Annotated in this window: 80 protein-coding genes, 2 tRNA genes and 2 pseudogenes (2 of these 84 cut by a window edge); 44 read left to right on the top strand and 40 right to left on the bottom strand. The window is 32.0% G+C overall.

Annotation, left to right across the window (positions count from 1 at the left end):
* The 3 genes from gldM to Q0662_RS04440 all read left to right on the top strand — a co-directional run.
* A protein-coding gene (gene gldM / locus Q0662_RS04430; RefSeq protein WP_298947549.1) for a gliding motility protein GldM crosses the window boundary here: on the top strand, window positions 1-400 show its end. 1,142 nt of this gene lie to the left of the window's left edge; the window shows 400 of its 1,542 coding nt (coding positions 1,143-1,542); its start codon lies off the left edge, out of view; it ends in the stop codon at window positions 398-400.
* An 18-nt stretch (window positions 401-418) separates the two neighbouring features.
* Window positions 419-1,273, top strand: a complete 855-nt coding sequence (gene gldN / locus Q0662_RS04435) for a gliding motility protein GldN (protein WP_298947551.1) — start codon at window positions 419-421, stop codon at window positions 1,271-1,273.
* 114 nt (window positions 1,274-1,387) lie between these two features.
* On the top strand, window positions 1,388-2,431 hold the full coding sequence (locus Q0662_RS04440; protein WP_298947553.1) for an FAD-binding oxidoreductase: 1,044 nt from the start codon (window positions 1,388-1,390) through the stop codon (window positions 2,429-2,431).
* On the opposite strand, the gene Q0662_RS04445 is transcribed toward Q0662_RS04440, so the two are convergent.
* Window positions 2,421-2,789, bottom strand: a complete 369-nt coding sequence (locus Q0662_RS04445; protein ID WP_298947555.1) for a DUF983 domain-containing protein — start codon at window positions 2,787-2,789, stop codon at window positions 2,421-2,423. The two genes, Q0662_RS04440 and Q0662_RS04445, sit on opposite strands and share 11 nt — an antisense overlap.
* 76 nt (window positions 2,790-2,865) lie before the next feature.
* Here Q0662_RS04445 and Q0662_RS04450 point away from each other — a divergent pair, with 76 nt between their 5' ends.
* The gene (locus Q0662_RS04450) at window positions 2,866-4,785 is read left to right on the top strand and encodes an ABC-F family ATP-binding cassette domain-containing protein (protein ID WP_298947557.1); all 1,920 of its coding nucleotides are present in this window, start codon (window positions 2,866-2,868) and stop codon (window positions 4,783-4,785) included.
* Between the two features lie 108 nt (window positions 4,786-4,893).
* Here the strand turns inward: Q0662_RS04450 and Q0662_RS04455 are convergent, their stop codons facing one another.
* Window positions 4,894-7,119, bottom strand: coding sequence for a polyribonucleotide nucleotidyltransferase (locus Q0662_RS04455; RefSeq protein WP_298947560.1), 2,226 nt, complete (start codon window positions 7,117-7,119; stop codon window positions 4,894-4,896).
* A 218-nt stretch (window positions 7,120-7,337) separates the two neighbouring features.
* Window positions 7,338-7,607 carry a 30S ribosomal protein S15 gene (gene rpsO, locus Q0662_RS04460; protein WP_298947562.1) on the bottom strand — a complete coding sequence of 90 codons (270 nt, stop codon included), beginning with the start codon at window positions 7,605-7,607 and terminating at the stop codon, window positions 7,338-7,340.
* Between the two features lie 496 nt (window positions 7,608-8,103).
* On the opposite strand from rpsO, the gene Q0662_RS04465 reads away from it, so the two are divergent.
* The 7 genes from Q0662_RS04465 (at window position 8,104) to Q0662_RS04495 (ending at window position 14,580) form a co-directional block, all read left to right on the top strand.
* On the top strand, window positions 8,104-8,931 hold the full coding sequence (locus Q0662_RS04465; protein WP_298947564.1) for a prephenate dehydratase: 828 nt from the start codon (window positions 8,104-8,106) through the stop codon (window positions 8,929-8,931).
* Complete coding sequence (locus Q0662_RS04470; protein ID WP_298947566.1) at window positions 8,928-10,070, top strand: aminotransferase class I/II-fold pyridoxal phosphate-dependent enzyme; 1,143 nt, start codon at window positions 8,928-8,930, stop codon at window positions 10,068-10,070. Before Q0662_RS04465 ends, Q0662_RS04470 begins: the two co-directional genes overlap by 4 nt.
* Before the next feature lie 32 nt (window positions 10,071-10,102).
* The gene (locus tag Q0662_RS04475) at window positions 10,103-10,954 is read left to right on the top strand and encodes a prephenate dehydrogenase (protein ID WP_298947569.1); all 852 of its coding nucleotides are present in this window, start codon (window positions 10,103-10,105) and stop codon (window positions 10,952-10,954) included.
* Window positions 10,955-10,974: 20 nt separating this feature from the next.
* Window positions 10,975-12,057, top strand: a complete 1,083-nt coding sequence (locus tag Q0662_RS04480) for a bifunctional 3-deoxy-7-phosphoheptulonate synthase/chorismate mutase type II (RefSeq protein WP_298947572.1) — start codon at window positions 10,975-10,977, stop codon at window positions 12,055-12,057.
* A 447-nt stretch (window positions 12,058-12,504) separates the two neighbouring features.
* Entirely contained in the window at window positions 12,505-13,470 is a 966-nt protein-coding gene (rsgA, locus tag Q0662_RS04485) for a ribosome small subunit-dependent GTPase A (protein ID WP_298947574.1), read from the top strand.
* 2 nt (window positions 13,471-13,472) lie between these two features.
* Complete coding sequence (dtd, locus tag Q0662_RS04490; RefSeq protein WP_298947576.1) at window positions 13,473-13,925, top strand: D-aminoacyl-tRNA deacylase; 453 nt, start codon at window positions 13,473-13,475, stop codon at window positions 13,923-13,925.
* A gap of 4 nt (window positions 13,926-13,929) precedes the next feature.
* Window positions 13,930-14,580 (top strand): TatD family hydrolase, encoded by a 651-nt coding sequence (locus Q0662_RS04495; RefSeq protein WP_298947578.1) that lies wholly within the window; start codon window positions 13,930-13,932, stop codon window positions 14,578-14,580.
* Here the strand turns inward: Q0662_RS04495 and Q0662_RS04500 are convergent.
* Window positions 14,577-15,203 (bottom strand): 4'-phosphopantetheinyl transferase superfamily protein, encoded by a 627-nt coding sequence (locus tag Q0662_RS04500; RefSeq protein ID WP_298947580.1) that lies wholly within the window; start codon window positions 15,201-15,203, stop codon window positions 14,577-14,579. The two genes, Q0662_RS04495 and Q0662_RS04500, sit on opposite strands and share 4 nt — an antisense overlap.
* A gap of 62 nt (window positions 15,204-15,265) precedes the next feature.
* Here Q0662_RS04500 and ahcY point away from each other — a divergent pair, with 62 nt between their 5' ends.
* From ahcY to Q0662_RS04515, 3 genes are all read left to right on the top strand, one after another.
* On the top strand, window positions 15,266-16,579 hold the full coding sequence (gene ahcY, locus Q0662_RS04505; protein WP_298947582.1) for an adenosylhomocysteinase: 1,314 nt from the start codon (window positions 15,266-15,268) through the stop codon (window positions 16,577-16,579).
* A 305-nt stretch (window positions 16,580-16,884) separates the two neighbouring features.
* On the top strand, window positions 16,885-17,250 hold the full coding sequence (locus Q0662_RS04510; protein ID WP_298947584.1) for a S24 family peptidase: 366 nt from the start codon (window positions 16,885-16,887) through the stop codon (window positions 17,248-17,250).
* Entirely contained in the window at window positions 17,247-18,527 is a 1,281-nt protein-coding gene (locus Q0662_RS04515; protein WP_298947586.1) for a Y-family DNA polymerase, read from the top strand. The genes Q0662_RS04510 and Q0662_RS04515 overlap by 4 nt, the downstream gene beginning before the upstream one ends.
* Window positions 18,528-18,756: 229 nt before the next feature.
* On the opposite strand, the gene Q0662_RS04520 is transcribed toward Q0662_RS04515, so the two are convergent.
* The 3 genes from Q0662_RS04520 to Q0662_RS04530 form a co-directional block, all read right to left on the bottom strand.
* Window positions 18,757-19,167: a heavy-metal-associated domain-containing protein gene (locus Q0662_RS04520; protein ID WP_298947587.1), complete on the bottom strand. Its 411-nt coding sequence runs from the start codon at window positions 19,165-19,167 to the stop codon at window positions 18,757-18,759.
* Window positions 19,168-19,178: 11 nt separating this feature from the next.
* Window positions 19,179-21,434 (bottom strand): carboxypeptidase-like regulatory domain-containing protein, encoded by a 2,256-nt coding sequence (locus tag Q0662_RS04525; protein WP_298947589.1) that lies wholly within the window; start codon window positions 21,432-21,434, stop codon window positions 19,179-19,181.
* A gap of 77 nt (window positions 21,435-21,511) precedes the next feature.
* On the bottom strand, window positions 21,512-21,916 hold the full coding sequence (locus tag Q0662_RS04530; protein ID WP_298947591.1) for a hypothetical protein: 405 nt from the start codon (window positions 21,914-21,916) through the stop codon (window positions 21,512-21,514).
* Window positions 21,917-22,056: 140 nt separating this feature from the next.
* On the opposite strand from Q0662_RS04530, the gene Q0662_RS04535 reads away from it, so the two are divergent.
* The 7 genes from Q0662_RS04535 to rodA all read left to right on the top strand — a co-directional run bounded on the left by Q0662_RS04535 (window position 22,057) and on the right by rodA (window position 29,832).
* Window positions 22,057-22,509: a GAF domain-containing protein gene (locus Q0662_RS04535; RefSeq protein WP_298947806.1), complete on the top strand. Its 453-nt coding sequence runs from the start codon at window positions 22,057-22,059 to the stop codon at window positions 22,507-22,509.
* Between the two features lie 196 nt (window positions 22,510-22,705).
* Window positions 22,706-24,235, top strand: a complete 1,530-nt coding sequence (gene purH, locus Q0662_RS04540; RefSeq protein ID WP_298947593.1) for a bifunctional phosphoribosylaminoimidazolecarboxamide formyltransferase/IMP cyclohydrolase — start codon at window positions 22,706-22,708, stop codon at window positions 24,233-24,235.
* Between the two features lie 78 nt (window positions 24,236-24,313).
* Window positions 24,314-25,342: a rod shape-determining protein gene (locus Q0662_RS04545; protein ID WP_298947595.1), complete on the top strand. Its 1,029-nt coding sequence runs from the start codon at window positions 24,314-24,316 to the stop codon at window positions 25,340-25,342.
* Between the two features lie 19 nt (window positions 25,343-25,361).
* Window positions 25,362-26,189, top strand: coding sequence for a rod shape-determining protein MreC (gene mreC / locus Q0662_RS04550; protein ID WP_298947597.1), 828 nt, complete (start codon window positions 25,362-25,364; stop codon window positions 26,187-26,189).
* Window positions 26,182-26,685 (top strand): hypothetical protein, encoded by a 504-nt coding sequence (locus tag Q0662_RS04555; RefSeq protein ID WP_298947600.1) that lies wholly within the window; start codon window positions 26,182-26,184, stop codon window positions 26,683-26,685. The genes mreC and Q0662_RS04555 overlap by 8 nt, the downstream gene beginning before the upstream one ends.
* Complete coding sequence (gene mrdA, locus Q0662_RS04560; protein ID WP_298947602.1) at window positions 26,685-28,571, top strand: penicillin-binding protein 2; 1,887 nt, start codon at window positions 26,685-26,687, stop codon at window positions 28,569-28,571. Before Q0662_RS04555 ends, mrdA begins: the two co-directional genes overlap by 1 nt.
* Window positions 28,552-29,832, top strand: a complete 1,281-nt coding sequence (gene rodA / locus Q0662_RS04565; RefSeq protein WP_298947604.1) for a rod shape-determining protein RodA — start codon at window positions 28,552-28,554, stop codon at window positions 29,830-29,832. The genes mrdA and rodA overlap by 20 nt, the downstream gene beginning before the upstream one ends.
* Before the next feature lie 85 nt (window positions 29,833-29,917).
* On the opposite strand, the gene rpsT is transcribed toward rodA, so the two are convergent.
* The 3 genes from rpsT to proS form a co-directional block, all read right to left on the bottom strand.
* Complete coding sequence (gene rpsT, locus Q0662_RS04570; RefSeq protein ID WP_298947606.1) at window positions 29,918-30,169, bottom strand: 30S ribosomal protein S20; 252 nt, start codon at window positions 30,167-30,169, stop codon at window positions 29,918-29,920.
* Window positions 30,170-30,203: 34 nt separating this feature from the next.
* Window positions 30,204-30,275, bottom strand: a tRNA-Glu gene (locus Q0662_RS04575).
* A gap of 86 nt (window positions 30,276-30,361) precedes the next feature.
* Window positions 30,362-31,840: a proline--tRNA ligase gene (proS, locus tag Q0662_RS04580; protein ID WP_298947609.1), complete on the bottom strand. Its 1,479-nt coding sequence runs from the start codon at window positions 31,838-31,840 to the stop codon at window positions 30,362-30,364.
* A 171-nt stretch (window positions 31,841-32,011) separates the two neighbouring features.
* Between proS and Q0662_RS04585 the strand changes: the two genes are divergently transcribed.
* The 5 genes from Q0662_RS04585 (at window position 32,012) to Q0662_RS04605 (ending at window position 37,046) form a co-directional block, all read left to right on the top strand.
* Window positions 32,012-33,109 (top strand): hypothetical protein, encoded by a 1,098-nt coding sequence (locus Q0662_RS04585; protein ID WP_298947610.1) that lies wholly within the window; start codon window positions 32,012-32,014, stop codon window positions 33,107-33,109.
* Window positions 33,110-33,140: 31 nt separating this feature from the next.
* Window positions 33,141-34,526, top strand: a complete 1,386-nt coding sequence (locus Q0662_RS04590; protein ID WP_298947612.1) for a hemin receptor — start codon at window positions 33,141-33,143, stop codon at window positions 34,524-34,526.
* Window positions 34,527-34,666: 140 nt separating this feature from the next.
* Window positions 34,667-35,575: a NifU family protein gene (locus Q0662_RS04595; protein ID WP_298947614.1), complete on the top strand. Its 909-nt coding sequence runs from the start codon at window positions 34,667-34,669 to the stop codon at window positions 35,573-35,575.
* A 29-nt stretch (window positions 35,576-35,604) separates the two neighbouring features.
* Window positions 35,605-36,336: a bifunctional demethylmenaquinone methyltransferase/2-methoxy-6-polyprenyl-1,4-benzoquinol methylase UbiE gene (gene ubiE / locus Q0662_RS04600; RefSeq protein ID WP_298947616.1), complete on the top strand. Its 732-nt coding sequence runs from the start codon at window positions 35,605-35,607 to the stop codon at window positions 36,334-36,336.
* A gap of 2 nt (window positions 36,337-36,338) precedes the next feature.
* Complete coding sequence (locus tag Q0662_RS04605; protein ID WP_298947618.1) at window positions 36,339-37,046, top strand: porin family protein; 708 nt, start codon at window positions 36,339-36,341, stop codon at window positions 37,044-37,046.
* A gap of 18 nt (window positions 37,047-37,064) precedes the next feature.
* Here the strand turns inward: Q0662_RS04605 and Q0662_RS04610 are convergent, their stop codons facing one another.
* Window positions 37,065-37,799: an RNA methyltransferase gene (locus tag Q0662_RS04610; RefSeq protein WP_298947620.1), complete on the bottom strand. Its 735-nt coding sequence runs from the start codon at window positions 37,797-37,799 to the stop codon at window positions 37,065-37,067.
* Between the two features lie 69 nt (window positions 37,800-37,868).
* Between Q0662_RS04610 and Q0662_RS04615 the strand changes: the two genes are divergently transcribed.
* The 3 genes from Q0662_RS04615 to accD all read left to right on the top strand — a co-directional run bounded on the left by Q0662_RS04615 (window position 37,869) and on the right by accD (window position 42,627).
* On the top strand, window positions 37,869-40,373 hold the full coding sequence (locus Q0662_RS04615; protein WP_298947623.1) for a BamA/TamA family outer membrane protein: 2,505 nt from the start codon (window positions 37,869-37,871) through the stop codon (window positions 40,371-40,373).
* A gap of 117 nt (window positions 40,374-40,490) precedes the next feature.
* Entirely contained in the window at window positions 40,491-41,558 is a 1,068-nt protein-coding gene (fbaA, locus tag Q0662_RS04620) for a class II fructose-bisphosphate aldolase (protein WP_298947625.1), read from the top strand.
* A 196-nt stretch (window positions 41,559-41,754) separates the two neighbouring features.
* A complete protein-coding gene (accD, locus tag Q0662_RS04625; protein ID WP_298947627.1) occupies window positions 41,755-42,627 on the top strand; it encodes an acetyl-CoA carboxylase, carboxyltransferase subunit beta in 873 nt (290 codons plus the stop codon).
* A 38-nt stretch (window positions 42,628-42,665) separates the two neighbouring features.
* On the opposite strand, the gene Q0662_RS04630 is transcribed toward accD, so the two are convergent.
* From Q0662_RS04630 to Q0662_RS04665, 8 genes and pseudogenes are all read right to left on the bottom strand, one after another.
* Window positions 42,666-43,163 carry a DUF3575 domain-containing protein gene (locus Q0662_RS04630; RefSeq protein WP_298947628.1) on the bottom strand — a complete coding sequence of 166 codons (498 nt, stop codon included), beginning with the start codon at window positions 43,161-43,163 and terminating at the stop codon, window positions 42,666-42,668.
* 36 nt (window positions 43,164-43,199) lie between these two features.
* On the bottom strand, window positions 43,200-43,766 hold the full coding sequence (locus tag Q0662_RS04635) for a DUF3575 domain-containing protein (RefSeq protein WP_298947630.1): 567 nt from the start codon (window positions 43,764-43,766) through the stop codon (window positions 43,200-43,202).
* Between the two features lie 58 nt (window positions 43,767-43,824).
* Window positions 43,825-44,946, bottom strand: a complete 1,122-nt coding sequence (locus tag Q0662_RS04640; RefSeq protein WP_298947632.1) for an efflux RND transporter periplasmic adaptor subunit — start codon at window positions 44,944-44,946, stop codon at window positions 43,825-43,827.
* Between the two features lie 2 nt (window positions 44,947-44,948).
* A pseudogene (locus Q0662_RS04645) lies at window positions 44,949-49,267 on the bottom strand (CusA/CzcA family heavy metal efflux RND transporter).
* Between the two features lie 67 nt (window positions 49,268-49,334).
* Window positions 49,335-49,658: a hypothetical protein gene (locus tag Q0662_RS04650; RefSeq protein WP_298947634.1), complete on the bottom strand. Its 324-nt coding sequence runs from the start codon at window positions 49,656-49,658 to the stop codon at window positions 49,335-49,337.
* Between the two features lie 135 nt (window positions 49,659-49,793).
* Window positions 49,794-53,171, bottom strand: coding sequence for a hypothetical protein (locus tag Q0662_RS04655; protein ID WP_298947636.1), 3,378 nt, complete (start codon window positions 53,169-53,171; stop codon window positions 49,794-49,796).
* A 54-nt stretch (window positions 53,172-53,225) separates the two neighbouring features.
* Entirely contained in the window at window positions 53,226-53,717 is a 492-nt protein-coding gene (locus Q0662_RS04660; protein WP_298947638.1) for a methylated-DNA--[protein]-cysteine S-methyltransferase, read from the bottom strand.
* A gap of 7 nt (window positions 53,718-53,724) precedes the next feature.
* Window positions 53,725-54,489, bottom strand: a complete 765-nt coding sequence (locus tag Q0662_RS04665; protein WP_298947640.1) for a TatD family hydrolase — start codon at window positions 54,487-54,489, stop codon at window positions 53,725-53,727.
* Between the two features lie 102 nt (window positions 54,490-54,591).
* Between Q0662_RS04665 and Q0662_RS04670 the strand changes: the two genes are divergently transcribed.
* Both Q0662_RS04670 and Q0662_RS04675 read left to right on the top strand, forming a co-directional pair.
* Window positions 54,592-55,947, top strand: a complete 1,356-nt coding sequence (locus Q0662_RS04670) for a DEAD/DEAH box helicase (protein WP_298947642.1) — start codon at window positions 54,592-54,594, stop codon at window positions 55,945-55,947.
* Between the two features lie 98 nt (window positions 55,948-56,045).
* Window positions 56,046-56,411, top strand: a complete 366-nt coding sequence (locus tag Q0662_RS04675) for a Na(+)-translocating NADH-quinone reductase subunit F (RefSeq protein ID WP_298947644.1) — start codon at window positions 56,046-56,048, stop codon at window positions 56,409-56,411.
* Window positions 56,412-56,517: 106 nt separating this feature from the next.
* Here Q0662_RS04675 and Q0662_RS04680 read toward each other — a convergent pair whose 3' ends face one another.
* From Q0662_RS04680 to Q0662_RS04690, 3 genes are all read right to left on the bottom strand, one after another.
* Window positions 56,518-57,324, bottom strand: coding sequence for a hypothetical protein (locus tag Q0662_RS04680; RefSeq protein WP_298947646.1), 807 nt, complete (start codon window positions 57,322-57,324; stop codon window positions 56,518-56,520).
* Between the two features lie 199 nt (window positions 57,325-57,523).
* On the bottom strand, window positions 57,524-58,285 hold the full coding sequence (locus Q0662_RS04685) for a hypothetical protein (RefSeq protein ID WP_298947647.1): 762 nt from the start codon (window positions 58,283-58,285) through the stop codon (window positions 57,524-57,526).
* A gap of 173 nt (window positions 58,286-58,458) precedes the next feature.
* Window positions 58,459-59,304 (bottom strand): OmpA family protein, encoded by an 846-nt coding sequence (locus tag Q0662_RS04690; RefSeq protein WP_298947649.1) that lies wholly within the window; start codon window positions 59,302-59,304, stop codon window positions 58,459-58,461.
* Between the two features lie 120 nt (window positions 59,305-59,424).
* Between Q0662_RS04690 and Q0662_RS04695 the strand changes: the two genes are divergently transcribed.
* Window positions 59,425-60,411, top strand: a complete 987-nt coding sequence (locus Q0662_RS04695; RefSeq protein ID WP_298947651.1) for an FAD:protein FMN transferase — start codon at window positions 59,425-59,427, stop codon at window positions 60,409-60,411.
* Between the two features lie 17 nt (window positions 60,412-60,428).
* Here the strand turns inward: Q0662_RS04695 and Q0662_RS04700 are convergent, their stop codons facing one another.
* The 5 genes from Q0662_RS04700 to gpmI form a co-directional block, all read right to left on the bottom strand.
* Window positions 60,429-61,199 carry a class I SAM-dependent methyltransferase gene (locus Q0662_RS04700; protein ID WP_298947653.1) on the bottom strand — a complete coding sequence of 257 codons (771 nt, stop codon included), beginning with the start codon at window positions 61,197-61,199 and terminating at the stop codon, window positions 60,429-60,431.
* Between the two features lie 8 nt (window positions 61,200-61,207).
* Window positions 61,208-61,519, bottom strand: a complete 312-nt coding sequence (locus Q0662_RS04705; protein ID WP_298947655.1) for a cupin domain-containing protein — start codon at window positions 61,517-61,519, stop codon at window positions 61,208-61,210.
* Window positions 61,520-62,329, bottom strand: coding sequence for a type I methionyl aminopeptidase (gene map, locus Q0662_RS04710; protein ID WP_298947657.1), 810 nt, complete (start codon window positions 62,327-62,329; stop codon window positions 61,520-61,522).
* A gap of 371 nt (window positions 62,330-62,700) precedes the next feature.
* On the bottom strand, window positions 62,701-63,234 hold the full coding sequence (locus Q0662_RS04720; protein WP_298947659.1) for a thioredoxin family protein: 534 nt from the start codon (window positions 63,232-63,234) through the stop codon (window positions 62,701-62,703).
* A gap of 10 nt (window positions 63,235-63,244) precedes the next feature.
* Window positions 63,245-64,762 carry a 2,3-bisphosphoglycerate-independent phosphoglycerate mutase gene (gene gpmI / locus Q0662_RS04725; protein ID WP_298947661.1) on the bottom strand — a complete coding sequence of 506 codons (1,518 nt, stop codon included), beginning with the start codon at window positions 64,760-64,762 and terminating at the stop codon, window positions 63,245-63,247.
* Between the two features lie 436 nt (window positions 64,763-65,198).
* Between gpmI and Q0662_RS04730 the strand changes: the two genes are divergently transcribed.
* Both Q0662_RS04730 and Q0662_RS04735 read left to right on the top strand, forming a co-directional pair.
* Window positions 65,199-66,941: an aromatic amino acid hydroxylase gene (locus Q0662_RS04730; protein ID WP_298947663.1), complete on the top strand. Its 1,743-nt coding sequence runs from the start codon at window positions 65,199-65,201 to the stop codon at window positions 66,939-66,941.
* Between the two features lie 18 nt (window positions 66,942-66,959).
* Window positions 66,960-67,271: a rhodanese-like domain-containing protein gene (locus Q0662_RS04735; protein WP_298947665.1), complete on the top strand. Its 312-nt coding sequence runs from the start codon at window positions 66,960-66,962 to the stop codon at window positions 67,269-67,271.
* 197 nt (window positions 67,272-67,468) lie between these two features.
* On the opposite strand, the gene Q0662_RS04740 is transcribed toward Q0662_RS04735, so the two are convergent.
* The 4 genes from Q0662_RS04740 to alaS form a co-directional block, all read right to left on the bottom strand.
* The gene (locus Q0662_RS04740; protein ID WP_298947667.1) at window positions 67,469-68,419 is read right to left on the bottom strand and encodes a GSCFA domain-containing protein; all 951 of its coding nucleotides are present in this window, start codon (window positions 68,417-68,419) and stop codon (window positions 67,469-67,471) included.
* A gap of 91 nt (window positions 68,420-68,510) precedes the next feature.
* Window positions 68,511-70,097, bottom strand: coding sequence for a DUF1501 domain-containing protein (locus tag Q0662_RS04745; protein WP_298947669.1), 1,587 nt, complete (start codon window positions 70,095-70,097; stop codon window positions 68,511-68,513).
* A gap of 2 nt (window positions 70,098-70,099) precedes the next feature.
* Window positions 70,100-71,722 carry a DUF1800 family protein gene (locus tag Q0662_RS04750; RefSeq protein WP_298947671.1) on the bottom strand — a complete coding sequence of 541 codons (1,623 nt, stop codon included), beginning with the start codon at window positions 71,720-71,722 and terminating at the stop codon, window positions 70,100-70,102.
* Between the two features lie 118 nt (window positions 71,723-71,840).
* Window positions 71,841-74,459 carry an alanine--tRNA ligase gene (gene alaS / locus Q0662_RS04755; RefSeq protein ID WP_298947673.1) on the bottom strand — a complete coding sequence of 873 codons (2,619 nt, stop codon included), beginning with the start codon at window positions 74,457-74,459 and terminating at the stop codon, window positions 71,841-71,843.
* A 172-nt stretch (window positions 74,460-74,631) separates the two neighbouring features.
* Between alaS and Q0662_RS04760 the strand changes: the two genes are divergently transcribed.
* From Q0662_RS04760 to Q0662_RS04780, 5 genes are all read left to right on the top strand, one after another.
* Complete coding sequence (locus Q0662_RS04760) at window positions 74,632-75,600, top strand: M23 family metallopeptidase (protein ID WP_298947676.1); 969 nt, start codon at window positions 74,632-74,634, stop codon at window positions 75,598-75,600.
* Between the two features lie 58 nt (window positions 75,601-75,658).
* Window positions 75,659-75,988, top strand: coding sequence for a MerR family transcriptional regulator (locus Q0662_RS04765; RefSeq protein WP_298947678.1), 330 nt, complete (start codon window positions 75,659-75,661; stop codon window positions 75,986-75,988).
* Between the two features lie 124 nt (window positions 75,989-76,112).
* Window positions 76,113-76,715: a LemA family protein gene (locus Q0662_RS04770; RefSeq protein ID WP_298947679.1), complete on the top strand. Its 603-nt coding sequence runs from the start codon at window positions 76,113-76,115 to the stop codon at window positions 76,713-76,715.
* Window positions 76,716-77,153 carry a TPM domain-containing protein gene (locus Q0662_RS04775; protein ID WP_298947681.1) on the top strand — a complete coding sequence of 146 codons (438 nt, stop codon included), beginning with the start codon at window positions 76,716-76,718 and terminating at the stop codon, window positions 77,151-77,153.
* Window positions 77,150-77,992, top strand: a complete 843-nt coding sequence (locus tag Q0662_RS04780; RefSeq protein WP_298947683.1) for a YgcG family protein — start codon at window positions 77,150-77,152, stop codon at window positions 77,990-77,992. The genes Q0662_RS04775 and Q0662_RS04780 overlap by 4 nt, the downstream gene beginning before the upstream one ends.
* Before the next feature lie 167 nt (window positions 77,993-78,159).
* Here Q0662_RS04780 and Q0662_RS04785 read toward each other — a convergent pair whose 3' ends face one another.
* The 8 genes and pseudogenes from Q0662_RS04785 to der all read right to left on the bottom strand — a co-directional run bounded on the left by Q0662_RS04785 (window position 78,160) and on the right by der (window position 85,437).
* A complete protein-coding gene (locus tag Q0662_RS04785) occupies window positions 78,160-78,756 on the bottom strand; it encodes a nucleotidyltransferase family protein (protein WP_298947685.1) in 597 nt (198 codons plus the stop codon).
* Between the two features lie 3 nt (window positions 78,757-78,759).
* A complete protein-coding gene (locus Q0662_RS04790) occupies window positions 78,760-79,776 on the bottom strand; it encodes an XdhC family protein (protein ID WP_298947687.1) in 1,017 nt (338 codons plus the stop codon).
* Window positions 79,777-80,046: 270 nt separating this feature from the next.
* Window positions 80,047-80,259: pseudogene (locus Q0662_RS12015) on the bottom strand (peptide methionine sulfoxide reductase); the annotation flags it as partial.
* 43 nt (window positions 80,260-80,302) lie between these two features.
* Complete coding sequence (locus tag Q0662_RS04800; RefSeq protein WP_298947688.1) at window positions 80,303-81,247, bottom strand: aldo/keto reductase; 945 nt, start codon at window positions 81,245-81,247, stop codon at window positions 80,303-80,305.
* Between the two features lie 66 nt (window positions 81,248-81,313).
* Complete coding sequence (locus Q0662_RS04805) at window positions 81,314-82,867, bottom strand: YdiU family protein (protein WP_298947690.1); 1,554 nt, start codon at window positions 82,865-82,867, stop codon at window positions 81,314-81,316.
* Window positions 82,868-82,914: 47 nt separating this feature from the next.
* Window positions 82,915-83,451: a peptide-methionine (S)-S-oxide reductase MsrA gene (gene msrA / locus Q0662_RS04810; protein ID WP_298947692.1), complete on the bottom strand. Its 537-nt coding sequence runs from the start codon at window positions 83,449-83,451 to the stop codon at window positions 82,915-82,917.
* Window positions 83,452-83,484: 33 nt separating this feature from the next.
* Window positions 83,485-83,934: a peptide-methionine (R)-S-oxide reductase MsrB gene (msrB, locus tag Q0662_RS04815; protein WP_298947694.1), complete on the bottom strand. Its 450-nt coding sequence runs from the start codon at window positions 83,932-83,934 to the stop codon at window positions 83,485-83,487.
* A gap of 192 nt (window positions 83,935-84,126) precedes the next feature.
* A complete protein-coding gene (gene der, locus Q0662_RS04820; protein ID WP_298947808.1) occupies window positions 84,127-85,437 on the bottom strand; it encodes a ribosome biogenesis GTPase Der in 1,311 nt (436 codons plus the stop codon).
* A gap of 78 nt (window positions 85,438-85,515) precedes the next feature.
* Here der and Q0662_RS04825 point away from each other — a divergent pair, with 78 nt between their 5' ends.
* A complete protein-coding gene (locus Q0662_RS04825) occupies window positions 85,516-86,034 on the top strand; it encodes a GTP-binding protein (protein ID WP_298947695.1) in 519 nt (172 codons plus the stop codon).
* 25 nt (window positions 86,035-86,059) lie between these two features.
* On the opposite strand, the gene era is transcribed toward Q0662_RS04825, so the two are convergent.
* On the bottom strand, window positions 86,060-86,944 hold the full coding sequence (gene era / locus Q0662_RS04830) for a GTPase Era (protein ID WP_298947696.1): 885 nt from the start codon (window positions 86,942-86,944) through the stop codon (window positions 86,060-86,062).
* 530 nt (window positions 86,945-87,474) lie between these two features.
* Between era and Q0662_RS04835 the strand changes: the two genes are divergently transcribed.
* From Q0662_RS04835 to Q0662_RS04850, 4 genes are all read left to right on the top strand, one after another.
* Window positions 87,475-107,292: an MBG domain-containing protein gene (locus tag Q0662_RS04835; RefSeq protein WP_298947697.1), complete on the top strand. Its 19,818-nt coding sequence runs from the start codon at window positions 87,475-87,477 to the stop codon at window positions 107,290-107,292.
* 64 nt (window positions 107,293-107,356) lie between these two features.
* Window positions 107,357-107,429: transfer RNA gene (locus tag Q0662_RS04840), tRNA-Met, on the top strand.
* A 538-nt stretch (window positions 107,430-107,967) separates the two neighbouring features.
* The gene (locus Q0662_RS04845) at window positions 107,968-108,867 is read left to right on the top strand and encodes a helix-turn-helix domain-containing protein (protein ID WP_298947698.1); all 900 of its coding nucleotides are present in this window, start codon (window positions 107,968-107,970) and stop codon (window positions 108,865-108,867) included.
* Window positions 108,868-109,117: 250 nt separating this feature from the next.
* A protein-coding gene (locus Q0662_RS04850) for an MBG domain-containing protein (protein WP_298947700.1) crosses the window boundary here: on the top strand, window positions 109,118-115,343 show its 5' portion. Its footprint extends 3,914 nt past the window's final position; only the first 6,226 of its 10,140 coding nucleotides appear in the window; it begins with the start codon at window positions 109,118-109,120; its stop codon lies beyond the right edge, outside the window.

Consider the following 115,343-nt stretch of genomic DNA (forward strand, 5'->3'; position numbering starts at 1 on the left):
TGTAATAAATGTAAGTGCTAAACTTACTAGTGGTAAAACTGTAAATTCTAAAGCAACCTTTAGAATTAAAGATATACCTGCTGCAATGGGTAGTGCAAGAGGGCAGTTTGGTGTTGTAAGAATGCCAAAAAGTAGTTTAGCAAACACACCAATTGGTGCAGGATTGCCAGATTTTGTTTTCGATTTAAAATTACAAGTTAAAAGCTTTAAGGTTAAAGTTCCTGGTCAAGTAACTGTACTAGTAAATGGTACAAAGTTTAATGCACAAGCAAAAAAAGTATTAGCTAAGGCAAGAAGAGGAGATGTTGTAACCATTTTTGATATACAAGCATCAATCATTGGAAACTCTACATATCAACTTAAAAAAGTTATACCTGTAAGTATAGAGATTACAAACTAGAAAAACAAAAACATAATTATGATAAAAAATTGTGCATATATATGTATTGCTCTTTTTACTGCAGGATTGGTAAATGCGCAAACAAACTTATTAAATGCAAAATCTGTAGATCAAATTGGTGTTAAAAGCAAGCAACAATTAGCAGCTGATAACGATGGTCCAATACCTTATGGTTATGTACATGATAGAGATGTATTATGGTCTAAAGTAGTTTGGGAATTTATCGATTTGAATCAAAAAATTAATTTACCTTACTATTTTCCTATAGATACTACAAATATATCTTCAGATAGAAGGTCTTTGTTTGATACCTTAATTAAAGGAATCAAACAAGGTAAAATTAAAGAAGCGTATACAGATTCTTATTTTACCTCTAAAATTACACAAAGCGAAATAGACCAACGTTTGGTAAATATTAGAGAAGAAAATAGATATACAGATACTTTTAAAATTCAAACGCAAGACGTTGCTGGTTATATGATAAAAGGAATGTGGTATTTTGATAAGCGTCTAGGAGAATTAAAATACAGACTGCTAGCAATAGCCCCAATGAGTAAAGATGTACAAACTTTAGGAGTTCAAGAAATTGAAGACGAAGAGTTGTATGAATTATTTTGGATATTTTTTCCAGATGCAAGAGAAGTTTTGCATGATGCAAAAGTATTCAACCCCAAAAATACTTCGTATCCAATATCATTTGATCATATGTTAAATGCAAGAAGATTTAACTCAGTCATTGTTAGAGAAGAAAACATCTACGGCAACAGAGCTATAGAAGACTATGTTAGAGGGAATTCTTTATTCCAGTTGCTAGAAGCAAACAAAATAAAAGAAGATATTAGAAATAGAGAAATGGACATGTGGAATTATTAAAATCTCACCTATATTTTATAAAAAAACGTTTGCGAAAGCAAACGTTTTTTTATGGGTATCTATTTTTATAAACACGTTGAAAAAATCAAATAAAAAACTTCCTATTTTTGTAGCATGAAAGTAGATTATATAATTGTAGGTTTAGGCTTGGCAGGTTTAGCTTTTGTAGAAGAATTGATCAACGCTCAAAAAACTTTTATGGTTTTCGAGGACAACTCTCAAACCTCTTCTTTAGTGGCTGGAGGGGTTTATAATCCTGTAATTTTAAAAAGATTTACGCCAGTTTGGAACGCTACAGAACAATTAGCAGTAGCACTTCCATTTTATGATGCATTAGAAAAAAAATTTAACAAAAAATTTGATCAAAAATTTATTACAAAAAAAGTATTTAAATCTATAGAAGACCAAAATAATTGGTTTACAGCCTTAGATAAACCCAAATTAACTAGATATTTAGATAAAAAATTAGATAAAAATAATTATGATGGTGTAATAGCCCATTACAATTTTGGCAATGTCACAGAAACAGGAAGAATAGATACTTTAAAGTTAGTAGAAATTTATAGAAACTACCTGTTAGAAAACAAATGTCTGATAAACGAGCATTTTAAATATGATCAATTAGATATTTTAGAAGAAACACTAAACTACAAAGATATAAGTGCAACTAAAATTGTTTTTGCAGAAGGTTTTGGTGTTAAAAAAAATCCTTTTTTTAATTACTTACCACTAAAAGAAGCCAAAGGAGAATTGTTAACCATACAAGCACCAGCATTAAATATTGATTTTTTATTAAAATCTACACTGTTTGTGCTTCCTTTAGGAAATCATTATTACAAAGTAGGAGCAACTTTTAATTGGAAAGATAAAACCTCTAAACCCTCTGAAGAAGGTAAACAAGAATTGGTAGAAAAACTAGAAAAAGTTATAAGTGTACCTTATAAGATCGTAAACCAAACAGCAGGTATAAGACCCAGTGTAAAGGATAGAAGACCTATGGTTGGTGTGCATCCAAAACATAAGCAATTGTGCGTTTTAAATGGTTTGGGTACTCGTGGTGTAATGATTGCACCCACAGTTGCAAAGAGTTTATTTTTACACTTAGAACAAGGTAAAGAATTAGATAAAGAAATAGATATTAAACGATTTATTTTTTAAAACTAACAAACATATTTATCCAAAGAATTCTAGACAAACGCAAATTTACAGGCGCTAAAACAATAAGTGTAATAATAATTGCTGCAAAAGATTGTAATAAAGAGAAACCAAAAAATAAAGAAGAAATTATAAAAGTAGCTACAGAAAGTGCTACTGTAATTCCGTAATTTACATACATAGCTCCATAAAAAAATGAAGGTTCCATCATGTATTTTAAATTACACTTTGGGCAATGTGTATGCAATTGTGTAATTTTTGTTGGATGAAATGTGAATTTATATTTAAAAAATTCACCCTCATGACATTTCGGGCATTTGCCATTTACTATGCTATATATTTTTGTTCCTTTTTTAAACATCTGTACCTTAAAAATTATCTACTTTTGCAAAGGTAAATTTTTTACACCTTTAATTAAGTAACAATCATTACATTTCATGTTAAACGTACATAATTTAACAGTTTCATTTATGGGAACTGATTTATTTTCAGGAATAACCTTTAAACTAAATAAAGGAGATAGAATTGGTTTGATTGGTAAAAACGGCGCCGGAAAATCTACATTGCTTAAAGTATTATCTCAAGATATAGAAAGTAGTGGTGGTACCATGGCTTTTGATAAAGATGTGCAAATTGGGTTTTTAAGACAAGATATAGATTTTGTAGAAGGCAGAACTATTTTAGAGGAAGCCTATCAAGCTTTTGAAGAGATTAAACAAATCGAACTGCAATTAGACGAAATTAACAAGCAATTGGCAGAAAGAACCGATTACGAAAGTGAAGGTTACACCCAGTTAATACACGATTTAACAGAAAAAACAGAACGTTACGAACTTTTAGGAGGATACAATTATCAAGGAGATACAGAAAAAATATTACAAGGTTTAGGTTTTCAAAGAGAAGATTTTGACAAACTAACAGATACTTTTTCTGGTGGATGGAGAATGCGAATCGAATTGGCAAAATTATTATTGCAAAATAATGATGTTTTACTGTTAGATGAACCCACAAACCACTTAGATATCGAATCTATAATTTGGTTAGAAAACTTTTTAAAGTCTTATGCAGGTGCAATTGTATTAGTCTCGCATGATAAAATGTTTTTAAATAATGTAACCAACAGAACTATAGAAATCTCTTTAGGACAAATTTACGATTATAAAAAACCTTACTCAGAGTTTTTATTATTAAGAGGAGAAATTAAAGAAAAACAATTACAGGCACAGAAAAATCAAGAAAAAGAAATAAAACAAAAACAACAATTAATAGATAAATTTAAAGCAAAAGCAAGTAAAGCATCTATGGCACAATCTTTAATGAAACAACTAGATAAGGTTGAGTTGATTGAGGTAGACCAAGATGATAATCAAGCGATGAATGTACGTTTTGCAGTTTCTAAAGAACCTGGTAAAATTATTGTAGAGGCAGGAAATTTATCAAAAAGTTATGGTGATAAACACGTTTTAGAAGGTGTAGATTTATTGATAGAACGAAATAGCAAAATTGCTTTTGTTGGGCAAAATGGTCAAGGAAAATCTACCTTAGCAAAAATGATGGTAGGTGAAATTCCTTTTGAAGGCCATTTAAAATTAGGCCATAATGTACAAATAGGGTATTTTGCTCAAAATCAGTCAGAACATCTACCACCAGAAAAAACGGTTTTAGAAATCATGGAAGATGCTGCTACAGATAGTAACAGAATGCGTGTTAGAGACATGTTAGGTTCGTTTTTATTTGGTGGAGATGCAGTAGATAAAAAAGCAAAAGTACTTTCTGGAGGAGAAAGAAATCGTTTGGCATTGTGTAAATTATTATTACAACCTTTTAATGTTTTAATAATGGATGAGCCTACAAACCACCTAGACATAGCCTCTAAAACTGTTTTAAAAGAAGCTTTAAATAATTTTGATGGTACTTTAATTGTGGTTTCTCACGATAGAGAGTTTTTACAAGGATTAACTACTACAGTCTACGGTTTTAAAGACAAAGAAATTAAAGAATATTTAGGTGATATCGATTATTTCCTAGAACAACATAAGATGGAAAGTTTACGAGATGCAGAAAAGAAAACCGTTGTAAAAGTTGCCAAAGATACTTCTAAAAAAGAAGCACATAAATTATCCAGAGAACAAGAAAAAGCCTTAAAAAAACTAAACAACAAACTTTCTAATATAGAAACAGAAATAGCCGATTTAGAAACCGAAATTGAAAAGATTGATTTAGAATTGGCAAAAAACTATGATGAAGTTTCTTCGAGTCCTAATTTCTTTGAAAAATACAAAGCTAAAAAAGCAAAAGTAGAGATTTTAATGGAGCAATGGGAGCAACTAGAAGAACAGATTTCTAATTTCTCCTAACTTTTTTGTGTGAATTAGCAATTTTATTTTAAGCAAATAATCTAGTAAATAAAAACCTGTTAAGTTTTAAAACTTAACAGGTTTGTTTTTTATTTAAAAATTAAAAGATTAATTTTCTTTTCTAGGTTCTCTTGGTTTTCTGTCATCACGTCTGTTGTCTCTTCCGCGATTATCTCTACCTCTGTTGTTATCTCTTGGGGGTCTAGCAACATAACCTTCGGGTTTTGGTAAAAGTGCTTTTCTAGAAACTTTTTCTTTACGTGTTCTAGGGTCTATACCAAAGTATTTTACATCTAAAACGTCGCCCATTTTAACAACGTCAGAAACATTGTCTGTTCGTTCCCAAGCTAATTCAGAAACATGTAATAAAACTTCGTTTCCTGGAGCCTCTACATATTCTACAACAGCACCAAAATCTAGCATTTTAATTACTTTTACTTCGTAAACGCTACCCACTTCTGGTTTAAATAACATTGATTCAATTCTAGCAATTACCTGCTCAATTCCTTCTGGTTTTGTACCTAAAATTTCTATAATACCTTCTTCAGTTACAGCGTCTTCAGTAATTACGATAGTAGTTCCTGTTTCTTTCTGTAATTCTTGTATGTGTTTTCCACCTGGACCAATAAATGCACCAATCATATCATTAGGAATACGTCTGGTAATCATTTTTGGAGCATGTGCTTTAACATCTGTATTTGGTGCAGCAATAGTGTCTGTTAACTTCTCTAAAATATGTAAACGACCATCTCTTGCTTGTTTTAGTGCATTTACTAAAATTTCGTAAGAAAGACCTTTTACTTTAATATCCATTTGACAAGCAGTAATACCATCTTCAGTTCCTGTTACTTTAAAGTCCATATCTCCTAAATGATCCTCATCACCTAAAATATCAGATAAAACTGCATAACGATCACCATCAGAAATTAATCCCATAGCAATACCCGATACAGGTTTTTTTAATTGAACACCAGCATCCATTAATGCCATTGTACCAGAACAAACTGTTGCCATAGAAGATGAACCATTAGATTCTAAAACTTCACTTACAACTCTAACTGTGTAAGGGCAATCAGCAGGAATCATTCCTTTTAAGGCTCTTTGTGCTAAATTACCATGACCTACTTCTCTACGAGATGTTCCTCTTAAGGGACGTGCTTCACCTGTACAAAAAGGAGGGAAGTTATAGTGTAAATAGAAAGTTTCTTCGCCTTCGTAAGAAGCCATATCTATTTGGTTTGCTTCTCTAGATGTACCTAAAGTTACAGTTGCTAATGCTTGTGTTTCTCCTCTTGTAAAAATAGAGGAACCATGTGTAGATGGTAAATAATCTACCTCACACCAGATAGGTCTAATATCTGTAGTTTTACGTCCGTCTAAACGTAAACCTTCTGCTAAAGTTAATTCTCTAACAGCATTTTTTTGTGCTTTGTTAAAATATTTTCCAATTAAACCACCAAAATCTGCCAATTCTTCTTCAGAAAAAGTAGCTGTAATTTCTTCTTTTACAGCAGCAAAAGCTTCAGAACGTTCTGCTTTAGAAGTCCCTTTTTTAGCAATTGCATAACATTTATCGTACGCTAAATCATTTATTTTTTTAGCTAAATCTTCATCTTCTCTTTCTGGTTCGTACTCACGAGTTTCTTTTTTACCAAAAGCTTCTGCTAAACGAACTTGTGCAGCACATTGTACTTTAATAGCTTCGTGTGCAAATTTAATAGCGTCTGCCATTTCTTCTTCAGAAATCTCATCCATTTCACCTTCTACCATCATCACAGAATCTGCAGAAGCACCAATCATCATATCAATGTCAGATTCTTCTAACTGTGCTCTGTTTGGGTTGATAACGAAATCGCCATTTACTCTTGCAACACGTGCTTCAGAAATTGGAGTTTCGAAAGGAATGTCTGATAATTGAATAACTGCAGATGCAGCTAAACCTGCTAATGCATCTGGCATTACATCTTCGTCATGAGACATTAATTGTATCATCACTTGTGTTTCTGCATGGTAATCTTTTGGAAATAATGGACGTAAAACACGATCTACTAAACGCATTGTTAATACTTCGCCATCACTTGGTCTTGCTTCTCTTTTAAAGAATCCTCCAGGATAACGTCCTGCAGCAGCAAATTTTTCTCTATAATCTACTGTAAGTGGTAAAAAATCAACATCACTTTGTTTGTAGTTAGATACTACAGTACATAATAACATTGCTTTACCCATTTGAACAACAACAGAACCGTGCGCTTGTTTCGCTAATTTACCGGTTTCTAATGAGATGGTTCTTCCATCTCCAAGGTCTATAACCTCTCTAAATACTTTTGGAATCATAAAATTTTAATTCTAAATTTTTAATTTGTTTGTTGTTGCGTTGTTGTTTTGTTGTGTGTTTTCCAATGGAAATTCAAAAATGCTGTTACTATTTTTGATTTTTTATATATAGTCTGTTTGTTAAGTAGAATATATTTTTGTTTGTTTTTGGGATAACCCAAAAGAATTTTAAACAAAAAAAGAGGCGCGTTTATAGCTCCTCTTTTTTAGTGTAAGAATTATTTTCTAATTCCTAATTCTTTAATAATTGCACGATATCTTGCAATATCTTTTTTCTTTAGATAGTCTAACAAACTTCTACGTTTACCTACCATCATTACTAATGAACGTTCTGTATTATAATCTTTACGATTGTTTTTTAAATGCTCAGTTAAGTGATTAATTCTGTGCGTAAATAACGCAATTTGCCCTTCTGAAGAACCCGTATCGTTTTTTCCTTTACCGTGTTTTTCGAAGATGCTTTCTTTTACTTTTTTAGTTAAGTACATGCCAATATTATTTAAATGATTTTTATGTATTTCAATAGATTTTCTATTGAAGGTGCAAATATAGGATTATTTTTTTATTAAAAAACTTTAATAGCTTACTATTTTATAGTCTAAATTGCTGTTTTTAAGTAAACTTAGATACCAAATTAAAAAAGTTTATGGTAAGTATATAGGCTTGTATTTTTCGACATACATACCAAGTGTTTGTTTTTTTATAAAAATTCATAAATAAATAGCTCTTTATTGCTTTATTTTTAACAAATTGTAAATTTTTATATATTATTATAAATTAAATTTGTATATCTAAATTTAATATCTAGATTTGTAGCTCAAAATAAAGAGCATAAAATGTCAAATAACAATTTTACTCGTTTCTATTTTTACTTTTACTTTTTTAGTAAGAGGAGAGACTTTGTATCATGTTGTTAAAAACATTTCTAAAATATAAAGTCTCGAATTTATTTCGAGGCTTTTTTTTTGATATAATTTAAAAAGTTTGAAAAAAATTATTGCCATACAAGGAGCTCAAGGCTCAAACCACCATAAAGTTGCAAAAGACTTTTATGGAGACAACATTCAATTAATAGAATGTATGTCTTTTGATGCTTTGGTAGATAGCTTGTTAAAAGGAGAGGCAAGTCTTGGGGTAATGGCTTTAGAAAATACCATTGCAGGTTCAATTATACCTAATTATGCTTTAATTGATAGTAATAACTTACATATTATAGATGAAGAGTATTTAAATATTCACCATCATTTAATGGCGTTAAAAGGTCAAGATATTTCAGATATTAAAGAAGTTTGGTCGCATCCAATGGCATTGTTACAATGTAAAGAATTTTTTAAAAACCACCCACAAATTAAATTGGTAGAAGATGTAGATACTGCTGAGGTTGCTAAAAGAATTGCCAAAGAAAATTTAAAAGGCATTGCTGCAATTGCACCAAAAATTGCTGCAGATATTTTTGGTTTGCAAGTTTTAGAAGATGAAATTCAGACGATTAAACAAAATTCGACAAGATTTGTAATTGTACAAACTACGGAACCCAATCATAGAGTAAATCAAATAAATAAAGCGTCTTTAAAATTTCAATTAGACCATAAAAGAGGAAGTTTAGCAACTATTTTAAATGTACTAAGCGATTGTAAAATGAATTTAACCAAAATTCAATCATTGCCCGTAATAAAAACTCCTTGGAAATATTCGTTTTTTGTAGATATTACTTTTGATGATTACAAAGATTATCAAAAAGCAGAGTCAATTATAGAAATAATGGCAGAAGAATTTAAGATTTTAGGAACTTATAAAAGTGGTAGAAAATGATAGCATCAGCAAAAAGATTAAATACCGTTAAAGAATACTACTTTTCAAAAAAATTAAGAGAAGTTAGGGGTTTAATGGCTGCAGGAAAACCTATTATCAATATGGGAATTGGTTCACCAGATTTACAACCGCCAACAAAAGTTTTAGAAGCTATTCAAGGGAGTTTAAATGATGTTTCGGCACACAAATATCAATCTTATCAAGGATTACCTGAGTTAAGAAATGCCATCACTAATTTTTATAAAAATAAATTTTCTGTGCTTACAAATCCAGAGAATGAAGTTTTACCATTAATGGGAAGTAAAGAAGGTATTATGCATATTTCTATGGCTTTTTTAAACGAAGGCGATAAAGCATTAATACCAAACCCAGGTTACCCAACCTATACATCTGTAACCAAATTAGTAGGTGCAGAACCCTTGTTTTATAATTTAAGCGATGCTACAAATTGGCAACCTAATTTTACAAAATTAGAGCAACAAGATTTAAGTGATGTAAAAATAATGTGGGTAAACTATCCACATATGCCAACAGGTGCCAATGCAACTTTAGAAACTTTTGAAAAGTTGGTAGCTTTTGGTAAAAAGCATCAAATTTTAATTATTAATGACAATCCATACAGTTTTATTTTAAACGATAACCCAACAAGTATTTTACAAGTAGCAGGGGCAAAAGATATTGCTTTAGAGTTAAATTCTTTAAGTAAAACCTTTAATATGGCTGGTTGGCGAGTTGGGATGGTTTTAGGAAATGCCAATTTTATCAACGAGATTTTAAAAGTAAAATCAAATATGGATTCTGGGATGTTTTACGGTATTCAAAAAGGAGCTGTAGAGGCTTTGCAATTGTCTGATAATTGGTTTGTAGCACAAAATAAAGTGTACCAAGAACGCAGAAAACTCATTTGGCAATTGGCAGATAAGTTAGATGCAAAATACAGTAAAAATGCAACAGGTTTATTTGTTTGGGCAAAAATTCCTGAAGGAAAAAAATCTGAAGAAGTTACAGATGCAGTTTTATACGATAAAGATATTTTTATAACACCAGGAACTATTTTTGGTTCTCAAGGCGAGGGTTATATCCGTTTTTCGTTATGTGTAACAAAAGAAATAATTAAAGAAGCAATAAATAGGCTATAAGTTATAAGCTTTTAGCTTAAAGTATTATCAATATGAAAAATATATTTTGCATCGGCATTGGTTTAATTGGAGGTAGTTTTGCAATCGATATTAAAAACTACAACCCAGAAGTTATAATTCATGGTATTAGTAGAAAAGCCGAAACCTTAAATAAGGCATTAGATTTAAATCTAATTGATAAAAAAGCAACTTTAGACGATCTTGAAAATGCAGATTTGGTAATTGTGTCAATTCCTGTAGATGCCACTGTAAAATTACTACCAACTATTTTAGACAAAATATCAGATAACACTTTAGTGGTAGATGCAGGTTCTACAAAAGAAGCTATTTGTAAAGAGGTTGAACATCATAAAAGAAGAAGAAACTTTTTAGCATGTCACCCAATTGCAGGAACAGAAAAATCTGGACCCACAGCAGCAATTTCTGGCTTATATAAAGGGAAAACCAATATTATTTGCGAAGTAGAAAAAACAACTTTTAAATTACAAGAAAAAGCTTTAGAGCTTTTTAGAGCTATTGGAATGCGTATTCGTTATATGGACCCAGTTTCTCATGATAAACATATTGCGTATGTTTCGCACCTATCTCACATAAGCGCATTTATGTTAGGTAAAACAGTAATTAATAAAGAAAAAAACGAGCGCGATATTTTTGATATGGCAGGTTCTGGTTTCGAATCTACAGTTCGTTTAGCAAAAAGTAGTCCAGCAATGTGGACCCCAATTTTTAAGCAGAATAAAGAAAACGTAATAGAAACTTTAGAAGAATACATTAGCAATTTGCAACATTTTAAAGAATTGATGCAACAAGATAATTTCTCCGAAATTTTTAACCAAATGGAGAACACAAATTATATAAAACAAATTTTAAACGGCATAAAATAATAGCCAAAATAAGTAGAAAAATGAAGAATACAGCAGCATTAAGAACATGGTTGGATGATATGAAACTTGAACATCCACTAGTAATAGCAGGGCCTTGTAGTGCAGAAACCGAAGAACAGGTTTTAAAAATTGCGCACGAATTAAAAGATTCTGATGTAAACTATTATAGAGCAGGAATTTGGAAACCAAGAACAAGACCAGGAAACTTTGAGGGCGTTGGTGCCTTAGGTTTAGGTTGGTTAAAAAAGGTTAAAGAAGAAACAGGTATGAAGACCTGTACTGAAGTTGCCAATGCTGCGCACTGTAAATTAGCATTAGAACATGATGTAGATTTATTATGGATTGGTGCAAGAACTGCAGTTTCTCCTTTTATAATGCAAGAAATAGCAGATGCCTTACAAGGGACTGATAAAATTGTATTGGTAAAAAACCCTATAAACCCAGATTTATCATTATGGTTGGGTGGTATTGAAAGATTATATACCGCAGGAATTAAAAATTTAGGAGCAATCCACAGAGGCTTTTCTACCTATGAAAAAACCAAATATAGAAATGTTCCAGAATGGCAAATAGCTATTGAATTTCAAAATCGTTTTCCAGACTTACCTCTAATTTGTGATCCATCGCATATTACAGGAAATAGAGAAATGATTTTTGATGTTTCGCAAGCCGCTTTAGATTTAAACTTTGATGGTTTAATGATAGAAACCCATTGGGATCCAGATAATGCATGGTCAGATGCTGCACAACAGGTTACACCTACAAAGTTAAAGCAGATTATGGAAGATTTAAAAATCAAGAAAACCACAGAAACTGCCCCAGAATACAGAGAGTCTTTAGAGAATTTAAGAGCTCAAATTAATGTGGTAGATGAGCAATTAATTCAATTGCTAGCAAAACGCATGCAAGTTGCTGACAAAATAGGCGAATTAAAAAAAGAAAAAAATGTAGCTGTTTTACAATCTAGACGTTGGAATGAGATTTTAGGAAACATGGTTTTAGAAGGGAGTAGCAAAGGTTTAAGCGAAGAATTTGTTTTAAAAATGTTTAAAGCAATTCACCAAGAATCTATCAATCATCAAGAAAAAATTATTAACGGGTAATTTATGCTGAACTCGATTTAGTATTTTTTTTATCAAAACTATTAGCCACAAATTCGTAAATAATTATCGAATTTGTGGCTTTTTTTGTGCGTTACCACAAGGGTCAGGCTTTCGTTACTCGCTTTTTTTGTCAACAACAAAAAAGAGCTCAAACAGGTCACTCAATCCTTAACGCGTATGGCAAACTAAAAAAAGGAAGTTTGTAAAACGAACTTTTATCATATTTTCTGCCCCCTTCAGGTTTTAAAAACCTAAAGAGTCTTCTTTGTTAGTTTAATAAAGTAAACTTTTAACACACTATTACTTCGAATCAAATTTTTTTCAGAAATTTTGTATCCAGAAGTTTTCTCAATTTTAACAAGTTCTCGATACAATTTTCTCAAAAAAATCGAAAATCACTCGAACTGACATCCAAATAATTACTTAAAATTCTGCATCTTTGTAATAATGACAGGAACAGTATACAAATCTACAGGAAGTTGGTATTTTGTAAAAGATACTTTAGGAAACTTTCATAAATGTAGAATTAAAGGCAAATTCAGAATCAAAGGCATTAAAAGTACCAACCCAATTGCGGTTGGCGATCAAGTGCAATTTGATATCGAAAAAAAAGGAGATGAAGAAACAGGAGTCATAAAAAAAATATTAGATAGAGAAAATTTTATTGTTCGTAAATCTGTAAACCTGTCTAAGCAAACACATATTATTGCTGCCAATATAGATCAAGTTTTTTTATTAATCACCATAAATAATCCACCTACATTTACCACATTTATAGACCGTTTTTTAGTTTCTGCAAGAGCCTACAGAATAGACGTAATTTTAGTATTTAATAAAATAGACGCCTACGAAATTGAAGAACGAGCAGAAATTTTATACCTCAAAGATATTTACGAAGCTATTGGTTATAAGTGTGTAGAAGTATCTGCAACCGAAAAGAAAAACGTAACTACTGTAAAAGAAATGATGCAAGGTAAAACTTCTATGTTTGTAGGACATTCTGGAGTTGGTAAAACCACATTGGTAAACGCAATAGAGCCCAGTTTAGATTTAAAAACTAAAGAAATTTCAGACCAACACAAACAAGGGCAACACACAACAACCTTTGCAGAAATGTTCGATTTAAGTTTTGACGCCAGAATTATAGATACACCAGGTATCAAAGGTTTTGGAGTGGTAGATATGGATAAATACGAATTGGGCGATTATTTTCCGGAGTTTTTTGCCCTAAAGCAAGACTGTAAGTTTAACAATTGCATCCATTTAAAAGAGCCACACTGTGCTGTAAAAGAAGCGTTAGAAAATGAAGAAGTTTCTTGGTCTCGTTACAAAAGTTACCTGCAAATTATAGAAGGAGAAGAAGAAACAGAACACTTTAGAACCGATATTTGGAACGAAGAAGATAATGACTGATTATGAAAATAGTAATTCAAAGAGTATCAAAAGCAAGCGTTACTATTAATGATGAAAAAGTTGCCAATATAAAAACAGGTTTATTGGTTCTATTAGGTATTGTTACAGATGATAGTCAAAAAGATGTTGATTTTTTGGTTAGAAAAACTGCAAATCTGCGCATTTTTAATGATGAAAATGGCGTAATGAACAACTCTCTAAAAGACTGCGATGGAGAAGTAATAGTAGTAAGTCAGTTTACGTTACATGCAGCAACCAAAAAAGGAAACAGACCTAGTTATATAAAAGCTGCAAAACCAGAAATTGCTATTCCTTTGTATGAGAAATTCGTGTCAACTTTAGAAATAGAACTCGATAAAAAAGTACAAACTGGCGAGTTTGGTGCAGATATGAAAGTAGAATTGTTAAACGATGGCCCAGTAACCATCATTATAGATTCTAAAAACAAAGAATAAAGATTTGGATTTTATAGACATCCATACACATAAAAAACAATTTTTCGAAAACGTATTTTCCGTAGCAAATAAATATCCAGTTTCATTAGATTTTACTTCCCCTTTTTCTATAGGTATTCATCCTTGGTTTATCAATAAAAATAAAATTGAAGCAGAACTTTTAATACTAGCCAAAAAACTACAACATAAAAATTGTGTGGCTTTGGGTGAGTGTGGTTTAGATAAAGTTATAAAAACCGATTTTGAGCTGCAAAAAACCGTGTTTAAAAAGCAAATTCAGCTTTCAGAAAAATACCAAAAACCTTTAATAATTCATTGTGTAAAAGCGTATCAAGACATTGTAGAGTTAAAAAAAGAGCTAAAACCAAGACAAGTTTGGCTTGTTCATGGTTTCAATAAAAATTGGCAAGTTGCCCAAAGTTTATTAAAAAACGGAATTTTACTATCTTTTGGGACAGCCATTATCAACCATAAAAAATTACAAGAAGTGGTTGCAAAAGTGTCTTTAGAAAAACTTTTTTTAGAAACCGATGATAAAGACGATGCCATTGTAGAGGTTTACGTAAAACTAGCAAAACTAAAAGGTGTGCCTTTGGAAATTTTACAGCAAAAAATCCAAGAAAATTTTAAACAATTATTTTTAAAAACAACTTAATGGGCATACACACAAGTAAAGCCTTCAAACTCTAAAAAGGCTATTTCGTAAGTCATTTTCTCACCATTATATCTAATTTCTCCACTTGTTTTTTCATCAGCAAACTTAAAATCCTCAATATAAATGTGATGCAAGAATCGTAGTTTTTTCTTTCCGTAAATTTTATATAAACTCTCTTTAGCTCCCCAAACAATGGTTAATTTACTAATTAAAGCATCATGGTTTGCAATGGTTTTATATTCTTCTATTGGCGTAAATTTATGCGCTATTTTTAAAATTTTATCTCGCTGTTTTTCAATGTCTATACCCACATGCAAATCATCAGAAGTAATAATGGCAGTAAAAGTAAAAGAGTGCGTAATAGAAATGTATTTACCATCTTTTAAATGTGGTTTTCCAAACGCATCATAAACTAAATCAAAATCTGTATAACCTACTTTTTTTAGCAAATGTCTAATACTCAAAAAACCTTTTTGGTGCAACTCAGACCTCATAGAATTTAAGCGAGTTTCACTTTTTTTAGAAAGTTGGGTGTTTTCTTTTAATTCAGCAATAGATTCTTCAATCTTCCAAATCAGTACTTTAGTAGTTTTGTTAACCGTTAATGTTTTGTAAAGAGCCATATATTTTAAAATCTAAGTCGTATCTTTGCACCTCTAAAAAATAGAATATAAAGATACAAAATATGAGCACAAATACAGCTTACGTACCATTTAAAGTAAAAGATATTTCTCTAGCAGATTGGGGAAGAAAAGAAATTGAGTTAGCAGAAGCTGAAATGCCAGGTTTAATGGCGTTGAGAGAAGAATATGGAGATGCACAACCTTTAAAAGGTGCAAGAATTGCAGGTTGTTTACACATGACCATTCAGACTGCAGTTTTAATTGAAACCTTACAAGCTTTAGGTGCAGAGGTTACTTGGAGCTCTTGTAATATTTTTTCTACCCAAGACCAAGCAGCTGCTGCAATTGCTGCAACAGGTACACCTGTGTATGCGTGGAAAGGAATGAACGAAGAAGAATTTGACTGGTGTATAGAGCAAACCTTATTTTTTGGCGAAGACAAAAAGCCATTAAATATGATTTTAGATGATGGTGGAGATTTAACCAATATGGTTTTAGATAAATATCCAGAATTGGCTGCAGGCATTAACGGATTATCAGAAGAAACTACAACAGGAGTTCATAGATTATACGAAAGAGTAAAAAATGGCACACTACCAATGCCGGCAATTAATATTAATGATTCTGTAACCAAATCAAAATTTGATAACAAATATGGTTGTAAAGAATCTGCTGTTGATGCAATTAGAAGAGCAACAGATATAATGTTAGCTGGTAAAAGAGTAGTAGTTTGTGGTTATGGAGATGTTGGTAAAGGTACAGCAGCTTCTTTTAAAGGTGCAGGTTCTATTGTTACAGTTACAGAAATAGACCCAATTTGTGCGTTACAAGCAGCTATGGATGGTTTTGAAGTTAAGAAGCTAGAAACAGTTATGGGGAATGCAGATATCATTATTACTACAACAGGGAATAAAGATATTGTAAAAGAAGAACATTTTAAAGGTGTAAAAGACAAAACAATTATCTGTAACATAGGGCATTTTGATAACGAATTAGATATTGCTTGGTTAAACAATAATTATGGCGATACTAAAGTAGAAATCAAACCTCAGGTAGATAAATATACCATAGATGGTAAAGATCTTATTATTTTAGCAGAAGGGCGTTTGGTAAACTTAGGTTGCGCAACTGGGCACCCAAGTTTTGTAATGTCTAACTCATTTACCAACCAAACGTTGGCACAAATGGAGCTTTGGAACAATGCAGACGCTTATCAAAATAAAGTATACATGTTACCAAAACATTTAGATGAAAAAGTAGCAAAATTACACTTAGAAAAAATTGGTGTAGAGCTAACAGAATTACGTAACGACCAAGCAGAATATATTGGAGTTACTGTAGAAGGCCCATATAAGCCAGAACATTACAGATACTAGACTTTAGTTTTTAGATACTAATTCTAATAGATGTTATTATTCTTGCGCAGGCAAGAATCTAACTATAAAACTTAAAAACTCTTTCATTTGAACTGAATTTATTTCAGTTTCTTTGAAAGAGTTTTTTATTTGAGCGTTTTAATAGGCCGTAATTTATCTTGAGAAAAGACGAAATACGTACTCTTTTTATCTTTTTTCTGATTTTATTTCAGCATCTTCTATTGAGAGTTTCCTAAAATTAAAATTTGTTAATTACTTCTTTAAAATTAACATTTATCAATTCCTTTTTCTTGTAATTTTAAAGTGTGAAATCAGGAGAGACAAAATTGGTGCAAAAAACCAAAAAAAGTTACAGAGTTGCGCGTCCAAAACAGACGGGTTTTTCTAGTCCTGCCACACATTACACAGAACCCAGAATAGATTTAAACGACGTTTTAATAAACAATCCTTCCGCCACTTTTTACGTACGTGTTATCGATAATAGTTTTGCCGAATTTGATATTTTAGAGAAAGATGTTTTGATAATCGATAAATCTCTATCGCCTAAAAATAATCAGTTGGCTGTAATTGCAAAAGAAGGTGCTTTTCAAATTACAAGAATAGATACCAACTCTAAAGAAGAAATTCAACTTTGGGGTGTAATTACCTATATTATAAAATCTACTTTATGATAGCTTTAGTAGATTGTAATAGCTTCTATGCGTCTTGCGAACAAGTTTTTAGACCCGATTTACAAGGCAAGCCAGTAGTAGTTTTAAGCAATAACGATGGTTGTATTATTGCAGCCAATAAAGAAGCAAAAGCATTGGCACATATACCAATGTTTCAACCAGTTTTTAAAATTAAAGACATTTTAAAAGCGAATAATGTTACCTGTTTTTCTTCTAATTATACATTGTATGCAGATATGTCTCAAAGAGTAATGGATACGTTACGAGAATTTTCACCAATGGTAGAAGAATATAGTATAGATGAAAGCTTTGTAGATTTATCACACTACCCAGCAGATAAAATTGAAGAAATTGCCCATAAAATAAAAAATAGTGTACATAAAAACACGGGAATTCCTGTTGGAGTAGGAGTAGCAAAAACAAAATCGCTCTCTAAAATTGCAAATAAATTTGCAAAGAAAATTCCAGAAAACAAAGGAGTTTTAGTAATAGACACCGAAGAAAAAAGAACCAAATTATTACAAGTAGCAAAAGTAAAAGATATTTGGGGTATTGGCCGCAAACACACCATTCGTGTAGAAAATACAGGAGCAAAAACAGCTTTAGATTTTGCAAATATGCCTTTGGCTTGGGTGCGTAAAGAAATGACAGTTGTGGGAGAGCGCTTATGGAGAGAGCTCAATAATTTTCCTTGCCATAATTTGGTAGACATTGTAAAACCCAAAAAAGGCATTGGTACAGCAAAATCTTTCGGAAAAAAGTTAACAGACTATAGTATCATTTCAGAAGCTACTAGTTTTTACGTTGCAGAAGTGGCAGATTTGTTGCGTCAACAAGGTTCTGCAGCAGGTTGTATCGAAGTTTTTTTACACACCAATTCTTTTAGCAATCTAGATAATCAGTATCGCAATAAAATAATTATCACTTTAGATACGCCTACAAACAATACTATAAAATTAACCAAAGAAGCTTTAAAAGGATTAAAAAAAATATACAAACCTGGGTACCGTTACAAAAAAGTAGGTGTTCATTTATTTCATTTAATTCCAGAAAACCAAGTGCAAATAAGTCTTTTTCATCAAGAGCACAAAGCAGAAAGTAAAAAACTATCTGATGTTATAGACCAGCTTAATAGCAAGTTTGGTAAAAACAAGGTAAAATTAGCAACCGTGGGTAACAGAGAAAAAGAATGGGGATTAATTAAAAAGCATAGAAGCCCAAGATTTACTACACAATGGAATGAGCTTTTAACAATTGGAGAGAAAGTATCGAAGTAATTTTATTTTTTGGGCGTTTTAACGGGCTTTCCATTATATCTTTTTTTTTATGCTTAAGTGGTTTTAGTAGCTTTTAATGCAACAAGGTTTCTTCTATAAAACTACATTGCTTAATTTTATAAAAAAAAAAAAGGATGCCATTTCAATCCCTAACGCAGCCTATTAATTTAGTGCATAGCATAAAATTAAAAAGCCTTACATATTTATATTGGTAAGGCTTTTTAGACAGTTAATTCTTTACCTTTTTTACATCACCTTCATGATCTAAAACAATTTTTTCATCCCTATATTTACAACAAGGATGCACAGAATTATAAGCTTCTTCTGATGCTACTAATTTTTTATCTTTGTCTAATAAAACATCATGCCCAACTGCTGTAATGTTTTTTTGCACTGTGGCTACATCTGTTTTACGCTCGTCCATAATTAGATTTAATTGGTGCGATTTTACATCCCAAATAGCAAATTTTACACCTCTTGTTTTTAATGCAGCAGTTTCTATACGTTTTTTACACATACCACAAATACCATCTACTTTAAAAGTAACTTTAGCATTTTTGTTTTTCTTTTGAATTGCTTCTTGTGCTTGTATAGAAAAGCCAAGTAAGAATAGACTAAGTATAAATATTATTTTTTTCATTTTTATGCTATTTAATTAATTTTGAATCGTAAACCTGCATAAATGGCGCGACCAAAAATTGGTTGATACACAATGGTAGTATCAAAATAGGGGCCAAAAGGATTATCACTTGCTAAAATAGGGTTTTTTTGTTGAATATTGGTTAAATTTTCTGCACCTACATACACTTCAAATTGATTAGAAAACACTTTAGTTACTTGACTATTTAACAATTGAAAAGGATCTGAAAATTCCACTATTTGATATTGGCTTGGGTTGCTACTTGTATTTGGTAAACGCTGTTTTCCAATATTATTAAAAGTAGTATCAAATTTCCATTGTGCACCATTTTCTTGTAAACTAGTTTCGTAAGATAGATTTGCAAAAAATCTATTTTTAGGCTGAACAGGTTTTTGCAAATTACCGCTTTTATAATCGGTAGCTACATTAAAATATTTGTAGGCGGTTCTTAAATTAAACCCTTTGCTTAATTGATAATACAATTCAACCTGAAAACTATTGGCAATACTTTTACCATCTAAATCGTAAAAAGAAATTTCTTGTGGGTTTTCCCAATCTACAACAACTTGGTTGCTAAAATTGGTTCTGTAAAAATCGAAGGTTAAATCTCCTTTTTGCTCAATAAGCTTGAATTTTTGCATATAAGAAACACCGTAATTCCATGCTATTTCAGGATTTAAACCATAAATGTTTCCACCTACATTGTCAATATTAATTTGTCTAGAACTTGCAAATAATTGCTGGTTTTCTGCAAAAATATTAGCACTTCTTTTTCCTCTTCCTACAGAAGCTCTAAAAACCCCATTTTTCCAAGGTACATATCTTAAATGTAATCTTGGTGTTATAAAGTTACCTAACAAATTATGTGTGTCTACTCTTAAACCAGCAGTAAAACTAAAATTATTTAAATTATCGAAAGCATATTCGAAAAAAACACCCAAAGATTGTTCTTTTCTTTTCAAATTCATATCAAAAACACCTACTTCAACAAGTTCCTCATAATTATCAGATGTAAAACTAATTCCTGTTTTAAACTTGTTTCTAGTATCACCAATTATCGAATTAAATAATAGGTTAGCATATAAGCTTTCGTGCTTTATATCGTAAACATTCAACCCAAAATAAGAATCTTGTTGATGGTTGCTATAAGCAAATTGAAGGCCAAAACTTTGAAACGGAAGCTCAGGAAAAACATAGCCTAATTTTGCAGAGGTTTCAAAACGTTTGGTATCTATTTCACTTCCCCAAGCATTGGTGGTTCCTTTATCTGTTTCAGGATTATAGTTTAATTCGCCCGTTTGTTTTTCATCATTTAAAAATCTAAAATTTATAAAACTAACCCAGCCATTTTGTGCATCTGTATATTGCCAACGATTCATTACATTTATTTGATTTGCCAATGGTGTGTCTAAAAAATTATCGTGGTTTCTATCAAATTTTTGCCCTCTATAATTTCCATGAACATACAAACCAGCTTGCCATTTATCAGAAATTTTTTCATTAAAATGGGTGTTAAGTTCTAAGCGTCCATTTAAAGAACTGTAAGCGTTTATAAATAATTTGTTGTCAGAAAAAGGTTTTACCAATTCAGCATTAATTTGTCCAGAAATACTTTCGAAACCATTGGCTACAGAACCTGCACCTTTGGTAATTTGAATGCTTTCTACCCAGGTTCCTGGAGTAAAAGTTAATCCAAAAGCTTGTGCAGCTCCTCTTACAGAAGGCACATTTTCTTGAGTTATTAATAAATATGGGCTTTTTAATCCCAACATTTGTATTTGTCTTGTGCCTGTTAAAGCATCAGAAAAACTAACATCTATAGATGGATTTGTTTCAAAACTTTCTGCCAAATTACAGCAAGCAGCTTTTAACAACTCATCATTATTTACTGTAAATATATTTGTGGTAGCAAATAAAGATTTTTGTACAGCATCTCGTTTGCTTTTTATGGTAATTTCTTCTAAATTATTTTCAGGAGTAATAAAATGATGAATAGGCTCTAAACTAGTAATGGTTATGGTATCTGTTTTGAAGCCAATGTAGCTTATAACTAGTTTTTTATATTCAGGTTTGTAGGGTATTGTAAACCAACCTTTTTCATTGGTAACTACACCAATACTAGTGTTTAGCCAATTTACTGTGGCGCCAGGAACACCTAATTGATTTTTAGGGTTTTGTTTGTCCATAATCATTCCTTTTAAGTTGGTTTGTGCAAGAATAATTATTGGGAATAGTAGTAAAAAACTACTAGATATAATTTTTTTCATTGATATTGATTTTTAATAATAAATAACCATTACTTCTAGTTTAAGAAGTGATTTTGATAGTTGATAATATTAAAAAATCAAATTAAAAAAGATTGATGTAAAATTTGATAATCTCTTGGGATATCAGGTGGAGAAAAGTCTTTGTAAAAAATGTTTTTCGATGCCTTTTCTACAAATAAATCTTGGTAAGAAATTAAAAAAGCAGTTACAAACTGTTGTTTATCAAAATCTAATTTTAACTCATTAAATTGTTGTAACTCATCTTGCCCTTTTGTAGTTATTACCTCGTCTTTACAGCAGTTTTTCTTTTTGTAAAATGATTTTTTTTCCATTTCCATACCACAATCATCAGCATGACCAATAAAAGAAATATCCATTAAAAAATCGCCACAATAATGGGTTTCTACCGTAAAAGAAAAGGTAGAAAGTAGTACTAAAAGGGCTAGTAATAAAGATGTTATTTTAGTAAACGCTTTTTTCATTAATGATACAAATTTACAAATTTCGAATTACAATATATATATTTATAGTAAATTTATTACAAAATGAGGGTGTTTTCATGTCTTTTTACAATAGAAAATCATTTAAATTTGCAACTTATTTATTAAATGAAGATACAAAAATGGAAATTGATATTTTAAAAAATAAAGTAGCAACAATTATTACAGAAAAAACAAACGTAAGTAATAAGTTACAGGCAATCTGCGACTTATTGGAAAATCAAATTTCTTATTATGATTGGGTAGGTTTTTATTTTAAAAATGATGATAAAGAAGAGCTGAAATTAGCACAATATACAGGCGAAGAAACAGCGCATACTATTATTCCTTTTGGAAAAGGTATTTGTGGGCAAGTAGCAGTTTCTAATACGAACTTTGTGGTACAAGATGTTTCAGAGCAAGACAACTACATTTCTTGTGGTTGGAAGGTAAAATCAGAAATTGTAATTCCTATTTTTGTAAACGGAGAAAATATTGGACAAATAGATATAGATTCACATACAGCAAACACTTTTACAACAAAGGACGAAGAACTTTTAGAATACGTTTGTAAAAAAGTGTCAACAATTTTATAATAAAGTTATAGATTTATAATATTTACCATAGGCAAAAAAGAAAAAATAAGTGAGAAACTATTCACCTTTGGTAGAAAACTTTAAAACAAAAGTATAAGTGCAATAGATGTTAATTACTTTTGATTTTTGTTACTATCTTTTATTGTCTTAGTAGGTTCAATTTACTAAATTTGTGTGCTTAACAACACAACACTAAATGAGCACTTCAAAAACAATTAAATCTGCATTAATTTCAGTATTTCACAAAGATGGTTTAGAGCCAATTGTGAGAAAGTTAAACGAATTAAACGTAACAATTTATTCTACAGGAGGTACAGAGAAATTTATCAAAGATCTTGGTATTTCTGTTGTTCCAGTAGAAGATGTTACTTCTTATCCTTCTATTTTAGGAGGTAGAGTAAAAACATTACATCCAAAAGTTTTTGGTGGTATTTTAAACAGACAAGATCACGCAGGTGATGTTGCTGAGTTAAAAGAATATGATATTCCGCAAATAGATCTGGTAATTGTAGATTTATATCCGTTTGAAAAAACAGTAGCTTCTGGCGCTTCTGAGCAAGATATTGTAGAAAAAATAGATATTGGCGGTATTTCTTTAATTAGAGCCGCAGCTAAAAACTTTAAAGATACGTTTACTGTTTCTTCTATGGATCAATATGATGATTTTCTAACAATCTTATCAGAAAGTAAAGGAAAAACTACTATTGCTCAAAGAAAGAAATTTGCTGCAAAATCTTTCAATATTTCTTCTCATTACGATACTGCAATTTTTAATTATTTTAATGCAGAAGAAGAACCAGCGTTAAAAGTTAGCGAAACAAAAGCACAAGTTTTACGTTATGGTGAAAACCCTCATCAAAAAGGATATTTCTTTGGCGATCTAGAAGATATGTTTGATAAGTTGCATGGTAAAGAATTAAGTTATAACAACTTACTAGATGTAGATGCTGCTGTAAATTTAATTGAGGAATTTAAAGGAGAAGCACCAACTTTTGCCATTTTAAAACACAATAATGCTTGTGGTTTTGCTCAAAGAGATACTATAAAACAAGCCTATGTAGATGCTTTAGCTGGAGATCCAGTTTCTGCTTTTGGTGGTATTTTAATTGCAAACACACAAATTGATGCTGCAACTGCAGAAGAAATTCATACCTTATTTTGTGAGGTAGTTATTGCGCCAAGTTATTCAGATGAAGCTTTATCAATTTTAAAGGGAAAAAAGAATAGAATTATATTAATTCAGAAAGATGTTGCCTTACCAAAAACAACAATAAGAACTTGTTTAAATGGTAATTTAGTACAAGATAAAGACAACGTAACAGATCAATTAGAAGATTTAAAATACGTAACCAACCATAAACCAACAGATAGCCAGTTAGAAGATTTGTTGTTTGCATCTAAACTCTGTAAAAACACAAAATCAAATACCATTATTTTAGTAAAAAACAAACAGTTATTAGCAGGTGGTACAGGACAAACAAGTAGAGTAGACGCTTTAAACCAAGCCATAGAAAAAGCAACTAGTTTTAAATTTGATTTAAATGGTGCAGTAATGGCAAGTGATGCATTTTTTCCATTTCCAGACTGTGTAGAAATTGCTGGCAAGGCTGGTGTAAAAAGTGTGATACAACCTGGTGGATCTATAAAAGATCAATTAAGTGTAGATTATTGTAATGAGAATAATTTGTCTATGGTAATGACAGGTACAAGACATTTTAAACATTAATAATTTATAGTGTATTTACAATCAGAAATTTAGTAAGTTTGTAATACAGTAGTTAAAATAATACAACAAAGATATTTTATGGGTTTTTTTGATTTCATGACGGAAGATATTGCGATTGATTTAGGGACCGCAAACACGTTGATAATTCACAATGGAAAAGTGGTTATAGACAGTCCTTCAATTGTTGCAAGAAATAGAATTAGCGGAAAAATCATTGCAATTGGTAGAGAAGCCAATTTAATGCAAGGAAAAACCCATGAAAACATCAAAACAATTCGTCCGTTAAAAGACGGTGTAATTGCAGATTTTCAGGCCTCTGAAGAGATGATTAAAGAGTTTGTAAAGCAAATTCCATCAATTAAAAAGAAGTTGTTTCCTCCAGCTTTGCGTATGGTAATTTGTATTCCTTCTGGAATTACAGAAGTGGAAAAACGAGCCGTTCGTGATTCTGCAAAACACATGAATGCCAAAGAAATTTATCTAATTTACGAACCGATGGCAGCTGCAATTGGTGTTGGGGTAGATATAATGGAGCCAAAAGGAAATATGATTATAGATATTGGTGGAGGTACAACAGAAATTGCTGTAATTGCTCTAGCAGGTATTGTTTGTGATCAGTCTGTAAAAGTGGCGGGAGATTTATTTACCAACGACATTATGTATTATATGCGTACGCAACATAACTTATATGTTGGGGAAACTACCGCAGAAAAAATAAAAATAAGTATCGGTGCAGCTACAGAAGATTTAGAAAATCCACCAGAAGACATGTTAGTTCAAGGTAGAGATTTACTAAGTGGTAAACCAAAACAAGTACAAGTTTCTTATAGAGAAATTGCAAAAGCTCTAGACAAATCTATTCTTAGAATAGAAGACGCTGTCATGGAAACTTTGTCTAAAACACCACCAGAACTAGCTGCTGATATTTACAATACAGGTATTTATTTAGCAGGAGGTGGCTCTATGTTAAGGGGGTTAGATAAAAGGTTATCTCGTAAAACAGATTTACCAGTTTATGTAGCAGAAGACCCTTTACGAGCTGTGGTTCGTGGTACAGGTATTGCTTTAAAAGAGTTAGATAAATACAAAAATGTATTAATGAAATAAAAACCTACTCGTTTAAAAAATGCAACAACTTATTTACTTTTTTCAAAAGTTTAAATATTTTTTATTCTTTTTGTTGTTGCAATTCATTGCTTTAGCAATTACGTTTAATAATCTTAGTTTTCAAAAAAGTAAATTTGTAAATTCTGCCAATGCCATTTCTGGTGGATTATATTCTCAAGTTGCCAACATTTCTGATTACTTTAGTTTAAAGTCAGAAAATAAAATTCTTCTAGAGGAAAATACGCACTTACGAAATCTGTTAGAGCTTAAAAATATTGTAAGCTTAAATAAAGACTCCGCTATAGTAGACGCTACTTTGTATTTTCAAAAATATACCTTTTTAAATGCAGATATTATAAAAAATAGTTATGCAAATGCTTTTAACTTTTTAACTATAAATAAGGGTAAAAAGCAAGGTTTACAAAGAGAAATGGCGGTTATAAATAGTAAAGGAATTATTGGAATTACAGATAATTCTACTAGTAATTATACACGGGTGCAATCAATTTTAAATAAAAATAGTAGTATAAACGCGCGTTTAAAAAACAACCGCTACTTTGGGTCGTTAAAATGGAATGGAGAAAACTACAATGTTGTTCAGCTTATAGATATACCAAGACAAGCGCCTATAAAAGTGGGCGATACCATAGAAACAGGAGGTAGGTCTGCTATTTTTCCAGAGGGAATTTTAATTGGGTCTGTCATCAAAGTAAATAATACAAGTACCGTAAATAATAGTATAGATGTTAAGTTGTTTAATGATATGAGTAATTTGGGGCCAGTTTATGTAATTAAAAACTTACATAAATTAGAGTTAGAAACTTTAGAAAATACAAACAATGAATAAAATAGTCTATTTTACACTATTGTTTTTGATTCTATTATTTTTACAAGTATTTGTATTAAATAATATTTTGTTTTTAGGTTACGTAAATCCTTATTTATATATTGCTTTTGTGTTTTTATTCCCTTTAAATAAAAACAGATTCTTATTTTTATTGTTAGCTTTTTTACTAGGTTTAGGTTTAGATATATTTTCAGATTCTGGAGGTATACATGCATTTGCAATCTTATTTATTGCTTATGTTAGATTGTTTTTTATAAAGTTATATTTTAGAAAATACGAGGCAGATTATCCATTTTTCGATATTCATACAGAGTCTTTTGGTAAAGTTTTTAACTATGTGGTAACTTTAACAATAATTCATCATTTTATCTTATTTACTTTTGCTAACTTTAGTTTTCAAAATATTACTAACGTAGTATTAAATACACTTTTTTCAAGTGTTTTTACGTTAGTATTATATTTCATAGCAACGTTTATTTTTACTAAAAAACAATAATGAAAAAAGGTTTTTTACTTTATTTTCTAATCACAGTTGTGTGTTTGGTTTTTATAGGACGTTTATTTCAACTTCAAATTTTAAGTAGAGATAATTATGATCCCATACAGAGTGCTGCAGTAAAAATCGAGTACGATTATCCAGAACGTGGATATATTTACGATAGAAACGGAAAGTTATTGGTAGCAAATCAACTTTCTTATGATGTTATGGTGCAACCCAATCAAGTACAACCATTAGATACCCTAGAGTTTTGTAATCTTTTAAGAATTTCTAAAGAAGATTTTTTACATAGATTTGAAAAAGCGAACAATTATGCACCTTATTTACCTTCTGTTTTTTTAAAGCAACTAGCAAAAGAAGATTTTGCCTTTCTACAAGAAAAGTTACATAATTTTCAAGGTTTTTACATTCAAAAAAGAATTATAAGAGACTACCCCATAAATGCTGCGGCTAATGTTTTAGGGTATATTGGCGAAGTAAATGAAGCTTTGGCAAAAAAAAGTGATTACTACCAAGCAGGTGAATTAATAGGTAAAGACGGCATAGAAAAACAATACGAACAGTATTTAAGAGGTAGAAAAGGTAAAAAATATTTTAAAAGAAATAATTTAAATAAAGTTACAGGTTCTTATAAAAATGGAGAGCAAGACACTTTAGCAGAAAATGGAAAGGACCTAACTTTAACTTTAGATATAGAATTACAGCAGTATGCACAAAAATTAATGAAAGGTAAAAGAGGTGGTATTGTAGCAATAGAACCTTCTTCTGGAGAAATTTTAGCTTTGGTAACAGCCCCTACCTACAATCCAAACATGTTAGTAGGTAGAAAACGATCAAAAAATTCGGTACTTTTATTTAATGACACTATTAGTAGACCTGCATATGATAGAGGCTTATTAGCAGTGTATCCTCCTGGTTCTCCATTTAAAATGATGAATGCCTTAATTGGCTTACAAGAAGGTGTTATTAATAAGAATACTGGAGTTTACTGTAATGGTGGCTATAGATACGGAGGTAGAAAAAATGAATACATGAAGTGTCATTGTGAGATTTATGGAAGAAAAATTTTTCTAACTACTGCCATAGCAAAATCCTGTAATAGTTATTTTTCTAATACTTATAAAAGAATTGTAGAAAAAAATAATCAACCAACCAAAGGTTTAAATAATTGGAGTAAACATGTAAAAAGTTTTGGTTTGGGCAATTATTTAGGATATGATTTACCCGCTGGAAGTCCAGGGCTAATACCTAGCGGAGATTATTACGATGCAAGATTAAATTATAGGTGGAATGGTTCTTCAACAATATCGAATGCAATTGGGCAAGGAGAAGTTTTAACAACCCCCATACAATTGGCAAACTTTACAGCTGCAATTGCTAATAGAGGTTATTTTTACACACCTCATATTTTAAAAAAAGTTAATAATTCTCCTATTACACAAGCTGATTATACTGTAAAAAAACAAACCACCATAGCTAAAGAGCATTTTAAGCCTGTAGTTGAAGCAATGCACGAGGTATTTAAAACAGGAACAGGTAAATGGAGTCAAGTAAAAGGAATTGAAATTTGCGGAAAAACAGGGACCTCAGAAAATTTTGCTATTATAAATGGTGTAAAAGAACAATTAGCAGATCATTCTATTTTAGTAGCTTTTGCTCCTAAGAAAAACCCAAAAATTGCCCTTGCTATCTTTGTAGAAAATGGTGGTTATGGCTCTACAATTGCTGCACCAATTACAAGTTTATTGATAGAAAAGTATTTAAATGGAGAGGTTTCCGAAAAAACAAAATATAGAGAGCAAAATATGTTCGCAATGAGCTTACAATCAGAATACGATAAATTAATACCAAAAACTAAAGAAATTGCGTCAGGAACGAAATAATATTTTTGCGGGTATAGATTGGTTTTTAGTACTTATCTTTGCTGTATTAGTTGGTTTTGGTTGGCTAAATATTTATTCGGCTTCTAAAACAGAAGATATTGAACCTTTGTTAAGTTTTTCTACAAAATATGGGAAACAACTTATTTTTATCTGTTTAGCAATTCCTTTAATTATTATAATTCTTTTTTTTAACGCTAAATTTTACGAAAAATTTGCAAGTGTTCTCTATGTTGTTTCATTGATTTCTCTTGTTGGATTGTTTCTTTTCGGAAAAAAAATAAATGGCGCAACTTCTTGGTATAATTTCGGTGTAATTGGTTTGCAGCCTTCAGAATTTGTAAAAGCTTTTACAGCTCTAGCTGTGGCAAAATTATTAAGTGATAGACAATATAATTTTAAGTTGATTAAAAATCAAATAAAGGCTTTTGTCATTATATTTATTCCAGCTTTTTTAATCATGTTACAGCCAGATGCAGGTTCTGCCATAATTTATTTCGCCTTCTTTTTTGTTTTAAATAGAGAAGGTTTAACCTTAAATTACATTTTACTAGGTGTTACTATAATTGTCTTGTTTCTCTTAACAATTCTATTGGGTGTCAAATGGGTTTTAGTTTCGTTATTTTCTATCATTACTCTATTTTCAGGGTATGCGTTATATAGAGGGGGAAAGCGATTTTTTCGTTTTAATTGGTATAAAATATTAGGAATATATTTAATAATAGGTATTTTTATTTTAGGTACAGGTTTCACTTATAACAATCTATTTAAACAGCATCATAGAGATCGTTTCGAGATACTTTTAGGTCTTAAAAAAGACAATCAAGGTATTGGGTACAATTCGTATCAATCAGAATTAACAATTAGTTCTGGTGGTTTTACAGGTAAAGGCTTTTTAAAAGGAGATTTAACTCAGGGAGATTTTGTACCAGAACAACATACAGATTACATATTTAGTGTTATAGGAGAAGAGTGGGGGTTTCTTGGCACAACCTCTGTAATTTTATTATTTATGCTAATGCTTTATCGAATTATTTATTTAGCAGATACACACACCAATAAGTTTGGTAGAATTTATGGCTATGGTCTAGCTTCAATTCTCTTTTTTCATGTGATTGTTAATATTGGTATGGTGATAGGTTTGTTGCCAACTGTAGGAATCCCTTTACCGTTTTTTAGCTATGGTGGTTCATCGCTTTGGGGTTTTACTATCTTACTGTTTATATTTATTAGATTAGATGCACATAAAAATTACGATTGGTAATTTGTGGTTTTTTAAAAATACTACTACAAAAAAAAAGCTCTGAATTAAATTCAGAGCTTTTAAATTATAATAATTTTATTTGTTACTACAATGCAGCAACATGTTTTGTTAATTTAGACTTTAAATTAGCAGCTTTATTCTTATGAATAATGTTGTTTTTTGCTAATTTATCTAACATAGAAATAACAGTGTTTAATTTTCCTGCTGCATCTTTCTTATCTTCAATAGAACGTAAGTCTCTTATAGCATTTCTTGTAGTTTTATGCTGATATTTATTACGTAACCTTTTAGCTTCGTTACTTCTAATTCTTTTTAATGCTGACTTATGATTTGCCATAATTTCTTTTATTCGTTTTTTTATTAAAACTTTGTAGTCCGTACGGGAATCGAACCCGTGTTACCAGGATGAAAACCTGGCGTCCTAACCCCTAGACGAACGGACCATAACAATTAAATATCTCTCAATTGCGGATGCAAATATACAACGTTTTTTAAATTCTGCAATTATTTTTTAATTTTTTTTAAAAAATTAATATGCCTTTGCAAAAAGAACTCTTTTTGTTGATGGTTTTCCTGTTAAAACACAGGTTCCGTTTTCTTCTTTAGTGTCATTTGGTATGCATCTAATGGTTGCTTTTGTATATTCTTTTATTCGATTTTCTGTCTCCTCAGTACCGTCCCAATGAGCAGATACAAAACCACCTTTCTTTTTTATCGCTTTTTCAAATTCTTTAAAATTATCTACAACAGTAGTATGTTTTTTTCTAAAGTCTATTGCTTTTTGAAATAAGTTTTCCTGAATTTCTTCTAATAAAGAACTCACAACATTTACTAAATTGTCTTGCAATACTGTTTGTTTTTCAAAAGTATCTCGTCTAGCAATTTCTACAGTGTTATTTTCTAAATCTCTTTTTCCAATAGCAATTCTAACAGGCACTCCTTTTAACTCATATTCAGCAAATTTTGCACCAGGTCTAAAAGTATCTCTGTTGTCAAACTTTACAGAAATGCCTTTTTTGCGTAATTCTTTTGTAAAAACATGTACTTTTTCAGAAATTTCTTCTAACTGGTCTTCACCTTTATAAATTGGCACAATTACAACTTGTATTGGTGCTAATTTTGGAGGTAAAACCAAACCTGCATCATCAGAATGCGTCATAATTAAACCACCAATTAAACGTGTGGATACACCCCAAGAAGTAGCCCAAACATGTTCTTGTTTTCCTTCTTTAGAAGTAAATTTTACATCGAAAGCTTTGGCAAAATTTTGACCTAAAAAGTGACTTGTTCCTGCTTGTAATGCTTTACCATCTTGCATCAACGCTTCTATTGTATAGGTGTCTTCTGCTCCAGCAAAACGTTCACTATCAGATTTAATACCTTTAATTACAGGCATTGCCATAAAGTTTTCTGCAAACGTTGCATAAACTTCCTGCATTTGTTTAGCTTCTGTAACAGCTTCTGCTTTGGTTGCGTGTGCTGTGTGACCTTCTTGCCATAAAAATTCTGCAGTTCTTAAAAATAAACGTGTTCTCATTTCCCAACGTACAACATTTGCCCATTGGTTTATTAACAGAGGTAAGTCTCTATAAGATTGTATCCATCCTTTATATGTATTCCAAATAATAGCTTCTGATGTTGGTCTAACTACTAATTCTTCTTCCAATTTTGCTTCTGGATCTACTCTTAATTTCCCTTCATTATCAGGATCATTTTGTAGTCTATAATGTGTAACAACAGCACATTCTTTTGCAAAACCTTCTGCATTTTTTTCTTCAGCTTCAAACAAACTTTTGGGTACAAAAAGCGGAAAATAAGCATTTTCATGACCTGTTTCTTTAAACATTTTATCTAGTTCAGCTTGCATTTTTTCCCAAATAGCAAAACCATAGGGTTTTATTACCATACAGCCTCTTACAGCCGAGTTTTCTGCTAAATCTGCTTTTACAACTAGCTCATTATACCACTTAGAATAGTCTTCTGTTCTTTTTGTTAAATGTTTACCCATAATTAAAAGTTTGGCACAAATGTTGTTATATTTATACTGAAATTAATGTTATATAGTTTTTGTGTCCCGCAAAATCAATGCAAAACTACTACAAAAAGGTTATAGACCAAGTAAAGTTTTAATTTTTTGATAACATTTATTTCGTTACTGTTTCTCTTAAAACAAAAAAATATGAAATTATCACATAAAAATAACAGATTTAATTCAGTAGCATTATTTATAATAGCAAATTTGTTGCTTGTTTCTTGTGGTACTTATCAAAGTGTATATAATGATGATGGTATTTATGGAGATGACCGACCCACAAAAAAAGTTATTGTTGTAAATGAAAGAGAATATGAAGACTACAACACTAATTATTTTACACAAGAACTTGAGCGTTTAGAGAATGTAAATAATAATGATATTTTTACAGACGTAGATACATATCATACTGCAGATACTCTATATGTAGAAGATGGTTTAAATTATAATACAAACCCATCTTGGGGAAATAACTCTAATGACGTTATTGTAAATGTAAATGTCGTAGATCCATACTGGAATAATTTTTACAATCCAGCTTTTGGAATGTGGGGCTATAATAACTTCGGATGGAATCATTGGGGTTGGAATGATTGGAGATTTAGAAATAGATGGGGCTGGAATCCTTATTGGTACCCATACCATAACAACTTTGCTTTAGGCTGGGGCTGGGACAATTGGGGTTGGAACAGAGGTTATAACAACTGGGGTAGAAATAATAGATTTAATGATAGATATATTAGAAATACAACTTTTGGAAGAAGAGTTGCCTATAATAATAGTACAAGAAGAAATGGAGTTACTACTAGAAGATCTCCTATAAGTTCAAGAAGAAGTACAAGTACTTCTAGGTATAATTCATCTACCGTAAGGAGGAACTCTAGAACTGTTAATCCAACTAGGAGAAGTTCTACTACAACAAGAAGAAGTTCGTCAACCACTGGAGGAAGCTCTGGTAATACAACTAGAAGATCATCTTCTAGCACACGAAGAAGTTCATCTTCTACAAGAAGAAGTTCGGGCAGTTCTAGGGGTTCGTCATCTAGTTCTAGAAGAAGGAATAATATAAGTAGTGTTAATAGAAATGCTACTAATAGTAGAAGTACTTACAAGCCTTCTACATCTAGTTCTACAAGAAGCACTAGTTCATACAGGCCTTCAACTTCTAGTAGCTCTTCTTCAAGAGCAACAAGTAGTAGAAGTTCTTCTACAAGAAGTTCATCTTCATCTAGAAGAAGAAATTAAACATTTAATTATAATCTAATAAAGCATAAAAATGAAAAAATTAATAACGTTTTTGATTTTGTTCGCAGTAACTCTTACATCTTTTTCGCAATCATTAGGATATCAAGATTTGGCATTATTGTTCTCTGAAAATGATGCAAATGGTACAGCACGTTTTACGTCTATGAGTGGTGCTTTTGGAGCATTAGGTGGAGATATTTCTTCAATAAATATAAACCCAGCAGGTATAGCTGTTTTTAATAATAGTGCTTTTTCTGGTAGTTTTAATTCTAGAAATACAGATATTACTAGTAATTATTATGGTACTTCTAGAAATAACCAAAACCAATTTTTTAATTTAACGCAAGCGGGTGCAGTATTAGTTTTTAGAAGTGCTTATAATTCTGAATGGGAAAAATTTGCCATAGGTTTTAATTATAGAATGAAAAAAGATTATAACAACGGGTTTAGTGCTGTTGGTAATAGTGGTATTGCAACTTTTAGAGATTTTCCTTTAGATAATAATACACCAACGATAGATTATAATGTAGCAGAAGAACAACGTTTTCGGAATAATTACACAGGCGAATTAAATGAAGTAAGTGTAGCTTTTTCTGCGGTTCATCAAAATAAATTATATGTAGGTGGTGGTTTAAATTTTTACGATTTAAATTTTAGACAACGTGCTACTTTAACAGAATTTAATAATGATGGAAATGGTAATACATTAGAGGCTAATTTTTACCAAGAAAATTTTGTAACAGGTGCAGGAGTTTCTTTAAATGCTGGTTTTATTTACAAAGCAAGTAAAAACTTTAGATTTGGTTTGTCTTACCAAACACCCACATGGTTTACAGAAGTTTTAGAAGAATCTAACATTGTAAATAATGATGGTTATATGGGCGATACAGAAATTGTTGTAAGTAATGACAATGTTATATACGATAATACTGCTGGAGGAAATTTTCCGTCTCAAAATTTTATTTATAGGCTAAAAACACCAAGTAAATTAACAGCAAGTGCTGCCTTGATTTTTGGTAAAAGTGGTTTGTTAAGTGTAGATTATTCAAACAAAAATTTTACAAATATGAATTTATCTGATGCAGATTTTTATGGAGAAAATCAGTTTTTTCAAAATGAGTTAAGAAATGTCTATGCATTAAATATTGGTACAGAATGGCGTTTTGATAGATTTAGCGTTAGAGGAGGTTATAAATTTGAACAAGATCCATTAAAAACAGCTTTAGATTCAGATAATTTACAGGGATATTCTTTTGGTGGAGGTTACAACTTTGGTAACTTTAAAATAGATTTTTCTTACAGCGATAATAACAGAACCGCTTTCTATAATTCGTACCCACAGTTTCCCTCTGTAAATTCTACAGAGTTGGCAATTAGTAATAAAGTTTTTACAGGTACTGTAACCATCAATCTATAAAAAAAAATAAACAAAATTTATGATTAAGACGTTACTTAAATGGTTGTAAAAAATCATTAAAGTAACGTCTTAAAGTTTATCTCAATTATACAATAGTATTTATCTTTTTTGCCTTAATTTTGCAATTCAATTTTTAGCAGATGTCAGAAACTAAAATAACAATACAAGAAACAACCAATAATACTATTATTAAATACAACAGTACTAGTGTTTTAATTAATGGAGGTAGTTACGAATTTAATAATATAGATGAAGCTAAAAACTCTCCTTTAGCACAACAATTGTTTTATTTACCATTTGTAAAAAAGGTATTTGTAACCGCCAATTTTATTGCCATACAACGCTTTGATATCGTGGAGTGGGAAGAGGTTCAAGAAGAAGTAAGAGAACAAATAGCAGCTTATATAAATAATGGTAACGCAGTTGTAAACGAGCAAACAACCTCTAAAAAAGAAGCTATAGAAGTATATGCAGAAGTTACGCCAAACCCAGCAGTAATGAAGTTTGGTACCAATAAAGCATTAACACAAACAGATGTAGAATTTAAAAATATAGATGAAGCAAGTGCGTCATCGCCTATAGCGCAAGCTATTTTTAATTTTCCGTTTGTAAAACAAGTTTTTATCTCAGACAATTACATATCTATTACAAAATACGATATGGTAGAATGGGATGAGGTTTACGGAGAAGTAAGAACTTTTATAAGAGAATATTTAGCAGCAGGTAAAATTATCATTAAAGAATTACCAAAAGAAGAAGCTATAACTTCAGCAGAAAATAAGGCTGTAAAACCAACCATAGCTTTAGAAGGTACTGCAGCACAAATTGTAGATATTTTAGACGAATATATAAAACCAGCAGTAGCCGGTGATGGAGGTAATATTGCCTTTAGATCTTATGATGAACAAAACAAAGTAGTAAGCGTAATTTTACAAGGTGCTTGCAGTGGTTGCCCATCATCTACAGCAACTTTAAAAAACGGAATAGAAAATTTGTTAAAAGAAATGTTGCCCAATCAAATTAATGAAGTTGTGGCAATAAATGGTTAAAAACAAGTTTAAGCCGAAACCAAAACAATATGTCAGCAGAAAAAATAAACCCATACAAAGATTCAGTATTAGGTAAAAAAGAACAGGTAGCACAAATGTTTGATACTATTTCTGGTAATTACGATGGTTTAAATAGAGTAATTTCGTTAGGGATTGATGTAAAATGGCGTAAAAAAGTTGTTGAAATTGTTACCAAAAACAATCCAAAACAAATTTTAGACATTGCAACTGGTACTGGAGATTTAGCATTAATGATGTCTAATTTAAACCCAGATAGAATTGTTGGTTTAGATATATCTGAAGGTATGTTAGAAGTTGGAAAGCAAAAAATAGCTAGAGCAAAGCTATCAGATAAAATAGAAATGGTAGTTGGAGATTCTGAAGAAATGCCATTTGAAGACAATACTTTTGATGCCATTACAGTTTCTTTTGGCGTTAGGAATTTTGCTAACTTAGATAAAGGTTTAAAAGAAATTGCTAGAGTTTTAAAACCTACTGGTGTTTTGGTAATTTTAGAAACTTCAAACCCAACAAAATTTCCATTCAAACAAGGTTATAAATTATATACAAGTGTATTTTTGCCAATAGTTGGTAAATTATTCTCTAAAGATAAAGCAGCTTATTCTTATTTGTCTGAAACTGCAAATTCTTTTCCTTTTGGAGAGTCCTTTAACAATATTTTGAGAAAAAATGGGTTTACACATGCAGAAGATAATCCTGTAACTTTTGGTGTTGCTACAATTTACACAGCACGTAAGTAATTATGAGTAAAAGAAGTCTGTTTTTTTCTTTTTTTTTTATAACAAGCATTTCATTTTATGCGCAAAGTGAACGTGTAGAATATTTACCTACTTTTGATAGAAAACCTTTGCATTATGGTTTTTATTTTGGGATAAATCAAAACGATTTTAAACTAAACCTAAGAGAAAGTAATGTTACAGATGCCAACATAACAGTAGAACCAACAGCAGGTTTTAATGTGGGTTTAATAGCAGATTTCAAATTACATAAAAACTTAAATTTACGTCTAGAACCAGGTTTGGTAAGTAATTCTAAAAGAATACTGTTCAATCATCTAAACACATCATCTAACCCACAAGATAGTATTAGAGAAATTGGATCTACTTATTTACACATACCGTTGGTTTTTAAATTTAGTACAGATAGGTATAAAAATATACGTCCTTATTTATTAACGGGTGTTTCTTACAACTACAACTTTTCTAGTAACGAGGCAAATCAAGATGATAACTCTGCAGGACAATTTAGAATGACAACCCACAACTTTATGTACGAAGTTGGTATAGGTCTAGATTTCTACTTGTATTACTTTAAATTTTCTCCTTCCATTCGTGGTTTTTTTGCATTTAACAACGAAATTAAATACGATGATGATCCAAACAGTCAATGGACATCACCTATTAATTTTATGGGAACTAGAGGTATATTTTTAAACTTTGCTTTCGAGTAAATTTAAAGTTTAAGATTTTTAAATTTTATTTCTAGAAAACTCACTCAATAAAATTGCAGTAGCAGTCGCTACATTTAAACTTTCGGTTTCTTGTGTTTCTCCAAATCTTGGGATAGAAATTGTATGAGAAATTAATTTTTTAATTGTTTCAGAAACCCCATTAGCTTCATTTCCCATTATTAAAACACCTTCTTTAGGTAAGTCGCTTTTGTAAACATTTTCTCCATTCATATCTGCAATAAAAGTAGGTAATTTTGTATCCTTTAAATAATCATATAAGTCTACATAATTGATGGTAACTCTAGTTAAAGAGCCCATACTTGCTTGTACAACTTTGTTATTATAGCAATCTACAGTATCTTTAGAGCAAATTAATTGTTGCACACCAAACCAATCGCATAAACGAATAATGGTACCCAGGTTTCCCGGATCGTTTATAACATCTAAAGCAACAATTAAACCTGAACTTTTAGGTGATTTTTTTTCGGGTATTTTAAATAAAGCCAAAACTTTATTTGGTGTTTTTAAAGAGCTAATTTTTTTTAACTCATTTTCGGAAACAATTGTAACTTTATCTACAGCTGTCATTGTTTCAAAATCTTCGGTACAAAATAGGCTATATACTGTAAAGTTAGAATTTAGCAATTCGTTTACCACTTTTATACCTTCAGCAATAAATAATTGATGCTTTTCTCTATACTTTTTTTGCGATAAACTTGTTATTAATTTCAGTTGATTTTTAGAAATACTCATTAAATGTATCTATTTATAAATAAACGCTTGAAAAATGTTATTTTTGAGGTTGAATGTATTGCTAAAGTAATGAAAAAACTTTCTTTTTACTTTTTATTCTTTTTGTTTTTAAGCGCGTGTAACTCTACAAAACATGTTGCAGAAGATAAACACATGCTTACACAAAATTATATTTATGTGGACAGTGTTAGAAATAAAAGCTCAGAGCTTCAGAAGTATATTCTTCAAAAACCCAATTCCAGGTTTTTAAATTTACCTTTTGGCTTGTATTTTCATAATTTAGGCAATCATGATAAGCCAAAAACCCCATCAGAGTGGGGAAAGGAAAATCCTAATAAATATAAATTTATAAAAAATATTTTTTCAGAAAAACAAAGCATTGCCTACGCAAACACATTTATAAACTTAAATAATTGGTTTTTAAGTTATGATAGCCCAGTTATAGTTAACGAAAATAAAGTAAAAAGAACCGCAGATAATTTATGGGCTTATTATAAAAATAAAGGATATTTCGATTCTAAAGTAAAGGAAACCATTAATAGGGATGGTAATAAAAAAGCCACTGTAGACTATCATGTAACTTTAGGAAAACCTACTTTATTAGATACGATAAAAGTACATATAGAATCGCCTGTTTTAGATTCTATCTATAAAGCTTCTAAAACAACAAGTTTATTAAAAAAAGGAGCTCAATACAATGATAAAGTTTTTAGAAACGAAGCCAAAAACGTAGTTAAACTCTTTAAAAACAATGGTGTTTATTATTTTTCTGAAGCTGCATTAGGCTTTTATGTAGATTCTACTAGAACAGACCATAAAATAAATGTAGCGTTTTTAATAGCGAAAGATCGTTTTAAAGAAGTAAACAATAAATACGTTAAAAGAGATTATAAAGTACATACAATAAAAGAAATCAATGTTGTAACAGACTACTCTTACACGCAAAAAGGCAAAGTATATCAAGATACCCTACAATACAAAGGAATCAATTTTTTAGCGCATCAAAAATTAAAATACAACCCTAAGTATTTAGCACAGTCTATTTTTTTTAAACCAGGTGATATTTATAAAGACACTTTAAGTAATTTAACTAGAAATCACCTAAAGTCACTTAAAAATTTTAAGTCAACTAATATAAATTTTAGCCCAATATTAGATACAGAGGATGCTTTAAGCATGAATATATTTTTATCTCCAAGAGATAAATACACCTTAGGTTTCGAAACAGAATTGACACACTCTAATATTAGAGAAATTGGTACCTCAGCAAAGTTTTCATTAACCAACAGAAATGCATTTAAAGGCGCAGAAATATTAAAATTTTCTTTTTTAGGTTCTTATTTTAATGCTAAAAATGGTCCTGGTTGGGAGGTTGGTGCTGACGCATCTTTAGAAATACCAAGATTTTTAGCCCCTTTTGGATTAAACAAATTAGTGCCAAAGAGAATGAATCCAAGAACTTTATTTTCTTTAGGTTCTAGTTTTCAAAAAAATATTGGTTTAGATAGGCAAACTTTTACCTTTTTATCTGATTATAGGTGGCAGTATAATCGTAAAAAAACCATGCAGTTAGAGATTTTTAACACACAGTATATTCAAAATTTAAACGTAAATCGTTTTTTCGATATTTATAGTTCAGAATTTAGAAATCTAAATACTGTTGCCCAAAATTACGATGCAATCAATGGCACTAATTTTTCTCCTTTATCTTCAGATTTAAATGTGCAATCAACAGAGGCGTTAAACTTTATTAGAGAAGTTGAGGGTAACAATACAGGTTTTCAAACTTCCAATCCTGATGATTATGATACTGTATTAAATATTCAAAACAGGTATAATATAGTTACATCAGATTTTTTAATACCCATCATTGCTTATTCCTATACATTTAACAATCAAATAGATTTTAAAGACAATAATTTCACCTTTTTTAAAGCAAGAGTCGCAAACTCTGGAAATTTATTGGGTTTATTTTCAGGTAGTTATAATGATAATGGTAAAAAAACCTTGTTTAAAATTCCTTTAGCGCAATATTTTAAAACAGATATAGAATACAAACGTTTTTGGGACGTTGGATTAAACGCTGTTTTTGGGATTCGATCTTTTTTAGGCGCAATTATTACTTATGATAATTCAGATATACCATTTACAAGAAGTTATTTTGCAGGTGGTTCGAATGATATTAGAGCGTGGCAAACTTATGAGTTAGGACCTGGTAGTAGAAACACTGGATTAGAATTTAACGTAGGAAGTTTTAAATTTTTAACTAGTGCAGAATATCGTTTCAATCTTTTTGGAAGCTTAAAAGGAGCCCTATTTCTAGATGCTGGAAATATTTGGGATATTTCTAGATCTAAATTTATAGACGATGCATCTAAATTTAGTGGTCTTGAGTCTTTAAAAGAAATTGCCATAGGCTCAGGCTTAGGAGTTAGATACGATTTAAACTTTTTTGTTTTAAGATTTGATGTAGGTTTTAAAACTTACGAACCTTATTTAGAGCAAGGTAAATGGTTTAAAAACTTTAATTTTGGAAGTGCTGTTTATAACATAGGTATCAACTACCCTTTTTAATAAAACTGGAACTAAAGTCTATAACGTTTTCGTTATTTTTTGTAAACTACAAAGTTAAAAGCAGCTATTTTTAGTATTTTTGAGGTCAATAAAAATCAACAATATAAAACACAATTTATGAGTCACAATATAAGGCCAGGTGTAGCAACAGGTAAAGAAGTGCAAGATATCTTTAACTATGCTAAACAAAAAGGATTTGCATTACCAGCAGTAAACGTAACCGGTTCTAATACAATTAATAGCGTTTTAGAAACAGCTAGAGATTTAAACGCTCCAGTAATCATTCAATTTTCTAATGGAGGTGCTCAGTTTAACGCAGGTAAAGGACTTTCTAACGATGGGCAACAGGCAGCAATTGCTGGTGGAGTAGCAGGTGCAAAACACATTCATGAATTAGCCGTAGCTTATGGAGTGCCAGTAATTTTACATACAGACCACTGTGCAAAAAAATTATTACCTTGGATTGATGGTTTATTAGACGCATCAGAAAAACATTTCGAAGAAACAGGAAAACCTCTCTATAGCTCACATATGATAGATTTATCTGAAGAGCCTTTAGAAGAAAATATCGAAATCTGTAAAACCTATTTATCAAGAATGAGTAAAATGGGGATGACTTTAGAGATTGAGTTAGGTATTACTGGAGGAGAAGAAGATGGTGTAGATAATTCTGATGTAGATGTTTCTAAGCTATATACACAACCAGAAGAAGTAGCTTATGCTTACGAAGAACTATTAAAAGTATCTCCACAATTTACTATTGCAGCAGCATTTGGTAACGTACATGGAGTTTACAAACCAGGAAACGTAAAATTAACACCAAAAATATTAAAAAATTCTCAAGAATTTATTACAAAGAAATACGGGGTTGAAGAAAATCACATTGATTTTGTATTTCATGGTGGATCTGGATCTACCCTAGAAGAAATTAGAGAATCTATTGGTTATGGTGTTATTAAAATGAATATTGATACTGATTTACAATTTGCATTTACAGAAGGAATTCGTGATTATATGCAAGAAAAAGCAGATTATTTAGCAACACAAATTGGAAACCCTGAAGGAGCAGATCAACCAAATAAAAAACACTACGATCCTAGAAAATGGTTACGTTTAGGAGAAGAAACTTTTAAAGCGCGTTTAAAGAAAGCTTTTGAAGACCTAAATAACGTAAATACTTTATAGTACACACATTTTACACATTTAAAAAGCATTTTGATTGAAAATCAAAATGCTTTTTTTATGAACAAATAAGGAATAAAATCAATTGTGTTTTATAAAGACACGCTTTAAAAAAGTATTTTTAAAGAAAAAACTTTTACATTTGTAGCTCATTTATTGCTTTAAAAAAGTAAGCAAAAAATTAAAATATATACTTAATATGGCTTGGTTTAAAAGAACAGATAAAGGTATTCAAACTTCTACAGAAGATAAAAAAGATACACCCAAAGGCTTGTGGTATAAAACCCCAAGTGGTAAAATTATAGATACAGAAGAGTTAAAAAGAAACTTATATGTAAGTCCAGAAGATGGTTATCATGTAAGAATTGGTAGTAAAGAATACTTTGAATTATTTTTTGATGAGAATAAGTTTACAGAATTAAACGAAAGTTTAACCTCTAAAGATCCATTAAAATTTGAAGACACCAAAAATTATCCAGATCGTTTAAAAGCAGCACAAGAAAAAACAAAATTAAACGATGCTGTAAGAACAGCAGTTGGTAAATCTTTAGGGAAAGATTTGGTGATTGCAGCTATGGATTTTGCTTTTATTGGAGGTTCTATGGGTTCTGTTGTTGGAGAAAAAATAGCAAGAGCTATAGATTATGCAATCAAAAATAAAATACCATTTTTAATGGTTTCTAAATCTGGTGGTGCAAGAATGATGGAGGCATCCTTATCTTTAATGCAGTTGGTTAAAACATCTTCTAAATTAGCGCAATTAGCAGACGTTAAAATACCTTACATATCTTTATGTACAGACCCTACAACAGGTGGTACAACAGCATCATATGCAATGTTGGGCGATATTAATATTGCAGAACCAAACGCATTAATTGCATTTGCAGGCCCAAGAGTTGTAAGAGACACAACTGGTAAAGATCTACCAGAAGGTTTCCAAAAGTCTGAGTTTGTATTAGAACACGGATTTTTAGATGCTATTTACGAGCGTAAAGACTTAAAAAAACAAGTAAACTTATATATAGATTTAATACAGAATCTTCCAATTAGAAAAGAGGAAGTGATATCATAAAATAAAAAAGCCAGCATAAGCTGGCTTTTTTATTTTTTTTAGAATCTCCAACCAACATTTAAACCTAATCTTGGAACTAAAATTGGTGAGTTAGAGCCGAATAAATTTCTACCCAAACCAAGATAAGCATCAATAGTTAAACCACCTTCTGCAATGTATTTGCTTCCTATAGCAACTCCTAAAGCAGCATCAGTATATTTTAAATCGTAAGTGCCAGAATCGGCTATAGATTCTTTTTTACCTGTATTGACTCCCAGAAAACCTTCTCCAAAGAAATTCCATTGTGCTTCTGAGGTAAAATAATGACGAAAATAAGGTGTCATCATTATGTTTTCATTATATCTAAATTTTGCATCTTGCTTGGTAAGGTTAAATAAAGCAGAAACTCCAAAAGAACTTACATCATTAATATAAGTTTCATAGGAAAACTCTAAACTTCTTATACCAATAGCATCTGCAACATCTAATTTAATTTCTTGTTGTGCGTAACTAAAAGCACTTATTAAAAATGTAGCAACTAAAATTATTTTTTTCATTGTTTTTAATTTATAACAAACTTACTAAATTATCTCTTAAAATCTATAACCTAAAGAAATGCTAAACCTACCTACAATATTAGTATCTATAAAATCATCTCTATTTTTTTCAGAAATAAGATTTCTACCAACACCTAATAGAACTTCTGTAGTAAAACCATTTTTTGTTACAAATTTGCCACCTAAAGAAATTCCTAAAGCAAAACCAGTTTGATACTCTACTGAGCTTGAGTTATTAGTATTGTAAAAATAATCGTGTTGTGTGTTTAACATTCCAAATCCCTCAACAAAAAAACCTCTTGCGAATCTAGATTCATTAAAAAACCAACGATAATAAGGTGTTAAAGAAAATTTTCTATTAATATAAACATCAGCATTTACAATATCTGTAAAATTATAAAAAAGTGAAACTCCAAAAGAGAGATCCTTATTAATTAATTTTTCAAAAGAAACATCTAACGAATTAAATACAATTAAATTAAAAGCATTCAGCTTTAATTCATATTTCTTATTAAGATCTTGTGGATATTTTTTTTCGGTTTCCTGACCAAGAATATTTAAAGAAATAAATACAATTGTTACAAAAAGGGCTAGTTTTTTCATGTTTTATTTTTTTATAAAAATAACAATAATTAAAATAATATAGCCTTATTTTAAAAAATTAAATTTCACTAAACAAAGAGATCCCTTTTTTGATAAAAGACTTGTTTTTTAATACCTCTGGATTTAGAATTTCAATATAATCTTCATTTGTAGCACCAACGTCCAATAAAACTTTTTCTAAATAAAGCGTCTCAATTTTTTCTTCCTTTAAAATTAATGCAAAATAATGGGTGTCATTTTTTAAAATAGCACTTTTTGGCAATGATAGTCTATTTTTAGAGCTTGTAATAATGTTTGCTTCTACAAACATTCCTGTAATAAATCTTACATTTTCGTCTTTTAAATGCCCGTGAACCTTTATCGTTCTGTCATTATTTATAGAAGTTCCCACTAAATGAACTTCGGCTTCATAGCTTTTTTCAGAGGCTTCAGGAACTCTAAATAGTATTTCTTGGTCTTTTTTAATGTTTAAAATATCTTTTTCAAAAACATTTAATTCTAAGTGAATATGATCTGTATTTACAATTTCTAGTAATTCTTTTGATGAAGAAACAAAAGACCCATTACTAACATTAACCTTTGTAATATATCCATTTATAGGTGCATATAAATTAATTGTTGATGTTATTTTTCCTTGTTCTATATTATCAGGATTAATATTCATCATTTGTAATTTTTGACGCAAACCATTGTAATTTGCCAAACTACTTTTATAGGTACTTTCTGCTTTTAAATAACTTTTTTCTGAAGTTATTTTTTCATCAAACAATGTTTTTTGTCTTGTAAACTCATTTTTTAAATAGTTTAATTGTGATGAAATTTCTAAATAATTTTGTTGAATTTCTACAATATCTGTATTGGTTAAACTTACTACAAATTGCCCTTTTTTAACTTTATCTCCAATTAATAGTGGTATTTTACTTACATAACCATCAATAAAAGTACTCACGCTAGCTCTATTTTCTGGCGGAACATCTATCATACCATTTGCTTTTACAACAGTATTAAAAGATTGTTCTGTTAATTGCCCAAACAGCATATTTTGACTCTCAAATTGTTGTTTTGTAATTTCTATTTGATTTTCGTTTGTAGAGGTTTCCTCAGTAATTTCTGTCTTTTTTTGATCATTTCCACAAGCTAAAAAAAGCATTGAAAATAAAAGAATATATAAATTTTTCATTTTTAAAAAATATTTAAAATAAGATGATTAATATTGATAACGGTTTGATTGTATGCATTTAAATTGTTGAGGTAAGACAACTCAATGTCTTTTGCAGTTTCCAAACTTTGAATGTATTGAAAAAAGTCGATTTCACCTTCTTTAAACGTTCTGTTTACAGTTTTTAAAATTTCGTTTTTTAGGTTTTTTCCTTGTGTTTCGTAATAATTTACAGCTTCTTCATATTGCTTGAGTGTTGCTAAAAGAGAATTGTATTGACCTTCTAGTTTTACTTTGTAATTTTGTTGCTGCTCAGAAACAACTTCTCTCGCTATTTTTGAAGCTTTAATCTTTGAAGCATTTCCAGAAAATAACAAAGGAATTTTCAATCCAATTTGATATCCTCTTAAAGTGGTATTTAATTGATTGTTGGTTCCTTGAAAATATTCGAGACTAATATCTGGTAACAAACTCTGTTTTTCCTTTTTATACAAGATATTTTGATATTTTTTAGTATTCTCAAAATACTGCATCCCTAAATTATTTTCGGTAGAAATACTTTGCAATGGTAACTTTATTAGAGCTTCATCAATCGTTTCTAAAGTGTCAATTTGCACAACGCTTTTTAATTGCTCTTTAGAAAAAACAACTTCTTGTAAAGCTTGTTTGTAAAGTAGTTCTAATTGTTTTTGTTTTGATTTTGCAGTAATCATTTCTAAATAATTGGTTTCACCCAATTCGAATCTACGTTCAGATTTACTTGTAAAATCTTGATATAAACTATCTAAAAACCGATACGTTTCAGCCTTGTTTTTCGCATAACTTAATTTATAATAATTGCTGTACACAGCTTTTTGAACTTGCTGTAATTGGATGTTGTAGTTTGTTTGTTCTAAAGTAGATTTTACTTCATTTAGCTTTTTATCAGTAAAATAAACTGTTGGAAATTTAAAATCTTGTGCAATTCCGAAGACCTTTAACGGCTGGTTGTTTAGTGCAAGATTATTCTCATCATAGCTATAGTAAATAGACGTTTTATCAAAACTAAACGCGCTTCCAACTAAAGCCTTGCTTTCATCAACCTTTAAGTTTGATGCTTTCAAACCCGAATTATTTTTGAGCGCCAAAGCTAACGTTTCATTTAGTGTTAGTTTAGACTGTGCATTTACATTTACTATAGAAAAGAAACCGATAATGGTTACTAGAATAGTTTTGTTCATTTTAATTTCCTTTTTTTCTTCAAACCAAGCATATAAAACAGGTAGGACTACTAAGGTTAAAATAGTTGCTGTTATTAAGCCTCCAATAACAACAGTAGCTAACGGACGTTGTACTTCTGCACCCGCATTTGTAGAAATTGCCATTGGTAAAAAACCTAATGCTGCTGCTGCTGCTGTTAATAAAACCGGTCTTAAACGTTCTGCAGTTCCGCGTTTTATTCGTTCTTCAATGTTATCCATTCCTTCTTCTTTTAGTTCTTTAAAATGCTCTATTAATACAATTCCGTTAAGTACTGCAATACCAAAAAGAGCAATAAAACCAACACCTGCAGAAATACTAAAAGGCAAATCTCTGATCCATAAAAATAAGATACCTCCAACAGCAGATAAAGGAATCGCAGAATACACCATTAAGGCTTCTTTGATAGAACCAAATGCAAAATGTAATAAGATGAAAATCAGAACTAACGCAATAGGAACCGCAATCATTAATCTTGCTTTGGCACTTTGTAAATTTTCAAATTGACCACCATAAGTTACATTATATCCTGCTGGTAATTTTAGCTTACTTTCTAGAATGCATCTTACATCATCTACTACAGATTGTAAATCTCTGTTTCTTACGTTAATACCTACAACAATTCTACGTTTGGTATCATCTCTCGAAATTTTTGCAGGACCAGTTGTATATTTAATTTCTGCTAATTCGCTTAGCGGAATTTTGTTTCCATTTGGCGCATCAACATATAAATTTTCTAGGCTAGCCAAGTTTTTACGATTTTTTTCACCTAAACGAATTACCAAATCAAAACGTTTTTCACCTTCAAAAACATTACCAACAGTTCCGCCAGCAAATCCCATAGAAATTAATTGATTAATATCTGAAATATTTAAACCATAACGCGCAATTTTACTACGGTTATAGGTAACACTCATTTGTGGTAAGCCTTCTACTTTTTCTATAATAATGTCTGATGCACCTTCCACATTTTTTATCAATTCTTTTACTTCATTTGCTTTATTGGCTAAAACAGATAAGTTTTCTCCAAATATTTTAATGGCAACATCTGCTCTCACTCCTGTAATTAATTCATTAAAACGCATTTCTATAGGTTGTGTAAACTCTACTTCCATTCCAGGAATAATTGCTAAGGCTTCTTTAAATTTATCTGCTAATTCGTCTTTACTTTCTGCAGAAGTCCATTCACTTTTTGGTTTTAATTTGATAATTACATCACTTTCTTCCATAGACATTGGATCTGTTGGAACTTCAGCAGCACCAATTCTACTAACAACTTGAGCTACTTCTGGGAAGTTTTTTAATAAAATTTGTTCAATTTGTGTAGTAGTTTCTATCGTTTTACCAAGTGAAGTTCCTGTTTTTAAAACAGGTTGAATCACAAAATCGCCTTCATCTAAAGTGGGTACAAATTCACCACCCATTGTGCTAAATAACCAAATACTAGAAGCTAACAAAAACACCGCAAAACTGATGACTAATTTTTTATGAAATAACGCCCAGTGTATAACAGGTTTGTACCAAGCGTTTAATACTTTCATTAAACGAACAGAAATGTTTTTTTTGGATTGCTTTTCTGGTTTTAAAAATAGAGAAGAAACCACAGGAACATACGTTAAACAAAACAACATAGCACCTACTAAAGCAAAACTAAAAGTTAATGCCATTGGTCTAAACATTTTTCCTTCTACACCAGTTAACGATAAAATAGGAATAAATACAATTAAGATAATCAGTTGCCCAAATATGGCAGAATTCATCATTTTTGAAGCACTTTTTAAAGTAATTGTATCAATTTCTTCTTGTTTTGCTTCAGGAGATAAAGATTTTAGAGTTTCACTTTTAGTAATGATTCTGTAGGCAATAAACTCAACAATAATTACAGCACCATCAATAATAATTCCAAAATCAATAGCACCCAAACTCATTAAATTGGCATCAACCCCAAAAATATTCATTAAAGAAATAGCAAATAATAAACTTAAGGGAATAACTGAAGCAACTACCAAACCAGAGCGTAAATTACCAAGTAATAAAACCACCACAAATATTACAATTAACGAACCTAAAATTAGGTTTTCTGCAACTGTAAATGTTGTTTTTCCTATCAGTTCACTACGTTCTAAAAAACCATTAATGTACACGCCTTCTGGCAAAGAGCTTTGAATGGAGGCAACACGTTCTTTTACAGCATCTATAATTTCTTTAGAATTTCCGTTTTTTAGCATCATAATTTGTCCAAGAACTTTTTCTCCTTGTCCATTTCCTGTAATGGCACCAAAACGAGTAGCGCTTCCAAAACCAATTTTTGAAACGTCTTTTATATAAATTGGTGAACCTTCATTTTTTACAATGATGTTGCCAATATCATCTAACGTTTTTACCAAGCCTTCACCACGTATAAAAAAAGTTTCGTTGGTTTTTTCTATATAACCACCTCCTGCAACACTGTTGTTTTTTTCTAACGCGTCATATACTTCTGCGATAGAAATATCCATTGCATTTAACTTGTTTGGGTTAATAGCAACTTCATATTGTTTTAAAAAACCTCCCCAAGTATTTACTTCTACAACTCCAGGAATTCCAGAAAGTTGTCTTCTTACTATCCAGTCTTGTATAGTTCTTAAATCTGTGGGTGTGTATTGGTCTTTGTAGTCTGGTTTTACATCTAAAATGTATTGATAAATTTCTCCTAAACCAGTTGTAATGGGGCCCATTTCTGGTGTTCCAAATCCTTGCGGAATTTTCTCGGAAGCAGATTTAATTTTCTCTGCAATGAGTTGTCTTGGAAGATACGTTCCCATATCGTCAGTAAAAACAATGGTTACCACTGATAAACCAAATTTTGAAACGGATCTAATTTCTTCTACCCCAGGCAAATTAGCCATTTCTAATTCTATGGGATAGGTAATAAATTGTTCTACATCTTGTGTAGAAAGATTGCGTGATGTGGTAATAACTTGTACCTGATTATTGGTAATATCTGGTACTGCACCAATAGGTATTTGGGTTAAAGAATACATACCAAAACCTACAACTGATGCAATAAATAAAAAGATAATTAGCTTATTTTTAAGCTAAATTTTATAATGTTTTCTAACATATTTCATAATAAAATAATAATTAATAGATACCTGTTTGCTAGAACAGGTTTAAAAGTTACTATAGTATTATGCTAATTTGGGCGGTTGAAAAACGGATGGTTTTTCAAATAAAGAATACGATTCTTTGTAGAAATAATTTTGTTGAACTCGAACCGCTATGTTTTTTTTCAATTCAAATACAGGTGTATTTAAGGTGAAAACTGACGGTAAATGATTGTGGTTTAGAGAATCTTGTTTAAAAGGCAAGTCTTTATGCTCTTTATGTTTTGGCGTTTTGTATTCACTATCTCCATAGTGCTCTACTAAAAAATCGACAATAGAATCTCCATATTTTTCTTGATGAAATTGAGCATGTTCTAACAATACTGTTAACTTTGAAAATGATTCCAAATTAACGTTTAGACTCTGAAAAAGAATCAAATGAGCTAATAGTATTGATAAGAATTTTGACATCTAATTGCAAAGTAATGATTTTTTTTAAAAAATGCGTGTTAAAATTGTTACCAAGAACAAAACTTTAACAAATTAAAAAACGGCTCTTAATTGAATGCTACCTGTATGGATTGTTTTAGAGTTTTCGCTTTTTCTACCTAAATAATTCAGGTTTAAATTTAAAAAAGAATTCAATTTTCTATTGAATAATACATTCCAAGTGTAATTTCTACCAGCCTGCAAACCTTCTAACATTTGATAAGCTACAGGTGTGTTTGTATTACCTGTAAAGTTATTTATAAAAGCATTTATATTGGCTGTAACTTGATTTTTTTTACTGCTCAAGTAAAAATATTCGAAGCCAATTTTATGTTGTTGTAAAGTTTCAAAATCGGCTACATTATTTGTTTTGTTTTTAAAGTGATAAAATGCTGATAACCGATTATTATCACTATATAAAAAACTGATTTTAGGTTGTAATTCTGTACTTTCTATGGTGTAATTTCTATTGTTAAAATTTTCAGTTTTTAAATCGTTTTCTGCCAATTTACCTAAGAATTCTATCAACCAAAAATTGGCAAACTTATGCGCAAAATCTACTTGATGACTTTTGGTATTGTTTTCTTGTGTACCAATTAAAAACTGTTGCATATTTCTTAAAGTACCATAGGTATATGTGGTGCTATATTTTTGTAGATTTCTGTTGAAGTAAATGCTGTTTCTAAGACTAAAATTTAAACCCAATAAATTGGTTTCATTAAAATTAAAAGGGTTAAAATTAAAAGAATTACCAACCTTGGTCTGTTCGTTTTCTATGCTAATAAAATTATCGTTATGAAAGTAAGAAAGTGCTTTTTTAAACCCTTTTTCTTTTTTCCATTGATTGAAATTTAAGTTAATTGTTTGTCTAAATTTTGCTTTTTGGGTAGCAATAAAACGTAAGTTAGGTTTGGGTACTCTTAAATAATTGGCTTGGTCTTGAAATTCTGCAATTTCAAATTCATCAAAATCTTGTACACCGTCATTATTGTAATCTATCCAAGTATAATAACCAAAACCAGGTTCTGTTTTAATATAAATAAACTCTTGTCTAGCAATATTGCCAGAAGAAGTTTCGTACAATGTACTTAAGTTTACAAAGTTTTTAAATAATTTTTGTGTGAATAATAATCTAGAGTTTACTGTTTTTTCATCTTCTGAAAAAGCATTTTCTGTAAGTCTGTAATTTGTATATATACTTAAGTTCGTTTTTTTATTTTGTATCAATTTACTGTTGATATAAAATGATTTTCTGTTGTTAATTTGTGAAAATTTATTGGTTTTAATACTGTCATTATTTCTATAATTTACGCCAATTTTTGCAAATACTTTAGCAGTATCTCCAATACCAAAATAGGTTTCGAATTCTTTAAATCGATGACTTGTATTGATAAAATTATTACTTGTAATTTCTTTTCTGCTATTGGTTTCTAGGTTTGTAAAAGCACCAATCCAAGTTTTTTTAAAAGAATGTTTTACTGTGGCTTTGGCTCTTAAAAAATTATTGTCTTCTAAAGTAGACGTGTTTGTTAAAAAACTACCATCCACAAAAAAGGAAGTATTATTTAGTTTTATTTTGACATTAAGATCATGTTTGTTTCCATTATACGTGTCTATATAATTTAGGTGATTGTATTTGTATTTTAAAAAACCTTTTGTTTTGTTTTCCAAAACAAATTCTGATTGAAAATAATTTTTAGTAGCATTATTGGTTAGTAAATTCCAATCTCTATTAAACTCTACACGTTCCCATCTTTGTAGAGTTTTAAAGTTTTTTTGTGCAAATTCGTGATTGATATGACTAGTTAATTGCCATTTTTTATCCATTAAAACTTGCTGCCAACCAATTTTTGCAGCAATCCCATTATTTTCTGTATTGTCTATGCTAGAAAATAAATTGGCATCGTTATTACTAATTGCTATTTCAGATGAAAGGGTTGTTTTTTTGGCGGGTGCATAATTCGATTTCACCATAAAAATTTGAGATTTTGTTGGTGGAATCAATCTAGTGATAGGGCTGTAATTCCCTTGGTTTTTACCTGCATAACTAAAAATATTTCCAATGGCTGTGCTATTTTCTAAAATATAATCACCATTATTGCTACCCACATTTGTAAAGGTTACAAAATAGAGTTCCTCATTAGAATCTGTAGAGTATTCAAAAATTTCTACAGCACCATTTGTGGCTTTTTTGTAGAGAATTTTATTTTCATCAGAAGTATCTACAAAAGCACTTTCTGCAAACATTAAATTGGTATTGTTACCAGCATTTGCTAAAATTTGTTTTTGTGGGTCTGTTAAAGCTTGTTGTAAAGGTTGATTTTTAGCATCGTTTTCACTGTAAAAAAAACTACTTATATCTAGTTTTTCTGAATTGTATTTTACAGATTCATACGTAACAAAACGGGTATAATTTCTGTCTGAATATTGAAAATCTATCCAGATCCTCATATCATTCGTAATAGGGTAGGTAGTGTTAAACGTTATTTCGCCTAAATTATAATCTATGGTATAGTCTTTATTTTCTCCTCTTTTTATTTGAATTCCATTAATGTATACCTTTTCGCTACCACTAATAATTACAATATTTGGCTCGTTATTTGCGCCCACAATTTTGTAAGGACCTTGGTTGCCTTCTCTACCCACAATTGTAAACGTATTAAATTTACCACGCACAACAGCGCCAGAAGCACTTACTTTTAAATTGTTATTAATATTTGCTTCTACCTCTAAACCAGCGGCTTGTTTTACAAAAGGAGCAAAAAAGCTTTCGCTATTTTTTAGTGATAAATCTCCAGCTCTTACACGCCAATCTTTATGAAACATTTCTATAAAAATTCTATCAAAATCGGTAATATTTTGAGAGTATCCATTTTCTTGTATGGGGATGTTTGTATCCCAAATATTGGCTTTTAACGTGATTTTATCCGATAATTTTCCTGAAATTTCTAAATCTAAAGCCGCATTTGTAACCGCATTTTGATTATTACCAGATGTGATTCCTCTAGAGATAAACCCCTTGGTTTGTAGGCCATCAAATAACTTTATGTTGGTAGCTTCTTTATTGCTAGTTAAGCTATACAATTTACCAGTACTTGTAGTGTTGGGTAAAATTAGCCGTTCATCAAAAACTGAATATGTTTTGGTAACAAACTCAGGAAATCTAAAATATTCTATAGTTATTTCTGGATATTTTTTAGCATTAATAATTAATGTTGCCTTCGTATGATTTATAATATAGTTTGTAGGGTTTATCGGTTTTAAAAACGCATTTACTACTTTAAAACGCATTGGATTAATGGCAACAGAATCGAATTTTAAGGTGTCTTTTTTTAGCAGAAATTTTTTAGATCTAAAATCTGTATGAATTGTTTGTGCTTGTATGGAGTACCCAATACAAACCAGCCATAAAAAAAGAAATTTTTTATTCATAAAAAACGTTACGTTTTTAACGTAAAAATATGTTTTTTAATTGTAGTAACTAAATTAAAACAGCGTTTGTTGTTTTACAGGATTTTCATGTTCTAACAACCATTTTTTTCGCCAAATGCCATCAGCATAACCTGTTAAAGAACCATCAGAACCTATTACTCTATGACAGGGAATAATAATCCAAAGTGGATTTTTACCATTTGCTGTGGCTACTGCTCTAATTGCTTTTGCGTCTCCTAAAGCTTTGCTTTGCGCCAAATAATTGGTGGTTTTGCCATAAGGTATGGTTAGTAAATATTTCCAAACTTTTATCTGAAATGCAGTTGCTTTAGGGTTTACAGTTAAATTAAAACTAGCTCTTTCACCTTTAAAATATTCTTCTAGTTGCACAACACAATCTTGCAAACAATAAGGTATAGATTTTTTTAAATCAGTAACAGAAACCTCTTTTACATCTAAAACAGAAACAGCTTGTATGCCGTTGGTGTCGCCTACAATTTTTGCAATACCTATGGGTGTTTTGTAGTATGTGATTTCTGTTTTCATTACTTAATTATATACCAAATATGTCTTTAGAATTCTTGGTTGTTATCGCTGCAATTTCATCAAAAGAAAGACTATAAATAGCTACTAATTTATCAATAACATTGGTTATATATGAGCTTTCATTTCTCTTTCCTCTAAATGGAGTTGGTGCTAAATAGGGTGCATCTGTTTCTAAAACAATGTGTTTTAAATCAATCTCATTTAAAAATTTATCAATTTTACCATTTTTAAACGTAACAACCCCACCAATACCTAATTTCATGTTGTAAGATATGGCTTTTTCTGCCTGTTCTTTTGTACCTGTAAAGCAATGAAAAATTCCAAATAAATCGTCTCCTTTTTCAGATTCTAAAACTTCAAAAATCTCATCAAAAGCATCTCTACAATGAATTACGATAGGTAATTTTTTTTCTTTTGCCCATTGTATTTGCGTTTTAAAAGCCTCTTGCTGTTGTTTTAAAAAGGTTTTATCCCAATACAAATCGATACCAATTTCTCCAATGGCATAAAAATCTCTTTGATCTACCCATGTTTTTACGTGTGCCAATTCTTCTAAATAATTTTCTTTTACAGATGTAGGATGCAAACCCATCATTAAAAAAACATCCTTTGGAAATTTTTTTTCTAATTGCAACATGCTTTCTGTGTAAGAAGAATCGATGGCAGGAATAAAAAAACGAGAAACACCTGCATCTTTAGCACGTTGTATCATTTCTTTTTGATCTTCGTTAAATTGACTCGAATATAAATGGGTATGTGTGTCTGTAATCATTATTACCTAAGTAGTTTGATAGCAAAATTACAAATAATAACAGTCTTTAGGTAGTGTTGTAAAACATTTTATAAAACGTACCTTTGCATAAAATTTTAAAGCATGACGTTTAAAGAATTAGACTTATCTAACCAGTTGCAATATGCTATTGACGATTTGGGTTTTGAAACTCCAACACCTATTCAACAAAAAGCATTTTCTGTAGTTAGGTCTGGTAAAGATGTTGTAGGAATTGCACAAACAGGTACAGGTAAAACCTTTGCCTATATGCTGCCAATATTAAGAGATTTAAAATTTTCTAAAGAAAAACATCCTAGAATTTTAGTTTTAGTGCCTACTCGTGAACTCGTGATACAAGTTGTAGATGAAATTGAAAAACTAGCAAAATATATCAATGTACGTGTGTTAGGTGTTTACGGTGGTACCAATATTAATACACAAAAACAAGCTATTTTACAAGGACAAGATATTATTGTAGCCACTCCAGGACGTTTGTATGATTTGGGTTTAAGCAATGCCTTAAAGCTAAAAAATATTCAGAAATTAGTAATTGATGAAGTGGACGTAATGTTAGATTTAGGGTTCAGATTTCAATTGATGAACATTTTTGAAATTATCCCAGAAAGAAGGCAAAACGTACTATTTTCTGCAACGATGACAGAAGATGTAGACAATTTAATTTACGATTTTTTTAAAAATCCGCAGAAAATATCTATTGCTGTAAGTGGCACACCTTTAGAGAATATTAAACAGCAATCTTACAATGTACCTAACTTTTTCACCAAAGTAAATTTGCTAAATCATCTTTTAAAAGACAAAGAAACTTTTAACAAAGTATTAATTTTTGTAGGATTTAAAAGAACTGCAGATTTGTTGTTTAAGCACTTAGAAGAAGCTTTTAACGATGAGATGTGTGTAATACATTCTAACAAAACACAAAATTACAGAATTCGTTCTATCAAACAGTTTGATGAAGGTAAAAACCGAATTTTACTGGCTACAGATGTTATGGCACGTGGTTTAGACTTTGATGAGGTTTCTCATGTTATTAATTTTGATACTCCTGATTTTCCAGAAAATTACATGCATAGAATTGGTAGAACTGGTCGTGCAGAAAAAGAAGGAGAAACACTTCTTTTTTCTACAGAAAAGGAGCAAAAAGCAAAAAATGAAATAGAAACTTTAATGGATTATACAATTCCGGTTTTAGAAATACCAGAAGAAGTAGCCATTTCTACGATGCTTACAGAAGATGAAAGACCAAAAGAAGACAGAGAACAATCTAAAAACAGAGCTGGTTTAGAGTATGTGCCTGGGCCCGCTTTTCATGAAAAAAGCGAAAAAAATAGCAAGGTAAACTTAGGAGGTTCTTATAGAAGAGAAATCGCAAAAAAATATAAGAAACCTAAAACTAGGGGAGATAAAAATTATCATAAGCGCAATAAAAAGAAAAAATAAAAGTAAAGGTCCTGATGAAAATCAGGATTAGTTCAACCTATAATATTGAACACGTTTTTTAAACTTTTCAATATTTAGTTTCACTAAAAAAATAAATTATGCAGGTTTTAACAGCTCAAGAGTTACATAATTTAGCAATGAATATTGTAGGCGAAAAGCTAGAGAAAATGGGGTACGAGTTTCAAGCCATAAATAGTACGTTAAAAAGACATCCGCAATTTGTATTATTTAAAAAAGGCGAACCCACTATTTTTGTTTTAGTAAAAGCTACCAATAATTTACAAAACCCAAATGACTACGATACTATTTGGATGGAAACTTTTAAGAATCACGCAAAAAAACAGAATGCCAAAGTGTGGTTTGCTGGTGTGGGTATTGCCAATGCAGAAAGTGTAGAAAGCCCTGTGTTTAAAAACCAACCCTATTATGTGGCTTTTGAAAACTTTATAAAAATTTTGGAGTAGTTTTGTTTAACTTGTTTTTTATATGCAGTGGCGGAGTTTTTACAATACATTTGTAAAAAAAATCAAAATCTTGCTATTCCTTATACATCATGTTTAGCACAGGTTATCAATCTCCTAGATAAATGAATACATTCACACTTAATTCTGCGCCTCTAACATTAAAGTCTTGTTGTGGTACATTTCCATTAAGTGGAAGGCTTATATTATGAGTATGTAAACCTGATTCTGCACCATTTCGAGTTGTTATGTTAGTATAACTGCCCCCACCTGCATTCCAAGGAGAACTATCTGTTTTCCAACGCCCATTTGCACCCCCTGAACTAGTAGTTCCTGTCAAATTTACATTTGGTAATTGATTTCGGGCTATAGTTTTGGTATTACTACCGCTTACACTTCCTAATGATGTGCCATTTTGTGTAAGTTGTGTATTTGTTGCATCCGGTAAATTAATAGTTAAACCTAAATTTTCTGCTTGCGTTTGTTGGGAGGTTGTTAGTGTATTTATTGCTCTGCCATCTAGTTTTATCCAGCCATTATGGTCTGCAGACTGAATTCCTTGTTTAATATCTCCAAAACTAAATAGCACATCACTGTTATTATTCATTGAGTACCAACTTGTGCCATTAAAATAATAATAACCTATTTCTGTAATTTTTTGGGTAGCAGTATTTACAGTTCCGCTTAAATCTGTAATATAAATGATGGCACCTGTTTGACTTATGGAATAAGCTGTTTTTGCAATTAAATCAGCTCTAGAAATACGAGGTGCTATAATACCATCTGCAACTCCAGTAACAGAAGGTTGCCCTGTAACTTCTAAAGTTGCGTTTGGGGTATTTGTTCCTATTCCAACTTGTGAAAATAAATTAGTTTGAAATAAAATTATAATTAATAAAATATTTAATTTTTTCATTTTTAATTAGTTTTTTCTTCGTTTAGTTTGTTATAATCTCTGCCAACTATAATGATATGGAAAGTTTTAATGCATAACATAAAGTACCAAACAAATTTAGCATTTTTTATAAGAAATATAAAACCTAGTAATTCTATAAAAACAAAAACAACCACTCAGATTTGAGTGGTTTTAAAATATTTTGGTTTTTTAATCTCTTTTATTCTATTGGGTACATATTAAAATTTTGGTTGTCAAAATACTCTATTCGTTTTGGAATGGTCTCTAAAATCTTATTCTTTAGAGATGAACTAATTCTATCAGATCGATATCTTAGCGCCATATATAAAAGAAAACTCTCAGCAACATCTTCTCTTGTAGGATAGTCACGAGCATAAGTAGAGATAAAATTAGGGTCTAAATCTTGTGCATTCATCCATCCAGTTGAGGCAGAATGATACGCATCTAATGAGGTATGAGAGGCTTCATGAACTAATGTTTCTTCTAATATTCCATCGTTTTCATATAGTGTTGTTTGACCAATATGAATAAGAAGATTATTGTTTCCGCCACCAAAAGGTTCAGTTCCCATATGAACCCAAGAGGTTTCTACATCACTACGCAAAGCTGCTGGTAGCCTGCCGATTACCTTAGCATATTTTAAGGCTTGGATTTCAGCTGCATCTACATTTTGGAATTCAGGATTAATTTGAAATTCTATTGAAAGACCGTCTTCATAGTTGGCGTTGAAAATAAAAGGATTAACAGTTATCCAATTATTAACTCTTCTGTCAAACATTGTTCTTTCAGCTTGACCAGCATAGGCAAGACTTTCAAATGTTGATAGATCTGAACTTGTAATTATATCAGGATCTAAAAAAATAGTACCACTAAATGGAGGATTTGAGCCATTATCATTATTACTACATGATAGTAGACATAATATTAGACCAAACACTATTAAATTTTTTAGGTATTTCATAAGATTTAATTTTAAGTATTCCAAAATAGCTATAACGATATGGAATGTTTCTATGTTTTATTTTAAACAAATTTAGTGGTTTTTATAAGAAAGAAAAAATTTGGTAATTCTATGAAAAACAAAAAAAAACCACTCAGATTTGAGTGGCTTTAACATATTTTAAAACTAAATAATTATTTAGCATCTTGCTCTAACAAATCAAAAAATTGATTTAATCTAGGCATAATAATTATTTTGGTTCTTCTGTTTTTTGCTTTATTTTCAGTAGAATTGTTTGGTACTAAAGGCACGTATTGGCTTCTACCAGCAGCAATTAATCTTTGTGGTTGTACACCAAATTTGTATTGTAATATTCTAGTAATAGAAGTTGCTCTTAAAGCAGATAAATCCCAGTTGTCTTGTATTAAATTTCTTTTAATTGGTGTAGCATCTGTATGTCCTTCAATCATTACATCCATTTCTGGTTGATCGTTTACTACTTTAGCTATTTTTTCTAATACAGTATATGCATTGTCAGTTACGTTGTAGCTTCCGCTTTTAAATAATAATTTATCAGAAATAGAAATAAATACGACTGTTTTTTCTACATTAACTTCAATGTCTTTATCTTGTATACCTTCTGTTAAGTTTTTAGTTAAGTGGTATTTAATGGCCAAGTTAAGAGAATCTTTCTGCGTCATTGCATCTCTAATTCCGTTGATATATTTGTCTTTTTCACTTAATTGAGAAATAACACTTTTAATATTATCAGAAGAAGACTGCGTTAAAACCGTTAAGTCTTCTACTTGTTTTAAAGCTGTCTTTTTATCTTGTTTTAAATACTTTACTTGCTCTTTTAAAGCAAACATTTGTGCATCTTCTTTTTCACTGTCAATTAAACATTTCTGTAAATTGGTTTTTACAGCTAATAATTCTTTTTCAGTTTTTTGTTTTTCTGTTTGTAATGCAACAAATTCTTTTTTAGAAACACAAGAACTTAGTATTACTGTAGATAATAAGATAAATGATATTTTCTTCATTATAAATAGGCTTAATGATTTTTATTTTTACAAATTTAACAAATTAGACGAATTAAAAGTACGATTAACAAGAATTTGTGAAAAAATTATATTGTATTTTTGTTACCACAACATTTCTTTATGAAACAACTATATTTTCTAATAATTTTTAGTGCAACTTTATTTTTTTTTAGTTGTAATAAAAAAGTAGATTTATCTGATTACACTCTAAAAGGAGCTGTTTTTGGTACTACTTATAAAATTACCTATTTAAATGCAGATAGAAATTATCAAAAAGACATAGATAGTTTGTTTTTAAAAATAAACAACTCACTTTCTACTTACCTCCCTAATTCTGCAATATCTAAAATAAATCAAGGAGATACTGCCGTTGTTGTAGACGATTATTTTATAGAAGTTTTTAAAAAATCTAAAAGAATATTTAAAGAAACTAATGGTTATTTTGATCCTACAGTTGGTAATTTGGTTAATGCTTGGGGTTTTGGTCCAAAGAATCAAAAAAAAGACTTAAACCAAGATGAGGTAAAGGCGGCAATGCAGTTTGTGGGATTGCAAATGGTTTCGTTAAAGAACCATCAAATTATAAAGAAATATCCAGAAATTTATTTAGATTTTAACTCTATTGCAAAAGGTTTTGGTATCGATGTGGTAGCAAGATTTTTAGAAAAAAACAACATACAAAGTTATTTAATAGAAATTGGTGGAGAGATTCGAACAAAAGGCCTAAAAACAGCAAATAAACCTTGGGTGATAAAGTTGGTAAACCCAATAAATACAACTACTGGCTTTAAAAAAATAAACTTATCTAATAAGGCTATGGCTACTTCTGGAAACTACAGAAAATTTAGAATTACTGATGCTGGTAAAAAATATGTACATACTATTAACCCAATAACAGGTTTGGCTAAAGAGAGTAATATGTTAAGTGTTTCTGTAATAGCTAGTTTAGATTGTGCAGATGTAGATGCTTATGCAACAGCATTTATGGCAATGGGTTTAGAGAAAACAAAATCATTTTTAAAGAATAACCCTCAGCTTAAAGTGGTTTTATTGTACGTAAATACTGATCATAATTTAGAAGAATTCTCTAATTACACCTACGAATAGGTATCTATTTCTGTCGTTTATTTATAACATACAGGAAGTATTTCATGCTTCATCAAACAAAATCGTTCTCGTTTTTCTGGTGCGATTTTTTTTGTGTAATCCACTTCATCTACCTTAAAACCAACAGCTCTTAACTTATCAAAATAATCTTTACCATATACTCTTACATGATCATATTGACCAAAAATTTTAGCACGTTCTTTTTTATCTGTAATTGTATTATCTTCAAAAGTGGTTGCTCTAGATAAATCTTGAGGAATTTGAAAAATACCCAGTCCACCTGGTTTTAAAACACGATATAATTCTTGCATTGCTTTTTTATCATCAGGTATATGTTCTAAAACATGATTGCAAAAAACAACATCAAATTCACTTTCTTTAAAGGGTAAATCGCAAATATCTGCTTTTACATCTGCAATAGGAGATTCTAAATCTGAGGTAATATACTCTAAGTTTTGTTGCTTTTTAAAAATATCTAAAAAACACTGTTCTGGTGCAATGTGTAATGTTTTTAGCTTTTTTGTTGATGTAAAAAAATCGGTTTCATCTTTTAGGAAAAGCCACATTAATCTGTGTCTTTCTAACGATAACGTTGATGGAGAAAGTGCATTTTCGCGTTGCTTTCCATATCCGTATGGTAAAAATTTACGAAAAGATTTACCATCAATTGGATCTGTGTAGGTATTGCCTTTTAAAGCAAATGCGATAATAGGTCTAACCAAGTAACTAACTTTTATCAACCAAGGTCTTGGTAGGGTGTTTAGTATGGATTTGAAAACAGTTTTCAATAGGAATATTATTTATATTCATCTCTAACAGGACAAAAGACATCGGTAATCTTACAATCGGTTAAAGCTTTACCTGAGTGTTTTGCAAATGAAGGAATTTTTAAAATAGAGCCTGGAGTATAAATCTGTGTTATTCCATTAACAGTCATTTCAAATTTACCTTCCATAACTTGAGTGGTTTGCTCACTAAAATGGGAATGTTCTGGTAGTTCAGAACCTTTTTTTACCTCCCAAAAAGCAATTGTAAAAGTTTCCATATGAACAAAGCGTCCATTAAAGCCTTTTATAATTTCTTTGGGATTGATGTCTTTAATTTCCATTTATAATTTTTGTCTAAATTCCTCTTCTTCATCAGTTTCTATGCCTAACGCTTCATGTACATGTTTAAAAGTAGAAAGTAATTCTGGTTTGCCATTTAGAATAGCTACATCGTGTTCAAAATGTGCAGAGGGTTTGCCATCTAACGTGGTAATTGTCCAACCATCATTATGTTGTTTTATTTTATGCGTACCTAAATTTGTCATAGGTTCAATGGCTACAACCATCCCTTCTACAAACTTTTTTCCTCTTCCTCTTTTACCATAATTGGGCATGTTTGGGTCTTCGTGCATCTTTCTTCCTAAACCATGACCAACCAATTCTCTTACGACACCATAACCATGATCTTCTGTGAATTTTTGAATGGCATAACCTACATCTCCAACTCTGTTACCAACTTTAAATTCGCGAATACCCACATATAGACTCTCTCTAGTTACGTCTAATAATTTTCTAGTTTCATCAGCAATTTCTCCAATGGCAAAGGTATAGGCATGATCTCCATAAAAACCATTTTTTTTAGCACCACAATCTATAGAAATAATATCTCCTTCTTTTAAAGGGTCTTTATTTGGTATTCCATGAACTACTTGAGAGTTTGGACTCATACAAAGTGTATTTGGAAAATCGTACAAACCTAAAAAACCAGGAATTGCCCCTTCTGCTCTGATAAAATCTTCAGCTAATTTATCTAAATATAAGGTGGAAACTCCAGGTTTTATTTCTTTGGCAAGCATGCCCAATGTTCTAGAAACAATTAATGCACTTTCGCGCATAATTTCTATTTCTTCTTTGGTTTTAATTTTAATCATGTTAAAAAAAATTGAAGGGCAAAGTTACTATATTTTAAAGAAATTAGGTGAAAATGATCGTTGTTTGAAGACAGATAAAAAATTTTTTTTCTTTTTTAGTGCTGGGTCGTAATTAAAAATTTGTTTGTTACTATTTGTCCAGCCAAAAAAAATAGCAATATTTCTATCGTTTATAAAAACATTTGCATTAATTTTTCTGTTATATTTTTCATCAAAATTTTCTTCTGAAAAACTTTTATTTACAACTTAAAAGCAATACCATTTGCCTAATGTTTCAAAAGTAAATAATTGTGTTTTGCCAATTTTAGCTTACACATCTTTTACAATGGTATTCTTAAATTTAAGGCAATAATTATATTGCCGGAATTCATTTACTTACTTCTGTCGTAAGAATGTTTATAAGGTTGTTTTGTAACAATTTTTAAGATATCTGTTTCTAGATTTTTCCTTGCATATTCTACATAACGCCCAATTTCTTTACCCTCTTTATAAAAAATAAATGTGGGTACTCTTTTAATATTTAAGCCTTCTTGTAAATTATCTGGTGTTTTTTTAGAACGATTTACCGTAACTAAATCTAAATTTTTAAAATTAAAACCTGCTAATTCTAAAATTTTATAAAAACGAGGTGTTTCTCTTTTACTATCTCCACACCATGTGCCCATAAAACCTTTAATTTTGACATCTTTCAGTTCTTTTTTTAAGGCAGAAATTGTAGCTTCATCTGGTTTGTAATTGTCAAAATTTTTAGTAAACCAGGTGTTGTATGGTGCTTGCAAAAAAGATTCTTTATTGGCAAAACCAACCAAGTCTCCAGATTTGTTTTTTGTAGCAGTAATTTTTTGTTGTACACTGCTACAAGAAATTAGTGCTACTGAAAAAAATAAGATGAATATATATTTCATTGTTTTTAAATTATAGTAAAGAATGTTGTGTCATTTCTTTTGGTTGTTCTACACCCATTAATTCTAATATAGTTGGTGCAATATCACCTAAAATACCACTTTTTATCGATTTTATTTCTTCATCAATTAAAATGAAAGGTACAGGATTGGTTGTATGTGCTGTATGAGGTGATCCATCAGGATTCATCATAGTTTCACAATTACCGTGATCTGCAATTAGCAATGTAGAATATCCATTTTTTAAACCAGTTTCTATAACTGCTTGTGCACAATTATCTACAGCTTCACATGCTTTTATTGCAGCTTCCATAATACCTGTGTGCCCAACCATGTCTCCATTCGCAAAATTTAAACACACAAAATCTGTATCTCCTTTTTCTAAATCGTTACACAAGGCTTCTTTTAATTCGTAAGCACTCATTTCTGGTTTTAAATCGTATGTTGCTACTTTTGGCGAATTTCTTAAAATTCTAGATTCGCCTTCAAAAGGTGCTTCTTGTCCACCAGAAAAGAAAAAAGTAACGTGTGGATATTTTTCTGTTTCTGCAATTCTAATCTGTTTTTTACCAGCTTTAGAAAGTACTTCGCCTAAGGTGTTTTTAATATTATCGTTATTATAAATTACATTTATCCCTTTAAAACTCTCGTCATATAAGGTAATAGTTGTAAAATATAAATCTAGTTTTTTCATGCCAAATTCTGGAAAATCGTTTTGAGATAACGCATTGGTTAACTCTCTACCTCTGTCTGTTCTATAGTTAAAAAACAATACAACATCACCCTCTTTTATTTGTGCTTTTGGTGAACCCTCTGCATTGGTTACCACAATTGGTTTATGAAACTCGTCTGTTAAACCAGCTTCATAATTTTTGTTGATAGTTGCAATTACGTCTGTCGTTTTTTCTCCAACTCCGTTTACAACTCCATCATAAGCTTCTTTTACACGTTCCCATCTATTATCTCTATCCATAGCATAATAACGTCCAGTAACAGTAGCCAATTCTCCTGTACTTTCTTTCATGTATTCTTGAATATCATTTATAAAATACGTACCAGATTTAGGGTCGCAATCTCTACCGTCTGTAAAAGCATGCAAATACACATTATCTACTTGGTTTTCTTTAGCAACATCTAAAATACCTTTTAAGTGATTGATGTGTGCATGGATACCACCATTTGAAACCAAACCTAATAAATGTACGTCTTTATTATTTTCTTTGGCATATTGTAAAGTGTCTAACAATACTTTTTCTTTGCCTAAAGATTTTTCTTCTACAGCTTTATTAATTCTTGCTAAGTTTTGATATACAATTCTACCAGCACCTAAATTCATGTGTCCAACCTCAGAATTTCCCATTTGTCCTTCTGGTAAACCAACATTTAAACCATCTGTTCTTAATTCGGCATTAGGATATTTATCATATAAACCGTTAATAAATGGTGTTTTTGCATTGTAAATAGCAGATACTTTTGGGTCTTGGGTGATGCCCCATCCATCCAAAATCATTAAAATTACTTTCTTGTTCATTATTCTATAAATTGAACAGTAAAAATAAGAAAGATTTTTTTCTTTTTTTTAAGATTCTACGAAACCGATAAAGTAAATACAAATACAAAGTAATAATAGAATAATAGCTGCTTTCTTATAGAAAAGTAAATTATTTTTTTGGATATTATTTTAATTTTCTGAGTTCTTTTGTAGGAGCTTTTACAGAGAAGTATAATTCTGAGGGTTTCCTATTTTCAAAGTATTTTATTTTTTCAAAAGTAGAAATACGATTGCTCTTATTTGCTTTTAAATTAGCAATCTTATGTGCAATAAAACCTTACTTAACTATAATGTTAAATATATAGGAGAAAGTAGTGTAAAATAACAAATTATTAAAAAAACGTTTTTTTAACGCTTTTTAAATGAAGTATTTTTATTTTTATAAGTAATTTTATGATAATAATTCAATATTTAGATGATTATGCACTTTCAACTGAATGATGTTACCAAAAAACTCCCAAAGCACTTACATAAATTTATTGTAAAACAACCTTATGATGAATATACAGCACAAAACCAAGCTGTTTGGCGTTATGTAATGCGCATGAATGTAAATTATTTGCGTAAAGTTGCTCATAAATCTTATTTAGAGGGTTTAGATAAAACAGGAATTTCAATTGACGAAATACCACATATGGAGGGCATGAATCGTATTTTAAAAGACATTGGTTGGGCAGCCGTTTCTGTAGATGGTTTTATACCACCCAATGCTTTTATGGAGTTTCAAGCTTACAATGTTTTGGTAATTGCTTCAGATATGAGAACCATTAACCATATAGAATATACCCCTGCACCAGATATTATTCACGAAGCTGCAGGGCATGCACCTATTATTGCAAATCCAGAATATGCAGAATATTTAAGACGTTTTGGCGAAATTGGTAACAAAGCAATATCGTCTGCCAAAGATTACGAAATGTATGAGGCAATTAGACTTTTATCCATATTAAAAGAAAACCCGAATGCTACTGAAAAAGAAATTCAAGAAGCGCAAAATGCAGTAGAATATTTACAGGAAAATATGGGCGAATTGTCTGAAATGGCTCAAATTAGAAATTTACATTGGTGGACAGTAGAGTATGGGTTAATTGGCACTGTAGAACAGCCAAAAATTTACGGAGCAGGTTTGCTCTCATCAATAGGAGAAAGTGCTTGGTGCATGCAAGAAAAAGTTAAAAAAGTACCCTATACCATAGAAGCTGCAAACATAAATTTTGATATCACAAAACCACAACCACAATTATTTGTAACTCCAAATTTTGCCCATTTAAGCTTGGTTTTAGAACAATTTGCCAATACAATGGCAATTCGTAAAGGAGGTTTAAAAGGCATACAAAAGTTAATCAATTCTAAAAATTTAGGAACAATAGAGCTAAGTACAGGAATCCAAATTTCGGGTATTTTTACAGAGGTAATAGAAGATGATAATGGTAAACCCATTTACTTTAAAACCCAGGGAAATACAGCTTTATCTAATAGAGATAAAGAGTTAATTGGCCATGGAATAGAACATCATAAAAAAGGTTATGGAAGCCCCATAGGAAAGTTAAAAGGTATTAACATTGCTATCGAAAATATGAGTCCAAGAGATTTAGAGGCTTATCAAATCTATGAAGGTAAAAGAATTACTTTGGTTTTTGAGGGAGGTGTAAAAGTAGAAGGAAATGTAATTACAGGTACAAGAGATTTAAGAGGTAAAATATTATTAATTACTTTTAAAAATTGTACGGTAACTTATAAAGATAAAATATTGTTTCAGCCAAATTGGGGTTTGTATCATATGGCAGTTGGTAAAGAAGTAGTTTCTGCTTACTCAGGTGCTGCAGATATAAATTCTTTTAAAGATATTACAGAGGTTTCTAAAACCAAAACACACAAAATAAAATATACAGATAAAGAAAGAGAATTATACACACTTTATAGTAATGTAAGAAAAATGAGAGCAAAAAAAACAGTGACAGAAGAGAAATTAACTGTAATATATAATCAATTAAAAAATAATTTTTCTAATGATTGGTTGCTCTTTTTAGAATTGTATGAATTAGCTTTGCAGCATAATTTTTCTATTCAACAAGAATTATTAGTAGCTTTACAAAAATTAAAATGTAACAAAAGCTACACAAAACTGATTGAAAATGGATTAACTTTGTGCCAATAAATTATAAATAAATAAAACATGGGTTTATTTGACATGTTTAAACGAAAAGACATGAGTGCAGAAATTAAAGAATACTTAGCCAAAGACGCAGTAATTTTAGATGTTAGAACTTTAGCAGAATGGAATGAAGGTCATATAGAACAGGCAAAAAACATTGTATTAAATTTAATACCTTTAGAAATAGAACAAATAAAAGCTTGGAAAAAACCTGTTATAGCAGTTTGTAGAAGTGGCGCTAGAAGCGGACAAGCTACCCAGTTTTTAACTCAAAATGGTGTAGATGTAATTAATGGTGGGCCTTGGCAAAATGTTGCGAAACATTTAGAATAATTTTGCCATTTTTTTTATTGTTAAAAAGTATAATAGAGACAACAAATATACTTACTAAAGCTCCTGTTTATAACGTTAATATTTTTTCAAACATCTTACAAAGATTTAGTTTAAGAGGATAAAATAGAAAACAGCTAAATAAAGTTTCTTTTTTGAGCTTTTATTACTGTTTCTTTTTTATTCTCTACTTGTATTTTTTAAAATTTAATAAACGGAAATCGCTTTGTGAGTTTTTCTTTTTTAAATTCTAAATTTTTTAAAAACTGCTGATGTTGCTCTGATTTTTCATTAAAAGGTTTGTGATAAATTCCTTTTTGAATGTTTTCTACTTCCTGTAAGGTTGAAAGTGCATCTTGAGTTAACCAAGTGTTTACAAATTTTTCCCAAATGTAATTGATCGCAGTTTTGTTGGGATGAATCATGTCTTCTGTGTAAAAACGATAATCACGCAACTCATCCATCATAATTTCAAAACTTGGAAAATAGTAGGTTTTATTTTTTAGGTTAATTGTATGATGTATGGCTGCAATTAAATGACTTTTACTCTGTGTATTTTCTACAAATCCATCCTTTAAATGTCTCACAGGAGAAACTGTAAAAAGTATAGTTGCATTTTTGTTGATACTTTTAATTAACGCAGAAATGGCCTCTAGACTTTCAGAAATTTCATTAACAGATAAGATTTCTTTTAAAAATTTTTTTTGTGGTATTTTATGGCAATTGGCAACAATTTTATCACGTTCTATAAAAAGATATACCCAAGAAGTACCCAATGTAATACTAATATGTGTAGCTTCTAAAAGTGCTTTTCTTGTTTTTTCTAATGATGTGTTTAGGTTCTTTAAAAGCTCGTTTTTAGAACTTTTACTTATGCTAGAATGTGCATCAAAACAATGCCAACGTTCGTTTTGAAAAATAAAATCATCCTCGGCATACATTTTTAAGTTGATGGCTCTAGTAATTAAATTTTCAATAGCTTTTGGATGAAATAAAATACCAAAAGGATTTTGAGTTACTTGAAACTTATAATACCCCAACTTATTACCAATATTTTCTGAGAAACAAGAGCCGAGTAAAACAATTTTAGACGAATAATCAATTGCATTTTTAGTTTCTTTTTTTAAAAAAAGTTGGGTTTGTAAGTTCATTTTAAAAACAAAATATTTTTATAATAAAGATATATAAATAAGTAAAAGTGTAATATAACCTAAAATTATTTAAAAAGTATAACTCATTATTTTAATACTTAACCAATTTCTTAGTTTTAGAAATGTTTTTAGTTTGAAAGTGAATAAAATAATTCCCTTTAGGGAGTTGTTGTATGTCTACAACTAAAGTATGTTGTGCGGTTGTGTAATTTTTATTGATAATATTTTTTACAACTGCACCAATTGTGTTGTACAGGGTTATTTTTACAGTCTCATTATTTCCTGTAAATTTAATAGAAATACTATGTGATGCAGGGTTTGGGTAAACGTTAATATCTAATATTTCTTCTAAAAAGTCATTAGTAGAAAGAGCTGCAGAACAGCCAGATTTAAATAGTGGTAAAGTATTAAAATTTTTAAATAACACAGAATCTACGTTTGTTTTAGAACCCCCCATCCAATCAGTTAAAATAGTACTGTAAATATTTCTAAAATCATATTGCATTGGCACGCCCTCTTTGATATCTACTTGTGTGTCAATTTCTGGAGTATCACCTAAAATTTGGTTTTTAGCACAAGAACCAAATAAAAATAGAGGAGCTGCAGTACCATGATCTGTACCTAAACCTCCATTAGATCTAATTCTTCTCCCAAATTCAGAGTAAGTCATCCCCATTACTTTTTTATCAATTCCTAAAAGTTGTAAATCATCTTGAAAAGCGGCAATTGCATCTGACAACTCCTTTAATAAACTTCCATGTCTTCCTGTTTTTTTATCTACATCAATTATTTGATTGTCATGTGTGTCAAAACCACCCAACTGAACAATGTATACTTTTGTTTTTAAGCCTCCAGATATTAATCTTGCTACATTTTTTAGTTTACCGGCTAATTTGTTTTTATTGCTAGTGGTATATTTTTCTGATAAGTTGTTTCCTTTGTTAGAAGCTGTTTTAATTGCATCTGCATAGGCGTTTGTTTGCTTTACAGTGTTGTTTACAAATGTTAAAGCATCTCCATAACAGTTATTTGGTATGTTACCTGAATTGGCAGCAAAAGCAGTTCCAGGATTTTCTGGATCTGACAAAGCCATAGAAAAATTAATATTTGGCCCTTGGCAAGTTTCTGAAACAATTTTGCCAACAGTTATAGCAAATGGATCTGGGTTTTCTGTATTTGGATAATTTTCTGGAAATTCTGAATGATTTTCATTAAAAAAACGTCCTAACCAGCCAGATGAAACATAGTCTTCTGAATCTGAGGCAGAATTCCAAATATCTGTAGATCTAAAATGACTTCTATTTTGGTCTGGATAACCAACATTTTGTACAATCCCTAATTTTTCTTCATCATACATTTTTTTCATACCCATCATAGATGGATGTAAACAGTTTTCATCATGTAGAGTCAATAACTCGTTTTCTGGAATGATAATATTAGAACGTACGCTTTGTAAATTATCATATTGATTGAGATTAAAAACCGTATTTAAACCATCATTACCACCTTGTAATTGAATCAAAACTAAAATGTTTTCATTATCTTCTAAAAAACTATATTCCTTTGGCTTTTGATTGGCAAATAGTGAAAAACCATTTAATGTTAATGGTAAAGAAGCAGAAGCAATGGTGCTTAGTTTTATAAAATCCCTTCTATTTAATTTTACTGTCTTTTTCATTATTACATTATTTGAAATTCAGACATTTGTACCATAGTTCCAATTAAATCTCTCAATTTTTTATCAACAGAAATACGCAGGGCTTCATTAGAGGTATCGCCTAAATAATTTGTATACTCTACAGTCCATTCAAAATCTGGTAAACCTGGTATTAAAATATCTTTTAATGCATTTAATTGATCATTAGAAATACTATAATTAAACAGCTGGTTTGCTAATTCTGAAATTAAAGTATTTGGGTTTTCGGCTCCAGTTATACCTGCTGTTATTTCTAAAACTGGAACTAACGGTGGTATTGTGTATTTTTTTTCATCGATAATAATTATACCTCCAACAACTAAAGATTTACAATATTCTAATCTTTTAGGTAGTAAATAACTATTTATCCAAGTTTTGTGAAATAATGGCTCTTGGTAATAAGCTTTCCAACCTGCTACATCTGGATGATGATAGATAGATTGTTCTAAATCTGTTGCCATTAAATACAATACATAAGCAAATTCATATTCTTCTTTTACAGAGGTTTTTGGGGCTATTAAACCTAAAGATTTTGTTGTAGAGAATATTAAATCTATAGGGCTTTTAATCATGCAAAAGGTACTTTCAAAAAAATGATCTGAACTAAATAAGATTTTTAAAGCTGGTGATACTTCATAATTATTTTCTTTAATAATTTTTGCTAAAGGAACAATTATATTAGTTTCAATTTCTTCGGTTATCTCAGTATTCACAAACCATTTGTATAATTGTCTTGTAATAAATTTAGAACATTCTTCTTGTTGAAAAATAATGTCTATAATATCTTTATATTCCTCGGCTCCGTTTTCTGTAATTATAGCGTTATTAAATCTGTGTGATAGTATTTTGTCTCCTTTTGTGTGTCTGCCATTTGTAAAATATGCCTTTAAAGGTGTTTCATGTCTAATCCATCTTGCTCTCCACCCAGTTAATACTTTTGCTATTTGCACTACATCTTGTTCTGTATAATTGGTATAATCTCCATTACCCAAGGCAGCACCTTTGCCAAGCGTAAATAGTTCTAGTAATTCTCTTGAGTAGTTTTCGTTTGGAGCTGTATTTGTGTTTTCATTACCACTTAAATAAATTAGCATATTGGGGTCTAAGGTAATTTGCTTGGTAATTTCTTTAAAGTTACCTAGTGCGTTTTTTCTTAGAATATCCATGTAAAAAAACTCTCTATGAGGATGCTGGTTTTCTGATACAAAATGATTGTGCCAAAATAAAGTCAGTTTTTCTTTAATGGAAATTCCGGCGTTTTGCATTTGTAAAAAGGACCAAGCATATTGCGATCGGTTTCTAGCTCTAAAAACTTTATTTCTTTCTTGAGAAGTTGGTAAATCTGGGTATAAAGGTGCATTAACCCATGTATTTCCGTAAGTAACATCTGGATCGTTTACTTCCCCTCTTTCTATTCCATCAGGTTCGTATTTTAAGGGGAAATTTTCTGGAGATGATTCTTCAAATAACTTTTTTATGGTTTCTGTTAAACCTATTGTTGTAGCTTCTAATACTAAATCTTGTGTAACTCCAAAAGAAGTTCTTTTTAATAAATGTCTAGCTTCTTGTTTTGTAAAATCACCAGAAAATGTCTCTAAATTTGCCATAAATTTGTAGTTTCTAAATTGATAGAAACTAACACAATAAGTTCAAATTTAACTTAATAAATTGAGATATCAAATATTTATTTTATGATTAATTATTTAATTTGAATTTTACAAAGTTTTATATTAAATAATCTTTTGCTCTTTCTAATACTTGTGAAATCCCTCCTGGATTTCTGCCTCCAGCAGTTGCAAAAAAGTTTTGGCCACCACCACCACCATGTATTAATTTACCTAATTCTCTAACCACTTTACCAGCATCATACCCCCGTTTGTTGGCTAATTCTTTAGAAATATAACAGGTTAGCATAGCTTTTTCTTTGGTAGGTGCAGTTGCAAATAATAAAAATAAATTTTCGTATTCTTTGCCTAAACCAAAAGCTAAGTTTTTTATTCCGTTTGCATCTAAATCTACTTTCTTAGCTAAAAATTGCACACCATTAATTTCTTGTAACTGATTTTTAATTTCTCCAGACAAGTTTTGTGCTTTTTCTTTTAAAAGAAGCTCTATTTGCTTTTGTAAATCGGTATTTTCTTCTTGTAATTTTTTTACAGCCTTTACAGGTTCCTTGGGGTTGTTTAGTAACTCTTTAATTTCGAATAAGGTGCTGTTGTTTTCAGAGTAAAAATCTTTAACAGCATCATTGGTAATTGCTTCAATTCTTCGTATACCAGAAGCAACAGCGCTTTCAGACTTTATTTTAAAGTGCCAAATATCACCTGTATTTTTTACGTGAGTACCACCACATAACTCTACAGATTTTCCAAATTTAATGGCTCTTACAGTATCTCCATATTTCTCTCCAAACAATGCAATTGCGCCCTCATTTAAAGCCTCTTGCATCGGAATGTTTCTTTTTTCAATCAACGGCAGTTTACCAACAATTCTTCTATTTACAAAATTCTCTACATCACGCAATTCTTCTAAGGTTAATTTAGAAAAATGAGAAAAATCAAATCGTAAATATTTAGAGTGTACAGCAGAACCTTTTTGTTCTACATGTGTGCCCAAAATTTCTCTTAAAGCTTGATGTAATAAATGGGTTGCTGTATGGTTACATTCTGTTCTATAACGTTGTTTATTATCTACAACAGCTTTAAAACTGTCATTTAAATTTTTAGGGAGGTTTTTTGTAAAGTGAATAATTACATTATTCTCTTTTTTGGTGTCTAAAATATAAAGCACATCACCTTGTGTAGTTTCTAAATACCCTTTGTCTCCAACCTGTCCGCCACCTTCTGGATAAAAAGGTGTAAGGTTAAATACTAATTGATACATTTCGCCATCTTTTTTAGAAGTAACCTTTCTGTATCTTGTTAATTTAACATTGGTTTCTAAGGTATCATAACCAATAAACTCTTCTTCTAAATCATCAATTAAAATAGTCCAATCGTCTGTAGAACTTTTACTTGCAGCTCTAGATCTATTTTTTTGTTTTTGCAGCTCTTCATTAAACCCTTTCTCATTTAAAGTATATCCTTTTTCCGATAAAATTAAAGCTGTTAAATCTATTGGAAATCCAAAAGTATCATACAATTCAAACACTTTTTCTCCAGAAATTTCCTTAGTGGATGAAGATGCAATAATAGCATCTAATAAAATAAGACCTTTGTCTAAAGTTCTTAAAAAAGAGGTTTCTTCTTCTTTAATTACATTTTCTATCAGTTGCTTTTGTGCTTTTAATTCAGGAAAAGCATCTCCCATTTTTTTACTTAAAATGTCTACCAATCTGTAAATAAATGGTTCTTTTTTGTCTAAAAAGGTAAATCCGTAACGAATGGCACGTCTTAAAATTCTACGAATAACATAGCCAGCACCGGTGTTACTTGGCAGTTGCCCATCTGCAATAGAAAATGCAACAGCTCTAACATGGTCTGAAATTACACGAGTGGCAATATCTTGTTTTTTATTGATACCATATTTTGTGTTCGTAATGGTTTCAATTTCGCTAATTATTGGTTTAAAAACATCGGTATCGTAATTAGATTGTACGTTTTGTAAAACCATACACAAACGCTCAAAACCCATACCAGTATCTATGTGTTTGTTGGGTAGGTCTTCTAAAGTTCCGTTTGCTTTTCTGTTGAATTGCATAAAAACTAAATTCCAGATTTCTACCACCTGTGGATGATCTTCGTTAATTAAACTACGTCCGTCTATTTTTGCTTTTTCTTCTGCAGAACGAATGTCAACATGAATTTCTGAACAAGGTCCACAAGGTCCTTGTTCGCCCATCTCCCAAAAATTATCTTTTTTATTTCCTTTTAAAATACGGTCTTCAGCAATGTATTGTTTCCAAATATCATAAGCTTCAGTATCCATTTCTAAAGCATCTTTATCATTAGAACCTTCAAAAACAGTTACATATAAAATGTCTTTATCAATTTTATAAACTTCGGTTAACAATTCCCAAGCCCAAGCAATTGCTTCTTTTTTAAAATAATCTCCAAAAGACCAATTCCCTAACATTTCAAATAATGTATGGTGATAGGTGTCATACCCCACTTCTTCTAAATCATTATGTTTCCCGGAAACACGTAAACATTTTTGTGAATCTGAAATTCTATTCTTTTTTGGAGTACCATTTCCTAAAAAATACTCTTTAAATGGAGCCATACCAGAATTTACAAAAAGTAAAGTAGGGTCGTTTTTAGTAACCATAGGTGCAGAAGGCACAATTAAATGATTTTTCTCTTTAAAAAAATTTAGAAAAGTAGCTCTTATATCTTGAGATTTCATAAAAAAAAGAAAGGTTTTCCCAAAAAAATTGGGATGTTAATTTGTTAATATACTTTTAAAAAAACTACGCTAAAAAGGTAGTTGTAAAACATTTTGTAAATTTGTGAATTAATAAAAGCGAATATTTAAATTAAATTCGATTTTAAAAAGCAAAAATAGCACAATTACTATTATGGCAAAAGTAAAATATTATTACGATGCAGATACGCTTTCTTACAGAAAAATTGCGGTTAAGAAAAGCGACTATTATAAAAGAAGTATTTTTGGTTTCTTAGCTATTTTATTAATCGGCTTTATTGGTTTTATTGTTTTTAGTCAATTTATTATGTCTCCAAACGAAAGAGCATTAAAAAGAGAAAACGAAAACTTAAAGCTAAACTACGATTTGTTAGCTAAAAGAATGGAAGAAAGCTCTAATATTTTAGCACAACTACAAGAAAGAGATAACAATATTTATAGGTTGTATTTTGAGGCAAATCCAATACCAGACGAACAACGAAAAGCAGGTTTTGGAGGTGTAAATAGATATAAAAGCTTAGAGGGGTATGAAAACTCTAAAATGATAAAAGAGTTAACTAAAGATATAGATATATTATCAAAACAGTTGGTAGTGCAGTCTAAATCTTTAGATGAAATAGTTGCTTTGGCAAAAGAAAAAGAAAAAATGTTGGCTTCAATACCTGCTATTTTGCCTGTAAAATTAGAAGATTTAACAAGAATGGCTTCTGGTTATAAATGGAGAATGCACCCTATTTTAAAAATTAGAAAGTTTCACAAAGGAATGGATTTTACAGCTCCTTTAGGAACACCAATTTATGCTTCTGGAAATGGAAAAGTGATTCGATCTGGAAGAAGTGCTACTTATGGTAAAGTAGTCTATATAGACCATGGTTATGGCTATAAAACTATCTATGCCCACATGAGTAAAATTAAAGCTAGACGCTGGCAAAAAGTAAAACGTGGAGATTTAATTGGGTATGTGGGTAATACAGGTAGATCTGTTTCGGCACATTTACACTACGAGGTTCATAAAAATAATAGAACTCTAAACCCAATCAACTTTTATTACGGTGATTTAACACCAGAAGAATTTGCTGCTATGCAAAAAGCTGCTGAAGAAGAAGGGCAATCTTACGATTAATATATTTGAAAATCATTTATTTTATCAATTAAATATTGCTAAGTTTTAAAGACTAATAATGCACATAGACTTACCTGAAAAACGATATTACAAAATTGGCGAGGTTGCCAAAGCTTTTAATGTAAATACCTCTTTAATTCGTTTTTGGGAAAAAGAGTTTGACATTATTAAGCCCAAAAAAAATGCCAAAGGAAACAGACTTTTTACTGCAGAGGATATTAAAAATTTTAAGTTAATTTTTAATTTGGTAAAAGAAAGAGGTTTTACGCTTGAAGGTGCAAAACAAAAATTAAAACAAAACCCTAATACTACTTTGCAAAACCATGAATTAATTACAAAATTAGAGTTTGTAAAAGCAGAATTGGTTAAAATTAAAAATCAATTGTAACAGAAAAGCAAAATTGCTGTCTAATTAAAGTAGATTGCATAAAAAACGGCTTTATACTGTCAAAAATAATAGGTAAATTTGTTACAGTCAAAAATAAAAATCAATTAAAATCAATATAAAAATTATGAAAAAATGGTTACCACTTATAATTATAGCGTTACTAGTATATGTAGCATATAGCTGGGTAAAAGGCTTTAATAACAAAGCTGTTGTGTTACAAGAAGATGCAAAAACAACTTGGTCTAATGTAGAAAGTGCTTACCAGCGAAGAAATGACTTAATAGGCAACTTGGTAAAAACCGTTCAAGGTGCTGCAGATTTTGAAAAAGAAACCTTAACACAAGTCATAGAAGCAAGGTCTAAAGCAACTTCTACAACAATAAATACAGGAGATTTATCACCAGAGAAAATGGCGCAATTTCAACAAGTTCAAGCGGGTTTAAGTGGTGCATTATCTAAATTATTATTAGTGGTAGAGCGTTATCCAGACTTAAAAGCCAATAAAAACTTTTTAGAATTACAGAGTCAATTAGAAGGTACAGAAAATAGAATTAATGTTGCAAGAGACCGTTTTAATGAAGGTGTAAATATGTACAACAAACACATAAAAGTTTTTCCAGGCTCTTTGTTAGCGGGTATTTTAAATTTTGATGAAATGGCTCGTTACAAATCAAATCCAGGTTCAGAAAATGCACCAGATGTAAACTTTGATTTTAATAAAAAATAAATGTCTAAAGTAAAAGAATTTCTTACTCCCACAGAAGAACAAGAAATTATTTCTGCAATTAGAACTGCAGAAAAAAATACTTCTGGCGAAATACGTGTACACATAGAAGCCACTTCAAAAAAGGAACACTTTGAACGTGCTTTAGAAGTATTTCATCTCTTAAAAATGGACAATACTAAAGATTCTAATGCAGTATTATTATATGTTGCTGTAAACGATAAAAAGTTTGTTATTTATGGTGATAAGGGTATTAACGATGTGGTGCCAAAAGATTTTTGGGATTCCACAAAAGATAGTATCCAAAGCCAGTTTAAACAAGGTAATTTTAAACAAGGTATGGTTGATGGTATTTTAAAAGCAGGAGAAGAATTACAATCTCATTTTCCCTATCAAACAGATGATGTAGACGAACTTTCTAATGAAATTTCTAAAGGATGATATTCAGTAAGCAGTTTTCAGTAAGCAGTTTTCAGTTGGTAAGTTTGAGTAAAAGTTCGTTATTTTTCTTTGCGCTGTTTTTTTCTTTAAATACCTTTTCTCAAGGATTTAATATTCCAGAAAAACCAAAATTTCAAACCAGTGTTTACGACTATGTAAACTTACTTTCAGCTTCACAAAAAAAATCTTTAGAAGATAAGTTGGTAAGATATTCAGATACAACAACAACACAAATTGTAGTTGCAATTATACCATCTACACAAGGTGAAAACATTGCGTACTTAGCTGCAAATTGGGGCGAAAAATGGGGAATTGGGCAAGCAAAAGAAGATAATGGTGTTTTAATGTTGTTGGCAAAAAATGACAAAAAAATAACTATTAGCACAGGAAAAGGTGTAGAGTATTTACTCACCGATTTTCAATCGAAAAGAATTATAGACAGAGTTATTATTCCTGAATTTAAAAAAGGGGATTTTTATACAGGTTTAGATAAAGGAGCAGATTATATCTTTAGAACTTTAAATGGCGAATTTAAAGGAATAAGAAAGCAAAAATCAAAAGATTTTGATCCAGGTATTATGCTCTTTATCATCATTATAATTATTTTTTTCATCTTAGTTTCTAGAGGGAACAAAAACAATAAAGGAGGGGGAAAAAACTATAGAAGAGGCTCTTTGGCAGACACTATTTTTAGTGCCATTATTTTAAGTAATGCTGGTAGAGGTAGTGGAGGTTTTGGTAGTTCTTCTGGAGGAGGTTTTGGTGGTTCTTCTGGTGGTTTTGGTGGTGGTTTTGGTGGAGGTAGTTTTGGCGGAGGTGGAGCCTCTGGAGGTTGGTAAATCTTCGAAAAAAAACATTTTCTACTATTTACTTCTAGATTTTTCTTCTTCAAAATAAAATAGTAATACGCTTTCATATTTTATGATGCATTTACATAGACGCCTATAAAAAGACTTAAAAATTATAAATAGAGTCTTTTCATTAATTTCATATGAAACGGTAATAACTAATTTAAAATAGAGTTTTTAAAGTTTTGTAGGTCTTTTTCTGTATCTATATCTATAAAATTGGTTTGTTTTGGCATTGGGAAAACATTTATGTTTTTGTTTAAAATCTCTTTAGCACCAAAATCTCCTTGTAATGATTTTAATTGTAAAAAATAATGATTTGGAAAAATTGCTGGTACCCCTATTTTATTCTTGTAGTTAGAGGCAATAATTTTTGATTTATCTTTAGAAAAAAGATGTATCATATCTTTTAAATATTCTTTTTCGACTGCAGGCATGTCTCCTAATAAAATTAAAACGCCATCATATTTATTGGGTTTTAAATGTATAGCATTAATGCCAGAAACAATACTAGCACTTAAACCTGTATCAAAATTATTGTTGTAAATAAAATGTATGTTTGATGATGAAATTTCTCTTCTAATAGTAGTCGCATTTGCACCCAAAACACAATATACATGGTTTTTATTGATTGCTTTTGCTTTGGATAAAACAGTTTCCAATAAAAAATTATTACCAATTTTTACCAGTTGTTTTGGCGTTTTCATCCTCGTAGATTTACCAGCAGCCAACACTAAAATTGCGATGTTCTTCATCAATTAACTATGTATTTTTCCATTTAAATCTCTTAAAGAATGAGGCTCTTTTTTTCTAACAACTGCTAAAATTTCTGCCACAATTGATACTGCAATTTCCTCTGCTGTTTTAGCACCAATTTGCAAACCAGCAGGTGTGTAAATACAATTTAAAAACGCAGTTGTAGTTTCTGGTGCGTATTCAAAAAGTTCATTAAATAACTTTTCTCTTCTTTTTGGAGCCCCTAAAATACCAATATAAATAGGTGTTTCGTTTACCAATTTTATTAGGTATTTTAAATCTTGTACATAACTATGATTCATAATAACAATGGCAGTATTGTTATCAATCTTAGAAAGTTGTATTATTTCTGGTGTTGAATTTACCAAACTACTTGCTCCAGGAAAATTAGTAATATCTTTACTGTCTTTGGCAGCAGTAATTATTTCTATTTGCCAACCTAAATTAGAAGCTATTTTACACAATTTTACAGCATCATGTTCGCCGCCAATAATTAGCAATTTAAATAAAGGTTGCAAGGTTTGCTTAAAAATAAGGCTGTTTTTTTTTGATTGTATTTTGTGAGTAGTAAAAGTAAATTCTAACTTATTTTTAAAAGAGATAATGGTGCCAAAAGCACCAAATGCCTCATCTTCTTTTTTGTAAAAACAGGTAATATTTACTTCTTCTCTTTTTGCTAAAGCTGCCGTAAATTCATTTACAAAATCAGTAGAAATTTCAAAAGGTTCTATTAAAATATATAAAATACCCTCACAACCTAATCTGTATCTGCCATCATAAGTTATTATTTTGGCTTTGTTATCTTTAAAAACAGTTTGTGCTCTTCTAACAATTTCTTTTTCTACACAGCCACCACTTACGGCTCCTGTAAACGTGTTATTCTCAGAAATTAACATTCTAACACCAGGTTTTCTGTAAGAAGAACCTTCTAAATCTACAACTGTAACTAAAACATTTTTAATGCCTTTTTGTTGATTTATAAGTGCTGTGTTAATTATTTCTTTAAACTCATGCAACATAAAATAAACTTTCTTATAATTTATTACTAAGATAAAACATTAAATGGAATCTGCTTATTTTACTCGTTTAGAAAAATTAGTTTTTAAAAAGTTTATTTTTGGGTGGATGTATTTTTTACAAAAGGGTTTTTATGGATTGGTTTTGTAATAATTTTGAAACTTTAAAGAGGATGGTTTAAATTGATGAAAAGGTAATAGTTGCGTGATGACTTTATTAGAAAAAGCTCATTGTAAATCAATAAGAATTTGTTTACATACTTCTTTTTGAATTCAAGAAAAATAATAAATCGCAGAGCGATATTTATTTCTCATAGAATGATTTTTGGTGCTTTTATGGGTATGTAAATGTATTTCTATTAATGTTTTAAGATCGATTTTCTGGGTAAATTTTATAATTACAGCTTCAGAAAAACTATTGTGTTCGTCTTTAGAAGCTACCCAGCCTTGGATTACTTTTTTTACACCAATTAACGATTGAAAAACAGCTTCAGTACACTAATGACAAACACCACCAAAAGCAATTTTGTTAGTTCCATGATAAGTTTTTGCGCTCTTTCCAATAAAATTCTGGAGAAACTTTACAAGATTTTAGTTTTTGAATTTCAGAATTTGAAAGTGAAATTTTTTTCGATAATAGATTTTGTTGTAATTGTACTTTAGAACTAGCACCACTTAAAACGATAGCGTTAGGAATGCTTTGCAAGCAGAATTGTAAAGAAATAGCATCAACACCAACTTTGTATTTTTTAGCTAAATTTTCTAAAATTGTATAGGTATTTTTATAATGATTGTATTTTTTATTTTTAAAAATTCTACCATTTGCTAAAGCTTCTTTAATAACAATTTTCTTGTTTAGTACTTTAAGTTCATCAGTAATTTTTAACAAACTTTGGTCTAAAAAATTATAGGTAACTTGATAAATATCAAATAAAAAATCTCCATTAATTTTAATATTTAACGCTTTTTTAATAATTTCTACTTGATTTGTGCCAGTGCTAGATAACCCAATTTTTAGCTGATAGTTTACTTTTAATTTGTGTAAAAACTCAAGCACTTCTGTGTTTTCTAACACACCAGTTTCTAGGGTTGCAGAATGTATTTGATACACTTTTAAATAGGGTAGTAGCTGTTTAGAAATGCTCCATTGCTCTTTTAATTTGCCAATACTGTGTTCTTTTACTTCGTGAACGGTTGCCTTTGCATCAAAATTTGCAGTATATGTATACCCCCATTTTGTAGCAATTTCTATAGTATTATCTTTTTTAGATTGCAACCATTCTAAAACTAATTCTTCTGCCAAACCATAACCAGGAGCAGTATCAAAATATCTGATACCTAATTGATAAGCGTCTTCTAAAACCTGAAAACTCTGTTTTCTAAAAGTGTTTAAATTAGAATTATCACATTCTTCTGTTCGAACATTAACATACTGAGGTCTCCCCAAAGCAGCTGTTCCTAGGGCTAAATTCATTTTTATTTATGTTTTTAGACCTCACAGTGTAAAAAACCTGTGAGGTCTTTTTAAATTCTAAACTTTTTACGAGCTACAAGACAACATAGAACAACCCACTTTATTTCTAGCCCATTCAGGTCTTTTAGCAAACCATTTTTCATATTTTGGTTGCTCTGAATAAGGCTTTTTTAAAAGTTGAAACAATTCGTTTATCAAAGAATAATCTCCATTATCTGCTGCATCAATTGCCAATTGAGCCATGTAATTTCGCAATACATATTTTGGGTTTACAGCATCCATTTTTTCTTTTCTTTGTAGCTGATTTAAAGATTCTTTTTGAAGTCTATCATCATAGTTTTGAAACCATTTTTCCCACTTTTCTTTTATGTCTTTAGAAACTTCTGCAGTAGTATAAAAAGCATTTTCTAAAATTTCAAAGAAATTGGTTCCTTCAAAATCACTTAAGTTTCTAAAGAAAATGGTCATGTCTGTTTCTGTCAACTGCAAGCAGTCTTCTAAATCTTGTATCAGCTTTACATCTTCTTTATCATTCATGTATAAACCTAATTTAGATTTCATCATTTGTAAAGATTTGGTTTCAAAATCAATTTTATATTGATTTAAAATTGCTTCCAAAGGTGCTACTTCTTCAATTAATGGGTACAAAGCATTTGCCAATTGGTACAAATTCCATAAGCCAATATTTGGCTGATTTCCATATCTATAGCGTCTATTTTGTCTGTCTGTAGTATTGGGTGTCCAGCTATAATCGAAATCTTCTAACCAACCATAGGGTCCGTAATCTATGGTTAACCCTAAGATAGACATGTTATCTGTATTCATAACTCCATGCACAAAACCCACTCTTTGCCAGTGGATAATTAGATCTAAAGTACGTGCTACAACTTCTTTAAAAAAGTTGATATAGGTTTCTTTAGACGGTTTTCCTAAATGCGAAAAATGATGGTTGATGGTATAATCTGCTAAAACTTTTAAGTTTTTATGGTCATTTCTAGCTGCAAAAATTTCGAAACTTCCAAATCGTAAAAATGAAGGGGCAATTCTAGAAACTATTGCGCCTTTTTCATAAGCAGGATTTCCATCATATAAGACATCGCGTAAAACATCGTCTCCAGATACACTTAAAGACAAAGCTCTTGTTGTTGGAATGCCTAAGTGAAACATGGCTTCACTGCATAAATATTCTCTAATAGAAGAACGTAATACTGCCAAGCCATCTGCAGTTCTAGAATATGGGGTTTCTCCAGCACCTTTTAATTGTACTTTCCAATTTTTTTGTTGATGCTCAACTTCAAATAAATTAATAGCTCTACCATCTCCTAATTGTCCTGCCCAATTGCCAAATTGATGCCCAGCATAACACATGGCATAAGGTTTTGTGTTGGGATAAACTTGGTTTCCAGTAAATATATTTTTAAAAAATTCTGATTGTGTTTCTTCTTTAGAAATACCTAATTCTATTGCCATTTCTAGAGAAACATGCAAAACTTTTGGGTTTTTAGTTTGTTTCGGATTTACAAAAGAATACGCCGCATTTTCTACTTGACGCCTTGTATTTTCTAGATTACTATCTGCAGGTAAATTGTTTATAAAAGTATTTTTTATGGCTAACTTCATTTTTCTTTCTTCTTTTAAAACGTTTATTTGGCAACTTACTTAATCTTTTATTTTAATTTATCTGCATGCAGTTTTCTTAAGGTTGCCAATTTGGGTGCTATTACAAAACTACAATACCCTTGTTGTGTGTTTTCTTTGTAATAATTTTGATGTTCAGATTCAGCCTCATAAAAAATAGGTAACGCACTTATTTCTGTTACAATTTTAGCATCAAAATAACCTTGTAGCTGTTTTAAAACTTCTTCTGCAATTACTTTTTGTGTTTCTGTATGATAAAAAATTACAGATCTATATTGTGTGCCTTTGTCTGCACCTTGTTGATTTAAGGTTGTTGGGTTGTGTGTTGTCATAAAAATAACTAAAATATCTTCAAAAGAGATACTATTTGCATCAAAAGTAATTTGTATTACTTCTGCATGACCTGTTAAACCAGAGCAAATTTCTCTATATGTTGGTTTGCCAGGAACATTACCACCTGCATAACCAGAAACCACTTTTACGACACCTTTTACTTCTTGAAATACAGCTTCTGTACACCAAAAACAACCACCACCTAAAGTGGCAATTTGTATATTTTTACTCATTTTTTCTTTCTTATTTAAAAAAGTAGGAGAAACTTAATCGTTTTTATCTAAAACCATAGATTCTGAATTGATACAATAACGCAAGCCACTTGGTTCTGGTCCATCTGGAAAAATGTGTCCTAAATGAGCATCGCAAGTATTGCATAAAACTTCTACTCTTACCATACCAAAAGAAACATCTTTATGATATTTAATCGCATTTTCTTTAATGGGTTGTGTAAAACTGGGCCATCCAGAGTTAGAGTCGAATTTTATCGTAGAATCAAATAATGGGGTGTTGCAGCAAACGCAATTGTATTTGCCTTCATCATAAATTGAACAAAGTGCTCCAGAATGTGGTCTTTCTGTTCCTTTTTTTCTGGTAATTCTATATTGTTCTACTGTTAAAAATTCTTTCCATTCCTCTTCAGATTTTTCTACTCTTCTATCAGGAGTTGGGTTTCCTTTTGTAGTAAAATTGATAATGTTTTTCCAAGTTAGCATGTTTAAATTTTTTCTTTTTTTATTTGATGAAAAAAGGTTTTAAAAAAACACTTTTTTTGGCACATTAAAAGTGTTATATAAATTTATGACAAAATTCAAAATAAAAGAAACTATTATTATTTGTTTATTTTGAAAAAATATTAAGGACTACATTACAAGTTTTATAGACAAGGCGGTAAAATTGATTGGGAATTACTTTTGTCTAAAATAAATGGTAATTGGTACACCAGAAAAGTCGTAAATTTCTCGTAATTTATTTTCTATAAAACGTTTGTAAGGGTCTCTAACATACTGAGGTAAATTACAAAAAAATGCAAATTGAGGTGTTTGTGTTGGCAATTGCATGCAATATTTAATTTTCACAAATTTTCCTTTAGTTGCTGGTGGTGGGTAACTTTTTATCACATCTAACATTACGTCATTCAACTTACTGGTAGGTATTTTGTTTTTTCTTTTATCAAAAACTTCTACAGCAGTTTCTATGGCTTTAAAAATTCTTTGTTTTGTTAAGGCAGAAATAAATACAATAGGCACATCTGTAAATGGTTCTATTTGTTTTCTAACCATGGCTTCAAAATCGCGCATGGTATTGGTTTCTTTTTCAACTAAATCCCATTTATTTATAAGGATTACAACCCCTTTTCTATTTTTTTCTGCGAGCCAAAAAATGTTTTGGTCTTGCCCTTCAAAACCACGAGTGGCATCTACTACCAACACAATAACATCAGAGTATTCTATAGAACGTACTGCACGCATTACAGAGTAAAACTCTAAGTCTTCTTTTACTTTAGATTTTTTTCGGATGCCAGCTGTGTCTACCAAATTAAAATCGAAACCAAATCTATTGTATTTAGTATCAATAGAATCTCTTGTGGTACCAGCAATGTTGGTTACAATGTTTCTATCTTCTCCAATTAAAGCATTTATAAAAGAAGATTTTCCTGCATTTGGTCTTCCAACAACAGCAAATCTTGGTAATTCTTCTTTTTCTAAGTCTACTTCTTCTGGTGCTGGCATTTTTGCTGCTATAGCGTCTAATAAGTCTCCAGTTCCACTTCCGTTTATAGAGGATATTGTATGATAATCGCCCAAACCTAAGTTGTAAAATTCTACAGCATCCGCATCACGCATTGCGTTATCTACCTTATTAACTGTTAAAAAAATAGGTTTTTTAACTTTTCTAAGCAGTTTTGCAACTTCTGCATCCATAGGCGTAATTCCTTCTTCAACATCTACCACAAAAACAATAATATCTGCTTCATCGATAGCTAAAGCAACTTGTTTTCTAATTTCTTCTTCAAAAATATCATCAGAACCAATAGCATAACCACCCGTATCTATAACAGAAAACTCTTTTCCATTCCAATCAGATTTTCCATAATGCCTATCTCTTGTAACTCCACTAACAGAGTCTACAATGGCTTCTCTACGCTGCACAAGTCTATTAAAAAGTGTCGACTTTCCTACATTAGGTCTTCCTACAATGGCAACAATACTGTTCATGTTATTCATATTTTTTGCAAAGATACAATTTACTGTATGATAATTTATTGTAAATTTAGACTTATAAAATGCTTTTTTATGAGTTCAATAAAGAATCTTTTAATAGAAAAAAGAAATAGCGAGCTTTTTTTAAGACCTCGATTTTCTATTGATTTAGATGAAAGTTATACAGCTGTTTTAGAGCGGTTTTCTAACGAATTTAAAAAAGAAGAAACTGTCTTTAGAGGTAATATTGTTGATGGGCATATTTTTATTTCTGTACCCAAAAAAGACGAACATTTTTGGTCGCCACAACTTCATTTAGAAGCTGTAGAGGTTTCAGAAAATGTTTGCAAACTAAAAGGCCTTTTTGGGCCTACACCCCAAGTTTGGACGCTTTTTATGTTTGTTCACTTTGTGGTAGGCATTTCTTTTTTAGGCTTTTGTGTATTGTTATACACCAAATTATCTTTAAAAGAATCTGTAGTTTTACCTGTAATAATGCTTGTAATTTTACCTTTATTGTGGCTTTTGCTATATTTTTTAGGAAAAGTTGGAAAAGACACAGGTAAAAGTCAAATGAAAAAATTACACGATTTTATGATTAAGAATATTTAGCTTTCTACTTAAAATCGAGCAATAATTATTTTTGATTGTACCCAAATCTCTTTAATTGATTTTTATCGCTTCGCCAATTTTTATTCACTTTTACAAAAAGCTCAATAAACACTTTTTTCTGAAAAAAGCGTTCTAAATCTTTTCTAGCTTCTGCACCCACACGTTTAATGGCAGTTCCTTTATGGCCTATGATAATTCCTTTTTGAGTATCTCTTTCTACCATAATTACAGAACGTATTTTAACAATATTTTCTTCTTCTATAAAACTTTCTGTTTCTACTTCTACAGAATAAGGAATTTCTTTTTTGTAGTGCATTAGAATTTTTTCTCTAATTTTTTCGTTTACAAAAAAACGTTCTGGTTTGTCTGTTAATTGGTCTTTTGGGTAAAAAGGAGGTGCTTCTGGCAATAACTCTTTTATTTTATCAAAAACGGCAGTTACATTAAAACCCTCTAAAGCAGAAATCACAAAAACATCTGCATTAGGTACTTTGTTTTTCCAATATTCTATTTTATCTTCAACTTCATCTTGTGATGATTTGTCAATTTTATTAAGTAATAAAATTACTGGAATCTCACTATGAATAATTCTATTAAAAAAAGCCTCGTTTTTTAGTTCTTTTTCACCAACCTCTACCATATAAATTAAAATATCGGCATCTTCAAAGGCAGATTTTACAAAATCCATCATAGAAGATTGTAATTCATAGGCAGGTTTTATAATTCCTGGTGTATCAGAAAATATAATTTGATGATTTTCATCATTTACAATTCCTAAAATTCTGTGTCTTGTTGTTTGTGCTTTGGGGGTAATTATCGAGAGCTTTTCGCCTACCAAAGCATTCATTAAGGTAGATTTACCCACATTAGGATTTCCAATAATATTTACAAAACCAGCTTTATGTATCATTTTGCAAAGGTAAATACTTTTTGTAGTTGATAAGAATTAAGTCTAAAAAAATAAAACAAATAAAGTTTAGATAATATTTAGGTTGCATTGTGTAGTTTAGATTGTTGCGTGTATAATGTCTGTTAATAGACTAATTTTTAATACTTTATTGATGTGTAAAAACAATTTACATTATTTAAAGTGCTCATAATCAAACAATTTAACGTTGTTAACTTCTTTTCTTTATGTTTCAATAAAATTGGATTGATATAGTGGTTTTATCTAAATGTAGGTTGATGAAAATTGGCTCTCATTTTTTAAAGTAATGCTTGTATTTTGGTTGATGTTTTTTTTAAAAAAAATACCATAATTTATTGTATTTTTGTAGGTTAGATAAATAACTTTATCTTATTCAATGATTTTTTTCTAAAAGTAGATTTTAAACATTTAAAAAAACAAATAATTACAAGTAAATCATACCATTGATAGCCATGCATACAAAAATATCCTCCAATATAATCAAAACAATCACAGTTTTATTTTTTACATTAATGAGTTTCTCTAGTGTTTTAGGGCAGTCTAATTTAGATTTTTCTTATTCAGGCACTTACTCAGAGGTTACCTTACAACCTGGAACCTACGAATTAGAAGTTTGGGGAGCTCAAGGAGGTGGTGGTATTTATCATTATGGACCTGGAGGGAAAGGAGGGTACTCAAAGGGGGTTTTAGATCTTACTGTTAGCGAAACCTTATATATTTATGTTGGTCAAAAAGGGTTTCAATCTGGTACTACTAACACTGCTTTTAATGGAGGTGGCGCTGGTAGCCGAGATGGTGGTACTAATATTATTTTTCATGGATTTACTGGTGGAGGTGCTACTCATATTGCAAAAAAGATGGGGGTTTTAAGTACATTGAATTCATTTCAATCAGATGTACTAATTGTGGCTGGCGGCGGCGGCGGTGGCGGCGGTAATTACAGTTATCTTGGTTCAGGTTATGACCCTGCAGGTGGTGCTGGTGGCGGTATCGCTGGGTTGGCTGGTGCTGTATCTACGGCTAGTAGCTATAGAGGTAGTGGAAATGGAGGAACACAAACTGCTGGTGGTGCTACAGGTGTTCAAAGTAACTCTACACCTTCTGTGGCAGCTACTTTTGGTTTAGGAGCTTCTGCAGATAGAAATACCGCTGACACAGCTCAAGGCGGTGGCGGTGGCGGTGGCTGGTATGGTGGCGGAGCTGGATCTTTTGCTGGAGGAGCTGGCGGTGGCGGGTCAGGTTATATAGGAGGTGTTACTTCTGGTACGATGTCTACAGGCACTAGAAATGGCGATGGTTATGCAAGAATAACACAAATATACCCAGGTGGTGAAATAGAAGTGAGTGGGTTTCAACATATTTCAAGTTCTACTCTTCCTACATTTGGCTCCTCTCCTTACGAATACCAATGGCAGATAAGTACAGATGGTTCAACTTTTACAGATATTTCTGGTGAAACATCTGATGAATTAAATCCAGCTAATATATCACAAACAACCTATTATAGAAGAAAGACAATAGATAATACGGGTGTTTTTAAATATACAAATGTTGTAAAGATTTTAAAAATAGCTGGTCAAAGTGCAATCGAGTATAATTATACGGGATCTGAAAAATCTATAACCTTACCACCTGGAACCTATGAATTAGAAGCTTGGGGTGCCCAAGGGGGTGGTGACACTGGCTTGCTCAATAAAATTGGGGTAGGTGGTAAAGGTGGTTATAGCAAAGGAGAAATTGTTTTTACAGAGGCTACTACTATTTATCTTTCTGTTGGTCAAGAAGGCTTTCAGAGTCATACAACTTCTACAGCATTTAATGGTGGAGGATCAGGAAACCCTGTTGCTACCTCTCAAAACGATAGAAATGGTTTTACAGGTGGTGGGGCAACACATATGGCACTTGAAAATGGTTTATTAAGTGCTTTAAGTAACAGTAAAGATAAGGTGTTAATTGTAGCTGGAGCCGGTGGTGCCGGTGGGGGTGCTTGGTCTACAAGTTATAATACAGCAGGCGGTTATGGCGGTGGTATTGTTGGTGCTACTGCACCAAATACACCTGAGCCAGCATTAAGAGGTGTAGGAAGAGGAGGATCTCAAACTTCGGGAGGTGTTTCGGGTTATGATACCAGAACAACTTACTCTGGAAATGAAGTGGCATATATTGAGGCTGGTTTTGGGCGAGGAGCTAGTAGTTCTAGACATATAGGAGATATAGTACAAGGCGGCGGCGGCGGAGGCGGCTGGTATGGCGGAGGTGCAGGAAGTCAAGCTGGTGGTGGCGGTGGCGGTGGCTCTGGTTATGTTAAAACTAACTTGAGTAGTCCTGTTTTAACCGCTGGAAACGCGTCTATGCCAAACCCTTCTGGAGGATCAAATATAATTGGAAATACAGGAAACGGTTTTGCCAGAATTACTGAATTGAGAGGAAATGTAACTATTGTAGCCTCTGGAGGTGCAGACATAAATAATGGCTGGACGTATTCAAATGGATTGATTAAAGTAGGTAGCAATGTTAGTATTAATGCCTCTGTAATAGAAAATTATTTAAGTTCTGGAGATCTTACCATAGATGCCCGATCAATAACAGTTAACAGTCCTATAAGCTATACGGGTATCACCGAAAGGAGTCTAACTTTCAAATCATTAAATTACATAGATGTAAATGCTTCAGTTAAAGCAACGGGTTCTGGAGAATTAAATATAATTCTTTGGTCAGACCAATCTGCAATAGGAGGGGTAGATATTGGTGGTTATATTGACCTAGCTCTGGGAGTTGAGCTTATATCAAATGGAGGAACTTTAGTGCTTGCTGGAGGAGAAGATAACGGTGCAAACGGCGGCACAGCTAGCGATGGTATTCCTGATGGCTATGCATGGAATTCTAAGACTACTTCTCATGGAGGTATTTTATTAGGCCCTGCTGATGGTACTACAGGTAGTTCTGTAAATTTATTAAGTGACGGAGGAGATATTATTATAAGAGGTAAAACCTCTGGAAGTATAGAATATCCAGGAATTTTAAGCGCCCAGAAGTTTATAATAAATTCTGGAAGCGGTACTATCTTAATGGATGGTGATGCAAGTTTAGCTCATGGAATAGAATTGGCTTATGGAAGCAACGCTAATTATGCTATTACTTCTAATAGTACAGAAAGTCCTGCTATTTCAATAACAGGAAGTACACAAAGATCGGGATATACCGGAGCTATATTTTCATTAAGGGAGGGTGCATATTTAATCGAATCAAGAGCTATTTCAGGTGGTGGAATTCAAATAAAGGGTGGCAACACCAACTCCAGCGGAAATGAAATTTATTTTAACGGAGATGCTAGTAACAATGCCTATATATTATCCAAAAATGGTCCTATAGAAATTTTATCTAGTAGCAATTCTACTGGAGGGGTTGTATTTACAGGAAATACTTATTTTGGAGGTGCATCGGCCTCAACAGTTAACGGCTTCTCTTCTAGTGTCACTTCTTCTTCTAGTTCTATTAGTTTAGATTCAGACTATTTCACTTTCAATGGTCAAACCGCTGTTACCACTTCAGGTGCTTTCTCTATGAAACCTACCAGTGACTCTTTTGGTGAAGCACAGACTATCTCTAATTTATTGTTTAGTGGTAATGAGAGTACACTAAATATCGGTAAGCCAGAGAATACGGCTACTGTAAATTTAAGTAGTGATATTGAAATAAATGGACCAATCTCCATCTATGCAGGAACTATTAGTTTAAATGCTAATATTTCAAGCACCCTTTCAGGCGCAGATATTCTTACAAAAGCAACTGGTGATATTAGCCTAGCTACCAATAAGTCTATTACGACTAATGGGGGTGACATAATACTTTGGGCTAACAGTGATGGACAAACATCTAATGGTTCGGTATTATTGCGAGACGACTCTTTAATAAATACTGCTGGGGGTAGTGTTTGGATTGGAGGAGGATCTGGAAATACTACATGGAATGATCTCACTGTAGGTAACGGATATGCAGTTTCAGGTACCTCTTTTACACCCTCAGATGGTGGCGGTGATGCAAACGCTGGTGTATACTTTGAGAATGCAACTATTCAAACTAATGGAGGTAATATTTTAGTCAAAGGTGACGGAGGCACAAATTATGCATCCGGAATTACTACCTATGGTGGCAATACGATTAATTCGGGTAATGGAACAATTGAATGGGATGGAAAAACATCTTCTTCTTTCGAAACCCAAGGTATTTCATTTGGGTTACACGATGTTATAATTGCTGGAAACACCAGCTTTAATTCAACCTCCACAGGTGTAGCTGTAAAATTAAAGGGTAGTTCAAATGCTCGTAACGGCATAGGGGTTGATGGAATTGTTACTATAGAATCATCGGGTTCTGGCTCAATTGATCTAACTGGAACAGGAGCAAGCCCACATTATGGAATAGAAGTTGGAAACTATTACAATGGAAGTAAGCTTAATTTATATGCTGCCTCAGGTGAAATTAAAGTAGATGGGGGCTCAATGGGAATTTCAGTTGTTCAAACGGGTAATCAAGGAAATGCGTTAGGAGATTCTAAACTTACTATTGGTCAAGGAGGAACTATTTCGTCTTCTACTAGTAACATCAAACTAGTTGGAGATGCCTTTTCTGTGACTACCAATAATGGGCTTAATATTAATGCCAGTGGGCAACTTTCAGTTTTATCTCAAGGCAATAGTTTTTCAGGTCCTCTTTCGTGGCCATTAACCAATTCAACGGTTTCAAATATTACGGGTTTAAACATCGGAAAAGAGACCAATACCTCTAATATAACCATTGGTAGTGATCAGACAGTTGCCGGTCCCATTTCTATTTACGGTAGAGATATTGCTCTAAGCGCCAACCTAACAAGCACGCTTTCAGGCGCAGATATACTTACAAAAGCTAGTGGAAATATTGTGCTTCTAGACAATAAGTCAATAGAAACAAACCTGGGTAATGTTATTTTATGGTCTGATAGTGATACTAATAATGAAGGTAGTATTGTCTTATCTAATAACGTTGAAATTAATACGGTAAATGGATCCACTGCTAGCAATCTAAATACTGGAGGAAAAATTGTTTTGGCCGGTGGTTTAGATGATGGCTCCAATGGAGGCGCAGCATCTGATGGTATTCCTGATGGTTTTGCATCAAGTTCCTTTGGAAACGGAATAAAACTTGGAACTACAGAGGCAAATGAAACACAAATGTATTCAGGAGGTGGTGACATCGTTATTAGAGGATTTAGTAATCATAGCTCAACCAATGACCACAGAAATGAAGTTGGTATTTGGCATACAGGTAGTTGGGTAGCAAACTCAGGTAATGGATCTATTCATATAATAGGTAAAGGTGATAACCTTTATGGTGTTAATTTTGTAAGATCATTCGCCGTTAATAACGTACTAGATGGGCCTAAATTTTTATCGTTCATATCTAATAAAGCTAGTGGTCCTGCAATAACTATTTCTGGAACTTCAAACACTAGTCATGGAGTTGTATTTAATTATAATAATCCTAAAGAAATATTAGCAACTGGTGGGGGTAATATTTCAATCACAGGATCAGGTGCTGGTTCAGGTTATGGCATTTTTCTTCAAAATCCAGATATATTATCTAGTGGAGGATCTATTAAACTAGATGGTGGTACAAAAGGAATATATGTAGCTGATGCAGGCAGTCATCTAGGTGCAAAAACAGGAAGTAGCATTACAAATAGTACATCAAATATAACCTTAATAGCAGACGTGCTTAATTTCATAGGAGCGTCAAATATACTTACTTCTGGTACACTTACAGTAGAGCCTTCGAGCAATAGTTTTTCAGGTCCTCTTTCGTGGCCATTAACCAATTCAACGGTTTCAAATATTACGGGTTTAAACATCGGAAAAGAGACCAATACCTCTAATATTACCATTAGTAGTGATCAGACTATTGCAGGTCCTATTTCTATTTATGGAGGAAATATTGAAATTGATGCAAATATTACTTCCACAAATGGAAATATTTTAATTGATGGTGATACAGGAAGTATTTTAGATCTTGGAGCAGATGGTATTAGAATAGATAATGAATCTACAATAAAAACAATTACAGCTGGAGATATAACGCTATTAGGCCGAAGTAGTGAAGGTAATATTAGCAGTTTAATAGGTGTAGAACTGGGAGATAATTCAAGTATTCAATCTGCTGGTAACATTAGTATTACAGGTATTTCAGAATCTAGTTCTGACACTTCTGCTAGAGGAGTCTTTCTGGCAGGAAGCATTTCGGCAAGTGGTAATATAAATATTACGGGTGAATCTAAAAGTTCTAATTATGATTATGATGTCTATCTTACTAATACTACCGCCAGATCAAGTACCGATAGTAGTATAATTACAACAGATGGTAATATAACGATTGAAGCACTAAATGAAGGTCGTGTGTCTTTTGGTGGTAATGAAGAAGATTACTTTATTACAAGTACTTCAGGTAACATAGAACTAAAAGCTGATAAACAAAATGTTTATTCAAGTATCAAGGTTAATGTAACGACTTCAGGCAGCTTATCTATTTTAGCTAGACCAAATGATGGTTCAGAAGCATCTTTTGTAGAATCTATAGATTTTACCAAATACTTGTTTGGAAGTAATATTTCAAGTTTAACTATTGGAGATCCTACTAATTCAGAAGATGTTATTATAGGTAAAGATATATCAATATCCGGGCCTATAAATATTTATGGTGGAGATATAAATGTTAATGCAAACCTTGATACACAAGGTGGTGGTGCTAATGGCGGTATTCTTTTAAAAGCAAGTGGAGATATTGTAGTTTTAGGCAATAAATCAATTAAAACAAATTTAGGCAATGTTATTTTATGGTCAGACAGTGACGGCAATGATATAGGAGGTGTTTTATTCAATTCTGGTTCTCAAATATCTACAAATAATGGGCACGTATGGATAGGCGGTGGCTCAGGCTCAACCTCATGGAACGGGTTAAACGTAGGAGATAGTTATGCAGCCAATTTAACAACTCCTCCAACAGGTCTTTCAGAGACATATGCTGGAATAAATGCCATAGGCAGTTATATTAATGCAGGTTCTGGAGACCTATTTATGAGTGGTAGATCTTTTCAAACAAATTATCGTTATGGTATTGGAACTAGAATTAACGGAATGGATTTAACGGCTAATGACATTTCAATATATGGAGTAGGATCTTCCAATAATAATTCTTCTAGTGATACTAATAGAGGTAATTGGGGAGTGGGTATAGAAAATATTTCAATTACCACTGTTTCAAATGGTAATATTTTAATTAATGGAGTTGGTGGTGGTGCTAATTCTGGAACGAATGGTGGGGTGAATCATGGTGTTTATATGAATTCAAATTCATCTTTACTAGCAAATGGTAGTGGAGATATTGCTATCTCTGGAACAGGTGGGGGAAATTCATCAATCACTCAAAACACCAATAATGATGGTATTCATTTAAATGGAGCTGACATTAGTAATGATTCAGGTGAAATTTCACTAACAGCAAGTAAAGGTGTAAATAACAACTCAGAAGCAATTTACATTACCAATATGTCATTAGGTACAATTGACAATATAACAATAAGTTCAGGTACAATAGATTTATTGAATGAGGATACCTTAACCCTTGGCTCTATAAATGCTACAGATAAGATTACCATAGAAACACTTACAGGAGATATTAATCTTACCGATAACATCTCAACTACATCTACATCTACTGACGCCATTATTTTAAATGCAGGAAAATCTTCTACGCCAGGAACTACCACTGGAGGAGATATTAAGCTTATTAATACGCCAACTTTAACAACAGGTACTAATGGAATTATCAAACTATTTTCTGGATCAGAAACGCAAAGTACTGGTTTAGCTGCTATAGCTGATATCAATTATTTCGGATTAGATGAAACATCATCACTTCCTACTTTTACAGCTGGCTCTACCAATGCAATCTTCAGAGAAGTAGGTAACAATGCTCTCTATACAGATGGGAGTGATGATTATGTAGAGCTCTCGAGCAGTCCTATCTTAGATGGAGCCACAGAATTTACTATAGAACTCTGGATTAAACCAGACGGGACAAATTTCGATGATACTGAATACCATGGATTTTTAGGCTATGAAGGAAGTAGCATTCTTACTAGAAACCCATCATTGTGGTTAAAAGAAGGGAAAATACATTTAGACTCCTACAGAGATGGAGATCTTCAGCGTTTTGATTTTCTTACAGATCGTGCTTTAATAACTCAAGATGCTTGGACTCATATTGCTTTTGTTAAAGATGCCGAAATTTATCGCGTTTACCTAGATGGAGAATTAGCAATTACTACAGCAGCTCCAGATAAAGTTAATATTTCAACAAACGCCTATTTTTTAGGTCGTATAAACAACTATTTCTCAGGACAAATAGACGAGGTTCGTTTTTGGAGTGATGTGCGTACCAAGGCAGAGATTGATGCACTTATGAATATTGAGGCTACAGGCTCAGAGCCAGGTTTAGTTGCTTATTACGATTTTAACCATGGGGCTCCAAGCAACACTAACACCGGTATAACAACTCTTGTAGATCGAACTAATAATTCTAATAACGGTACACTAAATAATTTCTTACTAACCGGTAATAGTAGTAATTGGGTCAATGGATTTTTTCCAAAAATAATTGGAGAGCGTTATGTTTATCTAGGAAAAACCAGACAATTAAGTCATTTTGTTTCTGGTGGAACATGGTCTATAGACAATAATTCTTTGGCTAACATCTCATCAACTGGGGTACTTACAGGAGTGAGTGATGGTCAGGTAGCCGTAACTTATACTGTTAATGGAAATAGTACCACTGATACTTTTGATATCGTAGACCAAAACAATCTAGGTACTTTAACAATCGTAGCCAGCGGAGGTGTAACCGAGGATAATGGATGGGCTTATAGCAATGGTGTAATTCGCCCAACATCAACTTCGGCAGTTAATATCAATGCTTCTTCGGTACTTGAAAAATTAAATTTAAATCATTTGACCATCGAAGCGAGCTCGATATCAGTTAATGCCAATGTATCGTCTACTTATGTAAACAACCTAACCTTAAAAGCTTCAGCAAATATTACTCAAGCAAGTTCTGTTGACATAACTACAAATGGCGGTGATGTAATTCTATGGTCTAATAGTGATAATGAAACTACAAATGGTGGCTACATCTACATCCAAGATAATGCTACAATAGATACAAGAACCCAAGTAGATAGAGTAGCAAATAATGGCTCAAATGATGATGAAAATGGTGGATCTATTATTTTAGCTGGAGGTGATGGAACAAGTATTCCTTCAGGTTATGCGCTAAATAACACCCTAAATTCTACTCCTAGAGGTGCAATATCTTTAGGAACAACTGTAGTGGGTAGAAAAAATAGTGGTATTTCATTTATTTCAGGGGGTGGAGATATCTCTCTAAAAGGACAACATACTTCTACATCTGGTGGAGACTCAGCAGGTATTTCTGCTTTTGAAGGTTTTACTTTAGATGCTGGTAAGACGGGTAATATCACTTTAGTCGGTGATGTTAGTGGTTCAAGCGCTATATATTCTGACGGCATGAATCTTGGAAATTTTGCAACTACCGCAGGTGGTACAGCTTCATATATTAAAACAGTAAATGGAAATATAACATTAACAGGAACTTCAGGAAGTGGCTCAACTCAAAGTAGAGGAGTATTACTGGCTGGTGGTGGTGCTGGAATTTTTGTACAAAGTACAGGAACAGGAGATATAAATATAACCGGAACTTCCGGAGGAGGTGCAGGCACACCCTATAACACACTGTTTATTGGTGCCAATATTTTAGCTAATAGTGGAGATATTAATTTACTGAGTGGAAGTGCTGGAGGAACAATATATAGTTCAAGTTTTGCTTCAACCATAGGTTATAAATCATCAAGTGATATTACAACTTCAAGTACTGATATAACGTTAACTGCAGATAAATTTGATCTAACATCTGGTATAGCTTTTAATACTTCAGGTACGTTCACAATAAAGCCAACAAGCGGAAACTCGTTTGAAAGTACATTTGATACCTCAAATTTAACTTATTCAAGTGACGTTTCAGGGCTTACTATAGGACATAGCTCAAACACAGGTAACATTACAGTTGGAAGTGCCACAGAGATTGCTGGACCAATTTCTATTTACGGAGGAGACATTACAGTAAGCGCCAATATCTCAAGTACGCTTTCAGGGGCAGATGTGCTGTTAAAAGCTAGTGAAGATATTAGTTTAGCTATAAATAAATCTATAAGCACAAATGCCGGTAATCTTTTATTATGGTCTAATTCAGATGGATCCACAGACAATGGTTCTATACTACTTAGGGATGGATCTTTTGTTAATACCAATGGAGGTCATTTATGGATGGGAGGGGGAAGTGGTTCAACTACGTGGAATGGTGAAACTGTTGGAAACGGATTTGCTGTATCAGGAACTACTATTGATCCATCTACTGGGAGTGATACAAAAGCAGGCGTGTATTTAGAAAATTTTGAGGCCAATACCAGTGGAGGAGATATTTCTATTTTCTCAAAAACATATGATACATATGCTTTTGTTACCCATCAAGATGTTATCTTAGACAGTGGTTCTGGTAAAATTTCACTAGAAGGCATTGCTGAAATTGGTGGAGTTAGAGGAGGAGTTACAGGCATCCATGATGATTCTGCAGTTTTTACATTGTCTTCTTCTAATTCTTCAACCAGTGCCATTGAAATTGTTTTTAACTCAGAATCGGGAAGTAGTCACGGTGCTACATTGCAAGGAGAAAATAACTTTATAGCAACTAATGGAGGTATTTCTTTCACTTCTCTCGGAGATACTGATTCGAGTGATTATGGTTTGAGATTAGGTTACTCAACTTCAGATAAAGGAATTTTAAATTTTCTTTCTTCGACTGGGACAATCACAATAGATTTAGGTGCCAATGGCTACAAATTAGAAAGTAATAGCAATTCATCCATTCATTTTGGCGCAAAGTCTGGCACTGATATTACAAGCTCTTCAAGTAATGTGGTCTTTAATTCCGATAGATTCACCATAGGAAGTAACCCAAGTACAAATGCATTAAATTTCAATACAACAGGAGAGATTCTAATAGCGCCAAGCAGTTCAAGCTTCAGAGAGGAGTTAGAGTTAGATGATCAATGGAATTTAAGTTCTTACGCTACTAGTTTAACAATCGGAAAAGATACGAACACCTCTAATATCTCTATTGGTTCTGCTATGACTATTGCAGGCCCTGTAACTCTATATGGAGGAACTGTAGCAGTAAACGCACCACTTACAGCTACAAATAGTACAATATCCATAACTTCATCCACTTCCATTATTGATGGAGCCTCAGGTTATTTAATCGCCGATGGGCTTGCACTCAATGGAGCTGGGACAGTAACATTAGACCATACAAGCAATGATATCAATACCATTGCTGCTGGATCAAGTAGTTCTCCTATTGGCGCTTTGAGTTATACGGATGCAGATGATTTAACTATTGGGTCGGTAAATCCAACCGGTATTCATTCTTCGGGAGAAATTGAACTTTCAACGCTATCAGGTGATCTAGAAGTGACAGAGCCGATTGTTTCTACGCAAGCAACAGGTGATGCAATACAACTATATGCAGATAAAGACGCTACGTCAGGTAATGAAGGTGATGGGAATATTACAATCACAAATAACGGTTTAATTACTGTTGAATCTGGCGCTAGAGCCTTATTATACTCAGGTAAAGAAACAGAGAGTACAGGAGTACAAGCAGCCGTTGGCGGAGAAAGCAATACGCGCACGCAAGTAGATGCAAATACAGATTTAAGTACACTTGATCCTGTTATAGGGAATACTGGAAAGTATGCTTTGATGCGTGTGGCAAGTACTAACGATAATGCCAATCTTTCGAGTTTAACAACATCAGCAGGAACGCTAAGTCCTGTATTTAATTCGGAGACGACGGAGTATAGTGTAGTATTGATCGCAGGAACAAGTAGTGTAAATTTCACACCATTTACCGACGATACTTCAGCGACGCTAAAGATAAATAATGTGGCACATACTAGTGGCACGGCCTATACAGCCAGTAACTTGATGGATTATCAGCTCTACACGATAGAGGTAACAGCAAGTGATGGTATAGCAAAGAAGACCTATAAGCTGGCAGTGCGCGTTACTCAGGTAACTGTTCCATCGCCTACGGGTGTGTGGCGTAATTTATTTGCTGGGGAAAATTTTGATCCAAACGACGATCAGCAGGCGACAGCAGATACTGATTTGGTAGGTAATGCGACAGATGCGATGATGCAGGCGCAGCAGGGTACCTATAGTTTTTCAGACGGTACCATAGATAAAGTATATTATTTCCGAGTGCGTTTGGGTAATAAGAATGCACCGAAAACAAGTTTTTATTATGGGATGGACGTAGACGCTGATTACAAGATAGACTTTGTGATCGAGGCGAACTTAAAGGACCAGACGCCTTATGTGGCCTATCATGCGCATGATCCTAGTAAGGATGGAAGCGGTCCGTCTGTGACAGCATGGGAGAATGACAGGAATGACACAAATATAGAGCGTGAGCTAGGGGCAAGAGATGCCCGTATTCTGAGTTATGCAACTGTAGGTGAGTCCTCGACCAATGTAGATGTTGACGGTCCGGTAGGAGGTCAAAATAACGGAGATGATACTTGGCTAGAATTTGCCTTTACAGAATCGAGCTTTAAGTCATGGACTACGGATTACTGGGGAACCGAATTAACAGGCGGAGATGTATCAGGTCTTGTAGCCTTTACTTCAACTTCTCAGACTGCCAATGGAGATATTGGTGGGATCAATGATAAGACGGCAGACATGAGTTTGACCTGGCGTGAACTGGGGAACTTCATAGAGTCTAACCTAGATGAGGTAACCAGTTATACATTGTTCATTCCAACGGTAGTGAGTCAAACCTCAAATACCCAAACACCAACCGTAACAGGAACTTGGGGCGGTTCAAATGAAGGAGATGATACGTTGGTTGTTACCATTGGTGGCGTAACTTATACGGTAGGTAATGGACTAACCATTAATGGATCTTCATGGTCTGTAGTGGTGACCACATCATTAACAGAAGGGACTTATGCTATTTCGGCAACTGCTACTAGGACTTCAGATGGGTCAACCAAGACAGATAGTACCACAGATGAACTGGAAATAAAACTAACCACTCCATTAACAAGTACAGACATTACAACAGGCACCATAGCAGATTTGGTATACACAGGGCAAGCCCAAACCCCAACGTTAGAGGTCAAAGATGGTACAACAGTACTAACTCAAGATAACGATTACACACTAAGTTACTCAGACAATATAAATGTAGGAACAGCTATAGTTACAATTACAGGAACAGGTAATTATAGTGGAACAAAACAGGTTACTTTTGATATTACCACTAAGTCATTAACCATTACCGGTCTTACAGGAGATGACAAAGTGTATGATAATACAGCTTCATCCACAGCTTCAGGCACAGCGAGTTTATTAGGGGTTGAAGAAAATGATGATGTAAGTTTAGGAGGAAGTCCAGACTTTACATTTACAAGTTCGAATGTAGGCACAGGCATCACGATTAATACCACAGGTTATACAATTTCAGGAGCAGATTCGGGTAACTATACACTTACACAACCTACCTTATCCGCAGACATTACAGCCAAAGAGCTAACCATTACTGGTCTTACAGGAGATGACAAAGTGTATGATAACACGACATCAGCCACAGCTTCAGGCACCGCGAGTTTATTAGGGGTTGAAGAAAATGATGATATAAGTTTAAGTGGAACTCCAGACTTTACATTTGCAAGTTCGAATGTAGGTACAGGCATCACGATTAATACCACAGGTTATACAATTTCAGGAGCAGATGCAGGAAACTATACACTTACGCAACCTACCTTATCTGCAGATATTACAGCCAAGGTATTAACCATCACAGCAGACGACAAGAGTAAGGGCTTTGGAGAGGCAGATCCAACATTAACGGTAAGTTATACAGGTTTTGTAAATGGCGAAGACCAAGATGATTTATCAGGAACGCTATTGATAAGCAGAGCAACAGGAGAGGCAGCAAACACCTACGCAATTACCGCTTCAGGTTTAACGGCTACTAACTATGCGATTACCTATGTTGCAGGAACGTTTACCATTGCAAGTAAGTCGATTACGAGTACAGCTATTACAACAGCAACCATAGCAGATTTGGTATACACAGGTCAAGCCCAAACCCCAACGCTAGCGGTTAAAGACGGTACAACAGTACTGACTCAAGCTACCGATTACACGCTAAGTTACTCAGACAATATAAATGTAGGAACAGCCACAGTTACAATTACAGGAACAGGTGATTACAGTGGTACAAAAACAGTAACTTTCACTATAACCAAAGCATCACTAACCATCACAGCAGACGACAAGAGTAAGGGCTTTGGAGAGGCAGATCCAACATTAACAGCAAGCTATACAGGTTTTGTAAATGGCGAAGATCAAGATGATTTATCAGGAACGCTATTGATAAGCAGAGCAACAGGAGAGGCAGCAAACACCTACGCAATTACCGCTTCAGGTTTAACGGCTACTAACTATGCGATTACCTATGTAGCAGGAACGTTTACCATTGCAAGTAAGTCGATTACAAGTGTAGATATTACAACAGCAACCATAGCAGATTTGGTATACACAGGTCAAGCCCAAACCCCAACGCTAGCGGTTAAGGATGGTACAACAGTACTGACTCAAGCTACCGATTACACGCTAAGTTACTCAGACAATATAAATGTAGGAACAGCTACAGTTACAATTACAGGAACAGGTGATTACAGTGGTACAAAAGCAGTAACTTTCACTATAACCAAAGCATCACTTACTATCACAGCAGACGATAAGAGTAAGGGCTTTGGAGAGTCAGATCCAACATTAACAGCAAGCTATGCAGGTTTTGTAAGTGGAGAGGATCAAGATGACTTATCAGGAACGCTATTGATAAGCAGAGCAACAGGAGAGGCAGCAAACATCTACGCAATTACCGCTTCAGGTTTAACGGCTACTAACTATGCGATTACCTATGTTGCAGGAACGTTTACCATTGCAAGTAAGTCGATTACGAGTGCAGACATTACAACAGCAACCATAGCAGATTTGGTATACACAGGTCAAGCCCAAACCCCAACGCTAGCGGTTAAAGATGGTACAACAGTACTGACTCAAGCTACCGATTACACGCTAAGTTATGTAGACAATATAAATGTAGGAACAGCCACAGTTACAATTACAGGAACAGGTGATTACAGTGGTACAAAAACAATCATATTTACTATTCTTAAGAAGACATTAACCATTAGTGGTCTTACGGCCGATGATAAGGAATATGATGGTACAACGGAAGCTACTTTATCAGGAACAGCTACATTGGTAGGTTTAGCAGTAGGTGATGATGTGGTATTATCGGGTATAGCAGAAGGCACTTTTACATCGCCAGATGTATCAACAGATATTACGGTAAACGTAGTTGGCTATGAGATAACAGGTACAGCAAAAGATAATTATAGTTTGCGCCAGCCAACAGGTTTGAGTGCAGGTATAACACAGCGTACGATTAGTGTTGCACCTTCTACGGGTTTAACAAAGCAGTATGGAGAAGCAGATCCTGAGTTTACTTATATATTCAGTGGATCGATAAGCGGACAGACAGCCGCTTTTAGCGGAAGTTTAAGCAGAGATCAAGGAGAGGCTGTTGATCAATACGAGATTACACAAGGTAGTTTAGTTCTTGCAAACAACGGCAGTTTTAATTCCTCGAACTATGCGATTGAATTGACAGCAAACATTGATTTTGAGATTACAAAAGCACCATTGCTCATCACAGTAAATAATGATGCTAAGTTTGTAACCCAGGCTGATGCAGAGGGTTATGCAGGTGTAAGTTATACAGGATTTAAGTTTGGAGAAGATTCGAGCGTCTTAGTTACAGACAATCTAAGGATTACAAGGAGTAATGCAGGTGTAGAATCTGCAGGAATTTACCAAGATGTATTACAGGCTAGTGGTCTGAGTTCTTCTAACTATGAGATTCGTTATGAGTCAGGTAATTATCAAATTGTAGCTGCAGATCAGTTATATGTAAAATTATCTGATTCTGAGATTGTTTATGGAGAGACACCAACCTATAGAGTAGAGTTATCAGGCTATTATAGTTCAGGCAATACTCAGGTAGTTGATTTAACTTCTAGCACGAGTGTAACAGGGAATAAAATAACGGTAGTAGATGGAGCATCAGGAAGCGCAACGTTTTTAATAGTTCCAGAGACACCATTATATAGTACTTCAAATCATCTTTCTGTAGGGACCTATAATTTAGTGTCAGATCAGGCAGTATTTACAAGTTCTAATTTTAACAACACGCTAATTGAGCAAGGAGTTTTAAAAGTAAATCCTAAAGAATTAGTAGTAAGTTTATCAAGTAGTAAGTCAAAGATTTATGACGGTAATGCTTTACTACCTTCAATGACTTTTGATTTGAGTACTCCTTTTGTAACAGACAATGTTCTAGCATCGGGTACTGGTGTTTATTCCAGTGCTAATGTAGGAGATAGAGCTTATACTGTTTCAGGCTTAATGTTGAGTGGCTCAGATGCGAACAATTATTATATTCAAGGCGGAGCAAACGTTCAGATTACAGGAACAAACGGTCAGATTAGTAAACAAACTCTTACTGTAACACCAAGAATTGGACAGTCAAAGATATTTGGCACCTCCGACCCTATTTTGACCTATGACTATCGTGGTCAAATTAGTGGAGAAACGCCATTATTTAGTGGTTCATTAGGGCGTTTATCAGGAGAATCTCGAGGGTCATACGCAATCCGTCAAGGTTCACTTTTATTGGAAGATAAAGATGCTTTTTTAGCCTCTAATTATCAATTAGACTTTACAAGTGGGATTGCTTTTACGATCACCAATAAATTACTATCAGATCAAGATATTAGTATACTACCCATATCAGATTTAATTTATAATGGTCAGTCACAAGCGCCTAATACAGCGTTAAAAGATGTCGATACAGTTTTAGTTGAGGGAGAAGATTATGAGGTATCCTATATCAATAATACAGATGTAGGAAAGGCTACAATTACCCTTACAGGATTAGGTAATTATGGAGGAGTTAGAACGGTTACTTTTAATATTATACCAAGAGTACTTACTGTTACTCCAGATGCCAATCAAACCAAGATTTATGGAGATGCAGACCCCAGCTTAACATACACTTTTAGAGGATTAGTAAGTGGAGAAACCCCCGGCTTTACAAATACGATAAGCCGTGCAGTGGGAGAGCATGTAGGTACTTACCAGATCAATCAAGGTAGTCTCTTACTTATAGACAACGCAGGCTTCAAAGCAGACAACTATCAAATAGACTTGGCTACAGGAGTAGACTTTACCATTACAAAGGCAGCATTAACGATCACGGTTCATAATGACAGTAAGTTTGTAACTCAGCAGGATGCAGATGGGTACGCAGGGGTAAACTACAGTGGCTTTAAATTTGGTGAAGATCAAACAGTGTTAAATACTACAAATCTGATTATTACCCGAAGCAATGCCAGTGAAGAGGCAGTAGGAGTTTATACAGCTGTGTTAGCAGCTTCAGGAGTGAGCGCACAGAACTACGACATTACCTATCAGAAAGGAGATTATACCATAATAGGAGCAGATCAGTTGGTCGTTAAACTTAAAGATAGCGAGGTCGTTTATGGAGCTACACCAGTCTTTGAGATTGCTAAAGTTGGGTATTACAATTTAAATAACCAATTAATAGAAGATCTAACATCAAGTACACAGATTAATGGTACAGAGGTAACAGTAACCGATGGTACTTCTGGTACGGGAGTTTTTGATATATCAGTAGTATCACCACAGTTGAGTACCTCTGGTTCTTTACAATCTGGAAGTTATCTATTGGAAGCGGGTAATATAAGTAAGACCAGTCCTAATTTTAGCAATACAATTATCCTCCAGGGGAACCTAAATATAATTCCAAAAGCATTAATTGCATCAGTAAACAGCAGCAAGACTAAGGTGTATGATGGCAATGATAAGCTGTTGAATTTAACCCTAACTTTGAATACTCCAATCACTGGAGATGTTGTATTGGCAAGCGCAGCTGGTGCATACGATAGTAAAGATGCAGGAACAAGAAATTACACAGTGTCAGGTATCACTCTAAGCGGATCTGATGCAGATAATTATTTTATTCAAGGAGGTGCCAATGCCGCGATTACCGGCACAGATGGAGAGATTACCCCACGCACGCTTATTGTAACTCCAGATGCAGATCAGACCAAGATTTTTGGAGAGTTAGATCCAAGATTCACTTATACGAACAGTGGAGCAGTCAATGGAGAGACACCAGGCTTCAGTGGGACACTTAGCAGAGAAATAGGAGAGGATGTTGGTTCTTACCAGATTACACAAGGTAGCCTTGTAACACAAAACAATGGAGTTTTCTTAACGAACAATTACGAGCCTTCGTTTACGGAAGGGGTAGATTTTACCATAACCAGCAAGTTGATTACAGATGCAGCTATTACAACTACTTCTATAGCCGATTTGGTATACACAGGGCAAGCCCAAACCCAAACGCTAGCGGTTAAGGATGGTACAACAGTACTGACTCAAGCTACCGATTACGCGCTAAGTTATGTAGACAATATAAATGTAGGAACAGCCACAGTTACAATTACAGGAATAGGTAATTACAATGGTGTAAAAACAGTAACTTTCACTATTACCAAAGCATCACTTACTATTACAGCAGACGATAAGAGTAAGGAGTTCGGAGCGGCAGATCCAACATTAACGGCAAGCTATGCAGGTTTTGTAAATGGCGAAGATCAAGAAGATTTATCAGGAACTTTATCCATTAGCAGAGCTACAGGAGAGGCTGCAGGTACTTATGCAATTAGCGCTTCAGGTTTAAATTCTTCGAACTATGCGATTACATTCACAGCGGGAAGGTTTACCATAACGAGTAAGTTGATTACGGATACAGCGATTACAGTAGCTACGATCTCAGATTTGATTTACAATGGATCTTTACAAAGACCAAAGCTTGTTGTAGAGGATGGTTCAAATACTTTAAAAGAGGGTAGAGATTATACATTAAGTTACAGTAACAACATCAATGTTGGTACAGCCACTGTAACGCTTAGCGGAATTGGGAATTATGCAGCAGATAGAGAAATTAACTTTACGATTGTGCCAAAAAGCATCAATATTTTAATAGCAGATCAAGAGAAAGACTATGGCGCCCAAGATCCTATTTTAGTATTTACAGCAGATCCAAACCTTTTTGGACCAGATGCATTTACAGGAACTTTAACCCGAGAATCTGGCGAGGCAGTTGGAACGTATTTGATAACTTCAGGGACCTTAAGTGCAGGTGATAATTACACTTTAGACATTCAAACAGACGCAATTTTTAGCATTATTAGAATCGATAGTGATGGCGATGGTGTTGCAGATGACATAGAAGAGGCTGATGGTACCGATGCAACAGACAGTTGTGATTTTGTAATATCAAGCCAAACAGAAACACCAAGTGAAGCATGGAATAATGCAGACTGTGATAATGATGGCGTAACCAATGCAGAAGAAGTAATAGATGGAACAAATTCTTTAAAAGCAGACAGTGATGGCGATGGTGTTATTGATGGTACAGAGAAGGCAGACGGTACCGATGCAACTAGTTTTTGTTCATCGATTCCTTCAAACATTACCCTTTCAGTAAGTCAAGATTATTTAGCTGCAGATTGTGATGACGATGGTTTGAGTAATGGCGATGAGATTGGTTTAGACGCATCTAATCCAATAGATTCAGATAACGATGGTGTTTTTGATTATTTAGAGGTGAATAAATATGAAGCTTCAATAGAAGATGACTTAGAGGTTTATAATTTATTGACTCCAAATGGAGACGGAGAAAATGATGTATTTGTAATACGTAACATTGAGTTATATCCAGAGAACACGATAGAGATTTTTAACCGCTGGGGAGTACAGGTGTATAGCGTTGCAGGATATGGACAAAATGGGAACTATTTTGAAGGTGTATCAAACGGAAGAGGCACAGTAAGCAGCTCAGAGTCGCTACCAACAGGAACCTACTTTTATATCTTAAAATATAAAAAGAATGGAGACATGAAAGAGCGTAAAGGTTATATCTATTTAACTAAGTAGATTTAAAAAAAAGTAAAATAATACTTGCAAAGGTTATAAACTATTGTATATTTGCAGTCCAAATCGCGGGATAGAGCAGTAGGTAGCTCGTCGGGCTCATAACCCGAAGGTCACTGGTTCGAGTCCAGTTCCCGCTACTAGTAACCCTTTCAGAAATGAGAGGGTTTTTTTATGTAGTTTACTCAAGTAGAATAAGCGTATTAGAATTTGTTTTTTTGTGTTTTATACGATTCTAATAATTCACTTACATGGGTAAAATAATAGAATTAAAAGTTATTGATAAATAGAATTAAAATGGGCAGTATCAGCAGTATATTAATTAAAAAATTAGATATTAATTTAAACATTCCAATTTCTTCTTTTAATAAGGTTTATTTAATAATGTTATACTTTTTAAGTTAAAAAAAGATACCATATTTACAAAAGAATTTTAAAACAGACGCTTATATGGTTTTTGATCTGCTTTATTTTATTAACATTATATGTTCTTTTTTGGTAGCGGCTTATCTTTGGATAAAGCTTACTCCAAAACACTTTACATTTCATTCAAAGTCTTTATCGGCATATCTCTTTTTTAATGCAATTTGTTTTAGTTTTTATTTACTTATCAAATATAAATACATCCTTATTGTACCCTTCTTATATAAGATTCCAGCCCCGATAACCTATTTAATTTTGCCTGCCGCTTATTTTCATGTAAAATCAATTGTAAAAAAACAAGTTGCATGGCAATCTAAAGATTGGATTCATTTAGTTCCTTTTATTATTTTTCTAATTAGTTATTTACCTTTTTATTTTGAAGATTTTGAAACTAAAAGTAACTATGTAGCCCGTATTTTGAATGATATGAGTTTAATTCAGTCAGATAATATAGGCTTGTTGCCAGAATTCATAAACAATTTGGGAAGAATCATACAGCCTATAGTCTACATCATACTTCAGTGGGGACTATTAAAAAGTGCAGATGGTGTTTTATTAAAAGCAACACAAAAAACTTTATTTAGATGGCTTTTAAACTTTGTTCGTATTCAAACCTTTTTATTTAGTAGCTTATTAGCTACTGTTTTTACCTCACAGTATTTTTTCCCTGCTGTTTCAGTATCTTTTTTTGAGTTTATCCCATTATTTTTAACGGTGAGTTCTTTTTTTATTTTAAGTATTTACCTTTTTTGGAACCAAAATATTTTACAAAAAATAAAATATTTTAATCCAAATGAAAAAACACTAGATCACAATAATACGCAGTTAGATATCAATACTATTTCAGAGATTGTTTTTACTAACAAGTATTTTTTGGGGAAAGAAAATGATTTGGTAGGTGTTGCAAATCAATTGGAAATAAACAAGGCAGATCTTTCCAAATTAATTAAAACCAAGTATGTTAATTTTAATGCATGGATCAATACTTTAAAAGTATCTTATAGTATGGAATTAATCAAAGAAGGCTATTTAAACGATTTCTCCATAGAGGCGCTGGCAGCTACATGTGGTTTTAACTCAACGAGTACCTTTTACAGGGCGTTTAAAGCACAGACAGAAACAACACCAAAAGAGTATGCTAGCTCCTTTAATTAAAGATTTTTTTATTTATTCTTTTACTAAATAAGTACAATTAAACTTTATCTCTTCGCATTAAAGCCTTTTATTTTTTGTTGAAGGCATCTATGTAGATAAAGCGCTTTTTCTAGTTTTTCAAAATGTAATTATTTATAAAACTGATAAAATTTATGTCAAAAAAACTTTTTGAAACACATGTTGCCATACTTTCCTTAATTTTTTATCTAGACTAAAATACATTGCGGGTATAAATTTTAATTCTGTGATGATGAAGTTTCCTAAATTATTTTTGTTTCTTTTCTTTTTTTTAACAACTATTCAAGTTAGCGCTCAAGATGAAGATGCTTTTATATTAAATTCGAGTATAGAATTGAGAGGTGGTGAAGAAATTCATATTTGGTTAATTAGCCGTTATATAGGTTATTCTAAGGATGTAGTAATTCCAGATAGTTTAAATATGGATTTTGGGTCATTATTTTTTAAGGCTCCAGTTCGTGAAATTAAAACGAAAAGTTTTAAAGACAAAGAACTAAAGACATTAGTCATTCCAAATACAATCAGTGTAATTGAATATGAAGCATTTTATGATAATAACCTCACTTCGGTTACTATAAAAGCAACAACTCCTCCTAGATTACACGTGAACGCATTTAAAAAAAACCCCCCTTTTACACTTAAGGTACCGCAACAAAGTTTAAGCGCTTACAAAAACCACCCTACTTGGAAATTATTAAAACCTAGAGTAGAACCCACAATTACCTTTAACAATCAAACTAAAGAATTTACAAATAATCCAATAACCTTAAATGCTACTTCAAATTCAGGAGGTAAAATAATTTACTCTATTGTTGAGGGTGGTTCAGCAACAGCAAGCCTTTCTGGAGAGAGAAATGAAATACTTCAGGTAACTAGTTTTGGAACGGTAAAAATTAGAGCAACCGTTCTTGAAAAAGGAGATTATGTCTCAAACAGTATAACAAGTACCTTATTTATAACGCCAGATATAGGGGCTGAATTTAGTAAAGATGGTTTTGTATATAAGGTTATAAAAAACACCATTCCATTTGAAGTTTCAATTAAGGGATATACAGGGGCTAAAAAAGCAATTACTATTTCAGAAACCGTGGCGTACTCAGGCATTGACTACACCATAACCGCTATTGAAGAAAAAGCATTTTGGAAAGGAGATTTAGAGGAAGTTGAGATTTTGGGCCCTATTACTACTATTGGGGAATTTGCTTTTATGTATAATAATTTAACCAATATTAACTTACCACAAACCATACAAAGTATTGGGCAACATGCATTAGGTGACAATAACTTATCAAATATTAACATCCCAAATTCACTTACAGTTCTTGAGACTGCTGTTTTTAGCAATAACAAGTTAACAGAGGTTGTTATACCTGAAAATATTACTGAAATTAAGCTCTGGGCCTTTGCTGGAAATAATGAAATGACAACAGTAACACTCCCAAAATCATTACAGAAAATAGGCAATCGTGTATTTGAGTCTAATTTGGAAGAGGTTATTGTACACGCAGTAACCCCTCCAACAATTTCTGATCCATTTAATAATTTTTTTAGATCTGAAGATTTACTTGTAGTAGTTCCAGAAGGGCGTTTATCTGCCTATAAAAATGATGAAGAGTGGAAAAAACATCTATTAAAAGAGAAACCTAGCATTAATTTTGAAGATATTAGTATTCCATTTTCAGAAACAATTACGCTAAATGCTACTTCCAATTCTGGAGGTGCTATTTCCTACGAAATCGTGCAAGGGGGCACAACTACTGCAAATCTTTCTGGTGCAAACAATCAAATAGTACAGCCAACAAATTTAGGTAGTTTGCATATTAAAGCAAAGATTGCAGCAAATGGAGATTATTTAGCAGCAGAAAAGACCGCTGTTATTACCTTAACCCGAAGAAATGAATTTATAAAAGAGGGGATACACTACAAAATAGTTGGTGGTTATTCTGTTAGTATTACGAATTATTCAGGTACTGATACAGAATTAATTATACCAAAAGAAGTAATAGATTTGGGTCGTTTATATACAATAACAATTATTGAAGACAATGCATTTAAAAACAAACAAATAACAAAAATAAGAATTCCTAAATGGATGAATAGAATAGAAGAAAATGCATTTCAGGATACACCACTAAATTATGTGATTCTTGACTCTGACAACCCTCCTACGTTTACCTCAAATACTTTTGATTCTAATGCAAATTTCAAATTACAAGTAGATCCTACAGATATAAATAAGTATAAAAATAGTCCTTGGGCTGTTTATTTACCAAAAGTCTTGCCAAGTATTAGTTTCTATAAAGCATCCGTTAATTTATCAGAAAATATAACTTTAAAGGCTAGCTCTAATTCTAGAGGTAAAATTACGTATACGATTGTACCAGAGGGCACTACCGCTGAAGCAACATTATCGGGCGAAAATAATAAAGTTTTTACCCCAAAAACGATGGGTGAAGTGGTCATTAAGGCTTCGATAGATGAAGAAGGAGATTACTTAACTCACGAAAAAACAGCAGTTATAACAATAAAACCTAGTAATAAGTTTAGTATCGACGGGTTACAATACCAGATAAACTCTAATACTTCTTACACGGTAACAATTATAGATTATACAGGAGAAAATAGGAACATAAACATCCCAGAAAGTGTTGAATACCTAGGTAACAGCTACTCTGTTACTGTTATTGGGGCGAGTGCTTTTATAAACAAAGGTATAACAGAGGTTCATATTCCCAACACCGTAAAAACAATTGAACATAAAGCTTTTGTAAATAACCAACTTAAAGAAGTAATACTTCCAAATTCAATAAACCAAATACATAAGCTTGCATTTGCGAATAATCAAATATCACATATTGAGATACCAGCTTCCATAACTGATCTTAATGCTGGTATTTTCGCCAATAACGAACTAACAGAGGTTCATATTAATGGACAAATTGAATCGATGACTTCGGTTAGTTTTTATAACAACCCAATTTCTAAAATTTTTCTTAAAAACCTTACACTACCAAGAACAGATGGTAAACCTTTTGGAGACAACAATAATATAATTATTCAGGTGCCTTATGAGCAACTAGCGCAATATAAATCTAATGTAAATTGGAGAGATTATACCTATTCTACTATGCCTGACCTAAATTTTTACGATGTTACTAAAAAGTTTTCAGAAAGTATTGAATTGAAGGCAAGTTCTGTATCTGATGGGGAAATTACGTACACTATTTTACCAGGAGGGACTGCAACAGCTACCCTTTCTGGAGAACGCAACCAATTTTTAAACCCTACAAATACAGGAACCATTAAACTAAAAGCCAGTATTGCAGCAAAAGGATCTTATTTGGCTACTGATACAACAGCTACCTACACTATTGTTAACAGAACAGAATTTGAAAAAGAAGGTATTGTATATGCAGTTACTACAACAAAGGAAACGCCAACTGTAGAAGTTATTGATTATACAGGAGCTTCAAAAGAAGTAAGCATACCAAGCAATGTAAATGATGCAGGTATTACGTATACAGTGACTAGTATTGGCACAAAAGCGTTTTATGCTAATGGACTATCCAGTATTGATCTTTCAAATTCAATTGTAAAAATTGGACCTCAGGCATTTCAATTTAATAATTTGACTGACCTAATACTACCCGAATCTTTAACAGAAATTGGTTTGGCAGCGTTTAATTATAATAGTTTGACTACTATTATATTACCTGAATCTTTAAAAAATATAAAAAGAGGTAGCTTTGCTAATAATAAAATTAAAGAGGTTACTATCCCTGCTTCTGTGACATATATGGAAGAATTGATTTTTATAAATAATTCTTTAGAACACGTTGTTCTTAATGCAACAATTCCTCCAGACACAGATAATGGTAAGCTATTTCCAGAAAATTTGAAACAGTTAATAGTACCCTTCTCTAGTATAACTGCCTACTGGCAAACTGAAGTATGGAGAAAATACAAACCACAAGCAATACCACCCTTAGCGTTAGAAGATTTTAACACTACTTACGGAACAGAAAAGAACTTACCAATCAGCACTAGCTTTAATACCAATTTAAGTTATAAAATTATCGAGGGAGGTTCTGGGAAAGCGGTTATTTCATCAGATAATACAACCTTTACACCTATTGAAGTCGGTACCGTATTAATTGAGGCAACATCTTTAGAAAGTGAGCGGTATTTAGAGGTAAAAGACACCATAACAGCCACTATAGTTAAGAAACCTATCACTATAGAAGCGATTGCTAGTTCAAAAGTGTATGGAGATACAGACGCACCTTTACCGCTAAAAATAGCGGGTGAAGAAACCAATACCAGCGCATTAAATTCTACCTTCTTTTTAAATGGTAATGATCAATTATCCGGAGCTCTTACCAGAGCAAATGGCGAAACTGTTGGTGAATATGCCATTACCTCCACATTAGCAAACCCCAACTATGATATTACTTTTACAGGAGCAACTTTTACCATACAAAAAAAGGAAATTACGGTCACTGCAGATGTAGTATCGAAACAATTTGGTAATGAAGACCCTGAGTTTACGTATCGTGTAACGCCTTCAGGAATAGACCTAACAAGTGTTAACGGAACGCTAACCAGAGAGGCTGGAGAAAACGTTGGGAGCTATGAGATAACATCTTTGTTAACAAGTAATAACTTCACGATTAATTATACCCCAGCAGCACTTACCATTACTAAAAAACCATTAACAGTAAAGGCGATAGATAAAGAACAAGTTTACGGTGAGGAGTCAGTTGCGTTTAGCTATGAGGTGTTACCAGCGCTTACAGAGAATGAATCTTTAGATATTTTTATGTTTAAAGGATCAACAAGCACTGATCCTGGTAGATATTTAATACACATCGAAGGGAATAATTCGAATTATGCTGTTACTTGGGAAAAAGGCATATACACTATTAAAAAGAAACCTCTTATTATTACTGCAAATCCGATAACACAAGTTTATGACGCTGCAGAAAAACCACTTACCTATAGTTTAAGTGAGAATTTAGTGGGTAATGATGTACTAACAGGGACGTTAGCAAGAGAAGCAGGTCAGCTTCCTGGAACCTATACCATAAGTTCTACTTTAAGTCATCCTAATTATGATATTACGTATAAAGAAGCCAACTATGTAATCACTAAAAAAAGCATAACACTAACAGCACACGCTAAAACAAAAGTGTATGGAGCACAAGATCCAGCACTTACCTATTCACTATCTGACGTTCTTATTGATGGTGTTAGTTTACAAGGTGGTTTAATTAGAGAAAGTGGTGATGCCCCAGGCACTTATGAAATTCGCTCAAATATTTCACATCCTCTTTATGATATAACGTATATACCTGCAGATTTTACGATTACAAAAAAACCACTTACCATAACTGCAGATAGTAAAATAGTTGAGTATGGAGAAGAAGCTAAACCACTAACATATACCTTAAGTGAAGGTTTAGTGGGGACAGATAATTTAGTAGGACAGCTTTCAAGAGAAACTAGAGAAACTGTTGGCATTTACCCTATAACTTCTTCACTATCACATCCTGGGTATAATATAACCTTCGTAACTGCTAATTATGAGATTACCAAAAAACCAATCACCATTTCTGCTGAAGATAAAGCTATTTTTTATGGAGATACTGACGTTCCATTAACATATACAACAGAACCAGCAATCGTTAATGGAGATGTGTTTTCTGGAGAATTAACTAGAGCAGAAGGTAAAGAAGTAGGTGAATATCTTATTTCATCTACAATAGCCAATTCCAATTACGACATCACGTTTGAAAGTGCTAAATACATCATTGCAGACAGAAAAATTACAATCAAAGCACACAATACAGTAAAACTTTATAATGATCCAGATCCTGAATTAAAATACACTGTTGTTCCTGGTTTAATAGGTAATGATGAACTTACAGGCTCTATAACAAGAGCTTCTGGAGAGGAGCTTGGTGATTATCAAATTAGCTCAACCTTAGTTAATGATAAATATGAGATTACTTTTGAGCCTGGAACCTTCTCTATTTTGCCTCAAAAGGTTTTTGAAAAAGATGGTTTTATTTTTGAAATTATTTCAGCAATTTCTCCTTATACTGTAAAGTTAACTGGAGTTAATTTTAATGTTCCAGACATAACAGAGATAACAGAAGTAACGATTCCAAATACGGTAGAAAATTCTACCATTACGTATACAGTAACCGGAATTGGTGATAATGTTTTTCTAAATATGACAGGATTAGTAAAAGTAAACTTACCAAATCAGCTAGCCTTTATTGGGACAGGTGCTTTTCAAAATGCCGCTTTAAACGCTATTACATTTCCAAACACGTTATTAGAGATTGGTAATTATGCCTTTAAAAATAATAATCTAGAAGAGGTTGTTTTAACTGATAATGTTCGTTTCATTGGGGCTGGAGCTTTTGAAAATAATAATATTGCTACAGTAAGTT

Origin of the sequence: uncultured Polaribacter sp. (assembly GCF_947503855.1) — a bacterium.
In the GTDB taxonomy this organism is placed as follows: Bacteria; Bacteroidota; Bacteroidia; order Flavobacteriales; family Flavobacteriaceae; genus Polaribacter.

Coding starts and splice junctions, on each gene's coding strand:
- gldN (WP_298947551.1), top strand. CDS start 419: ATGATAAAAAATTGTGCATATATATGTATTGCTCTTTTTACTGCAGGA.
- Q0662_RS04440 (WP_298947553.1), top strand. CDS start 1,388: ATGAAAGTAGATTATATAATTGTAGGTTTAGGCTTGGCAGGTTTAGCT.
- Q0662_RS04445 (WP_298947555.1), bottom strand. CDS start 2,789: ATGTTTAAAAAAGGAACAAAAATATATAGCATAGTAAATGGCAAATGC.
- Q0662_RS04450 (WP_298947557.1), top strand. CDS start 2,866: ATGTTAAACGTACATAATTTAACAGTTTCATTTATGGGAACTGATTTA.
- Q0662_RS04455 (WP_298947560.1), bottom strand. CDS start 7,119: ATGATTCCAAAAGTATTTAGAGAGGTTATAGACCTTGGAGATGGAAGA.
- rpsO (WP_298947562.1), bottom strand. CDS start 7,607: ATGTACTTAACTAAAAAAGTAAAAGAAAGCATCTTCGAAAAACACGGT.
- Q0662_RS04470 (WP_298947566.1), top strand. CDS start 8,928: ATGATAGCATCAGCAAAAAGATTAAATACCGTTAAAGAATACTACTTT.
- Q0662_RS04475 (WP_298947569.1), top strand. CDS start 10,103: ATGAAAAATATATTTTGCATCGGCATTGGTTTAATTGGAGGTAGTTTT.
- Q0662_RS04480 (WP_298947572.1), top strand. CDS start 10,975: ATGAAGAATACAGCAGCATTAAGAACATGGTTGGATGATATGAAACTT.
- rsgA (WP_298947574.1), top strand. CDS start 12,505: ATGACAGGAACAGTATACAAATCTACAGGAAGTTGGTATTTTGTAAAA.
- dtd (WP_298947576.1), top strand. CDS start 13,473: ATGAAAATAGTAATTCAAAGAGTATCAAAAGCAAGCGTTACTATTAAT.
- Q0662_RS04500 (WP_298947580.1), bottom strand. CDS start 15,203: ATGGCTCTTTACAAAACATTAACGGTTAACAAAACTACTAAAGTACTG.
- ahcY (WP_298947582.1), top strand. CDS start 15,266: ATGAGCACAAATACAGCTTACGTACCATTTAAAGTAAAAGATATTTCT.
- Q0662_RS04515 (WP_298947586.1), top strand. CDS start 17,247: ATGATAGCTTTAGTAGATTGTAATAGCTTCTATGCGTCTTGCGAACAA.
- Q0662_RS04520 (WP_298947587.1), bottom strand. CDS start 19,167: ATGAAAAAAATAATATTTATACTTAGTCTATTCTTACTTGGCTTTTCT.
- Q0662_RS04525 (WP_298947589.1), bottom strand. CDS start 21,434: ATGAAAAAAATTATATCTAGTAGTTTTTTACTACTATTCCCAATAATT.
- Q0662_RS04530 (WP_298947591.1), bottom strand. CDS start 21,916: ATGAAAAAAGCGTTTACTAAAATAACATCTTTATTACTAGCCCTTTTA.
- Q0662_RS04535 (WP_298947806.1), top strand. CDS start 22,057: ATGGAAATTGATATTTTAAAAAATAAAGTAGCAACAATTATTACAGAA.
- purH (WP_298947593.1), top strand. CDS start 22,706: ATGAGCACTTCAAAAACAATTAAATCTGCATTAATTTCAGTATTTCAC.
- Q0662_RS04545 (WP_298947595.1), top strand. CDS start 24,314: ATGGGTTTTTTTGATTTCATGACGGAAGATATTGCGATTGATTTAGGG.
- mreC (WP_298947597.1), top strand. CDS start 25,362: ATGCAACAACTTATTTACTTTTTTCAAAAGTTTAAATATTTTTTATTC.
- Q0662_RS04555 (WP_298947600.1), top strand. CDS start 26,182: ATGAATAAAATAGTCTATTTTACACTATTGTTTTTGATTCTATTATTT.
- mrdA (WP_298947602.1), top strand. CDS start 26,685: ATGAAAAAAGGTTTTTTACTTTATTTTCTAATCACAGTTGTGTGTTTG.
- rpsT (WP_298947606.1), bottom strand. CDS start 30,169: ATGGCAAATCATAAGTCAGCATTAAAAAGAATTAGAAGTAACGAAGCT.
- proS (WP_298947609.1), bottom strand. CDS start 31,840: ATGGGTAAACATTTAACAAAAAGAACAGAAGACTATTCTAAGTGGTAT.
- Q0662_RS04585 (WP_298947610.1), top strand. CDS start 32,012: ATGAAATTATCACATAAAAATAACAGATTTAATTCAGTAGCATTATTT.
- Q0662_RS04590 (WP_298947612.1), top strand. CDS start 33,141: ATGAAAAAATTAATAACGTTTTTGATTTTGTTCGCAGTAACTCTTACA.
- Q0662_RS04595 (WP_298947614.1), top strand. CDS start 34,667: ATGTCAGAAACTAAAATAACAATACAAGAAACAACCAATAATACTATT.
- ubiE (WP_298947616.1), top strand. CDS start 35,605: ATGTCAGCAGAAAAAATAAACCCATACAAAGATTCAGTATTAGGTAAA.
- Q0662_RS04605 (WP_298947618.1), top strand. CDS start 36,339: ATGAGTAAAAGAAGTCTGTTTTTTTCTTTTTTTTTTATAACAAGCATT.
- Q0662_RS04610 (WP_298947620.1), bottom strand. CDS start 37,799: ATGAGTATTTCTAAAAATCAACTGAAATTAATAACAAGTTTATCGCAA.
- Q0662_RS04615 (WP_298947623.1), top strand. CDS start 37,869: ATGAAAAAACTTTCTTTTTACTTTTTATTCTTTTTGTTTTTAAGCGCG.
- fbaA (WP_298947625.1), top strand. CDS start 40,491: ATGAGTCACAATATAAGGCCAGGTGTAGCAACAGGTAAAGAAGTGCAA.
- accD (WP_298947627.1), top strand. CDS start 41,755: ATGGCTTGGTTTAAAAGAACAGATAAAGGTATTCAAACTTCTACAGAA.
- Q0662_RS04630 (WP_298947628.1), bottom strand. CDS start 43,163: ATGAAAAAAATAATTTTAGTTGCTACATTTTTAATAAGTGCTTTTAGT.
- Q0662_RS04635 (WP_298947630.1), bottom strand. CDS start 43,766: ATGAAAAAACTAGCCCTTTTTGTAACAATTGTATTTATTTCTTTAAAT.
- Q0662_RS04640 (WP_298947632.1), bottom strand. CDS start 44,946: ATGAAAAATTTATATATTCTTTTATTTTCAATGCTTTTTTTAGCTTGT.
- Q0662_RS04655 (WP_298947636.1), bottom strand. CDS start 53,171: ATGAATAAAAAATTTCTTTTTTTATGGCTGGTTTGTATTGGGTACTCC.
- Q0662_RS04660 (WP_298947638.1), bottom strand. CDS start 53,717: ATGAAAACAGAAATCACATACTACAAAACACCCATAGGTATTGCAAAA.
- Q0662_RS04665 (WP_298947640.1), bottom strand. CDS start 54,489: ATGATTACAGACACACATACCCATTTATATTCGAGTCAATTTAACGAA.
- Q0662_RS04670 (WP_298947642.1), top strand. CDS start 54,592: ATGACGTTTAAAGAATTAGACTTATCTAACCAGTTGCAATATGCTATT.
- Q0662_RS04675 (WP_298947644.1), top strand. CDS start 56,046: ATGCAGGTTTTAACAGCTCAAGAGTTACATAATTTAGCAATGAATATT.
- Q0662_RS04680 (WP_298947646.1), bottom strand. CDS start 57,324: ATGAAAAAATTAAATATTTTATTAATTATAATTTTATTTCAAACTAAT.
- Q0662_RS04685 (WP_298947647.1), bottom strand. CDS start 58,285: ATGAAATACCTAAAAAATTTAATAGTGTTTGGTCTAATATTATGTCTA.
- Q0662_RS04690 (WP_298947649.1), bottom strand. CDS start 59,304: ATGAAGAAAATATCATTTATCTTATTATCTACAGTAATACTAAGTTCT.
- Q0662_RS04695 (WP_298947651.1), top strand. CDS start 59,425: ATGAAACAACTATATTTTCTAATAATTTTTAGTGCAACTTTATTTTTT.
- Q0662_RS04705 (WP_298947655.1), bottom strand. CDS start 61,519: ATGGAAATTAAAGACATCAATCCCAAAGAAATTATAAAAGGCTTTAAT.
- map (WP_298947657.1), bottom strand. CDS start 62,329: ATGATTAAAATTAAAACCAAAGAAGAAATAGAAATTATGCGCGAAAGT.
- Q0662_RS04720 (WP_298947659.1), bottom strand. CDS start 63,234: ATGAAATATATATTCATCTTATTTTTTTCAGTAGCACTAATTTCTTGT.
- gpmI (WP_298947661.1), bottom strand. CDS start 64,762: ATGAACAAGAAAGTAATTTTAATGATTTTGGATGGATGGGGCATCACC.
- Q0662_RS04730 (WP_298947663.1), top strand. CDS start 65,199: ATGATTATGCACTTTCAACTGAATGATGTTACCAAAAAACTCCCAAAG.
- Q0662_RS04735 (WP_298947665.1), top strand. CDS start 66,960: ATGGGTTTATTTGACATGTTTAAACGAAAAGACATGAGTGCAGAAATT.
- Q0662_RS04740 (WP_298947667.1), bottom strand. CDS start 68,419: ATGAACTTACAAACCCAACTTTTTTTAAAAAAAGAAACTAAAAATGCA.
- Q0662_RS04745 (WP_298947669.1), bottom strand. CDS start 70,097: ATGAAAAAGACAGTAAAATTAAATAGAAGGGATTTTATAAAACTAAGC.
- Q0662_RS04750 (WP_298947671.1), bottom strand. CDS start 71,722: ATGGCAAATTTAGAGACATTTTCTGGTGATTTTACAAAACAAGAAGCT.
- alaS (WP_298947673.1), bottom strand. CDS start 74,459: ATGAAATCTCAAGATATAAGAGCTACTTTTCTAAATTTTTTTAAAGAG.
- Q0662_RS04760 (WP_298947676.1), top strand. CDS start 74,632: ATGGCAAAAGTAAAATATTATTACGATGCAGATACGCTTTCTTACAGA.
- Q0662_RS04765 (WP_298947678.1), top strand. CDS start 75,659: ATGCACATAGACTTACCTGAAAAACGATATTACAAAATTGGCGAGGTT.
- Q0662_RS04770 (WP_298947679.1), top strand. CDS start 76,113: ATGAAAAAATGGTTACCACTTATAATTATAGCGTTACTAGTATATGTA.
- Q0662_RS04775 (WP_298947681.1), top strand. CDS start 76,716: ATGTCTAAAGTAAAAGAATTTCTTACTCCCACAGAAGAACAAGAAATT.
- Q0662_RS04780 (WP_298947683.1), top strand. CDS start 77,150: ATGATATTCAGTAAGCAGTTTTCAGTAAGCAGTTTTCAGTTGGTAAGT.
- Q0662_RS04785 (WP_298947685.1), bottom strand. CDS start 78,756: ATGAAGAACATCGCAATTTTAGTGTTGGCTGCTGGTAAATCTACGAGG.
- Q0662_RS04790 (WP_298947687.1), bottom strand. CDS start 79,776: ATGTTGCATGAGTTTAAAGAAATAATTAACACAGCACTTATAAATCAA.
- Q0662_RS04800 (WP_298947688.1), bottom strand. CDS start 81,247: ATGAATTTAGCCCTAGGAACAGCTGCTTTGGGGAGACCTCAGTATGTT.
- Q0662_RS04805 (WP_298947690.1), bottom strand. CDS start 82,867: ATGAAGTTAGCCATAAAAAATACTTTTATAAACAATTTACCTGCAGAT.
- msrA (WP_298947692.1), bottom strand. CDS start 83,451: ATGAGTAAAAATATACAAATTGCCACTTTAGGTGGTGGTTGTTTTTGG.
- msrB (WP_298947694.1), bottom strand. CDS start 83,934: ATGCTAACTTGGAAAAACATTATCAATTTTACTACAAAAGGAAACCCA.
- der (WP_298947808.1), bottom strand. CDS start 85,437: ATGAACAGTATTGTTGCCATTGTAGGAAGACCTAATGTAGGAAAGTCG.
- Q0662_RS04825 (WP_298947695.1), top strand. CDS start 85,516: ATGAGTTCAATAAAGAATCTTTTAATAGAAAAAAGAAATAGCGAGCTT.
- era (WP_298947696.1), bottom strand. CDS start 86,944: ATGATACATAAAGCTGGTTTTGTAAATATTATTGGAAATCCTAATGTG.
- Q0662_RS04835 (WP_298947697.1), top strand. CDS start 87,475: ATGAGTTTCTCTAGTGTTTTAGGGCAGTCTAATTTAGATTTTTCTTAT.